This window comes from Thauera sp. ZXT1-4 (assembly GCF_052598215.2).
The window spans coordinates 55,704-169,079 of the sequence record NZ_JBQWSN020000001.1 but is presented as its reverse complement, the minus strand read 5'-3'; the positions used below and the strand labels follow the sequence as shown (position 1 = coordinate 169,079).

Annotated in this window: 103 protein-coding genes, 10 tRNA genes and 1 pseudogene (2 of these 114 running past the window's edge); 44 read left to right on the top strand and 70 right to left on the bottom strand. The window is 65.9% G+C overall.

Features of this window, described 5'->3' with window-relative positions; genetic code table 11:
• From folC to fdxA, 21 genes are all read right to left on the bottom strand, one after another.
• Positions 1–661, bottom strand: partial view of a bifunctional tetrahydrofolate synthase/dihydrofolate synthase gene (gene folC, locus ACUH78_RS00850; protein WP_445332506.1) — the 5' portion only. Its footprint begins 662 nt before the window's first position; only the first 661 of its 1,323 coding nucleotides appear in the window; its start codon is at positions 659–661; its stop codon lies off the left edge, out of view.
• Positions 661–1,539, bottom strand: a complete 879-nt coding sequence (gene accD / locus ACUH78_RS00845) for an acetyl-CoA carboxylase, carboxyltransferase subunit beta (protein ID WP_418363042.1) — start codon at positions 1,537–1,539, stop codon at positions 661–663. The genes folC and accD overlap by 1 nt, the downstream gene beginning before the upstream one ends.
• 2 nt (positions 1,540–1,541) lie before the next feature.
• Positions 1,542–2,357, bottom strand: a complete 816-nt coding sequence (gene trpA / locus ACUH78_RS00840) for a tryptophan synthase subunit alpha (protein ID WP_418363043.1) — start codon at positions 2,355–2,357, stop codon at positions 1,542–1,544.
• Positions 2,358–2,400: 43 nt separating this feature from the next.
• Positions 2,401–3,612, bottom strand: coding sequence for a tryptophan synthase subunit beta (trpB, locus tag ACUH78_RS00835; protein ID WP_418363044.1), 1,212 nt, complete (start codon positions 3,610–3,612; stop codon positions 2,401–2,403).
• A complete protein-coding gene (locus tag ACUH78_RS00830) occupies positions 3,599–4,222 on the bottom strand; it encodes a phosphoribosylanthranilate isomerase (RefSeq protein ID WP_418363045.1) in 624 nt (207 codons plus the stop codon). The genes trpB and ACUH78_RS00830 overlap by 14 nt, the downstream gene beginning before the upstream one ends.
• Complete coding sequence (gene truA / locus ACUH78_RS00825; RefSeq protein ID WP_418363046.1) at positions 4,223–5,020, bottom strand: tRNA pseudouridine(38-40) synthase TruA; 798 nt, start codon at positions 5,018–5,020, stop codon at positions 4,223–4,225.
• Positions 5,017–5,622 (bottom strand): CbiQ family ECF transporter T component, encoded by a 606-nt coding sequence (locus ACUH78_RS00820; protein WP_445332507.1) that lies wholly within the window; start codon positions 5,620–5,622, stop codon positions 5,017–5,019. The genes truA and ACUH78_RS00820 overlap by 4 nt, the downstream gene beginning before the upstream one ends.
• Before the next feature lie 64 nt (positions 5,623–5,686).
• Positions 5,687–8,848 carry a motility hub landmark protein FimV gene (locus ACUH78_RS00815; protein ID WP_445332508.1) on the bottom strand — a complete coding sequence of 1,054 codons (3,162 nt, stop codon included), beginning with the start codon at positions 8,846–8,848 and terminating at the stop codon, positions 5,687–5,689.
• Positions 8,849–9,058: 210 nt separating this feature from the next.
• The gene (gene asd, locus ACUH78_RS00810; protein WP_445332588.1) at positions 9,059–10,192 is read right to left on the bottom strand and encodes an aspartate-semialdehyde dehydrogenase; all 1,134 of its coding nucleotides are present in this window, start codon (positions 10,190–10,192) and stop codon (positions 9,059–9,061) included.
• A 54-nt stretch (positions 10,193–10,246) separates the two neighbouring features.
• The gene (gene leuB, locus ACUH78_RS00805) at positions 10,247–11,311 is read right to left on the bottom strand and encodes a 3-isopropylmalate dehydrogenase (protein ID WP_435751647.1); all 1,065 of its coding nucleotides are present in this window, start codon (positions 11,309–11,311) and stop codon (positions 10,247–10,249) included.
• 49 nt (positions 11,312–11,360) lie between these two features.
• On the bottom strand, positions 11,361–11,999 hold the full coding sequence (gene leuD, locus ACUH78_RS00800) for a 3-isopropylmalate dehydratase small subunit (protein WP_418363051.1): 639 nt from the start codon (positions 11,997–11,999) through the stop codon (positions 11,361–11,363).
• Complete coding sequence (locus tag ACUH78_RS00795) at positions 11,999–12,127, bottom strand: entericidin A/B family lipoprotein (RefSeq protein ID WP_418363052.1); 129 nt, start codon at positions 12,125–12,127, stop codon at positions 11,999–12,001. Before ACUH78_RS00795 ends, leuD begins: the two co-directional genes overlap by 1 nt.
• Positions 12,128–12,155: 28 nt before the next feature.
• Complete coding sequence (gene leuC / locus ACUH78_RS00790) at positions 12,156–13,565, bottom strand: 3-isopropylmalate dehydratase large subunit (protein WP_418363053.1); 1,410 nt, start codon at positions 13,563–13,565, stop codon at positions 12,156–12,158.
• A 73-nt stretch (positions 13,566–13,638) separates the two neighbouring features.
• The gene (locus ACUH78_RS00785; RefSeq protein WP_445332509.1) at positions 13,639–14,454 is read right to left on the bottom strand and encodes a M48 family metallopeptidase; all 816 of its coding nucleotides are present in this window, start codon (positions 14,452–14,454) and stop codon (positions 13,639–13,641) included.
• Positions 14,455–14,467: 13 nt separating this feature from the next.
• Positions 14,468–15,634: an MFS transporter gene (locus tag ACUH78_RS00780; protein WP_445332510.1), complete on the bottom strand. Its 1,167-nt coding sequence runs from the start codon at positions 15,632–15,634 to the stop codon at positions 14,468–14,470.
• Positions 15,635–15,649: 15 nt separating this feature from the next.
• Positions 15,650–16,780, bottom strand: coding sequence for a chorismate synthase (gene aroC / locus ACUH78_RS00775; RefSeq protein WP_418363056.1), 1,131 nt, complete (start codon positions 16,778–16,780; stop codon positions 15,650–15,652).
• 180 nt (positions 16,781–16,960) lie between these two features.
• Complete coding sequence (gene ilvN, locus ACUH78_RS00770) at positions 16,961–17,278, bottom strand: acetolactate synthase small subunit (protein WP_418363057.1); 318 nt, start codon at positions 17,276–17,278, stop codon at positions 16,961–16,963.
• Positions 17,278–18,945 carry an acetolactate synthase large subunit gene (gene ilvB, locus ACUH78_RS00765; RefSeq protein WP_445332511.1) on the bottom strand — a complete coding sequence of 556 codons (1,668 nt, stop codon included), beginning with the start codon at positions 18,943–18,945 and terminating at the stop codon, positions 17,278–17,280. Before ilvB ends, ilvN begins: the two co-directional genes overlap by 1 nt.
• Before the next feature lie 315 nt (positions 18,946–19,260).
• Positions 19,261–20,922, bottom strand: a complete 1,662-nt coding sequence (locus ACUH78_RS00760; RefSeq protein ID WP_445332512.1) for a long-chain-fatty-acid--CoA ligase — start codon at positions 20,920–20,922, stop codon at positions 19,261–19,263.
• 229 nt (positions 20,923–21,151) lie between these two features.
• Positions 21,152–21,604, bottom strand: a complete 453-nt coding sequence (locus ACUH78_RS00755; protein ID WP_418363060.1) for a CBS domain-containing protein — start codon at positions 21,602–21,604, stop codon at positions 21,152–21,154.
• A gap of 112 nt (positions 21,605–21,716) precedes the next feature.
• Positions 21,717–22,040 (bottom strand): ferredoxin FdxA, encoded by a 324-nt coding sequence (fdxA, locus tag ACUH78_RS00750; RefSeq protein ID WP_418363061.1) that lies wholly within the window; start codon positions 22,038–22,040, stop codon positions 21,717–21,719.
• Positions 22,041–22,357: 317 nt separating this feature from the next.
• Between fdxA and trxA the strand changes: the two genes are divergently transcribed.
• Positions 22,358–22,684, top strand: coding sequence for a thioredoxin TrxA (gene trxA / locus ACUH78_RS00745; protein ID WP_418363062.1), 327 nt, complete (start codon positions 22,358–22,360; stop codon positions 22,682–22,684).
• The gene (rho, locus tag ACUH78_RS00740; RefSeq protein WP_418363063.1) at positions 22,668–24,122 is read left to right on the top strand and encodes a transcription termination factor Rho; all 1,455 of its coding nucleotides are present in this window, start codon (positions 22,668–22,670) and stop codon (positions 24,120–24,122) included. Before trxA ends, rho begins: the two co-directional genes overlap by 17 nt.
• A 97-nt stretch (positions 24,123–24,219) precedes the next feature.
• Here rho and ACUH78_RS00735 read toward each other — a convergent pair whose 3' ends face one another.
• From ACUH78_RS00735 to ACUH78_RS00705, 7 genes are all read right to left on the bottom strand, one after another.
• The gene (locus ACUH78_RS00735; protein ID WP_418363351.1) at positions 24,220–25,071 is read right to left on the bottom strand and encodes a 3-hydroxybutyryl-CoA dehydrogenase; all 852 of its coding nucleotides are present in this window, start codon (positions 25,069–25,071) and stop codon (positions 24,220–24,222) included.
• Between the two features lie 191 nt (positions 25,072–25,262).
• A tRNA-Asp gene (locus tag ACUH78_RS00730) sits at positions 25,263–25,339 on the bottom strand.
• 63 nt (positions 25,340–25,402) lie between these two features.
• A tRNA-Glu gene (locus ACUH78_RS00725) sits at positions 25,403–25,478 on the bottom strand.
• Between the two features lie 28 nt (positions 25,479–25,506).
• Positions 25,507–25,582: transfer RNA gene (locus ACUH78_RS00720), tRNA-Ala, on the bottom strand.
• 96 nt (positions 25,583–25,678) lie between these two features.
• Positions 25,679–25,755, bottom strand: a tRNA-Asp gene (locus ACUH78_RS00715).
• A gap of 63 nt (positions 25,756–25,818) precedes the next feature.
• Positions 25,819–25,894 (bottom strand) — tRNA-Glu (locus ACUH78_RS00710).
• A gap of 28 nt (positions 25,895–25,922) precedes the next feature.
• Positions 25,923–25,998 (bottom strand) — tRNA-Ala (locus ACUH78_RS00705).
• 202 nt (positions 25,999–26,200) lie between these two features.
• Between ACUH78_RS00705 and ACUH78_RS00700 the strand changes: the two genes are divergently transcribed.
• From ACUH78_RS00700 to ACUH78_RS00685, 4 genes are all read left to right on the top strand, one after another.
• Positions 26,201–27,385: a methyltransferase gene (locus tag ACUH78_RS00700; protein WP_445332513.1), complete on the top strand. Its 1,185-nt coding sequence runs from the start codon at positions 26,201–26,203 to the stop codon at positions 27,383–27,385.
• 623 nt (positions 27,386–28,008) lie between these two features.
• Positions 28,009–28,587 (top strand): diaminobutyrate acetyltransferase, encoded by a 579-nt coding sequence (gene ectA, locus ACUH78_RS00695; RefSeq protein ID WP_418363066.1) that lies wholly within the window; start codon positions 28,009–28,011, stop codon positions 28,585–28,587.
• Positions 28,588–28,690: 103 nt separating this feature from the next.
• Positions 28,691–29,974: a diaminobutyrate--2-oxoglutarate transaminase gene (gene ectB / locus ACUH78_RS00690; RefSeq protein ID WP_445332514.1), complete on the top strand. Its 1,284-nt coding sequence runs from the start codon at positions 28,691–28,693 to the stop codon at positions 29,972–29,974.
• A gap of 83 nt (positions 29,975–30,057) precedes the next feature.
• Positions 30,058–30,447 (top strand): ectoine synthase, encoded by a 390-nt coding sequence (locus ACUH78_RS00685; RefSeq protein ID WP_418363068.1) that lies wholly within the window; start codon positions 30,058–30,060, stop codon positions 30,445–30,447.
• Between the two features lie 307 nt (positions 30,448–30,754).
• Here the strand turns inward: ACUH78_RS00685 and arfB are convergent, their stop codons facing one another.
• Positions 30,755–31,159, bottom strand: coding sequence for an alternative ribosome rescue aminoacyl-tRNA hydrolase ArfB (arfB, locus tag ACUH78_RS00680; protein WP_510497544.1), 405 nt, complete (start codon positions 31,157–31,159; stop codon positions 30,755–30,757).
• A gap of 31 nt (positions 31,160–31,190) precedes the next feature.
• On the bottom strand, positions 31,191–31,802 hold the full coding sequence (locus ACUH78_RS00675) for a 3'-5' exonuclease (RefSeq protein WP_418363071.1): 612 nt from the start codon (positions 31,800–31,802) through the stop codon (positions 31,191–31,193).
• Positions 31,803–32,515: 713 nt separating this feature from the next.
• Between ACUH78_RS00675 and ACUH78_RS00670 the strand changes: the two genes are divergently transcribed.
• A complete protein-coding gene (locus tag ACUH78_RS00670; protein ID WP_445332516.1) occupies positions 32,516–33,778 on the top strand; it encodes a tyrosine-type recombinase/integrase in 1,263 nt (420 codons plus the stop codon).
• A gap of 5 nt (positions 33,779–33,783) precedes the next feature.
• Here the strand turns inward: ACUH78_RS00670 and ACUH78_RS00665 are convergent, their stop codons facing one another.
• Together ACUH78_RS00665 and ACUH78_RS00660 are read right to left on the bottom strand one after the other, a co-directional pair.
• The gene (locus ACUH78_RS00665; RefSeq protein ID WP_445332517.1) at positions 33,784–34,137 is read right to left on the bottom strand and encodes a hypothetical protein; all 354 of its coding nucleotides are present in this window, start codon (positions 34,135–34,137) and stop codon (positions 33,784–33,786) included.
• Between the two features lie 161 nt (positions 34,138–34,298).
• On the bottom strand, positions 34,299–34,925 hold the full coding sequence (locus ACUH78_RS00660; protein WP_445332518.1) for a BRCT domain-containing protein: 627 nt from the start codon (positions 34,923–34,925) through the stop codon (positions 34,299–34,301).
• 206 nt (positions 34,926–35,131) lie between these two features.
• Between ACUH78_RS00660 and ACUH78_RS00655 the strand changes: the two genes are divergently transcribed.
• The 3 genes from ACUH78_RS00655 (at position 35,132) to ACUH78_RS00645 (ending at position 36,967) form a co-directional block, all read left to right on the top strand.
• Complete coding sequence (locus tag ACUH78_RS00655) at positions 35,132–35,704, top strand: recombinase family protein (protein WP_445332519.1); 573 nt, start codon at positions 35,132–35,134, stop codon at positions 35,702–35,704.
• A gap of 359 nt (positions 35,705–36,063) precedes the next feature.
• A complete protein-coding gene (locus tag ACUH78_RS00650; RefSeq protein WP_445332520.1) occupies positions 36,064–36,276 on the top strand; it encodes a hypothetical protein in 213 nt (70 codons plus the stop codon).
• Positions 36,257–36,967: a ParB/RepB/Spo0J family partition protein gene (locus ACUH78_RS00645; protein ID WP_510497545.1), complete on the top strand. Its 711-nt coding sequence runs from the start codon at positions 36,257–36,259 to the stop codon at positions 36,965–36,967. The genes ACUH78_RS00650 and ACUH78_RS00645 overlap by 20 nt, the downstream gene beginning before the upstream one ends.
• Positions 36,968–37,447: 480 nt before the next feature.
• Here ACUH78_RS00645 and ACUH78_RS00640 read toward each other — a convergent pair.
• Positions 37,448–37,541 (bottom strand) — tRNA-Ser (locus tag ACUH78_RS00640).
• A 500-nt stretch (positions 37,542–38,041) separates the two neighbouring features.
• Between ACUH78_RS00640 and ACUH78_RS00635 the strand changes: the two genes are divergently transcribed.
• A complete protein-coding gene (locus tag ACUH78_RS00635; RefSeq protein ID WP_418363072.1) occupies positions 38,042–38,335 on the top strand; it encodes a helix-turn-helix domain-containing protein in 294 nt (97 codons plus the stop codon).
• A gap of 21 nt (positions 38,336–38,356) precedes the next feature.
• Here ACUH78_RS00635 and ACUH78_RS00630 read toward each other — a convergent pair whose 3' ends face one another.
• On the bottom strand, positions 38,357–39,235 hold the full coding sequence (locus ACUH78_RS00630; protein ID WP_445332522.1) for a radical SAM protein: 879 nt from the start codon (positions 39,233–39,235) through the stop codon (positions 38,357–38,359).
• 99 nt (positions 39,236–39,334) lie between these two features.
• Here ACUH78_RS00630 and queD point away from each other — a divergent pair, with 99 nt between their 5' ends.
• Positions 39,335–39,781 (top strand): 6-carboxytetrahydropterin synthase QueD, encoded by a 447-nt coding sequence (gene queD / locus ACUH78_RS00625; protein WP_418363074.1) that lies wholly within the window; start codon positions 39,335–39,337, stop codon positions 39,779–39,781.
• 108 nt (positions 39,782–39,889) lie between these two features.
• On the opposite strand, the gene ACUH78_RS00620 is transcribed toward queD, so the two are convergent.
• The 5 genes from ACUH78_RS00620 to ACUH78_RS00600 are packed head-to-tail and all read right to left on the bottom strand — an operon-like array spanning position 39,890 to position 43,985.
• The gene (locus ACUH78_RS00620; RefSeq protein WP_445332523.1) at positions 39,890–40,474 is read right to left on the bottom strand and encodes a phospholipase D family nuclease; all 585 of its coding nucleotides are present in this window, start codon (positions 40,472–40,474) and stop codon (positions 39,890–39,892) included.
• Between the two features lie 28 nt (positions 40,475–40,502).
• Complete coding sequence (locus tag ACUH78_RS00615; RefSeq protein WP_418363076.1) at positions 40,503–41,801, bottom strand: RsmB/NOP family class I SAM-dependent RNA methyltransferase; 1,299 nt, start codon at positions 41,799–41,801, stop codon at positions 40,503–40,505.
• A 1-nt stretch (position 41,802) separates the two neighbouring features.
• Positions 41,803–42,543 (bottom strand): DUF3108 domain-containing protein, encoded by a 741-nt coding sequence (locus ACUH78_RS00610; RefSeq protein WP_445332524.1) that lies wholly within the window; start codon positions 42,541–42,543, stop codon positions 41,803–41,805.
• The gene (purN, locus tag ACUH78_RS00605) at positions 42,540–43,190 is read right to left on the bottom strand and encodes a phosphoribosylglycinamide formyltransferase (RefSeq protein ID WP_445332525.1); all 651 of its coding nucleotides are present in this window, start codon (positions 43,188–43,190) and stop codon (positions 42,540–42,542) included. The genes ACUH78_RS00610 and purN overlap by 4 nt, the downstream gene beginning before the upstream one ends.
• Before the next feature lie 54 nt (positions 43,191–43,244).
• The gene (locus ACUH78_RS00600) at positions 43,245–43,985 is read right to left on the bottom strand and encodes a hypothetical protein (protein WP_445332526.1); all 741 of its coding nucleotides are present in this window, start codon (positions 43,983–43,985) and stop codon (positions 43,245–43,247) included.
• A 109-nt stretch (positions 43,986–44,094) separates the two neighbouring features.
• Between ACUH78_RS00600 and mutL the strand changes: the two genes are divergently transcribed.
• Positions 44,095–45,948, top strand: a complete 1,854-nt coding sequence (gene mutL / locus ACUH78_RS00595; RefSeq protein ID WP_445332527.1) for a DNA mismatch repair endonuclease MutL — start codon at positions 44,095–44,097, stop codon at positions 45,946–45,948.
• A gap of 66 nt (positions 45,949–46,014) precedes the next feature.
• On the opposite strand, the gene ACUH78_RS00590 is transcribed toward mutL, so the two are convergent.
• Positions 46,015–46,593 (bottom strand): YqaA family protein, encoded by a 579-nt coding sequence (locus ACUH78_RS00590; RefSeq protein WP_445332528.1) that lies wholly within the window; start codon positions 46,591–46,593, stop codon positions 46,015–46,017.
• 239 nt (positions 46,594–46,832) lie between these two features.
• Here ACUH78_RS00590 and ACUH78_RS00585 point away from each other — a divergent pair, with 239 nt between their 5' ends.
• The 6 genes from ACUH78_RS00585 (at position 46,833) to ACUH78_RS00560 (ending at position 52,154) form a co-directional block, all read left to right on the top strand.
• Positions 46,833–48,569, top strand: coding sequence for a diguanylate cyclase domain-containing protein (locus ACUH78_RS00585; protein WP_418363082.1), 1,737 nt, complete (start codon positions 46,833–46,835; stop codon positions 48,567–48,569).
• Positions 48,570–48,843: 274 nt separating this feature from the next.
• On the top strand, positions 48,844–49,542 hold the full coding sequence (locus ACUH78_RS00580) for a hypothetical protein (protein WP_418363083.1): 699 nt from the start codon (positions 48,844–48,846) through the stop codon (positions 49,540–49,542).
• Positions 49,539–50,108: a FlgO family outer membrane protein gene (locus ACUH78_RS00575; RefSeq protein WP_418363084.1), complete on the top strand. Its 570-nt coding sequence runs from the start codon at positions 49,539–49,541 to the stop codon at positions 50,106–50,108. The genes ACUH78_RS00580 and ACUH78_RS00575 overlap by 4 nt, the downstream gene beginning before the upstream one ends.
• Before the next feature lie 169 nt (positions 50,109–50,277).
• The gene (gene miaA / locus ACUH78_RS00570; RefSeq protein WP_445332529.1) at positions 50,278–51,258 is read left to right on the top strand and encodes a tRNA (adenosine(37)-N6)-dimethylallyltransferase MiaA; all 981 of its coding nucleotides are present in this window, start codon (positions 50,278–50,280) and stop codon (positions 51,256–51,258) included.
• Between the two features lie 10 nt (positions 51,259–51,268).
• Positions 51,269–51,814: a DUF1415 domain-containing protein gene (locus ACUH78_RS00565; RefSeq protein ID WP_418363086.1), complete on the top strand. Its 546-nt coding sequence runs from the start codon at positions 51,269–51,271 to the stop codon at positions 51,812–51,814.
• A gap of 118 nt (positions 51,815–51,932) precedes the next feature.
• A complete protein-coding gene (locus tag ACUH78_RS00560) occupies positions 51,933–52,154 on the top strand; it encodes an HP1242/YdcH family protein (RefSeq protein WP_418363087.1) in 222 nt (73 codons plus the stop codon).
• Between the two features lie 62 nt (positions 52,155–52,216).
• On the opposite strand, the gene ACUH78_RS00555 is transcribed toward ACUH78_RS00560, so the two are convergent.
• The 5 genes and pseudogenes from ACUH78_RS00555 to pdxR all read right to left on the bottom strand — a co-directional run bounded on the left by ACUH78_RS00555 (position 52,217) and on the right by pdxR (position 59,101).
• Positions 52,217–55,288: an efflux RND transporter permease subunit gene (locus tag ACUH78_RS00555; protein ID WP_435751502.1), complete on the bottom strand. Its 3,072-nt coding sequence runs from the start codon at positions 55,286–55,288 to the stop codon at positions 52,217–52,219.
• Between the two features lie 3 nt (positions 55,289–55,291).
• Positions 55,292–56,425, bottom strand: coding sequence for an efflux RND transporter periplasmic adaptor subunit (locus ACUH78_RS00550; RefSeq protein ID WP_435751501.1), 1,134 nt, complete (start codon positions 56,423–56,425; stop codon positions 55,292–55,294).
• A 134-nt stretch (positions 56,426–56,559) separates the two neighbouring features.
• Positions 56,560–57,024, bottom strand: a complete 465-nt coding sequence (locus ACUH78_RS00545) for a VOC family protein (protein WP_418363090.1) — start codon at positions 57,022–57,024, stop codon at positions 56,560–56,562.
• Between the two features lie 99 nt (positions 57,025–57,123).
• The gene (locus ACUH78_RS00540) at positions 57,124–57,642 is read right to left on the bottom strand and encodes a hypothetical protein (protein ID WP_435751500.1); all 519 of its coding nucleotides are present in this window, start codon (positions 57,640–57,642) and stop codon (positions 57,124–57,126) included.
• A gap of 4 nt (positions 57,643–57,646) precedes the next feature.
• Positions 57,647–59,101 (bottom strand): annotated as a pseudogene (gene pdxR, locus ACUH78_RS00535) (MocR-like pyridoxine biosynthesis transcription factor PdxR).
• Positions 59,102–59,197: 96 nt separating this feature from the next.
• Here pdxR and ACUH78_RS00530 point away from each other — a divergent pair.
• Positions 59,198–59,836: a pyridoxamine 5'-phosphate oxidase family protein gene (locus tag ACUH78_RS00530; RefSeq protein ID WP_445332589.1), complete on the top strand. Its 639-nt coding sequence runs from the start codon at positions 59,198–59,200 to the stop codon at positions 59,834–59,836.
• A 34-nt stretch (positions 59,837–59,870) separates the two neighbouring features.
• Here ACUH78_RS00530 and ACUH78_RS00525 read toward each other — a convergent pair whose 3' ends face one another.
• Positions 59,871–61,061, bottom strand: a complete 1,191-nt coding sequence (locus tag ACUH78_RS00525) for a class I SAM-dependent rRNA methyltransferase (protein ID WP_418363092.1) — start codon at positions 61,059–61,061, stop codon at positions 59,871–59,873.
• 288 nt (positions 61,062–61,349) lie between these two features.
• Here ACUH78_RS00525 and ACUH78_RS00520 point away from each other — a divergent pair, with 288 nt between their 5' ends.
• The 7 genes from ACUH78_RS00520 (at position 61,350) to gstA (ending at position 68,267) form a co-directional block, all read left to right on the top strand.
• On the top strand, positions 61,350–64,373 hold the full coding sequence (locus ACUH78_RS00520; protein WP_445332530.1) for a diguanylate cyclase: 3,024 nt from the start codon (positions 61,350–61,352) through the stop codon (positions 64,371–64,373).
• Between the two features lie 114 nt (positions 64,374–64,487).
• A complete protein-coding gene (locus ACUH78_RS00515) occupies positions 64,488–65,759 on the top strand; it encodes a bifunctional O-acetylhomoserine aminocarboxypropyltransferase/cysteine synthase (RefSeq protein WP_445332531.1) in 1,272 nt (423 codons plus the stop codon).
• A gap of 124 nt (positions 65,760–65,883) precedes the next feature.
• Positions 65,884–66,276, top strand: coding sequence for a hypothetical protein (locus tag ACUH78_RS00510; RefSeq protein ID WP_445332532.1), 393 nt, complete (start codon positions 65,884–65,886; stop codon positions 66,274–66,276).
• A 150-nt stretch (positions 66,277–66,426) separates the two neighbouring features.
• Positions 66,427–66,684, top strand: a complete 258-nt coding sequence (locus ACUH78_RS00505) for a FitA-like ribbon-helix-helix domain-containing protein (RefSeq protein ID WP_445332533.1) — start codon at positions 66,427–66,429, stop codon at positions 66,682–66,684.
• Positions 66,681–67,100, top strand: coding sequence for a type II toxin-antitoxin system VapC family toxin (locus tag ACUH78_RS00500; RefSeq protein WP_445332534.1), 420 nt, complete (start codon positions 66,681–66,683; stop codon positions 67,098–67,100). The genes ACUH78_RS00505 and ACUH78_RS00500 overlap by 4 nt, the downstream gene beginning before the upstream one ends.
• A gap of 44 nt (positions 67,101–67,144) precedes the next feature.
• On the top strand, positions 67,145–67,594 hold the full coding sequence (gene dtd / locus ACUH78_RS00495) for a D-aminoacyl-tRNA deacylase (RefSeq protein ID WP_445332535.1): 450 nt from the start codon (positions 67,145–67,147) through the stop codon (positions 67,592–67,594).
• Positions 67,595–67,661: 67 nt separating this feature from the next.
• The gene (gene gstA, locus ACUH78_RS00490; protein ID WP_445332536.1) at positions 67,662–68,267 is read left to right on the top strand and encodes a glutathione transferase GstA; all 606 of its coding nucleotides are present in this window, start codon (positions 67,662–67,664) and stop codon (positions 68,265–68,267) included.
• A gap of 91 nt (positions 68,268–68,358) precedes the next feature.
• Here the strand turns inward: gstA and ACUH78_RS00485 are convergent, their stop codons facing one another.
• The gene (locus ACUH78_RS00485) at positions 68,359–68,946 is read right to left on the bottom strand and encodes a sterol desaturase family protein (RefSeq protein WP_445332537.1); all 588 of its coding nucleotides are present in this window, start codon (positions 68,944–68,946) and stop codon (positions 68,359–68,361) included.
• Positions 68,915–69,127 carry a hypothetical protein gene (locus ACUH78_RS00480; RefSeq protein WP_445332538.1) on the bottom strand — a complete coding sequence of 71 codons (213 nt, stop codon included), beginning with the start codon at positions 69,125–69,127 and terminating at the stop codon, positions 68,915–68,917. The genes ACUH78_RS00485 and ACUH78_RS00480 overlap by 32 nt, the downstream gene beginning before the upstream one ends.
• Positions 69,128–69,325: 198 nt before the next feature.
• Between ACUH78_RS00480 and ACUH78_RS00475 the strand changes: the two genes are divergently transcribed.
• The 7 genes from ACUH78_RS00475 to sufT are packed head-to-tail and all read left to right on the top strand — an operon-like array spanning position 69,326 to position 75,848.
• On the top strand, positions 69,326–69,874 hold the full coding sequence (locus tag ACUH78_RS00475; RefSeq protein ID WP_445332539.1) for an SUF system Fe-S cluster assembly regulator: 549 nt from the start codon (positions 69,326–69,328) through the stop codon (positions 69,872–69,874).
• A gap of 2 nt (positions 69,875–69,876) precedes the next feature.
• Positions 69,877–71,331 carry a Fe-S cluster assembly protein SufB gene (gene sufB, locus ACUH78_RS00470; RefSeq protein WP_445332540.1) on the top strand — a complete coding sequence of 485 codons (1,455 nt, stop codon included), beginning with the start codon at positions 69,877–69,879 and terminating at the stop codon, positions 71,329–71,331.
• Positions 71,332–71,351: 20 nt separating this feature from the next.
• Positions 71,352–72,131: a Fe-S cluster assembly ATPase SufC gene (gene sufC, locus ACUH78_RS00465; RefSeq protein WP_445332541.1), complete on the top strand. Its 780-nt coding sequence runs from the start codon at positions 71,352–71,354 to the stop codon at positions 72,129–72,131.
• Complete coding sequence (gene sufD / locus ACUH78_RS00460; RefSeq protein ID WP_445332542.1) at positions 72,128–73,516, top strand: Fe-S cluster assembly protein SufD; 1,389 nt, start codon at positions 72,128–72,130, stop codon at positions 73,514–73,516. Before sufC ends, sufD begins: the two co-directional genes overlap by 4 nt.
• Positions 73,513–74,796: a cysteine desulfurase gene (locus ACUH78_RS00455; protein ID WP_435751200.1), complete on the top strand. Its 1,284-nt coding sequence runs from the start codon at positions 73,513–73,515 to the stop codon at positions 74,794–74,796. Before sufD ends, ACUH78_RS00455 begins: the two co-directional genes overlap by 4 nt.
• Positions 74,793–75,257 carry a Fe-S cluster assembly sulfur transfer protein SufU gene (gene sufU, locus ACUH78_RS00450; protein WP_435751199.1) on the top strand — a complete coding sequence of 155 codons (465 nt, stop codon included), beginning with the start codon at positions 74,793–74,795 and terminating at the stop codon, positions 75,255–75,257. Before ACUH78_RS00455 ends, sufU begins: the two co-directional genes overlap by 4 nt.
• Positions 75,258–75,278: 21 nt before the next feature.
• Complete coding sequence (gene sufT / locus ACUH78_RS00445) at positions 75,279–75,848, top strand: putative Fe-S cluster assembly protein SufT (protein WP_435751198.1); 570 nt, start codon at positions 75,279–75,281, stop codon at positions 75,846–75,848.
• Positions 75,849–75,924: 76 nt separating this feature from the next.
• Here the strand turns inward: sufT and ACUH78_RS00440 are convergent, their stop codons facing one another.
• Complete coding sequence (locus ACUH78_RS00440; protein WP_445332543.1) at positions 75,925–79,656, bottom strand: DUF748 domain-containing protein; 3,732 nt, start codon at positions 79,654–79,656, stop codon at positions 75,925–75,927.
• A 134-nt stretch (positions 79,657–79,790) separates the two neighbouring features.
• Here ACUH78_RS00440 and ACUH78_RS00435 point away from each other — a divergent pair, with 134 nt between their 5' ends.
• Positions 79,791–81,032 carry a BaiN/RdsA family NAD(P)/FAD-dependent oxidoreductase gene (locus ACUH78_RS00435; protein ID WP_445332544.1) on the top strand — a complete coding sequence of 414 codons (1,242 nt, stop codon included), beginning with the start codon at positions 79,791–79,793 and terminating at the stop codon, positions 81,030–81,032.
• An 18-nt stretch (positions 81,033–81,050) separates the two neighbouring features.
• Here the strand turns inward: ACUH78_RS00435 and ACUH78_RS00430 are convergent, their stop codons facing one another.
• Complete coding sequence (locus ACUH78_RS00430; RefSeq protein ID WP_445332545.1) at positions 81,051–82,277, bottom strand: MFS transporter; 1,227 nt, start codon at positions 82,275–82,277, stop codon at positions 81,051–81,053.
• A 180-nt stretch (positions 82,278–82,457) separates the two neighbouring features.
• On the opposite strand from ACUH78_RS00430, the gene ACUH78_RS00425 reads away from it, so the two are divergent.
• The 6 genes from ACUH78_RS00425 to ACUH78_RS00400 all read left to right on the top strand — a co-directional run bounded on the left by ACUH78_RS00425 (position 82,458) and on the right by ACUH78_RS00400 (position 84,752).
• Positions 82,458–82,913, top strand: coding sequence for a hemerythrin domain-containing protein (locus ACUH78_RS00425; RefSeq protein WP_418363109.1), 456 nt, complete (start codon positions 82,458–82,460; stop codon positions 82,911–82,913).
• On the top strand, positions 82,910–83,128 hold the full coding sequence (locus tag ACUH78_RS00420; protein ID WP_418363110.1) for a DUF2249 domain-containing protein: 219 nt from the start codon (positions 82,910–82,912) through the stop codon (positions 83,126–83,128). Before ACUH78_RS00425 ends, ACUH78_RS00420 begins: the two co-directional genes overlap by 4 nt.
• On the top strand, positions 83,125–84,396 hold the full coding sequence (locus ACUH78_RS00415; protein WP_418363111.1) for a hypothetical protein: 1,272 nt from the start codon (positions 83,125–83,127) through the stop codon (positions 84,394–84,396). Before ACUH78_RS00420 ends, ACUH78_RS00415 begins: the two co-directional genes overlap by 4 nt.
• 57 nt (positions 84,397–84,453) lie before the next feature.
• A tRNA-Pro gene (locus ACUH78_RS00410) sits at positions 84,454–84,530 on the top strand.
• A 27-nt stretch (positions 84,531–84,557) separates the two neighbouring features.
• A tRNA-Arg gene (locus ACUH78_RS00405) sits at positions 84,558–84,634 on the top strand.
• A 42-nt stretch (positions 84,635–84,676) separates the two neighbouring features.
• Positions 84,677–84,752 (top strand) — tRNA-His (locus tag ACUH78_RS00400).
• Between the two features lie 100 nt (positions 84,753–84,852).
• Here ACUH78_RS00400 and ACUH78_RS00395 read toward each other — a convergent pair.
• The 8 genes from ACUH78_RS00395 to ACUH78_RS00360 form a co-directional block, all read right to left on the bottom strand.
• The gene (locus ACUH78_RS00395) at positions 84,853–85,479 is read right to left on the bottom strand and encodes a ParA family protein (RefSeq protein WP_418363112.1); all 627 of its coding nucleotides are present in this window, start codon (positions 85,477–85,479) and stop codon (positions 84,853–84,855) included.
• Between the two features lie 18 nt (positions 85,480–85,497).
• Positions 85,498–86,901: an FAD-binding oxidoreductase gene (locus ACUH78_RS00390; RefSeq protein WP_510497543.1), complete on the bottom strand. Its 1,404-nt coding sequence runs from the start codon at positions 86,899–86,901 to the stop codon at positions 85,498–85,500.
• A 77-nt stretch (positions 86,902–86,978) separates the two neighbouring features.
• A complete protein-coding gene (locus tag ACUH78_RS00385; RefSeq protein ID WP_445332547.1) occupies positions 86,979–88,076 on the bottom strand; it encodes a patatin-like phospholipase family protein in 1,098 nt (365 codons plus the stop codon).
• Positions 88,077–88,113: 37 nt separating this feature from the next.
• Complete coding sequence (rimO, locus tag ACUH78_RS00380) at positions 88,114–89,445, bottom strand: 30S ribosomal protein S12 methylthiotransferase RimO (protein WP_445332548.1); 1,332 nt, start codon at positions 89,443–89,445, stop codon at positions 88,114–88,116.
• 70 nt (positions 89,446–89,515) lie between these two features.
• Entirely contained in the window at positions 89,516–90,103 is a 588-nt protein-coding gene (gene phaR, locus ACUH78_RS00375) for a polyhydroxyalkanoate synthesis repressor PhaR (protein ID WP_418363116.1), read from the bottom strand.
• A 131-nt stretch (positions 90,104–90,234) separates the two neighbouring features.
• Positions 90,235–90,975, bottom strand: a complete 741-nt coding sequence (locus ACUH78_RS00370) for a beta-ketoacyl-ACP reductase (protein ID WP_418363117.1) — start codon at positions 90,973–90,975, stop codon at positions 90,235–90,237.
• 242 nt (positions 90,976–91,217) lie between these two features.
• Positions 91,218–91,958: a beta-ketoacyl-ACP reductase gene (locus ACUH78_RS00365; RefSeq protein ID WP_418363118.1), complete on the bottom strand. Its 741-nt coding sequence runs from the start codon at positions 91,956–91,958 to the stop codon at positions 91,218–91,220.
• A gap of 102 nt (positions 91,959–92,060) precedes the next feature.
• Complete coding sequence (locus ACUH78_RS00360) at positions 92,061–93,806, bottom strand: PHA/PHB synthase family protein (protein ID WP_445332549.1); 1,746 nt, start codon at positions 93,804–93,806, stop codon at positions 92,061–92,063.
• 100 nt (positions 93,807–93,906) lie between these two features.
• Between ACUH78_RS00360 and ACUH78_RS00355 the strand changes: the two genes are divergently transcribed.
• A complete protein-coding gene (locus ACUH78_RS00355) occupies positions 93,907–94,134 on the top strand; it encodes a hypothetical protein (protein ID WP_418363120.1) in 228 nt (75 codons plus the stop codon).
• A gap of 75 nt (positions 94,135–94,209) precedes the next feature.
• On the opposite strand, the gene pgeF is transcribed toward ACUH78_RS00355, so the two are convergent.
• Both pgeF and rluD read right to left on the bottom strand, forming a co-directional pair.
• A complete protein-coding gene (gene pgeF, locus ACUH78_RS00350) occupies positions 94,210–94,998 on the bottom strand; it encodes a peptidoglycan editing factor PgeF (RefSeq protein ID WP_445332550.1) in 789 nt (262 codons plus the stop codon).
• The gene (rluD, locus tag ACUH78_RS00345; protein ID WP_445332551.1) at positions 94,995–95,954 is read right to left on the bottom strand and encodes a 23S rRNA pseudouridine(1911/1915/1917) synthase RluD; all 960 of its coding nucleotides are present in this window, start codon (positions 95,952–95,954) and stop codon (positions 94,995–94,997) included. Before rluD ends, pgeF begins: the two co-directional genes overlap by 4 nt.
• A 13-nt stretch (positions 95,955–95,967) precedes the next feature.
• Here rluD and ACUH78_RS00340 point away from each other — a divergent pair, with 13 nt between their 5' ends.
• Complete coding sequence (locus tag ACUH78_RS00340) at positions 95,968–96,777, top strand: outer membrane protein assembly factor BamD (protein ID WP_418363123.1); 810 nt, start codon at positions 95,968–95,970, stop codon at positions 96,775–96,777.
• 119 nt (positions 96,778–96,896) lie between these two features.
• Here ACUH78_RS00340 and ACUH78_RS00335 read toward each other — a convergent pair whose 3' ends face one another.
• The 7 genes from ACUH78_RS00335 to ACUH78_RS00305 all read right to left on the bottom strand — a co-directional run bounded on the left by ACUH78_RS00335 (position 96,897) and on the right by ACUH78_RS00305 (position 108,576).
• Complete coding sequence (locus tag ACUH78_RS00335; protein WP_445332552.1) at positions 96,897–99,080, bottom strand: malate synthase G; 2,184 nt, start codon at positions 99,078–99,080, stop codon at positions 96,897–96,899.
• Between the two features lie 274 nt (positions 99,081–99,354).
• On the bottom strand, positions 99,355–100,587 hold the full coding sequence (locus ACUH78_RS00330) for an osmoprotectant NAGGN system M42 family peptidase (protein WP_445332553.1): 1,233 nt from the start codon (positions 100,585–100,587) through the stop codon (positions 99,355–99,357).
• Between the two features lie 131 nt (positions 100,588–100,718).
• Positions 100,719–102,473, bottom strand: coding sequence for an N-acetylglutaminylglutamine synthetase (gene ngg, locus ACUH78_RS00325; protein ID WP_418363126.1), 1,755 nt, complete (start codon positions 102,471–102,473; stop codon positions 100,719–100,721).
• Positions 102,474–102,485: 12 nt separating this feature from the next.
• Positions 102,486–104,258, bottom strand: coding sequence for an N-acetylglutaminylglutamine amidotransferase (locus ACUH78_RS00320; protein ID WP_418363127.1), 1,773 nt, complete (start codon positions 104,256–104,258; stop codon positions 102,486–102,488).
• A 59-nt stretch (positions 104,259–104,317) separates the two neighbouring features.
• Complete coding sequence (locus ACUH78_RS00315; protein WP_418363128.1) at positions 104,318–105,211, bottom strand: DMT family transporter; 894 nt, start codon at positions 105,209–105,211, stop codon at positions 104,318–104,320.
• Between the two features lie 140 nt (positions 105,212–105,351).
• Positions 105,352–107,148 carry an EAL domain-containing protein gene (locus ACUH78_RS00310; protein ID WP_445332554.1) on the bottom strand — a complete coding sequence of 599 codons (1,797 nt, stop codon included), beginning with the start codon at positions 107,146–107,148 and terminating at the stop codon, positions 105,352–105,354.
• 141 nt (positions 107,149–107,289) lie between these two features.
• Positions 107,290–108,576, bottom strand: coding sequence for a D-amino acid dehydrogenase (locus ACUH78_RS00305; protein ID WP_445332555.1), 1,287 nt, complete (start codon positions 108,574–108,576; stop codon positions 107,290–107,292).
• A 122-nt stretch (positions 108,577–108,698) separates the two neighbouring features.
• Here ACUH78_RS00305 and ACUH78_RS00300 point away from each other — a divergent pair, with 122 nt between their 5' ends.
• Positions 108,699–109,631: a LysR family transcriptional regulator gene (locus ACUH78_RS00300; protein WP_510497542.1), complete on the top strand. Its 933-nt coding sequence runs from the start codon at positions 108,699–108,701 to the stop codon at positions 109,629–109,631.
• 124 nt (positions 109,632–109,755) lie between these two features.
• Here ACUH78_RS00300 and ACUH78_RS00295 read toward each other — a convergent pair whose 3' ends face one another.
• The 3 genes in view from ACUH78_RS00295 to ACUH78_RS00285 are tightly spaced (at most 7 nt apart) and all read right to left on the bottom strand, a layout consistent with a single transcriptional unit that may run on beyond the window.
• Positions 109,756–110,673, bottom strand: coding sequence for a Rossmann-like domain-containing protein (locus ACUH78_RS00295; RefSeq protein WP_445332556.1), 918 nt, complete (start codon positions 110,671–110,673; stop codon positions 109,756–109,758).
• The gene (locus ACUH78_RS00290) at positions 110,670–112,283 is read right to left on the bottom strand and encodes a VWA domain-containing protein (RefSeq protein ID WP_445332557.1); all 1,614 of its coding nucleotides are present in this window, start codon (positions 112,281–112,283) and stop codon (positions 110,670–110,672) included. The genes ACUH78_RS00295 and ACUH78_RS00290 overlap by 4 nt, the downstream gene beginning before the upstream one ends.
• 7 nt (positions 112,284–112,290) lie before the next feature.
• Positions 112,291–113,376, bottom strand: the 3' portion of a protein-coding gene (locus ACUH78_RS00285; protein WP_445332590.1) for an AAA family ATPase. It continues 339 nt past the right edge of the window; the window shows 1,086 of its 1,425 coding nt (coding positions 340–1,425); the start codon falls outside the window, past its right edge; its stop codon occupies positions 112,291–112,293.

Genomic DNA, 113,376 nt, shown 5'->3' with positions numbered 1-113,376 from the left:
ACAGCGCCGCACCAATCTCTGCGGCGTGCTCGACCAGCGTGACCGGGGGCTGGGGATCACCACACACCGCTGGGCGGCCGGAGCGGAAGATCCCAGCCTTCTCGAAACCGATCGCCTCGCGCGTGTCGCCAAGATAGTCCATGTGGTCCATGGCGATGCTGGTGACGAGCGCACAGTCGGGCTCGAACACATTGACCGCGTCCAGACGCCCCCCGAGGCCCACCTCAAGGATCACCACGTCCAGTGCAGCGTCCGCAAAGACCTGCCAGGCCGCAAGCGTACCGTGCTCGAAATAGGTCAGCACGGTGTCGCCACGTGCCACCTCCACCGCCGCGAAGGCACGCACCAGGGCTCCGTCGTCGACCTCGTGCCCGTCCACCCTCACGCGCTCGTTGTAGCGCAGCAAGTGCGGCGAGGTATAGCAGCCAACGCGATAGCCTGCGGCGAGCAGGATGCTCTCGAGCATCGCGCAGCAGGAACCCTTGCCGTTGGTGCCCCCCACCGTGATGAGGACCGCATCGCTTTCGGCCGCCATACGGTCACGAACCGCAGCGACCCGCTCCAGGCCGAGCTCGATACGCTGGCCGTGGCGCTGCTCGAGCAGCGCGAGCCAAGCGCCGAGACTGTCCGGGAGATTCGGACGATCGTGCTCAGCGGACATCAGTCGGCAACCACGTCTGCAGGCTGCCGGTTCAGCATCGCAAGCAGCGTGGCGAGTTGCTCACGCATCTCGCGACGATCGACGATGAGATCGATGGCCCCCTTCTCCAGCAGGAACTCGGCGCGCTGGAAGCCCTCGGGCAGCGTCTCGCGCACGGTCTGCTCAATCACGCGCGGGCCGGCAAAACCGATCAGGGCATTGGGTTCGGCGATTACCACGTCCCCCATGAAGGCGAAGCTCGCCGACACACCGCCCATGGTCGGGTCGGTCAGCACGGTCACGAAGGGCAGCCGGCGATCAGCAAGGCGGGTGACCGAGGCGGTCGTCTTGGCCATCTGCATCAGCGAAAGCAGGCCTTCCTGCATGCGTGCCCCCCCCGAAGCGGTGATACAGATGAAGGGCAGCCGTTCCTCGTAGGCCACCTTCGCACCCCGCACGAAGCGCTCCCCAACGACCGAGCCCATCGAACCGCCGAGGAACTCGAACTCGAAGCAGGCGACCACGACCGGCACGCTCTTGATTGCACCCTTCATCACCACCATGGCGTCGGCCTCGCCGGTGTCGGCAGTTGCTGCCGACAGGCGGTCGGGATACTTGCGCGAATCCTTGAACTTGAGCGCATCGACCGGCGTGACCTCGGCGCCGATCTCGCTGCGTCCGTCGGCGTCGAGCAGCACATCGAGACGACGGCGCGCGCGCAGGCGGTGGTGATGGCCACACTTGGGGCACACACCAAGGTTGCCGTCGAGATCGGTGCGATACAGCACCGACTCGCAACCCTCGCATTTGCTCCACAGGCCTTCAGGAATAGATTTATTGCGCGCGGAGGCATCGCCGCGCTTGATCTTCGGTGGCAGCAGCTTCTGCAACCAGCTCATGTTCAGGCTCCTTTGTCCGCAACGAGGGCGTCGAGCGCGACGCGAATGTCGCGCATGAAGGCGGTCACACGCTCGACCTCCGCCCCGGGGTGGTTCTCGATTTCCTCGATGATGCGGCTGCCGATCACCACCGCATCCGCCACCGCACCGACGCGCTGCGCGCTCTCGGCATCGCGGATGCCGAAGCCCACGCCCACCGGCATGCCGACCGCGGCCCGGATCTGCGGAATGCGACGCGCAACCTCCTCGACGTCGAGCTTTGCGCTGCCAGTCACACCCTTCAGCGAAACGTAGTAGATGTAGCCGCTGCCGGCACGCGCAACGTCAGCGAAACGCTGCTCCGACGAGGTCGGCGCAAGCAGGAAGATCGGATCGAGCCCGCCCGCCTTCGCAGTGGCGGCAAAGCTCACGCACTCCTCGGGCGGGTAATCGACCACCAGCACGCCGTCGACACCGGCCTCACGCGCCGCAGCCACGAAGCGCTCGGGCCCCATGGCCTCGATCGGATTGGCGTAGCCCATCAACACCACTGGCGTATCGGCATTGGCGGCACGGAAGACGCGCACGGTTTCGAGCACCTTGCGCAGGCTCATGCCCTGTGCGAGCGCTCGCTCGGAAGCGCGCTGAATGGTGGGGCCATCGGCCATCGGGTCGGAGAACGGCACGCCGAGCTCGAGGATGTCGGCGCCGCCTTCAACGAGCGCATTCATCAGCGGCAGGGTGAGTTCGGGCGCCGGAAAGCCGGCGGTGACGAAGGGGATCAGCGCCTTGCGGCCTTCAGCCTGCAGGCGCTGGAAAACGGTCTGGATTCTTGACATGTCTCGATCACACTGCGGGCCGCTTGCGCGGCCCGGGGCAGGTTCAGAACTGGATACCGGAACGTTCGGCGACGGTGTGCATGTCCTTGTCGCCACGGCCGGAAAGATTGACCAGCAGGATCTTTTCTCTGGGCAAGGTCGGCGCGAGCTTGGCGGCATAGGCAAGCGCATGCGACGACTCGAGCGCCGGAATGATGCCCTCCAGCCGGCAAAGGTCATGGAAGGCCTTGAGCGCCTCCGCGTCGGTGATGCCGACATATTCGGCACGCGAAGAGTCCTTGAGCCAGGCGTGCTCGGGACCGACTCCGGGATAGTCGAGACCCGCGGACACCGAATGCGTCTCAATGATCTGCCCGTCCTCGTCCTGCAGCAGGTAGGTGCGGTTGCCATGCAGCACGCCGGGGCGCCCTGCGGTCAGCGAGGCCGAATGACGGCCACTGTCCAGCCCGTCGCCCGCAGCCTCAACGCCGACGAGCTTCACGCCCGCCACATCGATGTATGGATGGAAGATGCCCATTGCGTTCGAGCCACCGCCGACGCACGCGATCACGTAGTCGGGCTGGCGCCCCGTCATCTCCGGCATCTGCACCAGGCACTCCTTGCCGATCACCGACTGGAAATCACGCACCATCATCGGATAGGGGTGCGGACCGGCGACGGTGCCGATGATGTAGAAGGTATCGGCGACGTTGGTAACCCAATCGCGCATAGCCTCGTTCAAGGCGTCCTTGAGCGTCTTCGAACCGGATTCGACCGGGACGACGGTCGCACCAAGCAGCTTCATGCGGTAGACATTGGCCGCCTGGCGCTTGACGTCTTCCGAGCCCATATACACCACGCACTCCATGCCGTAGCGCGCAGCCACGGTGGCCGTGGCGACGCCGTGCTGGCCGGCCCCGGTCTCTGCGATCACGCGCGGCTTACCCATGCGGCGGGCAAGCATGGCCTGACCAATGCAGTTATTGACCTTGTGCGCGCCGGTGTGATTCAGATCCTCGCGCTTGAGGTAGATCTGCGCGCCGCCCAGGATCTCAGACCAGCGCTTGGCATGATAGATCGGGCTCGGGCGGCCGACGTAGTGCTTGAGCTCGTACTCGAATTCGGCGATGAATGCCGGATCACGTTGGCAAGCTGCGTAGGCTTCACGCAGTTCGGCCAGCGCCGGCATCAGCGTTTCGGACACGAAGACGCCTCCATAGGGACCGAAATGTCCGCTCGCGTCGGGAAACTGATAAGGCGTGTCAGCCAATTGCATGTCGAACTCCGGCAACGAACGCAGCGATCTTCTCGGCGTCCTTGATTCCCTTGGCACTCTCGACTCCGCTCGACACATCCACCGCCCACGGGCGGATACGACGTACAGCCTCGGTCACGTTGTCCGCATCGAGTCCGCCGGACAGGACCAGCGGTCGCGAAAAACCCTGCGGAATCAGCGACCAGTCGAAAGTTTTTCCACCACCGCCGTAGCCCTCGACGAAAGCGTCGACGAGGATGCCGCAGGCGCGTGGGTGCGATGCAGCAAATTCTAGCAGATCGACCCCTGGGCGCATCCTGGCCGCCTTGATCCACGGCCGACCGAAGCGCGCACAGTCGGCCTCGGTTTCGTCACCATGGAACTGCAGAAACTGCAGCGGGACGCTCGCGAGCACGGATTCCACCTCCCCCGGCGCGGGATTCACGAACAGGCCTACGGAACTCACGAACGGGGGCAACAGCGCGACGAGTTCGGCGGCCTGTTCGGCGGACACCGCGCGCGGACTGGGCGGATAGAACACGAAGCCGATCGCGTCGGCACCGGCTTCGACGGCCGCGCGCACGTCCTGCGGGCGGGTCAGGCCGCAGATCTTGATTCGGGTCGGGGACATTCAGACGAGGGGTAGCTGAGGCAGCGCGATGATACGCCCATCGTTGGGCAGCGGCCAGCGCGGCGGGTAGCGCACACCGCACAGATAGAGGCCATCGGGGGAGAAGGTTGGCGCTGCACGGGTTCGATCACGCGCCTCGAGGAGTTCACGCATCCACTCGACCGGGTAACGCCCCTTGCCAACATAGACGAGCGCCCCCACCAGGTTGCGGATCATGTGATGCAGGAAGCCGTTGGCGCGGAAATCGAACAGCAGGTAGTCCCCCTGACGACTGACGCGCGCCTCGCGCATCACCCTTACGGGCGTTTTCGACTGGCAGCCAGCGGCACGGAACGAGGAGAAATCGTGCGTGCCGACCAGACACGCAGCGGCAGCCGCCATGCGCGTATCGTCCAGCGGCAGATGAAACCACCCTACCCGCCGGGTCAGCATCGCAGGCCGCGTAGGTGCATTGTGCAGAATGTAGCGATACTGCCTTTCGTACGCGAGATAGCGGGCGTGAAAGTCCTCGTCGGCCTCGGCCGACCAGCGCACCACGACCGATGACGGCAGCAGGGCATTGACGCCGCGCACCCAGGCCGAGGCCGGACGTCTTGCGCCGGTGTCGAAATGCGCCACCTGAGCACTCGCATGCACGCCGGTGTCGGTGCGGCCGGCACAATGCAGGCGCACCGGCTCGGCAGCGATCTGCGCCAGCGCCGCCTCGAGCACATCCTGCACCGTGCGCCCATGCGCCTGGCTCTGCCAGCCACAGAAGGCATCGCCCGCATACTCAAGCCCCAGCACAACGCGCGTCACTTCAGACTCCACCACAGCAGCACGCCGAACACACATACGGCGACCAGCACATCGATCCCCCCCATGCGTTCCCTGCGCAGGACGACAGGATCGGCCGTCTGCTGCCCGGTCTCATCGACCAACCAGTCTTTCCAATGACCGGCACGCCCCCTGGGCGACTGCTCGACGTACTGCAGCACCAGCAACAAGCGCAGGGCCAGCCGCTCGGGCGGCACCCCGATCAGGCGCAAAGGGCGCGCCAGTGCATGCAATCCGCCCACGAGGCGTTCCAACGACAAGCGCTCCAGCAGGATACCCACCGCACAGACCACGGCGAGCAGTCGAGCAGCATGAACCGCAGCGAGAACGACACCTTCCCGGCTCGGGCCAAGCCGGGGCCAGTCGAAGAAGAGCGCTTCCCCCGGCGTAAACCATGCAAACAGCGCGGCGATCGCAATCAGCAGCACGCGCACCCGCTTCACCAGACGCCAGCTTCGCCTTGGGGCAAGCAGCGCGGCGAGCGCAACACAGACCAACACCGCAGCGCCGAGCGCCTGCGGGGGCAGGAGTTGAATGCTGGCCACGGCAGCCAGCCAAAGGAGCAGGATCAGACCGGAATGCATGCGGGGGGTTAACGAAGAAAGGCCGCCGCGGGCCCGAGGCACGCGGCGGCCCGGCAAGGAGCGTTCAGCTCAGGCGGGCGATCATATCGCGCGCTGCGGCCTGCTGTCTCTCGGAGCCTTCTGCCACCACTTCGCGAAGGAGTTCGAGGGCCCCCTCGTTGTCGCCCATCTCCTCGTAGGCGCGGGCGAGTTCAAGCTTGGTTTCGGACTCCTCATTATCCGGCCCCGGAGCCCCCCCGTCGTCAGCCTCCAGTCCCATGCCCGGCAGGTCGCCTTCCAGCCGGGTCTCGATCATCGAGGCAGGCATCTCGTCTCCGGACCCCGCCAACCCTTCGTCGAACTTCTCGAGATCCAGATCGATGGAGGTGAGATCCAGCCCGGCGGGCATCGCACCCGTCGCGGCAGACGCCGCCTCGGGCACATCCAGCTCAAAATCGAAATCGAGCAGACTGTTGTCGAAGCTGGTTTTCTCGAGATCAACCACGGGCTCCTCACTGGGCGCCGCGCTTGCAGCCGCCGCGGCTTCGGCCGCAGACGGCTTCTCACCCTCGTCAAATGCATCGATTGCGGCAGCGTCACTGCTGACGATGGTTGCCGCCAGGTCGAAGCGGTCTCCGGTGGCATCGAGATCGACGTCAGGGAGCTCGAAATCGATACTGCTCGTCGTGGCCACCGCGTCCCCGGCGGCCTCGTTGCCTGCGGCCGGCTCAGGCGCCTGTCCGGTCGCTGGCGCGCTGCCGCCGATGTCGAGATCGAACACCAATGCGCCCTCGTCACCCTCCTGCGCCGAGTCCGTCGCGGAAATGAGCTCGTCCACAGCTGCCTCGGCGTCCGCAGTCTCTTCCTGCTCAGCCGCCACCACAGCCTCAGACGTCGACGGCTCATCGCCCAGATCGAGTTCGAAGTCGATCACGCCCGCGTCGATCGTCGGCTCATCAACCGGTTCCTCAGCTTCAGCGCCGGTGAATTTGTTGAGTTCACCGGGAAGTGTCCAGGTGTCGCGCATCTGCGAATGCGAAGTCTCGACCGGAGAGGAGGTGGTGAAATCCAGCGCCGAAAGCTCGAACTCGTCCGCGGCCGGCTCGTCTTCAGCCATCGCAGGCGCGGACGGCCGAGCAGTGCCATCAGGCTCCGGCATCACCGAAACCGCAGCAGCGGCGGCGACGCCCCCTGCAGCGAGCGTCGCGGTCGCGCCGAAGCCCGGCGAGGTCGGCTCATCCAGGTTGCTCAAGCCAGCCAAGGACTCGGAAACCGGCGTCGCATAGAGCGGGTTCTCGGGGTCTAGCTTGCGGCCGAGCGCAGCCGCCTTCTCCCAGTCACGCCCGTGACTGCCGGTACGCGAGAACAGCTCGGTCGCAACGCTCTCGAACTGACGGGCATCGCGCCGCTGGGCGTGGATCTCCAGCAGCTTCAGGTAGATGGCTGCGCGGCCCGGGTCGGCCTTGAGCGCATCCTGCAGAATCTCCTCCGCCTGGGCGTCACGACCATAGGCCATGTACACGTCGGCTTCGGCGACCGGATCGACGCCCTCATCCGTGTCGATCGAAGACAACCCCGTCTGGCTGAAGTCCGTGTGCATGATGCTGCTGGCGCCGGTATCGACGCTCTGCCCGCCCGTGCTGCCGAAGACGGCCTGACTGTCGGCACCCGCCACTTGCTTGTCCAGGGTCGCATCCGCGGCGAGGATCTCCTGATCCTTGCGCCGCTGGCGGGACTTCAGACCGGCGTAGGCGAGCAACAGGACCAGGATACCGCCACCGCCATAGAGCACCGCAGGATCCGCAAGCAGGGTATCGACGAAGCTGGGTTCGGGCTGTGGCGCTGGGGCCGGCGCAGGCGCCCGCCGAGGCGCAGGCTCAGATGGCGTAGCGGTCTGCGGGGGCTGTGCAGGTTCTGGTGCAGGCGCGGCGACGGGTGTCGCGCTCGGCTCGAGCTGCGGTGCTGCGGCTGCGGGCGCAGCCGTTGCGGCCGCGCTGTCCGCCGGAGGCATCGCCACCTCGGTCCCTGCGGCGGGCTCCACACCCGCTGCCGGCGCGGTGCCTGCTGCCGGTTCGGCGCTTGCAGGGGCCGCCTGGACAGCCGCTTCAGGCTCACCCGACCCTGCGGCAGTCGGCGCTGCCGCACCGCCATCACCCGCCGTTTCTGCTTCGGCCTGCAACTGGCCCATCGTGCCACTCTGCAGTTCGAGCAGGCGTTGCAGGTCCTGCAGGCTGCGCTCAAGCTGCCCGAGGCGCGCATTGGCTTCATCAAGCGCCGCAGTGCGCGTGGCAAGTTCTTCCTCGAGCGCCTGAAGCCGGGACAGGGCGCTACCGTCGCCGGCCTCGGGATCCTGGGAGATCTGGACCTGATCGCCACTGCGTTCTGTCACCGCAGGCTCTTCCACCTTCGGAACGATCGCGCCAGCACTCTCCTGCCGGGCCTCGCCAGCGGGCACCGCGGGCCGCGCGGCTGCGGTACCGGCCAGACCACGACGATACGCCTCGAAGTCGGCGGCCTGGGCCCGCACTTCGCGGCGCGCCTCGCCAGCATCGATCGTGCGAACGCTCTCGGCCGCAGGTACCTTGAGCACCGACCCGGCACGTAGCCGGTTCATGTTCCCGCCATCGAAGGCCTGTGGATTGGCACGCTGCAGCGCGACAAGGGTCTGATCGAGCGTTGCCCCCGCCGGCGCGACCCTGCCCGCGATTCGGTGCATGGTGTCACCTCGCCGGACGGCGTAGGTATCCGCCGTCTGCGCGGAGGCTACCGGAGCGCTCGCACGAGTTGGCGCTGCACGCGGTACCGGCGCTGCCGCCGGGGTATCCACGGTGGCGGCCAGCGGTTTCGGCGCGGCGATGTCCACCGGATCGAGCAGGAAGGTGTATTCGCGCAGCAGTTGCCCGTTCGCCCAGTTCAGTTCCACAAGCAGATCGATGAACGGATCGTTGATCGGCCGCTCACTGGAGAGGCGGATCACCGGACGCGTTGCGCGCGTATCGACACTGACCCGAATCGCACTGATCGAACTGCCGTACGTCAGATTCGCACGCCGGAATGCTTCGGTGGAAGCAATCCTGGCACTGAGGGACTGGAGCTCCTGCGCGGTGGCACTGATCTGGATTTCAGCGCGCAAGGGTTGACCGAGACCGCTGAAAACATTGATCTGCCCAAGTCCTGCCGCACTTGCCGCAAGCGGCATGGCCGCGATGGAAAGTGCGAGCAGAGAAGCTCTGACCGACTTCGTCATGTTGGATTTCAAATCACGTCTCCCCGGAACTGAACGCTACGGCCACAAATAGTGCCGTTGGGCTAGGAATCTAGCATTTCCCGACGGTCATCGCATCATCATCGAAAGCCGATTCGATGCATTTAGCGTGACGGATTACCGCCCCCGTGCGGGAACGCCAATCAAAAAGGGGGCTCGCGCCCCCTTTTTTACGTCTGCTCAGCCCGATACTTAAGCTTCGAGCAGGATGCGCAGCATGCGGCGCAGCGGCTCGGCCGCGCCCCACAGCAACTGGTCGCCCACGGTGAAGGCGCCGAGGTACTCGGGGCCCATCGCCATCTTGTGCAGGCGGCCGACCGGGACGGTCAGCGTGCCGGTGACGGCGGTCGGGGTCAGTTCGCGCTCGGTGATCTCGCGATCGTTAGGCACCACCTTCACCCACTGGTTGGCGCCGGCGATGATCTCGGTGATCTCGTCGAGCGGAACGTCCTTCTTGAGCTTGATGGTGAGCGCCTGCGAGTGGCAGCGCATCGCGCCGATGCGCACGCACAGGCCGTCGATCGGGATCGAGCCCGGGCTGCGGAAGGCCGGATTGCCGAGAATCTTGTTGCATTCGGCGCCGCCCTTCCACTCTTCCTTGCTCTGGCCGTGCTCGACCGGCACGTCGATCCAGGGGATGAGGCTGCCGGCGAGCGGCGTATTGCGGAAGTTCTTCTTCGGGAAGCTGTCCGAGCGCATCGTCTCGGCGACCTTACGGTCGATCTCGAGGATGGCCGAGGCCGGATCGGCCAGCAGATCCTTGACCGAGTCGTGGATGGTGCCCATCTGGCTGATGAGTTCGCGCATGTTCTGCGCGCCGGCGCCCGAGGCCGCCTGGTAGGTCATCGCCGAGATCCACTCCACCAGGCCGTGCCGGAACAGGCCGCCCAGGCCCATCAGCATCAGCGACACGGTGCAGTTGCCGCCGATCCAGTTCCGCCCGCCCTTGGCGAGCGCGGCGTCGATGACGTTGCGGTTGACCGGGTCGAGGATGATCACCGCGTCGTCGTTCATGCGCAGCGCGGAGGCGGCGTCGATCCAGTGGCCGTTCCAGCCGGTGGCGCGCAGCTTGGGGAAGACTTCCTTGGTGTAGTCGCCGCCCTGGCAGGTGATCACGATGTCGCAGGCCTTGAGCGCATCGATGTTCGTCGCGTCCTGCAGCGGCGCGGCGGCTTCCTTGCCGCCGAAGGACGGCGCCTTGCCGCCGGCGTTCGAGGTGGAGAAATACACCGGCTCGATGAAGGCGAAGTCGCCCTCTTCCACCATGCGCTGCATCAGCACGGAACCCACCATGCCACGCCAGCCAACCAGACCGACTCGATTCATGTTCATCACTCTCTACAAAGACGTTCTTCGAAAAACCGCTTCAGACCCAGAAGCTTACAGCGCCGCGAGCACCGCGTCGCCCATCTCGCGGGTGCCGACCTTGGTCGTACCTGGCTCGTAGATGTCGCCCGTGCGATAGCCCTGTGCGAGCACCTTCTTGACCGCATTCTCGACACGCTGCGCGGCCGCTTCCTGATTGAACGTATAGCGCAGCATCATCGCCGCCGAAAGGATGGTGGCGAGCGGGTTGGCCACGCCCTTGCCGGCGATGTCCGGCGCGGAACCGTGCGAGGGCTCGTACAGGCCCTTGTTGTTGGCATCCAGCGAGGCCGACGGCAGCATGCCGATCGAGCCGGTGAGCATCGAGGCCTCATCCGACAGGATGTCGCCGAACATGTTGCCGGTGACCATGACATCGAACTGCTTGGGCGCACGCACGAGCTGCATGGCGGCGTTGTCGACCAGCATGTGGCTGAGCTCGACGTCCGGGTAGTCCTTGGCGACCTCCTCGGCAATGTCGCGCCACAGCTGCGTGCATTCGAGCACGTTCATCTTGTCGACCGAGCACAGCTTCTTGCCACGCTTCTGCGCCGCCTCGAAGGCGACCTTGAGGATGCGGCGGATCTCGTATTCGGCGTAGATCATGGTGTTCCAGCCCACACGCTGCTGGGTGCCCTCGACCTCGCGCATCTCGATGCCGCGCGGCTGGCCGAAGTAGATGTCGCCGGTGAGCTCACGCACGATCAGGATGTCCAACCCCGCGACAACCTCGGGCTTCAGCGACGATGCATTGGCGAGCTCGGGGTACAGGATGGCCGGGCGCAGGTTGGCGAACAGGCCCAGATCCTTGCGGATGCCGAGCAGACCACGCTCCGGACGCTGCTCACGCGGCAGGGTGTCCCACTTCGGGCCGCCGACGGCACCGAGCAGCACCGCATCCGCTTCACGCGCGAGCTTCTGCGTCGCTTCAGGATAGGGGGTGCCGGTGGCATCCACCGCGCAGCCGCCAAGCAGCGCCTCTTCCATCTCGAGCTTCAGGTCGAGCGCGTTCAGCACGCGCACGGCCTGGGCCATGATCTCGGGACCGATGCCGTCACCCGGCAGCACGCAAATCTTCATCGAATCGTTTTCCTTGGTTCAGGGAGCCGCCCGCTTCGGGCAAGCAGGCTCAGGCAAAGTAGTAGGGGTGCTCGGCGCGGCGCTTTTCTTCGAAGGCGCGGATCCTTTCGGCATGGCGCAAGGTGAGGCCGATGTCGTCCCAGCCGTTGAGCAGGCATTCCTTGCGGAAGGGGTCGATGTCGAACGTGATCACCTTGCCGTCCGGACGGGTGATAGTCTGCGCGGCCAGATCCACCTGCAGGCGGTACCCCGCGCTGGCTTCGCACTGGCGGAACAGTTCATCGACCTCGGCCGCATCGAGCTTGATCGGAAGCAGGCCGTTCTTGAAGCTGTTGTTGAAGAAGATGTCGGCAAAGCTCGGGCCGATCAGCACGCGAAAACCGTAGTCTTCGAGCGCCCAGGGCGCGTGCTCGCGCGAGCTGCCGCAACCGAAGTTGTCGCGGGTCAGCAGGATCTGCGCGCCCTGATAGCGCGCCTGGTTGAGCACGAAGTCGGGGTTGAGCGGACGCTGGCTGTTGTCCTGACCCGGCTGGCCGACATCGAGGTAACGCCACTCGTCAAAGGCATTGGGGCCGAAGCCGCTGCGCTTGATCGACTTGAGGAACTGCTTGGGGATGATCGCGTCGGTATCGACGTTGGCGCGGTCGAGCGGCGCGACCAGGCCGTCGAGCGTGGTAAACGGCTTCATTATTTCACTGCCCTCTGGATGGCCTCGCCACCCCTTTCGATGTCCTTGCCGACGCCCTGCACGGTATTGCAGGCCATGGAGGCGAAGCCGGCGACGAGCGCGGCGGCGATCAGTGCAAGTCTCTTCATTGCATTCTCCTCAATCGGGTACTGGTCTTCAGGCCAGCGTGCGCACGTCGGTGAAGTGGCCGGTGACTGCAGCCGCCGCAGCCATCGCCGGGCTCACCAGGTGGGTGCGACCACCCGCGCCCTGGCGACCCTCGAAGTTGCGGTTCGAGGTCGAGGCGCAGCGCTCGCCCGGCTCGAGCCGGTCTGCGTTCATTGCCAGACACATCGAACAGCCCGGCTCGCGCCACTCGAAGCCAGCGGCGAGGAAGACCTTGTCCAGGCCCTCTTCCTCGGCCTGGCGCTTGACGAGGCCGGAGCCCGGCACCACCAGCACGCGACGAACGTTGGCGGCCTTGCTGCGTCCCTTGGCCACGGCGGCAGCTTCGCGCAGATCCTCGATGCGCGAGTTGGTGCACGATCCGATGAAGACCTGATCCACCTTGATGTCGGTGATCGGCGTGTTGGCTGCCAGCCCCATGTACTTCAGCGCGCGCTCCATGCCTTCGCGGCGCACCGGATCGGTGACTGCAGCGGGGTCGGGCACGCGACCATCGACCGTGGTGACCATCTCGGGCGAAGTACCCCAGGTGACCTGCGGCAGGATGTCCTCGGCCTTGAGCTCGACGACCTTGTCGAACTCGGCCCCCTCGTCGCTGTGCAGGCTACGCCAGTAGTCGACCGCCTGGTCCCAGGCAGCGCCCTTGGGCGAGAACGGACGATCCTTGAGGTAGTCGATCGTTGTTTCGTCCACGCCCACCATGCCGGCCCGGGCACCCGCCTCGATCGCCATGTTGCAGATCGTCATGCGGCCTTCCATCGACAGCGAACGGATCGCGCTGCCGCCGAACTCCATCGCGTAGCCGGTGCCGCCAGCGGTGCCGATCCGCCCGATGATGGCGAGCACGACATCCTTGGCGGTGACCCCGCGGCCTAGTTGGCCGTCGACCCGGATCAACATGGTCTTGGACTTCTTCTGCAGCAGGCACTGGGTGGCGAGCACGTGCTCCACCTCCGAGGTGCCGATGCCGTGCGCCAGACAGCCGAAAGCGCCGTGCGTGGAGGTGTGCGAGTCACCACACACCACGGTCATGCCAGGCAGCGTGGCGCCGTTCTCCGGGCCGATCACGTGTACGATGCCCTGGCGCGCGTCCTTGAACGGGAAGTAGGCGAGCGAGCCCACTTCGCGGATGTTGGCGTCGAGCGTCTCGACCTGCTGGCGCGACACCGGATCCTGGATACCCAGATCCCAGTGATCGGTCGGCGTGTTGTGGTCGGCGGTGGCAACGATGGAGCCGATCCGCCACGGCTTGCGCCCAGCCAGCTTCAGGCCTTCGAAAGCCTGCGGGCTGGTCACTTCATGGACCAGATGGCGGTCGATGTAGATCAGCGCCGTGCCGTCGGCCTCCTGGTGGACGACATGACTGGACCAGAGCTTTTCGTACAGCGTTTGAGCGTGCATCCCTGTGGTTCCGCGTCAGAAAAAGGAATGAATTATTTCACAAAGCCTGCAAGCCTGGACAGCACGCCCCGGCTCAGCGCCGGGCCGCCTGATAGAGCGGCATCACGCGGGCCGCGTACTCGCCCAGGTCGCGCTGGCGGCTGGCATGCGAGGGGTGCGTAGACAGCCACTGCGGCGGCGCCCCGGCCGACTGGCTGGCCATCTTGTTCCACAGCGTCACCGCGGCGCGCGGATCGTAGCCTGCCCGGGCGGCGAGCTCCACACCCATGCGGTCCGCCTCGGTTTCGTGTTCGCGAGAGTTGGGCAACTCGAACGTGACCTTGGCCACCGTACCCATCAGGTCCTGCCCCGCCTGCCCCACGCCGAGCAGCGCGCCTGCGACCGAAATGCCAAGACCCGTTGCCATCGCCTTCGACACCCGCTCCCGCGCATGCTCGCGCAGGGCGTGCGCGATCTCGTGCCCCATCACGGCGGCGATCTCGTCGTCGGTGAGCCGGAGCCGATCGATCAGGCCGGTGTAGATCGCCATCTTCCCGCCCGCCATGCACCAGGCGTTGAGCTCGTCGGCGCTGAACACGTTAACCTCCCACGCCCAGGACGGAGCGTCCGGGCGAAACACGCCGGTCTGTGGCGTCAGTCGTGAGACGATGCGCCGCACCCGCTGCACGGTCGCGGCATCGCGGTTGAGCGCGTTCTTCCGCCGAGCCTCTGCGAGCATGTCCTGATACTGCTTGCTCGAGGCCTGCTCCACCTCCTGCGCCGACACCATCATCAGCTGCGAGCGCTGCACGCCGACGGCCCCCCCTTGGGTGGTCTGCACCGTCTGACAGCCGGTGGCGAGAGCGCCGGCAACCAGGGCCGGCATGACGAACTTGCACATTGACTTCATCGTATCGATCTCCTCAGGCGGCCCCTTCCCGGCCGGGCGCACGCGGCACGCCATGCTGCTTCCAGCCCAGCAGCAGCCAGACAAAACCAGCCAGCGCGAATCCAGACCCAATCGTATAGGTCCACGCGGCACCGATCATTTCCCAGGTGTAACCGCTCAGCAGGCCACCGAGCATTCCACCCGCGCCGAAGGACAGGCTGCCGTACAGCGCCTGCCCGCGCGACTGCAGCGCACCGGGGAACCACTGGTTCACCACCGCGATGGCCGCTGCATGATAGGCGCCGAAGGTGGCTCCGTGCAGCAACTGCGCCAGCAGCAGCGCCAGGCTGTCCGCCCCCCAGCCGATCATCAGAAAGCGCAGCACCGCACAGGCAAACGAGAACAGGAGGATGGTGCGCAGCGAAAAGCGCTGCGAGATGCGCGGCATCCACATGAATACGATGATCTCGGCGATCACCCCCAGCGTCCACATCCAGCCCACGAGCGCCTTGTCGTAGCCGATGTCGACCAGAAAGATCGAGTAGAACACGTACAAGGCGCCGTGCGCCGCCGACATCAGGAAACACGCCCCGAGCAGCGCCCGCACCTCGGGCCTGCGCAAGGTATCGCCAAAGCTTGCTGCCTGCCGCTGCGCAGGCGGGCGCGCCGCCTCGGGAACGAGCGCGCTGCACACCACGATGCCCCCCAGGATGGCGGAAGTGACCCACAGCACGGCCTCGATCGGCAGGTGGTCCAGCGAATGGCCGAGTGCGAGCACGGCGACGATGAAGCCTACGGACCCCCAGACCCGGATGCTGCCGTACCGGTGGGCCGCCTCCCCCAAGTGCGAAAAAGTCAGCCCCTCCACCAGCGGCAGCGCAGCGCTCCAGAAGAAAGCCATCAGCGCCATTGCCGCAAACAGGCCGGCAAACTCGGTGGTCATGAAGAACACCGAGAAACCTGCCAGGCTCGCAAGGGCAGACAGGCGCACGATGGCCATGCGCAGACCCAGCTTCTCCGCCAGCCAGCCCCACAGGTTGGGCGCCAGCACGCGCATCAATTGCATCAGCGACATCAGCAGCGCGATATCGGTCGCCGACAGCGCGATCGACTGCAGGTAGAGCGTGAAGTACGGCGAGAACGCGCCGACGAAGGCGAAGTAGAAGAAGTAGTAGGCGGACAGGCGCCAGTACGGGATCATCGCGCCCGCGTCGCTTCAGCGCGGCGAAGGCAGGCGTTGGTCCCCTTCCGGCGCGAGCGCGGGAATGCACGGCGTGTCGCTGCGCACGTCTCCGCACTGCGCACGATGGCGCAGCGCGTGGTCGATCAGCACCAGTGCGAGCATCGACTCGGCGATCGGCGTGGCACGGATGCCCACGCAGGGATCGTGGCGGCCTTCGGTGGCAACCATCACCGGCTTGCCGGCGCGGTCGATCGAGCGGCGCTCGAGGCGGATGCTCGAGGTCGGCTTGATCGCTATGCTGGCGAGGATGTCCTGCCCGGTGGAGATGCCGCCAAGCACGCCGCCGGCGTGATTGGACAGGAAGCCCTGCGGCGTCATCTCGTCACCATGCTCGGTGCCACGCTGCGCCACCGATTTGAAGCCGGCGCCGATCTCCACGCCCTTGACCGCGTTGATGCCCATCATCGCGTAGGCGATATCGGCGTCGAGACGCCCATACACCGGCTCGCCCCAGCCCACCGGGACGCCGCTGGCAACCACGTCGATGCGCGCGCCGATGGAGTCGCCGGACTTGCGCAGTGCGTCCATGTAAGCTTCGAGTTCCGGCACGATCGCGGCATTGGGGGCGAAGAAAGGGTTGCCATCGACCTCTTCCCACGACACGAAGGGAATCTCGATCGGGCCAAGCGCAGTCATGCATGCACGAATGACAATGCCGTGGCGTTCCTTCAGCCACTTCTTCGCGATCGCGCCCGCCGCCACCCGCACCGCGGTCTCGCGCGCCGACGAGCGCCCACCGCCGCGATGGTCGCGCAGGCCGTATTTCTGCAGGTAGGCGTAGTCGGCATGGCCGGGGCGGAAGGTATCGGCGATGTTGCCGTAGTCCTTGCTGCGCTGGTCCTGGTTGCGGATCAGCAGCGAGATCGGTGTACCCGTGGTGACGCCCTCGAACACGCCGGAGAGGATCTCGACGGTGTCCGGCTCACGGCGCTGCGTGACGTGTCGCGAGGTGCCCGGCTTGCGGCGATCGAGCTCGGCCTGGATGTCGGCCTCGCTGATCGCCAGTCCCGGCGGGCAGCCATCGACGATGCAGCCGATCGCGGGGCCGTGGGATTCGCCGAAGGAGGTGACGGTGAAGAGCGTGCCGAGGGTGTTGCCGGACATGGGAATCTCTCTTTTCGCCCATGCAGCGAAGGTGACGGCCGAAGCACGCGCACTCGCAGCACAAGGCATCTCGAAATGAACGGGGACGGGGCGCGAGTCTAGCACGCGCACCCCGCCCCCTTCAGCCCGGCGGCAGCATGCCGACAGGCGTCCGCGCGGCCGGATCGGCCCGCGCGCAATTTAGTGGAAGAAACCCTCCAGGCGCTCGAACACCTCGTGCTCCGCACCATGGCGGCGGACATTGAGCACGTCCTCGAGCTTCTCAAGCTGGCGGATCATCTGCTCGAGGCGCTGGTCTTCAAACACGAGCAACCAGATGCGCGAGCGCTTGCCGTCGGACACCGGCATGCACAGGATGCCCTCGACGTTGAAGGCGCGGCGCGCAAAGAGATTGCAGATGTGGCTCATCACCCCGGGGTGGTTGTTCACATCCAGTTCCAGAACGACCTTGGCATAGCCGGCTTGCGGCAGGGGGTCGGCAACCTGTTCGATCATCATCAGCCTCCGATCATCTCGGTGTTGGCCGCACCCGGCGGCACCATGGGATACACGAATTGTTCGCGATCAATCGTCGCGTGAATCAGGCATGGGCCGGGCGCATGCAGGGCTTCGGCAAGCGCTGCGCGCGGGTTGTCGACCTTGTCCAGATCGACCGCAGGCACGCCGAACCCCTCGGCGATCTTCACGAAGTCGGGCTCGGTTCGGTACTTGGAGGCGAACAGGCGCTGGCCGTAGAAGAGCTTCTGTTGCTGATACACCAGGCCGAGCGCATTGTTGTTCATCAGCACGATCTTGACGTTGAGCCCCTCCTCGGCCAGCGTCGCAAGCTCCTGGATATTCATCTTGAAGCTGCCGTCACCGGTGAAGCAGACGACCGTGCGCTCCGGCTCTGCGAGCGCCGCACCGATCGCGGTCGGCATGCCGAAGCCCATCGTACCCAGGCCACCCGAGGTGAGCCACTGGCGCGGACGGCGGAAGGGATAGGCCTGCGCGACCCACATCTGGTGCTGACCGACGTCGGTCGCGATGATCGCGCGGTCGTCGAGTGCACCGGCCACCGCCTGGATCAAGCCATAGTGGGTGCGCGGATCATCCTGGCCGGGGAATTGCATCGGGAAGCGCGTCTTCAGGCTCTCTACGTGCGACAGCCAGCGCTTGCGCAGGGCGACCTGGATGCGCGGCAGCAGCGCTTCGAGTGCGCACTTCACGTTGGCATGGATCGCGACGTGGGCGGTCTTGATCTTGTGCAGTTCGGAGGGGTCGATGTCGATATGCACGACCTTCGCGTTCGGGCAGAACTGCGCCGCGCGGCCAATGGCGCGGTCGTCGAAGCGGGCACCCACGCAGATCAGCACGTCGGCCTCTTCGAGCACGAAGTTGGTGTAGCGCGCGCCGTGCATGCCGAGCATGCCGATCGAAAGGGGGTGATCCATCGGCATCGCCCCGAGCGCCATCAGCGTCATCGTGGTCGGCAGCCCGCCCTGCTCTGCCAGTTGCACCGCGAGCGGCGCAGCGCCCGAGCTGACGACGCCGCCGCCGAGGTAGAGCACCGGTTGCTCGGCCTCGTTGATCATCCGCGCCGCCGCCTCGATCGCCTCCATGTCGAGTTGCGGCGTCGCATCCGCGACTGCGGGCGGCGGCAGTTCATCGACGGTGATCAGCTGATTCTGCACATCCTTGGGCACATCGATCAGCACCGGGCCGGGGCGGCCGGACATCGCGATGCGGAACGCGTCCGGAATCACCTCGAGCAGTTCCTGTGCCGAGCGGACGAGGAAGTTATGCTTGGTAATCGGCACCGTGATGCCGTAGATGTCGACTTCCTGGAAGGCATCGGTGCCGATCATTGCCTGCGGCACCTGACCGGTGATGACCACCATCGGGATGGAGTCGAGACAGGCGTCGGCGATCGCCGTCACCAGGTTGGTCGCTCCGGGGCCGCTGGAGGCAATGCACACCTGCGGCACGCCGGAGACGCGTGCCATGCCCTGTGCCATGAAGCCCGCCCCCTGCTCGTGACGAGCGAGCACGTGGCGAATCTGCTCGCTCGCGGACATCGCGTCATAAAAGGGCAGGATCGCGCCGCCGGGGATTCCCGCGACGGTGCGTACGCCCTGGCGCTCGAGAAGGCGCACCATCAGTTGCGCGCCGGTCATTTGCATCATGTTGCTCTCCTTGCTTGGGGATACGGTGAGAGTGCTGCGGCGTCAGTACCGGCGGGGCGCAAAAAGCAAAACCCCCGTCGGGCTTGCGCGCCGACGGGGGTTGGAGATTCCTGCTGTCCTGTGTTTCGTGTCCCGTTACGACGCGCGCCTGCCTACGCCTACTACGCGTACTACGGATACGAGGGCAAGGGCTTCAAACCGGGTCATGAACGTCTCTTTAACGGGTGCCTGGCTCAACGGCCTGGAAACGTGGACCGAAGTTTAAGCACGAAACTGTGCATTGCACAAGAAACTTGTTGCGAGAAACTTGCCGCATCAGCTGTCACGCAGTTCCCGGCGCAGGATCTTGCCCACGTTGCTCTTCGGCAACTCGTCACGGAATTCGATGTGATGCGGGATCTTGTAGCCGGTGAGGTTCTCGCGGCAATGCGCGAGCACCGCCTCGGACGTCAGCGCAGGATCCTTGCGCACGACAAACACCTTCACCGCTTCGCCGCTACGCTCGTCGGGCACACCGATCGCGGCCACCTCGAGCACCCCCGGGTGGCTCGCAACCACGTCCTCGATCTCGTTCGGATACACGTTGAAACCCGAGACCAGGATCATGTCCTTCTTGCGATCCACGAGGGTGATGAAACCCTTCTCGTCCATGATCGCGATGTCTCCGGTGCGCAGGTACCCGTCCGCGGTGAACACGCGCGCCGTCTCCTCCGGCCGCCGCCAGTACCCCGGGGTGACCTGGGGACCACGCACGCAGAGCTCGCCGCGCTGCCCGATGGCCTGCTCGTTGCCCTCATCGTCGCGGATGCTGATCTCGGTGGAGGAGACGGGCAGTCCGATCGAATGGTTGAATGCCTTGAGGTCAAGCGGGTTGATGGTGACGGCGGGCGATGTCTCGGTCAGACCATAGGCCTCGACCAGCGGCACCCCGGTCACGCGCTTCCACTTCTCGGCGACGGCCTGCTGCACGGCCATGCCACCACCGAGCGTGACCTTGAGCGAAGAGAAATCCAGCTTGGCAAAATCGGGGTTGTTCACAAGGGCGTTGAAGAGCGTGTTCACCCCCGTGATGACGGTGAAGCGATGCTTGCCCAGTTCCTTGACGAAGCCCGGAATGTCGCGCGGATTGGGAATCAGCACGTTGACCGCCCCGATCTTCAGGAAAGTCAGGCAGTTCGCCGTCAGAGAGAAGATGTGGTACAGGGGCAACGCGGTGATGATGGTCTCACTGCCCTCGTTCACGTAGGGCCCGATCCAGGCGTGCGCCTGCTGAAGGTTGGCGATGATGTTGCGATGCGTGAGCATTGCTCCCTTCGCCACTCCGGTGGTCCCTCCGGTGTACTGCAGGAAGGCGATGTCGTCATGCCCCACGTCCACCGGCTGCAGCGTATGCGCTGCACCGCGGCGCAGCGCCTCGCTGAAGCGCACGTGACCGTCGAGCCGCCACGCGGGCACCATCTTGCGCACGCGGCGAACCACGAAATTGACGATCGGCCCCTTCGGGAAGCCCAGCAGTTCACCCATGCTGGCCACCACGATGTGCTTTACCGGCACCTGCGCACGCACATGATCGAGCGTGTGCGCGAAGTTCTCGAGGATGACGATCGCCTCCGCACCCGCATCCTTGAGTTGATGTTCAAGCTCCCGCGCCGTGTATAGCGGATTGACGTTGACGACGACGTATCCAGCGCGCAAGGCGCCGAACAGTGCGATCGGATACTGCAGCACGTTCGGCATCATGAGTGCGATGCGCGAGCCCTTCGGAAGCTTCAGCTCACCCTGCAGGAAGGCGCCGAAGCGTGCCGACTGGGTCTCGAGCTCGGCATAACGGATCGCCTTGCCCATGCACACGTAGGCCGTCCGGTCGGCAAAGCGCGCTGCGCTGCGCTCGAACAGATGGCCGAGCGAGCGGAACTCGTCGACGTCGACTTCCGGCGGCACGCCCGGGGGGTAGCTCTTCAGCCAGATTTTTTCCACGCTTTCTCCTCCTGTTGCTGGAAATAACGCCAGCAGGGCCATGTGGCCCCGCCGGCTCCGCCCTCCCGAGGCGTCCAGCAGGCGCATGCACCTGCCGCTTCATTCCAACCAAGCCGCCCCCGTTTGTTTTAGGGTGGGGTGTCGGCGGGACGGATCGCTCCGTCCATGGAGGTGCGGTGACTGCGCACCGCGCGCCGGGCAGATCGCCCGGTCTTGTTCTTGCGGATACTTACTGCTGCCGCTCCTCGCCTTCGGGCCAGTTGCGGATGTAGTTCTTCAGCATCCGGTTCTCGAAGCTCTGCTCTTCGAGCACAGCCTTCGCCACATCATGGAAGCTGACCACGCCGAGCAGCGTATGGCCATCCATTACGGGCAGGTAGCGCTGATGATGCTCGACCATCAGGCGGCGCAGCTCGTCCATTTCCATGTCCGGCGAAGCCGAGCGCGGATCCTGCAGCATGACGTCCCCGACGCTGAGGGCCTGCCAGTCGGCGCCCGCTTTCTGCACGGCGACCAGCACCTCGCGGAAGGTCAGCAGGCCAACCATCTCGCCACGAGAAAAAACGACGAGCGAGCCGACGTCCTGCTCGTTCATGATCTCGACCGCTTCGGCAATGTTCCTGTTGGGCGCGATGGTAAACAACACCTTGCCCTTGATCGCGAGAATCTCGCTCACCAGCATGACGGTCTCCGAAGCCTGTAAATGAGTATGTCTGACAGCCGTTCAGGCGCCATATTAGTGCAACACCCCGATGCCGCAAAGCCGGTCAGGGAAGACACCTACCCGCCTTCGCTCAGCGCAGAAGCTCGCCAAGCTTGGATTTGATCTTCGCCCATTGGTCCGCATCGGGCAGCGAATCCTTGCGCTCGACGATCGGCTTCCACTGCTTCGCAAGCTCCGCATTGAGCGCGATGAACTGCTGCTGGTCCGCGGGCACGTCGTCTTCGGCGAAGATCGCCTCGACCGGACACTCGGCCACGCACAGCGTACAGTCGATGCACTCCTCGGGGTCGATGACCAGAAAATTGGGGCCTTCCCGGAAGCAGTCCACCGGACAGACATCCACACAGTCGGTGTATTTGCAACGGATGCAGCTTTCGGTCACGACATAAGCCATTGTGTCTCTCCAAGCGTGAGAATTGTGCTGGCCAACTGGCTGGCCCGGACGTCAAATATAGTCCAGTCGTTTGTTTTTTTGCCACGCCTTGCTGCCCGATAGCACCCGCAGCCTTCCAAGACCCTTGACGCGGGGCATCGGTTCGCATAAGTTTCGGCGCAAATCCTTCACGGAAGGCCCTCCCTTCCTCCGGACCTCCCGGCCTGCATCCTCCGCACAGCGGCGCATCGCCGGCTCATACTCTCCCTCTCGTATCCATTCTCCGCGACGCAGCAGTGCAGTTGCGTCCATCCCCGCTAGCCCTTATGTGAGGAATCATGAGCGAGCATATCCACTATGTGACCGACGGCAACTTCGAAGCCGAAGTGCTGCAGTCCCAGACCCCGGTGCTGGTCGATTACTGGGCCGAATGGTGCGGCCCCTGCAAGATGATCGCCCCGATCCTCGACGACGTCGCCAAGGATTACGCCGGCAAGCTCAAGGTTGCCAAGCTCAACATCGATGACAACCAGGAAACCCCCGCCAAGTACGGCATTCGTGGCATCCCCACGCTGATGCTGTTCAAGGGCGGCAACGTCGAGGCGACCAAAGTGGGCGCCCTTTCCAAATCTCAACTGACCGCCTTCATTGACAGCAACATCTAAGCCGGACCAGGCTCCGGCCCGTTCCCGCAGTTCTTCGCGCGCCCGTCGCCGCGGCGCGCGAAACCGGGACGGCAATTCCCCCCAGAACGCAAAGTCCGAAAACGACCTGTTCGACGTCGAGGCCGTCGGCGAGGAAGCTTCCTCCACGCCCCGCGACCCCAACGCCCCGGCACTTCACCTCTCCGAGCTCAAGGCCCTGCATGTCAGCGAATTGCTGCAGATGGCGGTCGAGGCCGGCGTGGAAGGCGCAAACAGGCTGCGCAAGCAGGAACTCGTCTTCGCGCTGTTGCGCAACCGTGCCCGCAGGGGCGATCCGATCTGTGGCGATGGCGCACTCGAAGTGCTGCCTGACGGATTCGGCTTCCTGCGCTCTCCCGACACCTCGTACCTCGCGGGGACGGACGACATCTATGTGTCGCCCTCGCAGATCCGGCGCTTCAACCTGCGCACTGGCGACACGATCGAGGGAGAGATCCGCATTCCGAAGGACGGCGAGCGTTATTTCGCGCTCACCAAGCTCGACACGATCAACGGTCGCCCCCCGGAAGAATGCAAGAACAAGATCCTGTTCGAGAACCTCACGCCGCTGCATCCGCAGGAGTGCCTGAAGCTCGAGCGCGAGATGCGCGGCGAGGAGAACGTCACCAGCCGCGTCATCGACATGATCGCGCCCATCGGCAAGGGCCAGCGCGGCCTGCTCGTCGCACCGCCCAAGAGCGGCAAAACCGTCATGCTGCAGCATATCGCGCACGCGATCACGGCCAACCACCCGGACGTCAAGCTGATCGTGTTGCTGATCGACGAGCGCCCGGAGGAAGTGACCGAGATGCAGCGCTCGGTGAAGGGCGAGGTCGTGGCCTCCACCTTCGATGAACCGGCAACGCGTCACGTACAGGTCGCCGAGATGGTGATCGAGAAGGCCAAGCGCCTGACCGAGCACAAGTATGACGTCGTGATCCTTCTCGACTCGCTGACCCGTCTCGCACGCGCCTACAACACCGTGCAGCCCGCATCCGGAAAGGTACTGACCGGCGGCGTCGATGCCAACGCGCTGCAGAAGCCCAAGCGCTTCTTCGGTGCCGCGCGCAACATCGAGGAAGGCGGCTCTCTGACCATCATTGCCACGACCCTGATCGATACCGGCAGTCGCATGGACGACGTGATCTACGAGGAATTCAAGGGCACCGGCAACATGGAGCTCCACCTCGATCGCCGCATGGCCGAGAAACGCGTCTATCCAGCCATCAACGTCAACCGGTCGGGCACCCGGCGCGAAGAGCTGCTGCTCAAGGCCGACGTGCTGCAGAAAGTGTGGATCCTGCGCAAGCTGCTCTACGGCATGGATGACATCGACGCGATGGAATTCCTGCTTGACAAGATCAAGGCCACCAAAGGCAACGCGGAGTTCTTCGACGCGATGCGCTCGGGCCGCGGCTGATCCACGGATCGCCGTTTGCAACAAGCGAACGCCACCTTCGGGTGGCGTTCGTGCGTGTACGCCCGCCCGCAGCGCACAATGCCGGCGGGGGTACACATCATTTGTAATCGAAGAAGCCCTTCCCGCTCTTGCGCCCCAGATAACCCGCCTCGACCATCTCCACCAGCAGCGGAGCCGGACGATACTTCGGATCCTTGAAGCCCTCGAACAGCACCTGCATCACCGCAAGCTGCACGTCCAGCCCGATGAGATCGCACAGCGCCAGCGGGCCAATCGGGTGGTTGCAGCCGAGCTTCATGGCCTCGTCGATCTCCCCAGCGGTAGCAAGCCCTTCGCCAAGGGTGAAGATCGCCTCGTTGATCATCGGGCACAGCATGCGGTTGACCACGAAACCCGGGCTGTTCTTCACCTGCACCGGCGTCTTGCCGATCTGCCTGGCCACGGCCTCGACACGGGCGTGAGTCTCGGCGCTCGTCTGCAGGCCGCGGATCAGCTCAACCAGCGCCATCATCGGCACCGGATTGAAGAAATGCATGCCGATGACACGGTCGGCACGGCCAGTTGCGGCAGCCAGGCGAGTCACCGAGATCGAGGAAGTATTGGTCGCGAGAATCGCGTCCTGCTTCATCGCGGCGTCCAGATCCGCAAAAATCTTCAGTTTGAGATCGAGATTCTCGGTGGCAGCCTCGATGACGAGGTCGCAGTCGGCGAGCGCGCTCACGACCGTCGCAGTTGAAATGCGCGCCATCACAGCCGCTTTCTCGTCGGCGCTCATCTTTTCCTTCTTGATCAGCCGGTCAAGACTCGCACTGATGGTCGACAACCCGCGTTGCACCTGGGGCTCACCGATATCCATCATGACCACATTCAAACCTGCGGCCGCAAAGGCCTGAGCAATGCCGTTCCCCATGGTCCCGGCGCCCACCACGCCGATCTTGCCGATGCTCATCTTCATACGCTCCCTCGATAGTTGGTCCGAAACGAACGCTGCAATGGCGGCGGCCTTCGCCGTCCATACTACAGCGTATGGAACGAAACTCTAGCGGATGACAGGCGGACTGACCAGCCTTACGGAGGAAGAAATCCAGGGCGCAAAAATTGAAAAAGCCCTTTCGAGATATCTCGAAAGGGCTTTTTTTGTGGCGGAGTGGACGGGACTCGAACCCGCGACCCCCGGCGTGACAGGCCGGTATTCTAACCAACTGAACTACCACTCCGCACTGACTTTCTCCGACGCTTGTCGGATTCGCTTCACAGCCCAATGGCTGTGTCGCCTTGTATGGCGTCCCCACGGGGATTCGAACCCCGGTTATCGCCGTGAAAGGGCGGTGTCCTAGGCCTCTAGACGATGGGGACTGCAAGCCTACTTACTGCTCAAAACCTTTGGTGGAGGTAAGCGGGATCGAACCGCTGACCTCTTGCATGCCATGCAAGCGCTCTCCCAGCTGAGCTATACCCCCACAACGAGTCGGCGATTATAGCTTCCGTTCAAGCTCACCGCAACTGTTCCGAAGCGCGACTCTCGAAACAGACCGGAGCAAAGCTCCGGGTGAAACTGGCGGAGTGGACGGGACTCGAACCCGCGACCCCCGGCGTGACAGGCCGGTATTCTAACCAACTGAACTACCACTCCGCACTGACTTTCTCCGACGCTTGTCGGATTCGCTTCACAGCCCAATGGCTGTGTCGCCTTGTATGGCGTCCCCACGGGGATTCGAACCCCGGTTATCGCCGTGAAAGGGCGGTGTCCTAGGCCTCTAGACGATGGGGACTGCAAGCCTACTTACTGCTCAAAACCTTTGGTGGAGGTAAGCGGGATCGAACCGCTGACCTCTTGCATGCCATGCAAGCGCTCTCCCAGCTGAGCTATACCCCCGTCACCGAAGAGCGCGCAGTATAGTAAGCGTTCTTCGCTTTGTAAACACGTTCTGCAATTTTTGTAGCATCCTCCAATACGCGCTGTTTTCGCCACGCCGCCCTGCATGCAATAGCCCCCTGCACAGCCCGTCATCCAGCTGCTCGAGCCCGTGCATGGACTCCCCTAGACACCATCCGACCCGATACGAGCCACCCCGATAGTGGACCTGCGCGAACGCTTTCTCGCACTGCAAGCGCTGCTACAGGCCCATCGCGCCTTCTGGGCGCCCTCGCCTTTTCATCAGGAACTCCCGCAATGGTGCCTGGATCAGCCGCAGCTGGCACACCAGGTCCTCGCACTGGATGCCGCAAGCGTTGATCGTTACCGCGACAAACCGGATCTGGCGACGAACTGGCTCGCACCGCGCCTGCACGGCCTGGCGGAACTGACCGCACTCAGCACGCTCGACATGCTGCCCGCGCAGCCGGCCACACCCGTGCCGCCGCACCTCGACGTAGAGATCCCGGGCCGCAAGAAAGCGCAGATCGAGGCTTTCGCCTCTCGTTTGCCGCAGATTCCAGGGCCCGCCCTCGAATGGTGTGCTGGCAAGGCGCACCTGGGCCGACACCTGCATCAAACGCGCAGAATCGAAGTCGCCGCACTCGAGATCGATGTCGCGCTCTGCCAGCAAGCCAGACGGCTCGCCGCCCGACACCGCGTTCCGCACACCATCCTCCAAGGCGACGCGACGAGCCCATCAGCAATCGAATACCTTGAGGGGCGGGACGTGGTAGCCCTGCATGCATGCGGAGAGTTGCATCGCCGGCTCGTCCGCACCGCTGCCGACCACGGCGCGCGCAGCCTGCACATCGCGCCCTGTTGTTACCACAAGGGTAGCGCCGGCGCCTACCAGGCCATGAGCGGTACCGCCACCCTCCAACTCGACAGCAACAAGCTGCGCCTCGCCGTCACCGAGGCCGTCACCGCGCCACTGCACGACCGTCGCCGACTCGCGCGGGATCAGGCCTGGAAGCTCGGTTATCTGGCGCTCCGCAATGACCTCGGACTGCAGGCGGAGAGTCCATTCCAGCCCGTTCCGGCTGCATGGCTGAAGAACGATTTCGCCAACTTCTGCAGGCTTCTCGCCGCGCGCGCGCAGCTGCGGCTCCCCGGGCACATCAACTGGGCACATTGGGAGAACGCCGGAGCCGCCCGCCGCGAACAGGTCCTTCGCCTCGAGATCATCCGCCACGCCTACCGCCGCCCACTGGAGATCTGGTTGGCCCTCGACCTCGCGCTGGGACTGCAGGAGCGTGGCTTCGAAGTCCAGATCGGCTGCTTCTGCACACGAACACTCACACCGCGGAACATTCTCATCAGCGCTTGCCGCCATGCGGGAGGATAAGGAGTCGTGGCGCAGCCCGTCATTGGTCGCCTGATCACTGGTGGCCCCCCGGCACGGTCGAAGCCGCAGCGCATCCTCGAGTCGCATCACAAACTCACCAACGCAATCCGCAAGGTCACCGATCACCTCCCCCGCCACGGCGCGCTGCAGACCATGGCAGCCGTACTCCCGGTCAGCGCCTCGTTGCAAGTGGGAGTCCGCACCCCCGCTTTCGTCAAACTCCGGTAGCGGCGACCATACGACCATCCTCCACGATAGGCGCTGCGATCTCCGTGGCGCGATCGCCTTACGCGGGCGACAAGCCCTTACGCGGACGACAAGCCCCGTGACCTCGAAATCCAATGACCGCCTTCGCAGACTTGATGTGAAACCGGATGCTCGGGTAAGGTAAAAAAGGATTTGAGCAAATACATCGGATCCCTCCCGCTGCGCAAGGGTCAATTGACTGGCCATTCATGCCATGCAGTGGGCGATCGTTCAACGGCCAATGCGTCGCTTGAGTTTTGTGAGGCCCCTTGCCGGGGCCGACCGGCCGCGGTGCCCGCCCCAAGGCGCTGACGTGGTCTGCCATGCTGCACTTCACCTCGCAGTGAGTGCGGCATGCCACCAGAACAACCCACGACATGACCCGTACCGAGACACCTTCGTCCATCCGATCCTCCACCCGCGCTCCCATTCGTTTCCGTAGCACCCGCCCGAGTGATGGCACCGCTCTGTGGCAATTCGTCCAGGCTACTGGCACGCTGGAGCCAAACTCGGTCTATTTCTACGTGCTGTTCGCCGCCGACTTCGGCGACACCTGCCTTGTGGCTGAGCAGGACGGCCGCATCGTCGGCGCCGTCATCGGCTTCCACCCGCCGCGCGAGGCCGACACTGCCTTCGTCTGGCAGGTGGGGGTGCTGCCCGAGCAGCGCGGCCAGGGCCTCGGCCTGCAGCTGCTGCAGCAGTGGTTGAGCCTGCCGGCCAATGCCTGCTGTCGCTGGGTGACAGCCACAGTGGCGGACGACAACCTGGCCTCAAGTGCGCTGTTTCACCGCCTGGCGCGCGAACATGACACCCGCTGCCACGTAACCCCCTACTTCACCGTCGATCTGTTTCCAGCAGATCACCCCGCCGAGCCGCTGTTGCGCGTGGGCCCGATTGCGCGCCATACGCCCGCCCGCGGCGTTCAGTCCCAGCTCGAGAACCCCATACCGGTCTGACCGGCTTCGTGCCGTGCCGGGCACTCGCAGGCGCGAGCGCCCCGATACCGCTCGTCCCGGGTCGAGCGCAGCCCCGCCCTTTTTCGACCACAGGAGTTACTTCATGATGAACACATTCGAACAGTACGAATCCGAAGTACGCGGCTATTGCCGCAGTTTTCCCGCGATGTTCACCAGCGCCAAGGGCGCGTGGATGATAGACGCCGAGGGCCGCCGCTACCTCGACTTCTTCTGCGGCGCAGGTGTGCTGAACTACGGTCACAACCCCGACAGGATCAAGCAGGCCCTGCTGGCCTACCTTATGCGCGACGGCATCACGCACTCGCTGGACATGTACACCGAGGCGAAGCAGGGCTTCATCGAGCGCTTCAACGAAGTCATCCTGCAGCCGCGAGGCCTGCGCTACAAATTCCAATTTCCCGGGCCGACCGGCACCAATGCGGTCGAGGCTGCGCTCAAGCTGGCGCGCAAGGTGACCGGACGCGAGCAGGTGGTCGGCTTCACCAATGCCTTTCACGGCATGACGCTGGGTGCGCTGGCGGTGACAGGGAACGGGTTCAAGCGCGCCGGGGCCGGCGTGCCGCTCGGCCACACCGCCTCCGTTCCGTTCGATGGCTATCTTGGCGAAGGCACCGATACGCTCGACTACTTCGAAGCGCTGCTCAAGGACGAGGGCAGCGGGATGGACAAGCCTGCCGCGGTCATCGTCGAGACCGTGCAGGCAGAGGGTGGCGTCAACGTCGCCAGCATCGAGTGGCTTCAGCGCCTGCGCCGCGTTACCGAAGAGCATGGCGTGCTGCTCATCGTCGATGACATCCAGGTCGGCTGCGGCCGCACCGGGACGTTCTTCAGCTTCGAGGACGCAGGCATCGTGCCGGACATCGTCACGCTGTCCAAGTCCTTGTCGGGCTATGGCCTGCCGCTGGCGCTGGTGCTGATCAAGCCCGAACTCGACCAATGGGCGCCGGGCGAACACAACGGCACCTTCCGCGGGCACAACCCGGCCTTCGTCACTGCCACCGCCGCGCTCAAGTTCTGGCAGGACGGCCTCCTCACCGAGGATGTCGCGCGCAAGGCGGAACTGGTGGAGAAGCGCCTGGCCAACATCGTCGCAAAGCACGTTCCGGATGCGCGGGTGCGCGGGTGCGGGCTGATCTGGGGCGTCGAGTTCGACGACGCACAGCTGGCGACGCGCATCTCGCAGGCGTGCTTCAAGCGCGGGCTGATCATCGAGACCGCAGGCATCGACGATCAGGTGCTCAAGCTGCTCCCGAGCCTGACCATCACCGAGGAAGAGCTGCGGCACGGCCTGGACGTGATCGAAGCGGGTCTGTGCGACGCCCTGGGGGTCGACAACGCGGCGGCCGCGATCGAAGCCGCGGCCTAAGATCCCCGTCCTCACTGCGCCCCGTCTTTCACCTACCGCGCCCCGTAAAGAACGGGGTGCACCGTACCTACGAGGAAGCTCCAATGATCGTGAAGCATCTGGACGACGTCATCGGCACCGCCGCCGACGTGGATACCGAAGGCTGGAACAGCCGTCGCCTGATCTACAAGGATGCCGGCGTCGGCTATTCGTTGAACGACACCATCATCAAACCAGGCACCGAGCATGAGTTCGAGTACAGGAACCACCTCGAGACGGTGTACTGCATCGAGGGCGAAGGCGAGATCACCGACCTCGCCACCGGCGTGACCCACGCCATCCGCCCCGGCACCCTGTACTGCCTGAACCGGCACGACCGCCACATCCTGCGTGCCAACAAGGGCAGCCACATGCGCATGGTGTGTGTGTTCAATCCACCGCTGACCGGGCGCGAGGTGCATGACCAGACGGGCGCGTATGCGCTCGCCGACTGAGAGGATGGGAGCGCCATGACGGGTGTTTTGCAAGATGCTGGAAAACGGCCGTCCGCCAAACGATTGGAGCAAGTTACTCGCCGAAGCCCGGGCGGGGGGAGCGTTTGCAGCGGTTCGCCGCCTGCGTCACGCCGTAAAGCTTGGCTTCGATGGTGAACAGCGTTATCACGGAATCATTCGTTTTAGAGAGGAAGATGCAACCCGGACTACGATTCGGAACTGGCCCGATCGATGATGGACGAGTGCGCACGCCTGCTGGACGCTGATTGATGCGAGGCGCTGACTGAGCCTCGACGGGACAAGCCGATCAGTCGCTCACCCTTCCGCGTGCGGCCTTGATCGACGCCCGCCGCGCTTTCCCCTCCAGTCTGCGGGCGACCGACGCACGCGTTGGCCGGGTCGAACGACGCGCCTTCGGGGGCGCAGCCACACACTCGATCAACTCTTCCAGCCGGCGCAGCGCCTCGGTGCGGTTCTTCTCCAGGCTGCGAAATCCCTGCGCCTTGATGATCACCACGCCCTCCTTGCTGATCCGATGGTCGTGCAGGGCGAGCAGACGCGCGCGCAAGTCCTCGGGCAGGCTCGATGCCGCGATGTCGAAGCGCAGATGCACGGCGTTCGACACCTTGTTGACGTTCTGGCCGCCCGCACCCTGCGCACGGATCGCGGTGATCTCGATTTCGTCGGGCGGGAGGGTGAAGCGGATCGTCATCTCTCAGCCCCGGCGCCCCGTCGCACAGGCATCAGCATCCCCGGGCAGCGGCCAGGCATCTCGGCAGCTGCGCCTTCGACGCGCGCTGGATCTGCCGCAGCAGTGCGACCGACACCCTGGGCACCTGATGCCGGCGCCGCAGCTCATCCTCGAGCCGCAGCAGCAGGCTCGCGGCCATCTCGGCATCGGCCAGCGCGCGGTGGTAGCGCCCGGCGACCGGCAGGCTGGCGTACTCGACCAACGCGCCGAGCTTGTGACTGGGCGCGAGCGGCAGCAGGCGCCGGGACAGCAGCAGCGAGCATACGAAGTCCTGCTTCCTGCTGCGCTGGATCCGTGCCAGCTCCGCGTCCCAGAACTTGGCGTCGAACGATGCGTTGTGGGCGACGATCGGCATGCCGCCGACGAAATCGAACACCTCACGCATCACCTCGCCCGCCGAAGGTGCGCTGCGGACCATGGCGTTCGTGATCCCGGTCAGCGCCTCGATGTAGGCAGGAATCCGCACACCCGCGTTCATCAGGCTCTGGTAGCGGTCGACCACACGACCGTCCTCCACGATGACCGCTGCGATCTCCGTGGCGCGATCACCCTGCGCGGGAGACAGCCCCGTAGTCTCAAAATCAATGACTGCGACCGCTTCCATACTCCGCACTGTCCTATCGTACGTGGCGCATGGAGGCATGCGCACCTTCGCGACCGGGCTGGATTATAGGCAGGGTGGCCAGCACCCGACGACCCCGCATTGCTTGCTGCGCCTGTGGCCTGCGCCTTGACAACCCAAACGCATCTCCGATTTAACCCGTCCATCGCGCCGATTTGAAGTTCAGCTTGCGGGCGCGTACTAAATGCAGCTATAGCAGCCATCCAAGACCCGCTGAGCCTGCATGGCTAACGAGTCTTTTGCTTTTTGCAGCACCTCACGGGCGCCCAGCACCTGACCCCCAGCCAGCGCGAGACGCTCGGCAAGTTTGTTCCCAAGCCCTTTCCTCTTGCACATACCGGCACGCCCGCTCGCCACAAGTCGAGCGAGCCCCTGCCGATCCGCCCAAGTTGGCTCGGCTGGCGTTGAGCCGGGTCACACGAGGAGAACATCAGCATGTGGCCCTACGCAACCCCGGGGTTAGCAGCCGCCGAGTGGCAACTCAAGCGGAGACTCGCCAGAAAACGAAAAACCCGCAAAGCCAGTGGCAGTGCGGGTTTCAGCGTTTGGTCTGGCGGAGACGGAGGGAGATTCCGCACACCTCGAACAAGCCATTGAAAACACAGTATATCAGCAACTTGCAAGCCTTGATGTGGTAACTACGTGTGGTATATTCGTGTGGTAACACGCCGTCTCCGCCACATTCAAGATACACCATGGGAAGCAATATCGAACGCCGCCGGAACACTTGGTACGCCACCCTCCACGTTCCCGAGGATGTCCGACAGAGGATCGGCAAGTCGAAGTTGTTGCTGTCACTGAAGACCACTGACAAGCGAGTCGCAGAGGAACGCGCCCGCCCGATCATAGCCCAGTGGAAGGCACAGATCGCAGCAGCGAGAGGGAACGCCGATCCGTTCCTTGAAGAAGCGTTGATGTGGCGGCGGGAGTACGAAGAACACGACCAGCCAATCGTTGTTCAAGAGTTCATCGAGCAGGAAGCAGACCGGATCGCCGCAAGCAGAGGAAGCGAGGCCGGAAAGACGTTCTACGCCGTCGCCACCGGGATTCAGACCCCGATGGATACCTTCTTCACCGAGTGGGCATCACACCTGACCCAAGCCCCAAAGACCATCGACCAGATGAAGAAGGATGTCAGGCGGATGATCGACAAGTTCGTCAGCGTCGAGGCGGTGAGCAAGCAAGCGGTCATCGAGTGGGTGAAGGAGTTGATGAAGGACACCCCGACCAGACAGGGTTACTCTTACTCATCACTGGATCGGATCTTCAAGTTCTGTCGGAACTTCTGGCGTTACCTTCAGGAGATCGAGAAGGCCGACCCAGAGAAGCAGCCCTTTATCCTCCCCTCCTTCGCCAAGAAGACCAACGGCAGCAAGACCAAAGGAACCGATGGCTGGGAACCGTTCGAGCCTTCCGAGGTGGTCACCCTCCTTGATGCAGCCACCGAGAAGGAGGACCACGAACTAGCGGATCTGATCCGCCTTGGCATGTACTCAGGCGCGAGGATCGAGGAACTGTGCGCCCTGAAGGTGACGGACTGCACCGACGAGGTACTGAAGATCACCGACAGCAAGACCGAGGCGGGCATTCGTCGGGTTCCTCTTCATTCGGAACTGGTCGAGGTGGTGAAGCGGTTGAAGGAGGCGAGCAGGGACAGCTACCTGCTGTCAGGTCTCACCTTCAACAAGTACGGGGACCGCTCGAATGCCATCGGGAAGCGGTTCGGGAGGCTGAAGAAGTCTCTCGGGTTCCCTGACAAGAAGGTCTTCCACTCGATCAGGAAGACTGTGGTCACCCTGCTTGAGGATGCAGGAGTGTCCGAGAACCTCACCGCCGACATCGTGGGCCATGAGAAGCCCCGGATCACCTATGGCCTGTACTCCGGGGGTCACTCAGTGGAGCGGATGAAGGAAGCTATCGAGAAGGTGAGGTATCCGAACGAGCGCAATGCAACATGAGGTTTCTATCTCAGGTACTGAACCTTGCTGTTGCCGTCGATGGAGATGTATCCGCCCTTGATCAGAGCGGAAACCAGATTGCTCCGATCCTCTTCGGAGATTCCCCCTTGAAACTGGAACATCGCACTGATGGAGTTAAGGACCCCCGCCCTCTTCGACGGGCGCAACTTCACGAGCCGCTCGGCCACATAGCTGACAGTCTCCGAGGTCGTGCTGGATTTAGCAGGCTCCACAGCTCGCTTGGCTGGGTTCTGTTCCTCTTCCTCCTTCCTAGCCAATTGCACCAGAAGCTGAGCCAAACGGAGTTTGTCACGGTAGCCGAGGGCCTCAACGTGGGGAACGATTTCGTCGTAGTTCATGATCACCTAGCGCCAATATGGAATGCGTGTGCGGAGTAGCTATCTGCAGGAGTAGAGAAAATTTCTGCCGCAGGTTTTCGAGAGGTCACCCCGAAGGGCCGCGCAAGCGTGTTTCCCCCGTACCCCGGCCTCGTCTCTCGGAATCGAGGACACATCCAAGATCACTTCAGGGCCTCGATCCACTGGCGTTCCGAGATGATCGCAATCCCACACCCCTTGTCGATGTATTCGATCGCCTTCTCAATCTTCCGTCCGTAGCTGGTGTGCGCCCAGGTCGGCTCTACCAGCGACCCAACCACCAAATACTCAAGATTGCTTGTCACCCGGTCTGCTGCGATAGAGCCACGGTTTAGAACCTCACGCTCACACTTCGCCCTTGTCCCGAATAGGAACCGACCGGTGAAGCAGAAGCTCCGCCCATCGAAGTAGATCGAGGGGTCGTCATCAAAGGGAATCGTGGCCACCGCAGCCTCAGCGGCTCCTGTCTCGGCCAACTGGAAACCACAGATACCCTTCAGCGTCTCCAAGAGGTCGTCCCGCTCCTCCTTCGTGATCACGCCATCTGCAAGGATCAGCCGCAATCGCTCAGCGATCACGCTTCCCGGCCAGGCGGTTGTGACCTCGGGATACTGATTCAGCCAGAGATCAAGGAACCTCACCTCGGCATCATCAATACGGTTGTCAGCTACAAGCCCGGTGCAGATCCCGAGGAGATGCTCGACAGCCTTGGTGACGCTCTGGTTTCTGATCGCCATCATCGCCGCGAACTCGTTGCCTTCGTATGCCATGGGAGCCTCCCTGTATGCGATTTGAGAAGTCTAGCATCTGACTGCAGCCCCCTGCTGAAGGCTACCGTGAGGAAGCTCAGAAGGTACTCCCTGTGAGCCATACCAAAACAGCCCTCAGCATCATAGCTCAAAGGAGTTGATTTTCTCTGAGCCACCCCTCACAATGTGAGCCACACTCATTGAGCCACACGCGGAGGGATCAGACCATGTCAGCCACGATTGCCTATCTCAGGGTCAGCACCGACGACCAGACCACAGAGAACCAGCGGAGGACGATAGAAGCCCGCTACAAGGTCTCAAAGTGGTTCGTGGAGGAAGGTGTATCCGGTTCGATTCCAGCGGCTCAAAGGCCCGCTATGGCCGCCCTATTGGCATACGTGAGAGAGGGTGACACCGTGGTGGTGGTCGCCATCGACCGACTCGGACGGAACACAATCGACGTTCTGACAACAGTCGAGACCCTCAAGGCCAAGGGCGTTTCCGTCGTCTCGATGCGCGAGGGGTTCGACCTCGCCACCCCTGCCGGAAGGCTCATGCTCACCATGCTCGCCGCAGTGGCCGAACTGGAGCGGGAGAACATCAAGGTCCGACAGATGGCCGGGATCGAGCGAGCCAGAGCGGAGGGGAAGAACCTCGGCAGGGAGAAGACCATTGATGATGAAGCGGTGGCACGGTGGAGGCACGAGAACAGCGCCAGCATCAAGCAGACAGCGGAACAGTTCGGGATCTCCCCTGCGTCGGTGAAGCGAGCATGTCAGTCGGTGAAGGTGGCAGCATGAAGACGATCAGGCAGATCAGGGAGAAGCTGCGCGACCCGATGTTCGTGGAGAGCGTCTTTGCATGGGCGTTCGTCGCCTTCTCGGTGGCGATGATCATCAAGACTTAGCGACTAGAAGGGGGCGCACATGCTGCCGACCCTTGGTGGCGACCACGAACAGTATTCGGGTTCGAGTCGGGTGATCTGTGCTGTCTTCGGTTGCAGTTATGGAGGAGCCGAGGAACACCGATTGCCCCACAGTTACGGGGGATAGCGGGCCACCCGAACACACGCCCCCCACCCGACACAGCGTCACCCAAGGACGCACCCACAGCAGCCCCGAGGAATCCCCTTGGGGCTTTTTCATTGGAGCAAGCAAACATGAAGCATGACCGATCAACGGGGATGGAGAAGACCGTCTTCCGCAGCATCGCCTTTCCCGTATCAGCCTTCGATCACCTGAAGGAGTTCCAGCGGGAGTATGAGAGACGACACGGGGTGAGGATCAACAACAACGAAGCCCTCGCCATCATTCTGAAGCAGCACCGCCAGTTCATTGCAGAGAGTGAAGAACATGCTTGGATGGACGACTGACGAGAAACGACAGCTTGTCATCGAACTGGACGAGATCATCCGAGATCGTCGCTTTCAGGTCAGGAACAGGACCGATGCACAGACCGTGAAGGCATACGCGAGCGCGATGCAGGCCGGGAGTGAGTTTCCGCCGGTAACGCTCGCAGAGATCGACGGGAGGCTGTTCCTGATCGATGGCTTCCACCGATTCGATGCTGCAACCTTGATCGGGCGTCAGGGGATCGAGGCTGTCGTCGTACCGATGACCGAGAGAGAAGCCCTCAAGGCGTCTGCGGTCGCCAACCTCACCCACGGGCTACGCCTCACCAAGACCGAGAAGATGAACGCCTTCAAGCAGTTCATCAAAGGAGGTGGTCACCTGAAGGGGCGTGGGAAGCTCAAGAGCTACCGAGAGATCACCTCGGAACTCCACGGGATCGGGACGCACGGCACCATCAGGAACTGGATGATGAAGCACTTTCCCCGGATCGCTCGCCAGATGGGAGACGACAAGCCGGGGAACCGTCGTGCGGATGTCCCCGAGATGAACCCCGAGGGGGAACGAGCGAAGGCGATCAGGGATGCACTCGGGGAGGCCCGCACCCTGCTTGATCTTGTGAGCGACCCCGAAGAGGTCTATCTCATCAGGGAGATGGTGGAAGCCTTGATGATGGAGGTCAGCCAGAAGGAGACACAGCAGCCCGACTTTTGAGCAGACACACCAACATCCCGCGAAGCACACGCGGGGAACGTGAGGCTGAATCCCAGTAACCACGCGGGTTTCATCGTGTGCTGTTCAAATTGAACACCTGCTATGAACAGCGGGAGCGTGAAACCCAAGCGGGACGCGGGGTTCAACCTCACGAAGTGACCGAACGAGTTTCAACGAGTGGAAGGTGTCGAGGGGTCTGGAGACCCAACACAGGGACGCCCGCGCCATACTGCCCTGCGAGCGGTACGAGGCTGGTACGCACACTGTGCCGATCAGGTCGTCCGCCGGAAGGGACCAACGCGACGGCGCAAGAGGTTGATGCAGCGACCACAAACTCTGCGAATGCGGAGAGTTTCCAGCCTTGAGGCACCCATTCCCCCAGAGAAACGAGGGTAGTGGTAACTCGATGTGGTATATAAGCAAAAAGCCATACTTCCTAAGTCATTGAATTGACTTGAAAATATGGCTCTTTAGCAGGTCTGGCGGAGACGGAGGGATTCGAACCCTCGATGCGAGTTTTAGCCCGCATGCTCCCTTAGCAGGGGAGTGCCTTCGACCTCTCGGCCACGTCTCCATCAGGAAGGCGCGATCATAGCGAGTTCAGTTCTGCCGGTCAAACACTGATCGAGCGTTTGCTCCGGCCGCGGCTACGACCATCACTCCCTACCGCAAGCAGACCATCCCCACCGGAAACCGCGCGCCCAAGCCGCCACCCGCCGTTTTGGCATCGCCCGACTCGAAGAACCAGAACGCCTCCGTATGGGGCCACAGAACACCAGGCTGCGCTTCAGAGCACCAGACTGAACCAACCGTGCCAATGTCCTATCAAAGCACTTACCAACCACCGCGCGAGTTTATCCAAACCACGAGCTTCCAGGACGGATGAGAATCTGCGTAAGGCGAATTGGATATGCTATTTCAAATTCCACATAAACGCGAAATTCGAAAATGCATTTTGAAAGATTGCTGACCTATACTGCATGCACTCTATGACTTTGGTCATAGATTCAGATCTATTCCGCGCAGAAGCGCGTAGCTCCGACCCGGGTCGGAGAATTTTTCGAGGGCCCCGTAATGAAAGCAACAGAGAAACTTGATGTTCGTGAAATTCGCCGCAAACTTGGATTGAACCAGTCGCAGTTCTGGTCAAAGATCGGCGTGACGCAAAGCGGCGGTTCCCGCTACGAGAGCGGGCGCAACATTCCCCGTCCCGTTCAGGCTTTGCTTCGCCTCGTTCATGTCGAGCAGGTCGACATCGAGAAGGTCAAGCGCGACGACATGGAAGTGGCCGAGTACCTCAAGGCCAGCAATCCGGAGTTGTACAAGTCGCTGAAGAAGGAAGCGCGCGCAAAACGCAAGGAGCGCTGAGCGCCGGCACGCGGGACCGGATCAGGGGCTGACACGAACGGTCAGCCCCTTTCGCCGTATACGGTCAGCGATCTGCTCGATCTCTGCCTCGCTGAGGCGGGAGACATGCACGGCCTCCGGTTGCCGGGACGGGCGTGCCACGCCGTACAGCAGCACCCCTTTCAGGCGTGCGATCCCGGCCTGAGCGAGCACATCCAGATACGCATCCAGCTCGGCCTCCTCAGGCGCTGCACCGTCCCAGCGGAACACGCAGGTCTGCACCCAGGTCGGGCAAAGTTCCGCGCACCGTGCCAGATTCCGTGCCACGGCTGCAGGTTCAAGGCGCACCCCGTTGATGCGTTCGATTCCGGCAGTCGTACCCGCGTCGACCTTGAACCACACCTCCCCGCCACCGGCGCCCAGCCTGCGCACGCCGTCCTGAACCCGCGCCTGCGCCAGCAGACTGCCGTTGGTGATCAGCCGCACTGGCACCGCATCGGCAGCAAGCCCGAACGCATCGCGAACGCGAAGCACCCGGTCCACCGCCTCGGCAAAGACCTCCGCACTCGTCGGTTCGCCATTGCCCGAAAAGGCGATGTCTCGAATGGCGCGCGAGCCTTCGGGCACGAAGCGCTCCATCCAGTCCCCATGGATCAGGTCTGCCAGGAATCCGGAGAGTTCGTGCTCGAGGAGTAAAAGATCGATGTCGGGCGCCTTGCCGCGCACCAAGTCCGGCACCTGGCAATAGGCACAGTGCCAGTTGCAGGCGTTGTTGGGGTTAAGGTTGATGCCAACCGACACCCCTCCAGCACGACGCGAGAGCACGGGATAAACGTAGGTCAGCCCGGCAAGGTCCCGGTCGTGCTGGCTGACCTTGAGTGTATCGAGCGTTCCAGGCGGAATGGAATGTGCAGAATTCATCGTTTTGTCAGACACTTGCGGAAACCACGCGTGGAAACCACGCGACGCCAGTGGGCAGGCGGCGCGTTATAATCTGCGCCCCTTCCGGAGAGCCAAGCCATGCGCATCACCCGCCGCCTCGAATTCGACGCCGGACACCGCATTCCCGATCATGCCAGCCAGTGCCGGCACCTTCACGGCCACCGCTATGCGCTGGAGGTGACCCTTTCGGGCAGCATCATCAAGGCCGATGGGGCACCGGTCAACGGCATGGTGATGGATTTCGCCGACGTCAAACGTATTGCCAACGAACTCGTCGTCTCGCGCTGGGATCATGCCTTCCTCGCCTACCGTGGCGACAGCATAGTGATCGAGTTCCTCGCAAGCATGCCCGGGCACAAGACCATCGTTCTGGATGTGGTCCCGACGGCCGAGAACCTCGCAGCCGAAGCCTTCCGCATTCTGGAACCTGCCTATCACGACGTCTACGGAAACGATCTGCGCCTCGAGCGCGTGCGCCTGTACGAAACGCCCAACTGCTGGGCCGACGCCGAGCGCGAATGCTGAAGCCGGGTAACTGAGGTCACGGGGTAACGCCAACGCCTCGCAGCCAGGCTGCACATGCACGCCGACGGTCACATCAGGGCTTTAACGCCAGGCCTGCGCGCCCTCGGTTCAGGGCTTCCAGGGCAGCGCACGAATCGGTGTCGCATCGGCCCTGTGGCGCCGCCAGTTGTCACGATAAGCGCGCGCAAGCGGGCAATGTTCGCGCACGATCAGAATGTTCTCGGCATTACGGTTGCGCGCCGACCACGTGAAATTGTACGAACCGGTGAGCACCGCACAACCCGGCCCTTCGGCATCCACAATCAACACCTTGTTGTGCGCCGCGCTGTATGCAGTCTCGAAGGCGACGGGCACCCCGGCCGCGAGCAGACGGCCAATGGCATTGCCCTTTTCCCGCCGGTTCATCTGCGCATCGGCCAGGACTTCGACCTTCACTCCACGGTGATGCGCAGCCACCATCGCGTCAGCGATGCTGCGGCTTGTGAAGGCGTAAGCATGCACAAGCAGACTCTTGCGCGCATCGTGGACAAGCCCGATGAGCACCTTCTCTGCATCGTCGCGCGGTGAGAACGCCAGCTCGATCTCACCTTCGGCAGCAAAACGCTGGCTCGCATGCGAGGCCTGCAGGCCGATCGCGAGCAGCACGCAGGCGACGAGGCGGACCGAAGACCGGCCCCGACCAGCTGCCGTCACCCGCGTTCTCCTGCTCGTCCGCGGCGAATCAGGCGCCCTCACTGCGCTCGAACACTGCAGCGAAAAAGCCATCGGTGTCATGAACGTGGGGCAGCAGACGCAGGCGTTCGCCGGTTTCGATCTCCACACCCTGACGGGCGAGGATCTCCTGCGCCGAAAGGGCACGGAAGCCGGGATGCGCGGTGAGGAAGGCATCGGCGATGGCGTCGTTCTCTTCGGCGAGCAGGCTGCAGGTCGCATAGACGAGCCGGCCGCCGGGACGCACGAGGCGCGCAGCCGCTGCGAGGATCGATGCCTGCTTGGACGTCATCTCCGCGACCGCGGCGGGCGACTGCCGCCACTTCAGGTCGGGGTTGCGGCGTAGCGTGCCCAGGCCGGTACAGGGCGCATCGACCAGCACGCGGTCGGCCTTGCCCGCAAGCCGCTTCACCTTCGCGTCGGCCTCGTGCGCAATCAGCACCGGATGCACGTTCGACAGGCCTGCGCGCGCCATGCGGGGTTTGAGCTTCGCAAGGCGCTTTTCCGAAACGTCCAGCGCATACAGCCTGCCGGTGGAGCGCATCATTGCGCCCAGTTGCAGCGTCTTGCCCCCCGCTCCGGCGCAGAAATCCACCACCAACTCGCCACGGCGAGGCTGCACCAGCAAACCCAGCAACTGGCTACCCTCGTCCTGTACCTCGAAGCCCCCCTCGAGAAACAGCGGGTGCTTCTGCAAGGCCGGCTTGCCCGCCAACCGGATCGCTTGCGGCGACAGCCTGCCGGGCGCTGCGGCAACCCCCTCCGACTGCAGCCGCGCCAGCACCTGATCCCGATCGGCTTTCAGCAGGTTCACGCGCAGATCGAGCGGAGCGGCCCGGTTCAGGCCATGGGCCAGCGCAACCAGTTCTTCCTCCCCCATCTGCACGGCAAGACGATCGGCCAGCCAGTCCGGCAGATCCGCACGTTCGGCCAGCGAAAGCGCACCCACCTCGGCCGCCTTCACTGCAGCCACCCAGTCCCGCTCGGTGGGACTGACCAAGCCTTCGAAATTGCGCAGCGGCCAGCCCTCACCCCGCGCAAACCACGCCAGCAGCAGCATGCGCGGGGTGGCCTCCTCGCCGGCAAGACGGCGCAGCCAGCGCAGCCGGCGCAACACGCCATACACCGCCTCGGCGATAAAGCCCCGGTCGCGGTGCCCCAACTCGCGGTTCTCGCGAAAATGGCGCGATAGCACCGCATCGGCCGGATGCTCGAAGCCGAGCACCGCCCCCAGCGCCTGTGCGGCATGAATGAACAGGGGGCGGGATACCGCCCCCTCGGCTGCCTTGGTCTTGATCGTCTTGCTCATTTCAGTTCTTTTCCGGTTTCTGCGCTGCCACACCAAGTTCGACGCGCACGGCGCGCTGGTCCAGGACACCGCCCTTCTCGTCCTCGATGCGGATGCGGACCGGCAGCATGCCGTGCCGCGGGGACAGCCAGATGTTGATGTCCAGTTCGCCTTGCTCCGCCCAGGCATGGACGCGCACGGTGTCGACCTCGCCCATCGCAAGCTTCAGGCGCTCGGTGCCGGCTGGCTCAAGCTTAGCCTGCTTGATGCTCTTGTTTGTCACCACGGTCAGATGGACGGCTTCACCACGCTCGGCAACGCGGCGCGCCTGGTGCCACAGGCTCAGCACATCCTGGTCGCCAGCGCGTATGGTGCCGCTCTTTCGCTCCTGCCCGTCGCGGCGGACGCTGACCCGCCCCTGCGACCAGTCGAAGAGCGCACTCTCGGGCTTGCGCCCACGCTGTTCCACGCTGAAGAGCTCTGGCTTGAGCCCATTGCCGTCACGCGTTCCGGTGCTGCGCTGCGCATACTCAAGCCCGAACAGCCCGGCGAGCCCCTTCGCCTCCAGCGTGAGTGAAAGCTCGTACTGGACACCATCGTACTTCCATACATGGCGAGCCTCTCCGACCTTGAAACCCTGCGACCCGTAATGCACGTCGAACAAGATCCTGCCCGCTGGCGGTGCTGCGCTCACGGCCACTGCGGGCACCACGAACAGCAATGCAAACACTGTGGAAAACACGCGCAGGATCCGCACGATCATGCCGCCCCCTCCGGCGCCGGCACGAGGAGCGCCACATCCGCACTTTCCGGCAGCCCGCGGACCTCGACCCGGTTCCCCCGCACCGCGAGCCGGTCCTCGACGAACCAACGGACAGCCTGGGGATAGATGCGATGCTCCTGGGCCAGCACACGCGCGGACAACGCGGCTTCGTCATCCCCGTCCAGCACCGGAACTGCGGCCTGGATCACGATAGGTCCATCATCGAGCTCGGCGGTGACGAAGTGCACCGTCGCGCCATGCACCCGCACCCCGGTTTCCAGCGCGCGCCGGTGTGTGTGCAGGCCCGGGAAGGAAGGGAGCAGCGAGGGGTGGATGTTGAGCAGACGCCCTTCGTAGCGGCGCACGAAGCCGTCGGTCAGCACGCGCATGAAACCGGCCAGTACCACGAGGTCGGGCGCATGCGCATCGATGCATGCGGCGAGCGCAGCATCGAAGGCGGCGCGGTCGGCAAAGGCGGTGTGGTCGACCACTTCGGCGGCAATTCCATGTGCCTGGGCGAACGCCAACCCGCCCGCGCCGGGACGGTTGCTGATGACCGCGGCAATCTGTGCGCCCGGGATGCCGGCACGCACGATCGCTTCCATGTTGCTGCCGCGGCCAGAGATCAGAATGACGATGGACTTCATTGCGAATTGGAAAGGGAAGGATATAAGGGCAAGACGCTCGCTTTGCCCGAGCGTTCAGTAAACAGGCAGGAATACCGCCGTCGCGAGGTTCTGCACCACGCGCGTGACCGTGCGGTCGGTTTCTTCCTCGACGACATCGGCGAGCGCATCGAGCAGGCCGATGATGCGGCCGAACTCGCGCTCGAAGCTCAGGTTCGACAGCTCGCCCATCTCGTTCGAGAGCAGCAGCAGGTGCCCCTGGGCATCCCGGGCATTGGCCAGCTTCCAGGCCACGATCTCGACGTTGCGGGCCGCATTGTAGATGTGCTGGGGCTCCAGATCATCCAGCATGTAGAAACTTTCCCGGTCGCCGAGCGCAGCCTGCACCATGCTGGCAAGCCCCACAGCCAGCGCCTGCACGCGATCGCCGCGATAATCCGGGTGCAGCGCGACGTGCATGGCATCGATGTCGCGCCGGTAGCCGATGGACGCAAAGCGCCAGCGATGCTTCTGCTCGAAGATGCGGACCACCGCCGCCTCCATGCTGCCGGTGTCGCTCTTGCGCCATTCGCCCGGATTGCGCCGGTAAAGCTTCTCGGTGAGCCGGCGCACGCTGGCCAGCACGTGCACCTGATGGGTTTCCGCAACGCGATTGATGTCCGTCTTGGCAAGCTGGCGCAGATCGAAGCCGGCGCTTCGCATCAGCGTAGGCGCGGTGCCCGGTGAGGAGCAGGCCATCAGCAAGGTGCCGACGAGCGACAGCGCAAGCCACCGGCCGCAACCGCCCTCCGCCCCCAAAACTGCGGCCTCGCTCATCTCCATCCCCCTGCGCCACAACCTCTTGCCGCGATCATAACCCGGACCAGCTGATCAGACCGCAGCCGGGGCCCCGTATAATGCCGGGCCGATCGTGCCGGACGCGCTCATGCCCCATATCCATCGCCTTCCCGACCTGCTCGTCAACCAGATCGCCGCCGGCGAAGTGGTCGAACGTCCCGCCTCGGTGCTCAAGGAAGTGCTCGAGAACGCAGTCGATGCGGGTGCGCGAACCCTGGAAGTTCAGCTCGAACAGGGCGGCGTGCGCCGCATCCGTGTGGCGGACGACGGCTGCGGCATCCCCCACGATGAACTGGCGCTCGCGCTCGAGCGCCACGCTACCAGCAAGATCTCCAGCCTGGACGATCTCGAGCGCGTCGGCACCATGGGCTTCCGCGGCGAAGCACTCGCCGCCATCGCCGCGGTCGCACGCACCAGCATCACCAGCCGGGCGCAAGGCGCAACCCATGCCTGGCGCATCGACGCCGGCCGCAGCGAGCCGGAGCCGGCCGCACTCGACCAGGGGACCGTGGTCGATGTCGCCGACCTTTATTACAACACGCCGGCACGGCGCAAGTTCCTCAAGACCGAAGGCACCGAGTTCGCCCACTGCGACGAGATGTTCCGCCGCATCGCACTCGCCCGCCCGGACCTCGGCCTGCAACTGACACACAACGGACGCGTGATCCATCGCCTGCCTCCGGCACCGGCCGCCACACGCCTCGCGGCACTGATGGGCGACGACTTCATTCGCAACGCGCGTGCACTCGACGCCGACGCCGGCCCCCTGCGGGTCAGCGGTTTCGTGTCGCTGCCCGCCTACTCGCGCGCGAGCCGCGACGCGCAGTACTTCTTTGTCAATGGCCGCTTCGTTCGCGACAAGTTGCTCACCCATGCGGTGCGCGAGGCCTATGCCGACATCCTGCACGGCAGCCGCCACCCTGCCTACGTCCTGTTCCTGTCCATGGATCCCGCCGGGGTGGATGTGAACGTGCATCCAGCGAAGATCGAGGTACGCTTCCGCGAAGCACGCGCGGTGCACCAGTTCGTCTACCACGCACTCAAACGCGCACTGGCAGAGAGCGGCGCGGGGCGGCCCCAGGGCCTCACGGACGAAGCCGATTCCGACCTGAGCGGGCAGTCTCCGACGGGTGTAGCAGCGCACCCGATTTCCGCCCCGCGGGCGGGCATGCAAGCGGCCTGGCCGCCCGCCCGCGCCCATCAGGGCAGTCTCGCCATGGAGCCTGCCAGCCGCAGCTACCTCGACTTCGCGCTGGGCGCGCGCCCGGATGCCTTGGCGCGGTCGGGCCCGCCTCCGACAGGCTCCGTCTCCACCACTTCCACGGGCGACACCACCGCGCCGGCCGGTGCCCCCGGTGCTGCACCGCCGCTGGGCTTCGCGCTGGGCCAGCTGCATGGGGTCTACATCCTGGCGCAGAACGCGTCCGGGCTGGTTCTCGTGGATATGCACGCCGCGCACGAACGCATCCTGTACGAGCAGCTCAAGACCGTGCTGGATGGCCGGCCTGCGGTACAACGCCTGCTGATTCCAGCAGTGTTCTCCGTCAGCGCAAAAGACATGGCCGCGGCCGAAGAGTGCAGCGAAGTGCTGGCCGGCATGGGCTTCGACATCGGCGCAGCCGGACCGCAGGAGTTGGCGGTACGCAGCGTTCCTGCGCTGCTCGCACGCGCGCCGGTCGCCGAACTCGTGCGCGAATTGCTGCAGGAGTTACGCGACTTTCCCGCCACCGAGGTCGTCACCGCACGGCGCAATGAGTTGCTCGCCACCATGGCCTGCCACGGCGCGGTGCGCGCGAACCGCCAGCTCAGCCTCCCCGAGATGAACGCCCTGCTGCGCGACATGGAAGCGACCGAGCGCGCCGACCAATGCAACCACGGCCGTCCCACCTGGACGCAGTTCAGCATGGCGGAGCTGGACCGCTTCTTCATGCGCGGACAATAAGGCAGACAGCGAGGCAGGGACGAAGGCAGGCACCACCCCGATCGCGGAGCGCCGCTTGCGCCGCGCTCAGGCGCGATAGACCAGCACCCCCGCCACCACGAGCACAACCGTCGCCCAGCCCAGACGGTCGACATACGTGCGCAGCGCCGCTTCCATGCGCGCACCGCCCCAGGCCATCAGGCCGGCGACCAGAAAGAAGCGGGCGCCCCGACCCACCATGGATGCGAGCGTGAACGGCAGCAAGGCCATGCCCGCCACGCCGCCCGCGATCGTGAACACCTTGTAGGGAATCGGCGAAAAGCCCGCCACGAAGATCGCCCAGAAGCCCCAGTGCTCGAACCACGCAACCGCCTGCTCGTAGGCGCTCCAGTAGTGGCTCGTCCTCAGCCACGGCTCAACCAGATCGAAAGCGTAATGGCCGATCAGGTAGCCGAACAGCCCCCCCAGCACCGACGTCACCGTGGTGAGTAAGGCGAACCACCAGGCCCGCTGCGGTTCCGCCAGGCTCATCGGCGCGAGCATCACGTCCGGCGGGATCGGAAAGAAGGAGGACTCGGCAAAGCTCAGGACACCGAGAAACCAAGGCGCACGACGATGGCGCGACCACGACATCGCCCGTTCATACAGCGGAGAGAAGATCTTCAAAACACGGCCCCGAAGGATGCGCACCGGCCTCGGCCCGGATGCGAAGGTGCCGAATGATAACCGCAAGCACCCGCCCCCGTGCGCGGACATACTCTGTGCTCGACTCCACGGCAGACGAGGTCCGCACGCACGGAAAGAGCACCCGTCGCCGCAGTTCAACGACGTTTCACGACAATCCGTGGTTGCAGCATCCGCAGCAACCGATGACAATCCCTCCGCCATATTCTCTGCGACTCACGATGGAACAACGCCGCATTCGCCGCACGTCGCTTCGCGTCGTGCTCATCGTCCCGTACGTCGTTCTCGTACTCGGGCTGGCGCTGGCCATCGGCCTGCTCTCCTACGACACGGGCCGACGCGCCGTCTCCACCGTATCGGAACAGTTGCTGCTCGAGGTCGTGGGGCGCATCGCACAGGCAGTCGACCGCCACATCGTCGGTTCCGGTGCAGTCCTCGAGACGGCGTTCCCGCAGGGCTTGCCTGCACCCGCAGAGATCCAGGAGGATTTCCACGAACTGCGCGCACGGTTGTGGATCGCCACCGCCATCCACACCGACCCGAACAACTACGTCTACTACGGCAACGAGATGGGCCAAGGGATCGGCCTGTATCGACACAACGGGGAAGACGTCGAGTTGCGCATGAAGCTCAAGGCGGACGAACACCGTGCGATCTATCGCTTCAGCGGGATCGACGGCCCGCTCGAATTCATACGCCGCGAAAAGAACCTCTTCGACCCACGCACCCGTCCGTGGTACACCGACGGACGCGACTCTTCCTCCGACACCTGGACTTCCGTCTACATCGACTTCGGCACGCTGCAACTGGTCGCGACCCGTGCCCGTAGCGTCCCGACCCCGGGAGGCGTCTTTGCAGGCGTGGTCGCGACGGACGTGTCGCTCAAGGCGCTCAACGACTTCGTGTCACGGCTGACAGTCTCCCCCAACGGCGTCGCCTTCATCATCGAACCCGATGGCAATCTGATCGCATCCTCCGCCAGCGAAAACGTGATCACCCTGCCCGACGGCACGCACGGACGCATCGCTGCGAGCGAGAGCACACATCCGCTCGTCAAGGCGAGCTATCAGACGGTACGCGAACGCATCGAAAACCGCACCGACGAACGGCTACCGCGCGTGTTCGAGTTCACCGACCACTCCGGCAGCCTCATCTACGCGGCGTTCGATCGGGTCCAGGACAACGCAGGGCTGGACTGGATCACCGTGGTTGCGATGCCGGCCAGCGACTACCTTGGCGGCGTCTTCGAGAACGTACGCCGCACCGTCGCCCTCGCTGCGCTTGCTGTGGCCGTCGCCATCGCCATCGGGCTATCGATCCTGGGCTGGGTATCGCGCGACCTGCGACTGCTGTCCGCGATTGCCGGGCGGGTGGGCGATGGGGACCTGAACAGCCCGGTGAACATCGATCGCAGCGACGAGATCGGCGAACTAGCACGCAACTTCGAGCGCATGCAGGAACGCCTGCGCACCGACCGCCTTACCGGCCTCGCCAACCGCGAGGCGCTGGTCCAGGGCTTGCAGCGTCGCATCACGGACATCCGCGACGACCGCCGCCACCCCCACCTCGGCGTGTTGTTCATCGACCTGAACCGGTTCAAGGAAATCAACGACTCGCACGGACACGAGGTGGGCGACCGCGTCCTGAAGGAGATCGCCGCCCGCTTAAAGCAGGCGGTGCGAAGCGAGGACCTGGTCGCGCGCTATGCGGGCGACGAGTTCGTCATCCTCGTCGACCGGGTGCCTGATCGCGAAACGCTCGAAAGCGTTCGTGCGCACATCGACACGGTACTCAGCCAGCCCCTTCATGTCGACGCGCTGCCAAGCATCCTGGCCGGGGGCGCAACCGGCTGCGCGCTCTACCCCGACGACGGCGACAGCGCTGAAGGCCTGCTGCGCCACGCCGACCACGCGATGTACGCCAACAAGCAGGGACGACGCCAGGAGGCCAGCGACTGACGCCGGCTTGTCCCCAGCCAGCGTGAACAGCGACCGGGATAAGCTGTGGACAAGTCATCCAACTCCCTGTCGTGTAAGCGTTCCTCTGCAGCGCCTGTTTTTTGTGCAGCTCGGACCCCGGAACTATTTCGCATTCTTCAGCACGCTGAAATTGAAGCCTGGCGTGCGTTCTGTTAGCTTCCGGGTAGCGCGTAACAAGCAGTTTCAATAACAAGCCACGCCTGCGTCATGAAGGGAAATGACAAAGGCAATTCGATTGCGGAGATCCCATTCAATGAAGAAATGCCTCACCGCCGCTGCGGTTGCAGCCACAGCCCTGCTGGCGACCGCATGCGCCACGCCCTTCGCTCCTGCGCCACTGGCGACCAACTTTGAAACAAGCAAACAGCACAAGCTGCAGGCAGCGGCGCACTGGAACGCAATTGCCAAGGACGTGGCCGCAAAGCTCTCCGCCCGCCTCCCCGAGAACACCCCACTTTTCGTCAACCAGCACGCTGACGCATCCCCCTTCGAGCGTGCCTTCACGAGCCAGCTCATCACTGCCCTGATCGACGGCGGACATGCCCTGATGCGCTCTCCCGAGGGTGCGCTTCGCGTTGGCGTAGAAACCCAGGCCGTGCCCTTCTCTGCGGACCGGCCCCAGTACCGTCATGCTGGCACTGCAACGACGCTGGGCGCAGGTCTGTGGGTGCTCTACGACATTGTCGAGTACGCGTCCAACGGCCCGGCAAAGGCCGCGCTGCTCGCACTGGGCGGTGCGGATGCCCATGCGTGGTTCCAATCCGAGTTCGCGGACGGCACTACACCGTCCATGGAAATCATCGTCAATACAACGGTCAGCGACGCGAATCGTCACATCGCGCGCAACACCAGCGTCTATTACGTTGCCGACGCAGACCAAAGCCTCTACCTGTCGCGCGACGAAAGACCGAAGCCCATCATGAAGACCTTCCAGGTCGTGGGAGGAGAATGATGCTGATGCGCAAACCCCTCCTTGCCGCGCTCGCGGGCGCCGTTGCCCTGTCTGCCACTGGCTGCGCCACCAACGCGGTCAATGCGCGCCAGGACCTGACCTGGGAACAGGCCGCGGCCAATCCGCTCATTCCTGCCAATTACGCTGCTGCAAGCAAGCTGCTTGGCAGCCTGCAGGGACAACTTGCTAAGGACCAGCCGCTGATCGTCGCCACAGTGGTAAACATTGACGCACTCGACCGCTCGTCGACGCTGGGCCGGGTAATATCGGAACAGGTTTCGGCACGCTTCACGCATGCTGGCTACCGTATGATCGAGATGAAGTTCCGCAATAACGTTTATATGGCCCGCGACCAGGGCGAACTGATGCTCACCCGCGAGATCCGCGACATCGCGAGCTCGCACAACGCCCAGGCTGTTATTGTTGGCACCTATGCACAAAGCAGCGAGATGGTGTTCGTGAACCTCAAGGTAATCCAGCCCGAGACCAACGTCGCGCTCGCCGTGCACGACTACGCGCTGCCGCTCGACGGCATGACGCGCTCAATGCTCAAAGCCAACCGCTGATCCCCTGCAGGACCGCAGCGCAAGGGGGCGCGCCCGAATGGGCCCGCCCCTTTCATTTACGGCACGCCCGGCGCTTTGGGGGATAATCCCGCCCACGCCCACTCTTCGCCGCACCGTGTCCCAGCCTGCTCCTTCCGCGCACACCGATCTCATCTCCGAAGCCCGCCCCGTGGCCAAACGGGACGCCGCTCGCCAGCCCCCCGCCCTGTTGCTGCTCGGCCCGACCGCCAGTGGCAAGACAGCCTGCGCACTCACGCTTGCACGCGCATTGCCGGTGGAGATCATCAGCGTGGACTCCGCGCTGGTCTATCGCGACATGGACATCGGCACCGCCAAGCCGAGCGCGGCCGAGCGCGCGGAGTGCCCGCACCACCTGATCGACGTAGTGACGCCCGAAGCGTGCTATTCCGCGGCGCGTTTTCGCGCCGACGCAATACGGCTGATGGGCGAAATCTCCGCCCGCGGCCGCATCCCCCTGCTGGCAGGCGGCACGATGCTCTACTTCAAGGCCCTGCACGACGGCCTCTCCGACCTGCCCGCCGCCGACCCCGCCTTGCGCCACGCAATCGACCAGGAGGCCGCCGAGCGCGGCTGGCCGGCCCTGCATGCCGAGCTTGCCCGCCTCGACCCCGCAGCCGCTGAACGGCTGGAGCCGGGCGACGCGCAGCGCATCCAGCGCGCACTCGAGATCGTCCGCCTCACTGGTCGTCCGCTTGCGGAGAGCTATGCTCGAAAAGAGGACGACGCCCTGCCCTGTCGCCTGCTGCCGATCGCGCTCGCCCCCGCCGACCGCAGCGTGCTGCATGCGCGCATCGCCGACCGCTTCGACGCCATGCTGCACGCGGGCTTCATCGACGAGGTGCGCCAGCTGCGTGCCCGCTACCGGCTCGACCCTGCCCTGCCCTCGATGCGCTGCGTAGGCTATCGTCAGGCATGGGAATACCTCGACGGTAAAATCGGCTACGACGAACTGCGCTTCAAGGGCATCGCCGCCACGCGCCAGCTCGCCAAGCGACAACTCACCTGGCAACGCCAGTTCCGCGAAACCTGGCCAGCGCTCGAAGAGCTGGACTGTCTGCGCCCCGACCTTCCCCAGGCCGTACTGAACGCCGCGCTGCGGCGCCTGCCCCCCCCGGCCCCCACCACCTGAAGGAACCCCCATGGACGAACAGATCATCGCCGACATCGAGCAGTGGCTCGACCAAGTCGTCATCGGCCTGGACCTCTGCCCCTTCGCCGCCCGGCCGCGGCGCGAGAAGCGCGTGCGCATCGCGGTCAGCCACGCGCGAAACGCCGAGGTCCTGCTGGACGACCTCCAGGCCGAACTCGAGCACCTCGCCGACACTCCGGTGGAGGCACTCGAGACCACCCTGCTCGCCATCCCGGACATGCTCGGGGACTTCGCCGAGTACAACGACTTCCTCGACGCGGTCGACCTGTGGATGGAGCAGTTCGGCTGGGAGGGCGAGCTGCAGGTGGCGAGCTTCCATCCTCAGTACCAGTTCGCGGATACCGAGGCGGACGACCCCGGCAACCTCACCAACCGGTCGCCCTGGCCCTTGCTGCACATCATCCGCGAGGAAAGCCTGGAGAAGGCGATCGAGCATTATCCCGACATCGAGGGCATCCCCGAGCGCAATGTCGAGCGCATGAAAACGCTCAGCCCAGAGGAGCGCGCCCGGCTGTTCCCGTATCTGTTCGGCTGAGCAGCGCTCGAAACGGGGGCGGCCGCGCTGGCCGCGCACCCAAAGCGGGAGTAGACTGAGTTCAAGCGCAGGTTCAGCCATTTCATGCTTTTTGCAACCCTGAACGCAGGAGCCTTCCATGTTCCCCGAATACCGCGACCTGATCACCCGTCTCAAGCATCACGACCGCCACTTCACCCAGCTCTTCGAGAAGCACAATGAGCTGGATGAGAAGGTGCACAATATCGAAACCCACATCGTGCCGGCCAGCGACGTGGAGCTCGAAGTCATGAAGAAGGAAAAGCTGCTGATCAAGGATCAGATCTACGCGTACCTGAAGAGGGTCGCCGCCGAAAGCTGATCGCCAACTCCGCACGATGAAGAACCCCGCCAGCGCGGCTCGTGCGGCGGGGTTCTTTGTTTTCAGGCAGCGACGCCCTGCGCGACCTCGGCAGGCGCCTCGCGCTCGCGCCGTGCCAGTAGGGTATAGACGGTAGGCACCACGAAGAGCGTGAAGAAGGTGCCGATCAGCAGGCCGCCGACGATCACCCAGCCGATCTGCTGGCGGCTCTCGGCGCCGGCGCCGGTGGCCAGCGCGAGCGGCACCGAGCCGAGCACCATGGCGCCGGTCGTCATCAGGATCGGGCGCAGGCGCAGCACCGAGGCCTCGACCACCGCCTCGCGCAGTTCGCGGCCCTGCTCGCGCAGCTGGTTGGCGAATTCGACGATCAGGATGCCGTGCTTGGTGATCAGGCCCACCAGCGTGACCAGGCCGATCTGGCTGTACACGTTGAGCGTGCCGCCGGTCAGCCACAGCGCGCCGAGCGCGCCGGTCATCGACAGCGGCACCGTGAGCATGATGATGAACGGGTCGCGGAAGCTCTCGAACTGCGCCGCCAGCACCAGGTAGATGAAGGCGAGCGCGAGCAGGAACACCAGCGCCAGGCTCTCCGAGCTGGTCTTGAACTCGCGCGACTGGCCGTCGTAGTCGGTGCTGTAGCCCGGCGGCAGGATGCGCGCAGCCGTGTCGTCCATCCACTGCAAGGCCTCGCCCAGGGCATAGCCCGGCGCCAGGTTGGCCGAGATCGTCACCGCGCGACGCTGGCCGAAGTGGTTGAGCTCGCGCGGCGCCACGCGCTCGCTCACCTTCACCACGCTGGTTAGCGGCACCATCTCGCCGTTGCGCGCCCGCACGTAGATGTCGCGGATGTCGCGCGGGTCGCGGCGAGCGTCCTCGGCGACCTGCACGATCACGTCATACTGCTCGGCATCTTCCTTGTAGCGCGTGACCTGGCGGCCGCCGAGCATGCTCTCGAGCGTACGCGCAATCGCATCCACCGCCACGCCAAGGTCAGCGGCACGGTCGCGATCGACCTCCACCGCCAGTTCGGGCATGGTCAGCTTCAGGTTGGTGTCGGGCGACAGAAAGCCCGGGTTGTCACCCATCGCATCCAGGAAGGCGTCGGACACGCGGGCGAGTTCGTCGTAGCTGTCCGAGGTCGCGATCACGTAGCTCACCGGCCGCGAGCGCACGCTCTGGCCGAGCGATGCGGGCAGGATCGGAAAGGCATTCACCCCCGCCACCGCGCGCAACTTGGGTTGCAGGTCGGCGGAGATCTCGTTGGCCGTGCGGGTACGGTCCTCCCAGTCCGTGAAGCCGACGAAGGAGATGCCCTGCGAGACGGTCGGGTTGCCCGCGATCACCATGTAGCGGTCGACCTCGGGCAGGCCGGCGTAGATGTCCTCGATCTCGGCCGCATAGCGCGCCATGTAGTCGAGCGTGGCGCCCTCCGGCCCGGTGAACATGCCGATCACGCGGCCGCGGTCTTCCAGCGGCGCGAGCTCGGTCTTGAGCTGGCCCATCAGCCACACCGAACTGCCGGCGACGAGCGCGAACACCAGCATCACCAGCCAGCGCGCCTTCAGCGCCGCTGCAAGCACGCCGCGGTAGCCGGCGGTGAGCCCCGACAGCAGGCGCTCGATACTGTTGTAGATCACGCCGTGCTTCGGCTCGTGGCGCAGCAGCTTCGAGCACATCATCGGCGACAGCGACAGCGCCACGAAGCCCGACACCAGCACCGCCCCTGCCAGCGTGAGCGCGAACTCGGTAAACAGCTTGCCGGTGCGCCCGGTCATGAAGGCCACCGGCGCGTACACCGCCGCGAGCGTGATCGTCATCGCCACGATCGCGAAGCCGATCTCCTTGGCACCCTTGAAGGCTGCAGCCACCGGCGCCATCCCCTCCTCGATGTGGCGGTAGATGTTCTCCAGCATCACGATCGCGTCGTCCACCACCAGGCCGATCGCCAGCACCAGCGCGAGCAGCGTAAGCGTGTTGATCGAGAAGCCGAGCACCAGCATCAGCGTGAAGGCGCCCACCAGCGACACCGGGATGGTCACCAGCGGCACCAGCATCGCGCGCCAGTTGCGCAGGAAGAACAGGCACACCGCAGCCACCAGCAGCACCGCCTCCCAGATGGTGGAGAACACCGCGTCGATCGAACGCTCGATGAACACCGTGGTGTCGTTGGCGATCTTCATCGACATGCCCTCGGGCAACTCGCTCTCCAGGCGCGGCAGCATCTCGTCCAGCCCACGCTTGAGGTCGAGCGGGTTGGCGGTCGATTGCTTGATCAGGCCCAGCGACACCGCCGGCCGCCCCATGAAGCGAACCGAGGTACGCTCGCTCTCGGGCGCGATCTCCACCCGGCCGACGTCGCGGACGCGCACCGGATAGGCATCGGCGCCGGCACCCTGACGCAGCACGATGGCCTCGAACTGCGCCGGCTCGGTGAGGTCGGTCTGCGCCACCACGGCAAACTCGCGCTCGCGGCTCTCGATGCGGCCGGCGGGCAGCTCCACGTTCTGGCGCCGGATCGCATCCTCCACGTCCTGCACCGTGAGTCCGAAGGCGGCGAGACGGTCGCGATCGAGCCAGATCCGCATCGAGGCGCGCCGCTCGCCGTACAGGCGCGCGTCGGCCGCGCCGGGCAGGGTCTGCATGCGCGGCTTGATGATGCGGTTGGCGAAGTCACTGATCTCCATCGGCGAGTGGCGGTCGGACGAGAACGCCACCCAGATGATCGGGCTGGCATCGGCCTCGACCTTCGCGATCACCGGCTCGTCGATGTCGTCGGGCAGGCGCTGGCGCACGCGCGACACACGGTCGCGCACGTCAGCCGCGGCCGAATCGGCGTCGCGCTCGACGCGGAAGCGCACCGTGATCTGGCTGCGCTCCTGGCGGCTGATCGAGGACAGCACATCCACGCCCTCGATGCCGGCGAGCGAATCCTCCAGCGGCTTGGTGACCTGCGACTCGACGATCTCGGCGCTGGCGCCGCGGTAGCGCGTATCCACCGTGACCACCGGCTCGTCGATGTTGGGATATTCGCGCACCGTGAGGCGCGAGTAGGACATCAGGCCGATCAGCAGTACGAGCAGGGACAGCACGGTGGCGAACACCGGGCGGCGGATGCAGATATCGGAAATGACCATGGCTCAGTCCGCCCGCGGCGCCATGCCGGCCGCCGCCACCTTCACCTCGGCGCCATCGCGCAGCTTGAGCTGCCCGGCCGTGACCACCACCATGCCCGGCTGCAACCCATCGACGATCTCGACCATCGCGTCGCGGCGCTGGCCGGTGCGCACATTCACGCGCTGGACCTTGCCGTCAGCCACGCGATACACGAACTGCACGTCGCCCGGCGCCGGCACCAGCGCCGCCTCGGGCACCATGGCCACCTCGCCGCGCTCGGCCAGGATCAGCCGCACGCGCACGAACACGCCCGGGCGCAGCCGCATGTCGGGGTTGGGCAGGCTCGCGCGCAGGCGCACGGCGCGGCCCTCGGCATCGACCAGCGGGTCGATCGCCTCGACAGTGGCCGCAAAGAGCTCGCCCGGCAGCACGTCGCTGGAGAGTTCCAGCGTCTGCCCGGAGCGAACGCGATCGAGGTAGAGCTCGGGCAAGCGGAAATCCAGCTTCAGCGTGGCGATGTCCTCGAGGTTGATGAGCACATCACCATCCTTAACGAAGTCGCCGGGGCTCACGCTGCGGATGCCCACCACGCCGTCGAAGGGCGCGCGGATCTGCATGCGTGCCAGCCGCGCCTGCGCCAGCGCCACCCCCGCACGCGCCACCTCGAGCTTGGCGCGCGCATCGTCCAGGCTGCTGCGGCTGACGAACTTGCGCCCGAACAGATCCTGCGTGCGGCTGAAGTCGGCCTCGGCCAGGGTCAGGTTGGCGCGCGCCTGCTGCAGCTCGGCGCGCTGCACCGCGGCGTCGAGCTCGACCAGCACCTCGCCGCGCCGCACGGGCTCGCCGTCGCGAAAGTGGATCGCTTCGATCCGGCCCGACACCTCCGGGCGAAGCACGACGGACTCGTTGGAGACCAGCGAACCCACCGCGCTCACGTCGTCGTCGAGTACACGCACGCTCACCGCCTGCGTCTCCACCACGACCGGAGCAGCCTGCCCCGCGCCGCCGCCCCCTCCACCCCCTGCCCCGGCTGTCTTGACCTGGGCAGCGACAGGCTGCCCCGGGGCCGGCGTGCGATTCACATGCCAGGCATAGCCTCCCAGCGCGGCGAGTCCGACGAGGCTGAAAAGGGTGATGAGGGTTCGACTGGAGGGCATGGGCAACCGGATCGGAAGAAAGGGAGAGGCTCGTGAAGGAGCGCCAACGCGCTCACCGGCATGAGTTTAAGGACAAAAGTTTAAGGACAAAACGCCCCCCTGTCCGGTTCCTCCCCGTTTCCCGGCAAGACGAGTCAATCGTCCGGCAGCGGCCATTTCGGGTTCCAGGCCACTTCCCACAGATGCCCGTCCGGATCCAGGAAGTACCCTGCATAGCCGCCCCAGAAGGTGTCGCGCGCCGGCTGCGTGATCCGCGCGCCGGCCGACGCGGCCTGCGCCAGCACAGCGTCCACGTCGGCACGGCCGGCGACGTTATGGCTGAGCGCGAACGCGGGCGCGCCCCCGTTTCCCCCGCCGCCCTGCACGCCATGGCAAGCACCGGGTGCCGCGTCCGCTAGGCCGGCATCGAGCGCCAGGCTCCCGCGCGCGAACAACGCCAGCTTCAGCGCGGGCTGAAGGTCGAAGAAAACCACTCCGCCATGCTCCGACGCCGCGCCGACGATACCTTCCGTCGGCCAGCCGAGTCCGTCGCGATAAAAGGCGAGCGCGCGCTCGAGCGCGTCCACGCCCAGGGTGATGACGCTGATGCGGGGCTTCATGTTCAATGTCCTCCTGTCTGTCGTGGATGCCTTGCTGCCATGAATGCCCGGCGGGCGCCGCCCGTCCGGGCCCCTGCTCCGCTGCCATCCATGCGGTGTTCAGTCCCTTGCACGCGCCAGCGACCAAAGCACCAGCAGGCCGAATCCGATCAGCAGCGCCCACTTCATCGTCGAGCAGGCGGTGGTGTACAGGTAGGTCTGCGGCGTACCGAAGCGCGGCATCTCGGTCAGCCACCAGTGGAAGGCGTTCTCCGCCGCATCGAAGCCCGCCGCCAGCGGCAGGCACAGGCGCGCGAACAGTTGCCCGCCGCGGCCGAGCAACGCAAAGACCCGTGTGTGCACCGCAAGCAGCCAGCCAAAGCTGCCGTAGGCCAGCAGGGTCACGAAATCGATCGGAAGATGGCTGCGATACCGCTCCAGGTCTTCTGGCGGCCATAGATGGACGATGGCACCGAAGGTTTGCGGATGCCAGGCGAACTGCAATGCGATCGCACCCGGCCGAAGCGGCCACAGATAGCCCATCGTCCCGACGAAAAGGGTCGCCGCCAGCGCGCCGCTCACCCATAGCGCGCGCATCCGCACGGCGCTCGAATCCTGCCCACCCGCCACAACTGCCACGTCCTCACCCTCCTGCGACCACCGCCTTCAAGCGCCTTACCGCCTCAGCCACGTTGTCCTCATCGAGATTGCCGTAGCCCAGAACCAGCCCATTGCAATGCACCGGAGGCCTCGCATAGGCGGAGAGCGCCCGCACCCCGAGCCCGATGCGGCTGGCCCGCTCTGCGACCCCGCCGTCCGCAATCCGTTCCGGCAAGGTCATCACCAGATGCAGCCCCGCTTCTCCACCCGAGAGTTGTGCGCCCGGGCCGAACGCCTCCTGAAGAGCCAAGCGCAGCAGTGCCTGGCGACGACTGTAGAGCCCACGCATGCGGCGCAAATGACTGGTGTAGAAGCCGCGCTGGATGAAGTCGGCCAGCGCACGCTGCTCCACACCCTGCCCGGCTCACGTGGCGTGTGCGGCCGCATGGATGAAATCGGGCGCAAGCCCTCGCGGCAGCACCAGGTAGCCCAATCGCAAGCCAGGATACAGCGTCTTGCTGAACGTCCCGACATACACCACGGGCGCGTCCGACTGCAGGCCGAACAGGGCGGGCGGTGCCGGTCCGGCACGCCGGAACTCGCTGTCGTAGTCATCCTCGACAATCCAGGCGCCTGCCCGGACAGCACGCTCGATCAGCGCCAAGCGTCGAGCCAGCGACATCACCGCCCCGGTGGGGTACTGGTGCGAGGGCGTGACGAGGATCAGTCTGGGCGGGTGCTGCCGCCAGTCCTGGTCGGTCGCGCACAGGCCCTCCGCGTCCAGTGCGACGTCGTGGATGCGCAAGCCTGCGAGCCCAAAAGCCACGCGCGCAGCAAGATAGCCCGGGTTCTCCGCCCACACGGTGTCGCCGTGGTCGGCGAGCAGGCGTGCGCACAGATCCAGCGCCATCTGCGAACCGCTGGTGATGAGAATCTGTCCAGCCTCCACCACCAGCCCCCGCACGCTGGTCAGGTGCGCAGCCAGCGCCTCGCGCAGCGCCGGATCTCCGCCTTGGGCGGCGTAGCCGAGCTGGCGCCAGCCGGCGTCCTTCCAGGCGCGCTCCAGGCAGGCCCGCCAGCTGTGGAAAGGAAAGGCACCGAAATCCGGCACTCCGGGGGAAAACGGCAGCGCTTCCGCGTCGCGCGCTGGCTCATGCTGTGTGGCAACGACTGCGCGTTGGGACAAGTCCGGGGTGGCCGCCCCGCCACGAGCGTTCATCCCCTCTCGTTCCTCTCGCCCCGCGCGCGCAGGCAGGCGCGCAACGCGCGTCCCCCGGCAGTCGGCGACCAGGCAGCCCTCGGCAACGAGCTGCTCATACGCGAACAGCACCGTATTGCGCGCAATACCGAGCGTTGCGGCCAGGCGCCGACTCGCCGGCAGACGCGTGTCGGCGGGCAACCGCCCGCTGAGAACGGCTTCGCGCAGACGGAGGTAAAGGGCGCGCTGGCGGGGGAGCGAATCGCCGGCAAGCGGCGTCAACAGCCAGTCGAATTCCAGCATGGCTCCATGTTCTCGTGCTTTGGTGGCCCTACATAAGGTACCACCAAGCCCGTACGATCCGCTCATCGACAACCCACCGGAGCCCCTTCGATGATGCGCCAGTCTGCAGCCCCTTCGCCCCGCACCCGGATCCGCCGCCTCCCCGATCGCGCCCGTTACGATGCGGCAACGATCGCCGAGATCATCGACGCAGCGATGCTCTGCACCGTCGCCTTCCAGATCGACGGCAGCGTGCATGCCATCCCCATCACCCACTGGCGGGAAGGCGGCCACCTCTACATCCACGGCGCCAAGGCCTCGCGCATGTTCAAGGCGCTCACCGAGGGCGAGGCCTGCGTGACCGTAGCCCTGGCCGACGGCCTCGTGCTCGCGCGCTCGGCACTGCACCATTCGATGAACTACCGGTCGATTGTCCTCTACGGGCGGTTCGAAGCGGTGACGGACCCCGTCCGCAAGCAGGAAAGCCTGCAAAGCTTCATAGATGGCCTCTACCCCGGCCGTTGGGACAGCCTGCGCCCGATCACCCGCAAGGAGGTCGATGCCACCGCTGTGCTCCGGATCGCGCTGGACGAAGCCGCCGCCAAGGTGCGCAACGGGGGCGTCAAGGACGAGCCGGCCGATCTGGACTGGCGCGCATGGGCTGGCGTGATTCCCTTGCACACGGTCATCGGCGAGCCCGCCCCGGCGCGGGACAGCGCGGTCAGCAAGGTGCCGGCGACTCGCCTGGGCTGAACGACGAAGCTGTGCGTCGCTCAGGCACCCTGCGTCAACCGACCTGGCAGGCCAGGCCCTTGAGGTACTCGCCTTCCGGCACCGCGAGCCCGATCGGGTGATCCGGCGCAGCCGACAGACGGTAGAGGATGCGCGCATCGACACCGGCGTCGATCGCCGCGCCAGCGACAATCTTCTGGAACAGCTCCTGGCCGATACCGCCCGAGCAGGAATAGGTCATCAGGATGCCGCCCGGGTTGAGCAGGCGAAAGCCGAACAGGTTGATGTCCTTGTAGGCGCGCGCGGCGCGCTCCGCATGGGCTGCGGAGGGCGCGAACTTCGGCGGATCAAGCACGATCAGGTCGAACTTGCGGCCTTCTTCCTTGAGCGCACGCAGGGCCTTGAACACATCGGCCTCCAGCCACTCGGCGCGGCTGGCATCGAGTTGCGGATTGAGCGCGAGGTTGCGCCGGGCAGACGCCAGCGCCGGGCCGGAGGAGTCGATCGACAGCACCGACGACGCTCCACCCGCCAGCGCCTGCAGCGAGAAGCCGCCGGTGTAGCAGAAGCAGTTGAGCACCGCGCGTCCGCTGGCGAGCTGGCCGGTGAGCAGGCGGTTGTCGCGCTGATCGAGATAGAAACCGGTCTTGTGCCCGCCTGCGGCGTCCACCTCCATGCGCACGCCGTTCTCGAGGATGGTGAGCGTGTCCGCAGGCAGTTCGCCATGCGCGCAGCCGGTGCGGGACTCCAGCCCTTCGAGCGCGCGCACTTCGGAATCCGAACGCTCGTAGACCACGGCGCAGCCGGTGGCCTGCACCAGGCCGGCGACGATCGCCTCGCGCCACTTGTCGGCACCCGCGCTGGTGAGCTGGAGCACCACCACATCCCGGTAACGGTCGGCGATCACACCCGGCAGGCCGTCGGACTCGCCATGGATCAGGCGCACACCCTCCTGACCGTGCAAGGCAGGGATCACCGCGCGCCGCGCAACCGATGCGGCGACGGCACGCTTGAAAAAGGCGTGGTCGATCACGGTTTCGGCGTCGAAGCTCCACACCCGCGCGCGAATCTGCGAGGCGGGCGACCACGCGGCACGCGCCAGCGCCTTGCCCTCGGCAGACAGTACGGTGACGGTGTCGCCCGCCCGCGCGCGCCCGTCGAGGCGCTCGACCGAGCCGGCGAAGATCCAGGGATGGCGGCGGAAAAGCGAACGCTCCTTGCCGGGTTTGAGGACGAGTTGGGCCATGAGCGTGTGCAGAAGGAATGAAGATGGACGATCCGCGAGTGTACCCCGGGCCACGTCCAATGCGCCCAGAGCGGGTAGCGAGATCGGAAAAATGGCGATGAAACCCAACAAATACACAGTTGGATTACTTCGCAAATTGATAGAATTTATTCGTTCGCTCCCAGTTCAGGGGGAGTCGAACACCGTAGCCCGTACGAAGCGACTGGCTCTTCAGCGCGTTTACCGGGGGCACGCGTCAAGCGCCTGAAGCACCGTTCCGCACCCAACCCGCACCAGGCCCGATATCTGATGTTCTTCCGTCTGTTCCGGCAGTGCGGCGCCCACCTCGCGGGCCGCAGCCCCGTCGGCCGTCTGCTGGCCGGATGGCTGGTCTTGCTGACACTGCTCGGGGGGTACTGGCTCCACCTCCACCAGACGCATGTGAGCCTGCTGGAACAGGCCCAGACGCTCACCCATCTGCGCGGACAACAGACGGCCCACGCCCTCGCGCTGCAAACCAATGCCCTGTTGCGCAAGATCGACTACCTCACCGGGCACCTCACCGATCACTGGACGCAGGACGAAGACAAGAAAGCACGCGAGGCACTCCTGCGGGCGCACCTGGCACTGCCTGACGGGGCCCTGAGCAGCGTCAGCGTCACCGATGCGAACGGCCTCGTCCTCTACTCCACCTTGGCCGGCAGAAGCGGCGCGCCCACCGAGCCGCAAGACACTTCCGACCGTACGTATTTCCATGCCCACCTGCACGGGGGAACGCCCCAACTGTTCGTCGGCCAGCCGGTTCGCGACAGAGTTTCCGGTGAATGGACCGTCCCGTTCAGCCGCCCCTTGATCCGGAACGGCACCTTTGCCGGAGTGGTAATCGTCGCCGTCTCCTCGGCCCACCTCTCCAGGAATCTGCGGGCGCTCTACCCGAACGCGGAAGACGTTGCCGCACTGGTGCTGGGCAGCGGCCGCTTCATGGCGCACTCAGGACCGCTGGAGGTCGCGCTGGAGACCAGCGTCCCCGCCGATCGCCCCTACCTCGTCCATCCCGACTTGGAAGAAGGCAGCTTCACGGCCGTGGCGCCGGTGGACGGTGTGGAACGCTACTACGCCTGGCACCGGGTGCCCGGATACCCGGTCGTGGCCGCGATCGGGCTGAGCGTGGAAACCACATTCGCCACGGTGCAGAAGACCGTCCGCGACAGCCGCACGCAGAACGCCTTGGGCTCCCTGCTCATCCTGCTGTCCGCGCTGCTGTTCAGCGCCCTGTGGCTGCGCCATGCGCGCCAGGCGAGCGAGCTTGCCCAGGCCCGTGAGCGGATGGAGAAGCTGGTCACACACGTCCCCGGCTTTCTGTACCAGTTCCTGCTCACGGCGGACGGCCAATCCTCCATGCCGTATTGCAGCCCGGGCGTAGAGGCACTCTTCGGTGTCACGCCCGAGGCACTCGGGCACAACGCCGCGCCGCTGTTCGAGCGCATCCACCCGGACGACCTGGCACCGGTGCACGAGACTATCCAGCGCTCTGTTGCCAAGCTCATGCCATGGCGTGCCGAGTACCGCATCCTCGACCCGCAGGGGCATACGCGCTGGCTGCTCGGCGAATCGAACCCCGAGCCCACCGAGGACGGTGGCATTCTCTGGCACGGTTACATCCGCGATGTCACCGACGAGCACCTCGCAGCGGAGCGGCTGCGCGAGAACGAGCAGCGCCTCCGCCAGGCAATTGGCGCCGTGGGAGACGGTCTGTGGGCATGGGATCTGGAGAACGACGAGCTCACCCTCGATGAGCGGAGCAATGAAATGCTCGGGCGCCCGGGCATCGAGACAACCGACCCTGCCGCGGACATCTTTGCGCTTGTCCACCCTTTCGATCACACGGCGGACCACCAGGAGCAATACGCGAACATCTTCGCGAATCCGGACAAGCCGCTCTCCGGCTCCTTCCGGTTGCGCAAGACTTCGGGCGAATGGGTGTGGGTGCGCACCCGCGGCCGGGTCGTGGACCGAGACGGCCAAGGCCGGCCCGTTCGCGTCGTAGGCACCTTCAGCGACATCACCGAGCGCGTGGCCGACGCCCAGCTTCGCCGCGCCCTGCTCGACCACAGCGTGGCGGCAATCGCCCTGATGGACCCGCAGCGCCGGATCCTCAAGGCCAACGGCCGCGCCAGCGCGATCTTTGCGCCCCCGGGGCGCAATCTGGCCGACATGGAGGCTCCGCAGTTCCACGCCAGTCCGCAACATGAAGCAAGCATGGCCGAGCACTATCGCCGGCTGCGCGAAACGGGGCAAATCAACCTTGAGCTCCCCCTCCTCGACAACCGCGGCACGGAGCGCTGGTTCGATGCCCATGCCGTCATGCTTGACCCCACCGACCCGCAAAGCAAGGTCGTGTGGACGCTGATCGACATTTCGGACAAGCGCGACGCCCGGGCGGCCCTCGCCGCCGAACAACTGCGCCTGCGCACGGTGCTCGAGCGCTTCCCGGGCGGCGTGCTGATCGAGGACGAGAACGGCATCATCAGCTCCGCCAACCAGGGTCTGTGCGAGCTTCTTGACATTCCGGACCTGCCCGGCGAACTGATCGGGCTACAGCACGAAACGCTGTGCAAGCGGCTAGGCACCGAACGAGCGGCCTGGCTGCACCAGCCCGCTCCCGATTCAACGGGCGAGAAGCGCCGCAGCATCGAGGTCGACAGCGAAAACAACAGCACGATGGAGGTCGACTGGCTGCCGATCGAGCATGAGGGGCGGCGCCTGGGCCGCGTGTGGCTGCTGCGCGACATCACCGAGCGCAAGACGCGCGAACGCAAGCTCTACGAGCTTGCGGCAACCGACGCGCTGACCGGTCTGCCCAACCGCCGCAGCTTCATGGCTTGCCTGGACGCGGCCATCGACGCGCTGCAGCGCGAGCCCGAGCGGCGTGGTGCGCTGCTGATGCTCGATCTGGACCACTTCAAGCAGATCAACGACAGCTTCGGGCACGGTACCGGAGACGACGTTCTCCGCCACGTTTCGCACCTGATTCGCCAAAGCCTGCGCCAGCAGGACGATGCAGCGCGCCTAGGCGGAGAGGAGTTCGCTGCGCTGCTGCACGACGTGAGCCTGGATGAAGCACGCGCACTCGCCGAACGCCTTCGCCAGGCAGTCGAGAACAGCCCGGCCGCTACCGTTTCCGGGGCAATCCGGTTCACAACCAGCATCGGCCTCACGCCGCTTACCGGCCGCGACCCCGCTCGCCTGCTCAGCAGGGCCGATCGTGCCCTCTACAACGCGAAGAGCGCCGGGCGCAACCGGGTCTGCCTGCTGGACGAAGGCGCGGATTAGGCATCCGCACCCGACACGGCGGCATGCCGGCGCCTGAACATCCGTGGTTATTTCGATATCCCTTCCGTGCTGGCTATACTCCACGCCACCATCACCGAAGGGGAGACCTCACGCATGAAGCTCGAAACCATCGCCGTGCACGGCGGCTATTCGCCCGATCCCACCACCAAGGCCGTCGCGGTGCCGATCTACCAGACCACCTCGTACGCCTTCGACGACACCCAGCACGGCGCGGACCTCTTCGACCTCAAGGTGCAGGGCAACATCTACACCCGCATCATGAACCCGACCACCGCGGTGCTGGAGCAGCGCGTCGCCGAACTGGAAGGCGGCATCGGCGCACTGGCCGTGGCCTCGGGCATGTCGGCGATCACCTACGCCATCCAGACCATCGCCGAAGCGGGCGACAACATCGTCTCGGCGTCGACGCTCTACGGCGGCACCTACAACCTGTTCGCCCACACCCTGCCGCAGTTCGGCATCCAGGTGCGCTTCGCCGACTACCGCGACCCGGACAGCTTCGCTGCCCTGATCGACGAGCGCACCAAGGCGATCTTCTGCGAATCGGTGGGCAACCCGCTCGGCAACGTCACCGACATCGGGCGGCTCGCCGAGATCGCGCACAAGGCCGGCGTGCCGCTGATTGTGGACAACACCGTGCCCTCGCCCTACCTGTGCCGCCCCTTCGAGCACGGCGCCGACATCGTGGTGCACGCGCTCACCAAGTACCTCGGCGGCCACGGCAACTCGATCGGCGGCGCCATCGTCGATTCGGGCAAGTTCCCGTGGGCCGAGCACAAGGCGCGCTTCAAGCGCCTGAACGAGCCCGACGTGTCCTACCACGGCGTGGTCTACACCGAGGCCCTGGGCGCCGCCGCGTTCATCGGCCGCGCGCGCGTGGTGCCGCTGCGCAACACCGGCGCGGCCATCTCGCCCTTCAACAGCTTCCTGATCCTGCAAGGCATCGAGACCCTGGCGCTACGCATGGACCGCATCTGCACCAACACGATCAAGGTCGCCGAGTACCTGAAGAAGCACGCCAAGGTCGAATGGGTGAACTACGCCGGCCTGCCCGACCACGCCGACCACGCCCTGGTGCAGAAGTACATGGGCGGGCGCGCCTCGGGCATCTTGTCGTTTGGCGTGAAGGGTGGCTTCGAAGCGGGCGGCCGCTTCCAGGACGCGCTGAAGCTCATCACTCGCCTGGTCAACATCGGCGACGCCAAGTCACTCGCCTGCCACCCGGCCTCGACCACGCACCGCCAACTCTCGCCCGCCGAACTGGCCAAGGCTGGCGTGTCGCCCGACATGGTGCGGCTGTCGATCGGCATCGAGCACATCGACGACATCATCGAGGATCTGGAGCAGGCGCTGGCGGCGGTTTGATCGGGTAGTCGAGGCGTGCGAACGGGACAGACTGCGACCTTGCAGCGGAATCGTGGTCTGTCCCCGGCAAGTCCAACTGCCTTGCTAATCCGCCCCGTGAAGCCACTTCGTAATGGGATTACTGATGAAGACTCGTAACTGCGTTATCTCGCTCCTTTGCGCCACCTTCGTGGCAAGTTGCGCAACCGTTGAGACAGCAAGCAATGTTGTGCCCGTTCAGGATCAAGTTTTTGAACATCCTTACAACAAGGTCTATAGCCGCTCGATAAGCACTCTGATGGAGTTGAAGTGGCAGGTATCGCACTCGGATAAGAAGGAGGGACTTATTCAAGCGCGGACCCCTATGACCATATGGACTGCTGGCGACCTCGTTACCGTCCATGTTTTTCAAGAATCCGAGAGCCAAACGCGCGTTGAAGTAACTTCAGCATCGGCGCAGCAGTATGACTGGGGCAAGAACAAAGAAAATATAAGCAAGTTTTATTTTCAGCTGTCAGAAAAACTGAAATCAGAATAAAAGTCGAGGCGAACGGAATGTGGGAACGGGACGGGGTACGGACTACGATTATCCGCACCCACAGGAACCCCGGCATGGAACCGCGGCATTGCACCACCGATAGCACTGGACTAGAGTGCGATCACTCCCATCAGCGCGAGGCTTTGCAACATGTCTTCCATCACCGTACGAAACATTCCTGACGAGGTGCATCGCGCCATCCGCGTTCGTGCAGCCACACATGGTCGGAGCACCGAAGCCGAGGTCCGCAGCATTCTCGAGCAAGCGGCAAAGCCCGAGGGGCGCTTGAAGCTCGGGACCATGCTGGCTTCGATCGCCCGCGAAGCGGGCGGACTGACCGATGAGGAGCTCGCGCTCTTCGAGAACGCGCGTGACAAGACCCCGGCCGAGCCGATGCGCTTCGAATGATCGTCATCGACACCAACGTACTGTCGGAATTGTGGCGGGCAGCCCCCGACCCCAAGGTTCTCGCCTGGATGGATGCCCAGGTTGTGGAAACCCTCTTCCTGTCCGCCATTACTGTCGCCGAGTTGCGCTTTGGCGTCGCGGCCATGCCCCAAGGCAAACGCCGCACGATCTATCAGGAGCGGCTGGAACGCGAAGTGCTGCCGGCATTCGCCGGGCGCGTTCTACCCTTCGATCTGGACGCCTCGAAGGCCTACGGCGAGCTGATGGCGCGAGCGCGGGCGGCGGGCCTTGCGATCGGCAACGCAGACGGCTACATCGCGGCTACCGCCGCCGCGCGTGGCCTGATGGTCGCCACGCGCGATACGAGCCCGTTCAAGGCGGCTGGCCTGGCAGTCATCGACCCGTGGGCGCATTGAAGGACTCGCAACGCACCTCGCCACCCCTCTCGTAAGGATTTTCAGTGCTCGCAGTGCTGCAACGCGTCTCTGAAGCGCGCGCGATCGTCGACGGTGAAACCATCGGCGAGGTCGGCCACGGCCTGCTCGCGCTAGTGTGCGCCGAGCGCGGCGACACCCCTGCCGAGGCTGACAAGCTGCTCGCCAAGCTGCTGAAGCTGCGCATCTTTACCGACGACGCCGGCAAGATGAACCGCTCGGTGCAGGACGTGGAAGGCGGCCTGCTCATCGTCAGCCAGTTCACCCTCGCTGCCGACACCTCGGGCGGCAACCGGCCGAGCTTCACCAACGCCGCCGACCCGCACACCGGCCAGGCCCTCTACGCGCACTTCGTCGCCCGCGCGCGCGCCGCGCACTCGTTGGTGCAGACCGGCCGCTTTGCCGCCGACATGAAGGTGCAACTCATCAACGACGGCCCGGTCACAGTGCCGTTGCGAATCGCCCCGCCGGCCTGAAGCAGACGCACGGTGGCAATCCGCGTCGCACAAAATCAACCTCCCCCGACAGAAAAGGAAACGTTCCATGAAGCTCTACCTGAAACCCGGCGCCTGCTCCCTTTCACCCCACATCGCGCTCGAGGAATCCGGCCTGCCCTACGAGACCGAAGTCGTTGACCTCAAGACCAAGATCACCGCCAGCGGCGCCGACTTCACCAAGAGCAACCCCAAGGGCTACGTGCCAGCACTGCTGCTCGACAGCGGCGAGCTACTGACCGAAGGCGCGGCGATCGTGCAGTACATCGCCGACCAGGCGCCGGCGAAGAAGCTCGCCCCCGCCAACGGCAGCATCGAGCGCTATCGCCTGCAGTCGTGGCTCAACTTCATCGGCACCGAGCTGCACAAGTCGTGCAGCCCCTTCTTCAACCCGGCCTCGGGCAAGGAATGGAAGGAGATCGCCGCCGCCAACCTCGAGCGCCGCCTCGGTTACGTGAACGAGCAGCTCGAAGACAAGCCCTACCTGATGGGCGAGGACTTCAGCGTCGCCGACGGCTACCTGTTCACCGTGCTGGGCTGGATGAAGTTCATCAAGATCGACCTGGCGAAGTGGCCCAACCTGGCCGCCTTCGTCGACCGCGTCGCGGCACGGCCGGCGGTGCAGGCGGCGCTGAAGGCCGAGCAAGCGGCCTGATCGCGCGCGCCTGGCCTGCACCCGATTTCAGCATGCAATGCCGGGATCGGGCGCCGCCGCCCAGATGCCTTCTTTCTGCGCCGCCCGGCCTTCAGGCCGGCGGCGCAGTGCCAAGCCAGCGATCCCAGAAGCCGCTCAGTGTCCCGAACGCCCGTCGCGCATCCTGCGCGTGGTGAAAACCGTGCTCCCGGCGGCGGACGGCGAGCCATCCACGGGCATTTCCAGCCTCGTCGTCATGCTCGCCGCGGCGATGCAGACGCTCATGCACCAACTCCTGGACGATCTCGCCCGCCAGCAGGCCAATCGCCAACGCAGCGCCCAGCGCCACGTTGCGCAGCAACAGCGTGGGCACAATCAACATCATCAGCACCAGCGGTACGCTGAACGCGAGCGGGATGCGAATCGGCTCGTCCGGCAAGCGGTGGTGCAGTTCGTGCCAGGCCTTGAACGGCCATAGCCCGTGCAGCACGAAACGGTGCAGCAGGTATTCGAGCAGCGTCCACAGCACGAAACCACTCGCCATCAAGACGAGCGCCAACCAGGGCGGCAGCCCGGTTTCTGCCAGCACGTAGCCGGCGAGCAGCATGCCCGCCCCCGACACCAGGAGTGAAGCCGGATAGGCAAGCGCCAGGCGGTTGCCAGCGGCCTCAGCCACGATCTGCGCCTCCGGCTGACGCATCGGCGCTAGCTTCCTCCTCGATCTGCCACACGTACATCAGGCTGGCCTCAGAAAAGCTCATTCCGGTCTCCACGTCCCGCCACCAGCCCAGCTCGCGCGCATCCGCGCCCTCGAAACACCAGCAGCGCAGCTCGCCGCTGCACAGCCGGATCGTGTAACGGTGTCCGATCTGCGGTTCCATCCGTCCTTCTCCTTGGTGGCCGACCGCGCCGCACCCGCCGCCCGGCCCTGTCTTCATCATAGTCGCTGCGATCGCCACAAATGTCGGCGAGCACGCGCCCCAGTTGCGCTGAGCGTGGAACCTTCCGCACCGACACTTGACTATACAGTACTGTTTTAGTACTTTTAATCCCATCCATACGGGACCAGGCAGACCGCCATGCTGCGCATCAGCAAACTTACCGACTACGGCACCCTGATTCTCGCCCACATGGCGGGACTACCGGACCGCGTGCACAGCGCCACGGGGCTTGCCGACGCGCTCGGGCTCGGCCTGCCCACGGTCAGCAAGGTCCTCAAGACACTCGGTCGGCATGCACTGGTGACCAGCCAGCGCGGTGCGCACGGGGGCTACGTCCTCGGCCGCCCGGCAGCACAGATCAGCGTCGCCGATGTCATCGATGCGCTCGAGGATCACCCCTTTGGCCTCACGGAGTGCAGCGCCAGCGCCGGCGTTTGCAGCATGGAAAGCGATTGCCGGATCCGCGAGAACTGGCTGCGCATCAACACCGTGGTGCGCCAGGCGCTGCAGGCCGTCACCGTTGCCGATATGGTGCATCCACAAAGCCGTTCGCCCTTTGGCACGTTGCGCCCGCTTGGCGAAGCCGCGCTCACCGGCGCATCCACCGAACACCGCCTGCATGGCCCCCGTAGCCACACGGCTCCCGCCTGCATTCCCGCTTCGCGCACCGACGATCAGGAGATCTGAAGATGAACGCCCCAACCCGCAGCGACGCCCTCGGCGCCTTCCTCGCACAGGACTACGTTGCCGGCTTCGTGACCACGCTCGAAACCGACACCGTGCCCAAAGGCCTGTCGGAAGACGTCATCCGCCTCATCTCGGCCCGCAAGGGCGAGCCCGACTGGCTGCTCGACTGGCGCCTGCAGGCCTACCGCCACTGGCTGACGATGACGCCACCGAAGTGGGCCGCGGTGGAGTTTCCCGCGATCGACTTCCAGGACATCGTCTATTACTCCGCGCCCAAATCGAAGAAGGACGGTCCCAAGAGCCTGGACGAGGTCGACCCCGAACTGCTGCGCACCTTCGAGAAGCTCGGCGTGCCACTGCACGAGCGCGCCCGCCTGGCCGGCGTGGCGGTGGATGCGGTGTTCGACTCGGTGAGCGTGGCCACCACCTTCAAGAAGGAGCTGGGCGAGCACGGCGTGATCTTCTGTTCGTTCTCCGAGGCGGTGAAGGAACACCCGGAACTGGTGCGCCAGTACCTCGGCACGGTGGTGCCGCCGGGCGACAACTTCTACGCAGCGTTGAATTCCGCGGTGTTCTCCGACGGCTCCTTCGTCTTCATCCCCAAGGGCGTGAAGTGCCCGATGGAGCTGTCCACCTACTTCCGTATCAACGCCCGCGACACCGGCCAGTTCGAGCGCACGCTGATCATCGCCGAGGAAGGCGCATCGGTCAGTTATCTGGAGGGCTGTACCGCGCCGATGCGCGACGAGAACCAGCTCCACGCCGCGGTGGTGGAACTGATCGCGCTCGACGACGCGAAGATCAAGTATTCCACCGTGCAGAACTGGTACCCGGGCGACAAGGACGGCAAGGGCGGCATCTACAACTTCGTCACCAAACGTGGCGACTGCCGCGGCGCGCGTTCGCACATCTCCTGGACGCAGGTCGAGACCGGCTCGGCGATCACCTGGAAGTACCCGAGCGTGATCCTGCGCGGCGACTCGTCGGTAGGCGACTTCCACTCGGTGGCGCTGACCAACAACCTGCAGCAGGCCGACACCGGCACCAAGATGATCCACATGGGGCGCAACACGCGCAGCACCATCCTCAGCAAGGGCATCTCGGCCGGGCGCGGCAGCAACACCTTCCGCGGCCTGGTCAAGATCACGCCCAAGGCCGAGGGCGCACGCAACTACACGCAGTGCGACTCGCTGCTGATCGGCGACCGCTGCGCCGCGCACACCTTCCCCACCATCGAGGTGCGCCATCCGACCGCCCACGTCGAGCACGAAGCCACCACCTCGCGCATCGGCGAGGATCAGCTCTTCTACGCGATGCAGCGCGGCATCAGCGCCGAAGACGCGGTGTCGATGATCGTCAATGGCTTCTGCCGCGAGGTGTTCAAGGAACTGCCGATGGAATTCGCGGTGGAAGCACAGAAATTGCTGGGCGTGAGCCTCGAAGGCAGCGTCGGCTAAGGACCTACAGGAGAATCAACATGCTGAAAATCAATAACCTGCACGCCGCGATCGACGGCAAGGACATCCTCAAGGGCCTCAACCTCGAGGTCGCCGACGGCGAGGTGCACGCGATCATGGGCCCCAACGGCTCGGGCAAGAGCACGCTCGCCCAGGTGCTGGCCGGGCGCGACACCTTCACCGTCACCGACGGCAGCGTCGACTGGGACGGCACCGACCTGCTCGCCCTGCCCGCCGAGGAGCGCGCGCGCGCCGGGCTATTCCTCGCCTTCCAGTACCCGGTCGAGATCCCCGGCGTGTCGAACGCCTACTTCCTCAAGGCCGCGGTCAACGCGGTGCGCCGCCACCGCGGGCTGCCGGAATACGACGCCATGGACTTCCTCGCCAGGGTGAAAGGCGAGATGAAGGCGGTCGGCATGAAGGAAGAGTTCCTCTACCGCTCGGTCAATGAGGGCTTCTCGGGCGGCGAGAAGAAGCGCAACGAGGTGCTGCAGATGGCGCTGCTCGAGCCCAGGCTCGCGGTGCTCGACGAGACCGATTCGGGGCTGGACATCGACGCGCTCAAGATCGTCGCCGAGGGCGTCAACCGCCTGCGCTCGCCCGAACGCTCGATGATCGTGATCACCCACTACCAGCGTCTGCTCGACTACATCGTGCCCGACAAGGTGCACGTGCTGTCGCAGGGCCGCATCGTGCGCTCGGGCGGGCGCGAGCTCGCGCTCGAGCTGGAGGAGCACGGCTACGGCTGGATCGACGCGGCGCATGGCGGCAAGGCCGCCGCCGCGGGAGCACGGCCATGAGCGCGATCGACTTCTGGCTCGGACGCCATCGCGACACGGCCGCCGATCTGCCCGGCGCCGACCTGCCGTGGCTCGCCCGCCTGCGCAAGGACGCGATCGACCGCTTCGCCGACGAAGGCTGGCCGACGACGCGGCGCGAGAACTGGCGCCACACCTCGCTCGCCTTCATGGCGCAGCAGGCGCTGGCGGTGCGCGAGGCGGTCGCCCCCGAGGCGGTCGTGGCGGCGATGCGCGCACGCTACCAGGCGGCACGGGGCGCCGCGCAAGACGCCGCACAGCACGGCACGGAATCGGCACCGGAATCGGCACCGGGATCGGCCAGCAAGGACGGCCACTGGGTGGTCTTCGTGGATGGGCACTTCGCCCCCGCGCTGTCCGCCATCGGCGGGCTTCCCGGCGGCGTGCGCATCGGCAGCCTCGCCGATGCGCTTGGGCAGGCCCCCGAGGCGGTCGAGGCCGCCTTCGGCCAGGCCAGCGACGGCGAGGCCCCCGCCGCGCTCAACGCCGCGCTGGCCGCCGACGGCGCCTGGATCCGCCTGGCGCGCGGCAGCGTGGTCGAAGCACCGATCCACCTCGTCTTCCTCACCGCCACCGCCGCCGACCAGCACCTGCGCAACCTCGTCGTCGCCGAGGCCGGCGCGCAGGCGACCATCGTCGAGCACTACCCGGCCGCTGCCGCGGGCAGCACGCTGACCACCGCCGTCACCCGCGTGCTCGCCGCGCAGGACAGCCACATCACGCACCTCAAGCTGCAGCAGGAGGCCCCCGAGGCCACCCACCTGGCGACGATCGAGGCCGAGCAGGCGCGCGGCGCGGTGTTCGCCTCGCACTCGCTGTCCTTCGGCGCGCGCCTGGCACGCAACGACATCCGCACCCGGCTCGCCGGCGAGGGCGCCGAGGCGCTGTTGAACGGCCTCTATCACGCCGATGGCCGCCGCCACGTCGACCACCACACCCGCATCGACCACGCCCGCCCGCAGGGCACCAGCCGCGAGTTCTACCGCGGCCTGCTCGACGGCAGCGCGCGCGGCGTGTTCACCGGCCGCATCCTGGTCGCCCAGGACGCCCAGCGCACCGACGCCATGCAGCGCTGCGACAACCTGCTGCTGTCCCGCCTGGCCGAGGCCGACGCCCGCCCCGAGCTCGAGATCTATGCCGACGACGTCAAGTGCGCGCACGGCGCCACCGTCGGCCAACTCGACGAGGACGCCCTCTTCTATCTGCGCAGCCGCGGCGTCGATGCGGTGCACGCGCGCCAGCTGCTGACCTACGCCTTCGCCGCCGAGGTGCTCGAGCGCATCGCCCACGCGCCACTGCGCGCGCTCGGCCGCGCGGCGCTGCTCGAACGCCTGCCCGAGGGCGCCCGACTGGAGGAACTGCTGTGAACGCCCCGCGCGAACCCGGCGTGCAGACGCCCATCCTGGACCTCGCCGCCGACTTCCCCATCCTGGCGCGGCCGGTGCATGGCCGGCGCCTGGCCTACCTCGACAACGGCGCCACCACGCAGAAGCCGGCGGCGGTGATCGAGGCCGAGGCGCGCTTCTACCGCGAGTCCAACGCCAACATCCACCGCGGCGTGCATTGGCTGTCGCAGCACGCCACCGAGCTCTACGACGGCGCGCGCGCCACGGTGCAGCGCTTCCTCAACGCCGCGCGCGCCGACGAGATCGTGTTCACCCGCGGCACCACCGAGGCGATCAACCTGGTGGCGCAGAGCTGGGGCCGGCCGCGGCTGGCCGCGGGCGACGAGATCCTGCTCAGCACCATGGAGCACCACTCCAACATCGTGCCCTGGCAGCTCGTGTGCGAGCAGACCGGCGCGGTGCTCAAGGTGATCCCGGTGCTCGACAACGGTGAGCTCGACATGGCGGCCTTCGAGGGCCTGCTCGGCGAGCGCACCCGGCTGCTGGCGATCACCCATGTCTCGAACGCGCTCGGCACGGTCAATCCGGTGGCCGAGATGACGCGGCGCGCGCACGCGGTCGGCGCGGTCGTGCTGGTCGATGGCGCCCAGGCCGTCGCCCACCAGGCGGTGGATGTGCAGGCGATCGGCTGCGACTTCTACGCCTTCTCCGGCCACAAGCTCTACGGCCCCACCGGCATCGGCGCGCTCTACGGCCGCGCCGAGCTGCTGCGCCACATGCCGCCGTGGCAGGGCGGTGGCGACATGATCCGCACCGTCGCCTTCGACAACACCACCTTCGCGCCGCCGCCGCAGCGCTTCGAGGCCGGCACGCCCAACATCGCCGGCGCGATCGCGCTCGCGGCGGCGATCGACTACGTCCAGGGCGTGGGCCTGGGCCGCATCCACGCCCACGAGCAGGCGCTGCTCGACTACGGCACGCGCGCGCTGCAGGACATCCCCGGCGTGCGCCTGGTCGGCACCGCGCAGGACAAGGCGGGCATCCTGTCCTTCCTGGTCGACGGCATCCACCCGCACGACCTCGGCACCATCCTCGACACCGAAGGGGTGGCGATCCGCGCCGGCCACCACTGCGCGATGCCGCTGATGACGCGCTTCGGCATCCCCGGCACCGCGCGCGCCTCGCTCGGCCTGTACAACGGGCTGGCCGACCTCGACGCGCTGGTGGCGGCCATCCACAAGGCGCAGGCGCTGTTCGGCACGCGCGGCGGCACCGCGCCCGGCAAAGGGAGCGCGGCATGACCGACATGCAGGATTCGCTGCGCGAGCTGTACCAGGAGGTGATCTTCGATCACAACCGCAACCCGCGGAACTACCGCCCGCTGCCGGCCGCCAGCCATCACGCCGACGGCCACAACCCGCTGTGCGGCGACCAGCTCACGGTGTACCTGCAGGTCGCGGACGGCGTCGTGCGCGAGGCGAGCTTCGTCGGCCACGGCTGCGCCATCTCCACCGCCTCGGCCTCGCTGATGACCGAAGCGGTGAAGGGCAAGCCGGTCGCGGAGGTGGAGGCCCTGTTCCGCGACGTGCACGCGCTGCTCACCGAAGGCCGCGAGGCCGCCGACCCGGCGCGCGACTTTGGCAAGCTGGAGGTGCTCTCCGGCGTCAAGGAGTTCCCCGCACGGGTCAAGTGCGCCACGCTCGCCTGGCACACCCTGCACAACGCGCTCGTCGGCGAGCACGAGACCGCACACACCGAATAGGACCTCGAGGAGCAAGACATCATGGGCGACCACTACGGCGAAACCGATTCACGCGTGCTGCAGCGCGACTGCGCGGCGGTGAGCGTGCCCTGGGGCAAGGCGGAGACGCTCCCCGAGGGCGCCTACGCGCTGGTGACCCAGCGCCTGGGCGGCTCGATCACGGTGATGTGTGGCGGCAACCTGTATCGCATCGACGAGCGCAACGCCGACGCGCTCGGCCTCGAGCCGCAGCTCGCCGCCCCCCCGCCAGCCGCTGCGGACGGCGAGCAGACCGCCGAGAGCATCGAACAGGCAGCCTGGGCGCAGCTCGGCACCTGCTACGACCCCGAGATCCCGATCGACATCGTCAATCTGGGCCTGGTGTATGCGTGCACCGCCGAGCCGCTGCCGGACGGCAAGTTCCGCATCGCCGCCGCGATGACCCTGACCGCGCCCGGCTGCGGCATGGGCACCCTGATTGCGGACGAGGCGCGCGACAAGCTGCTGCAGATTCCCGCCGTGGCCGAAGCCGAGGTCACGCTGGTGTGGGATCCGCCGTGGAGCCGCGAGATGATGAGCGAGGCGGCGCGGCTGGAGATGGGCATGTTCTGAGCCGCTCGATGCGGCACCACATTGCGGGCGCGGGCGCTGGATCGCACGCGAGAATGTCCGTGCGCCAGGTTCCGCGTCAACGCAGCGAGAACTGCACCTGCCCGGCCTCGCCGCCCGCCTCCACCTTCGGTTCGAGCACGAATACACGCTCGCCCGGCACGCCGCCCTCGCCCACCAGCCATTCGCGCACAGCCTGGGCGCGCTGCTGCGCGAGCGCGCGCAGTTCGGCATCGCCCGCCTTGACGTTCTCGCGCATGAGGGCTTCCATCTCTGCGACGGGAATATCCTTGGCCAAGCCGATGAAGTTGCGCGGTTTCTTGAAGTCGGCCGCCTTGTAGGCCTTCTTCAGCAACTCGGGATACTCGTCACCACTGACTTCGATGTCCTCGAGCGAGGGCGCCTCTTCGGCGCGGGCGAGCATGGCCTTGAGCTTCTGCGCGCGCACGGCCTGGTCGAGTGCCACCTGTCGCAGCCCGTCAAGATCGCTCGCGGGGTCTGCACGGCCGACGATGTCGAGCTTGAGCGAGGGACGGTCGATCAAGGCCTTCGCAAGTGTACTCAGCTTCTCCTGCTGCGCCTCGCCCGGACGGGCCGTGCCCGGCGCCAGCGTGAGCTGCGACAGTTCCTCCCCCCCGCCCAGCGCGGCGCCGAGCAGCGCGAAGGGCGAGGTGATCGCCTTGCCAATAAGATTGACGAACATCTTCAGCACCAAGCCGAAGATGCTGAACTGGGGATCGTCGAGCGTGCCGCTCACCGGAAGATGCAGGTCGATCTCGCCGCGGCTGTTCTTGAGCAGCGACACCGCGAGTTGCACCGGCAGATTTACCGCATCCGGGCTATCGACCTTGTCGCCGAAGGTCAGTTGGTCGAGGAAGATCTGGTTGGTCGCGGAAAGCTTGCGCTCCTCGATCCGGTAATTGAGCTCAGCCGAGAGCTTGCCGCGCGCAATGCCGTAGCCCACGTACTTGCCCGAATAGGACGACAGCCCGGTGAGTTCGAAATCCTGCACCTTGGCGAGAATGTCCAGGTGCGCGTCCTGGCGGAAGGGGTTGAGCTCGCCGGTGATGCTGAGCGGCGCGGTCTTGTCCACCTTGCCCTGCAGATCCAGCTTGGCGATCGTGTCCTGTGCGGTGGAGAAGCCCACCAGGGTGCCGGCAAGATCGGTGAGGTTGGCGTCGTAGTTGGGGCGCACGAAGCGGTCGCTGAAGGCGACGTTGCCGCGCTTGATCTCCACGCGGTCGATACGGATGGGCGGCGGCGGGGCCGAGGGGGCGGCGATCTCCGCACTGTTCGCAGCCACCGGGGCCGCCCCCTCGGCAGGCACCGGAATCGCCGCGGGAGCCGCCACTTTCACTGTGGCGGGCATGCTCTTCCCGGTACCCGTGCCACCAATCTCACGCACGTTCAGCCGCCCTTCCTCATCCAGGATCAGGCGGGTATAGAAGTCGTCGAGCAGCACACGCTTCACGCCGAGCGAGAACGGCTCGAGGCGCGCATCGATGCCCCCCACCCGCAGGGTGCGAAGACGCACGAAATCGGTGGCGTTCAGCCGGTCCACGGAGGCGAAATTGGACACCGCGACATCGCCGGTGAAGCGGCCAAGCAGTTGCCCACGCCGTCCGGTGGAGAGGTTCAGCCGCCCTTGGGTACTGAGGTTGCCGCGCGAGATCGCGATCTTGGTCTGCGCCAGCACATAGGGTTGCAGCGGCAGCAGATCGACGGTGCGCAGGTCGAGCCGCAGATCCGCCTTCAGCGGCGCAAGCGTGAGCGGCCCGCTCGCAGCGACCTTCCCACGCTTGTTGAGCCGGGAGTCGAGCTTGAACTGCAGCGCCGTCCCCTTCTCGGTGCTGAAACCCTCGAGCTCGAAATCGATGTCATCGACCGCGGTCACCACCGGACGGCCCACGCTGCGGTCCTCGAAGCGCATGGAGGCGCCCTTGAGCGCGAGCTTGTCCACCGTGACCACCCACTCAGGTCCGTCCGGCGCCGTCTTGCGCCCCTTCGTCGACGCAGCAGGCGGAAGCAAGGACGCAAGCAGGTCGACGTCTCCGTTCTTCAGGCGCACCAGCGAGACCGCCGCCCCGGTGGCCTCGACACCACCGACACTCACCCGCTGCGTGCCGAGATCGACCGTCGCCGCGCGCAGGTCGAGCGCCGGCACCTTCACCGCAGGGGACTCGCCCCCCTTGAGCAGCAAGGCAAAATCGCGCAGGGCCAGCGCATCCGCATCCACCTGCACGGCCGGCACGCCCTGCTCATCCAGCACCACGCGGTAGTGTGCGCTCCCGCTCAGCGTCCCCTCGCTGATCCGTCCGCCCGGCAGGGCCGCAGCAAGATAGGGCGCGTAGCGCGGCAGCCGGATGGCATCGAACTGGAGCGTACCCTTGTATTCGAAGGGTGCGAGACGCAGCACGTCCTCGTGGGCAAATTTTTCGCCGGCTTCACTTACGTAATCGAGGCGGATCTCCGCAGGCAGCTCACCGACGGTTGCGAGGTCACGCATGTCGAGGTTGATCGCCTCGACGCGCGTACTGAAGGGCTCCGCCAAACTGTGGTCCTCGAAGCGGATCACGCCATCCTGGATGCGCATCAGCGCAAGCAGGAAATCCACCCCCATCTGCTTCGACTGCGCCGGATCCGACGCCCCCGCCCCGCTTCCCGCGGCCTCCCGCGCAGCAGGCGCATCGCTGACCGCTGCTGCAGGCGGTTTCGGCTTGCGTTGCTCGACTGCCGCCGGCTGCGTTTCGGCAGGCGGCAGCAGCCCCAGCACGTTGAGCGAGCCGTCCTGGAGCCGCACCAGGTCGAGTTCCGGACGCGCAAGGCGCAAGCGGGTGAACTGCCAGCGCCCGATGAGCGGCTGCACGTCCGCGAACTCGAGCTCGGCCTCGGCGACGCTCAGCACCTGCGCCCCGTCCCGGTCCTGCAACACCAGGCCGTCGACTTGCACCGGGCCGCGCACCGCTAGAACCGGCGCAGCATCGGGCTGCTGGCTGAAGGAGATCTCGAGGTTCGTGGTCAGGAAGGCCGAGGGCAGGCGGAAGCGCTGTTCAACCGGCACATAGGCCAGCCAGGGTGTGAGATCGAAGCCGCGCAGCGCGAGGTCGAGGATGGTTTCCTGCGATTCGATGAAGGGCTTGGTGCGCGCGTTCAGCAGGATGGGGTCGCCGTTGATCTTCGCCGAGAGCGAAGGCTGCACGAAGACATCCACGCGCACCGGGAGATTGGACAGGAAGGGCACGCCCAGGCCGACCTCGCTGATCTCATGCCGAAGTCCGCGCGGCCGATCGTCCACCGAGAACTGGCCATCGGTAACGCGGATGTTGCCGATTGAAAACGGCAGCGGCGCCGCCTGCTCGTCAGGGGCCTTGTCGCGCGCCAATGCGGCAAGGCGGTCGACGACGTCCTGCCAGCTGTGTCGCCCATCCTCACCCAACACCACGCTCACCCGCGGCCGGGTCAGCGCAAGCTCGTGCAGCACCACGCCCTTGCGCACCACCGACTCGAGTTCGAGGTTGGCGCGCAACACATCGAAGGCGAGCGCCTCAGTGCGACCATCGGCGTCCATTACGCGCAGGCCACCGACCTCGGCGGTCAGCCGGAAGGGGTTGATCAGCACGCGCTCGATGCTGACCTCGCGCCCCAGCGTCTCGGCCAGCATCTGCTGTGCGTAGTGTCGTGCCACCGGCGGCACCGCAAGGTAGGCGGCCGCCGATAGCGCAAGCAGGATCCCCGTGCCCCACAAGGCACCACGCCCCACCCGCCTCCGGGGTGCTTGCGCGGTGCTCGAGTCGGTCGCGGTTTCAGGCATGGAATACTCCGTCGCGCGGCGCATGTTTACAATGGGCGAGCTGTCGCCGCAAGCACAGTCCGCCGCAATTACCGCATTGCGGCAAAGGTCCCGAAACCGTATTCTGCGCCGCTTTCACCCGCACAGGTAAGGCCGTGACGCAAGCATCCATCTCCGCCACGTCGGGCGGCGACGCTCACTTCGACGTCATCGTCCTCGGCGCGGGCGCTGCGGGCATGATATGCGCCGCCACTGCGGGGCAGCGCGGTCGGCGCGTACTGCTGATCGACCACGCGACGCGCCTCGCCGAAAAGATCCGGATTTCGGGGGGCGGCCGGTGCAACTTCACCAACCTGCGTGTCGGCCCGGAGAACTATCTGAGCCGTAACCCGCATTTCGTGCGCTCGGCACTTTCCCGTTACACCCCGGGCGACTTCATCGAACTGGTCCAGCACCACGGCGTCCGCTTCCACGAGCGCGAGTGGGGCCAGCTCTTCTGCGACGACTCTGCGCAGCAGATCATCGACCTGCTGCGCGCCGAGTGTGAGGACGGCGGCGTGGAGTGGGCGATGCCGGCCACCGTGCACGAGATCGGCCATGCGCCGGAGGCCGCACCGGCCCGCTTTCAGGTAGATACCGATCGCGGTCGCTTTCACGCGCCTTCGCTGGTCATCGCCACCGGCGGGCTGGCTGTCCCCAAGATCGGTGCCACGGCCTTCGGCTACCGCATCGCCGGGCAGTTCGGGCTGCCGGTCGTTCCGCCGCTTCCGGCGCTGGTTCCGCTCACGCTGTCGCCCGAAACCCTCGAACGCCTCGCGCCCCTGGCAGGCATCTCACTGGAGGTCGAAGCGCACTGCGCCGGACCGGTGTTCCGCGAAGCCGCCCTGGTTACCCATCGCGGTCTGTCCGGTCCCGCGATCCTGCAGGTGTCGAGCTACTGGCAAGCACAGACCTACGTGCAGGGCGAGCGCCAGCCGTTGAGCCTGAACCTGCTACCCGGCTGCGACGCACAGGCATGGCTGCTGTCGAATGCACAGGCGCGCAGCCTGCTCCCGAACCTGCTCGCGGAACGGCTGCCGCGCCGCTTCGCCCAAGCATGGTGCGAGTTGCATGGCTGGACGAAGCCCATGAACCAGTATCGACACACCGAACTGCGTACCATCGCCGACCGGCTGGCGAACTGGCAGTTGAACCCGTCCGGCACACAGGGCCACGCCAAGGCGGAGGTCACGCTGGGCGGCGTGGACACGCATGCCCTGTCGTCCCGGACGATGGAAGCACGCGGGGTACCGGGCCTGTACTTCGTCGGTGAGGTGATGGACGTCACCGGTCACCTGGGTGGCTACAACTTCCAGTGGGCGTGGTCCTCGGGCGTAGCCTGCGGGCGTGCGGCGTGAGCGTGGCGGAGCGCCATCTCAAGCACTGGAACTGCGCCGCGCCCCCGGAAACAGGAGCGGAACATAGGCAAGGACCTGGAGCGCGAGCAGCCCCGCAAAGCTGAGCTGCAGCGCATCCTTCATCGCGTGGCCGCGCGCCCCCAGCGCATCGAGCCCGAAACCCAGCCCCCACTGCAGTGCGAAAGCGCCCGCAAAGGCCATCAGGTTCAGCGCCGTACTGACCCGGCCGAACAGCGCAGGCTCGAAGCCCCGCGAAGCAGCCAGATAGCTCTGCGAGTTCACCGCGGAGAAGAAACCGAACAGGAACCACAGTAACGAAACCGGCCCGAACGCGTTCAGGATCGCGAGTTGCACGAGCATCAGTGCGACATAGCCCGAACGCAGCAACGTGAGCGGTTCGACGCCACGGCGCGCGAGTTGCACGCCCAGCAAGCCGATCGACAGCTGCCCCGCGAAACTACCGAGGTTGAGCACCACCAGCATGCCGGCCGCCTGTGCGAGCCCGAGCCCATTCACATGCATCATCCACGGCACCGCCCACAGGCTTTGCAGGGCCATGAAGCTGCCAATGAAGGCGGCTGACGAGGCGGCAAGGCGAAGAAATGCGGGCGAGGTGTAGATCCCACCCAACGCACGCATCGCATCGGCCAGCCCGCCGCGCGGGCGATCGGCCGGCACGTCCGGCAGGCTGCGCAGCAACACCGCCGCAGCTACCACCGACACCGCGGCGACGATCCAGAACGCTCCGCGCCAGCCCAGCACAGGCAGCACGGCCTCGAGCGGCGTACTCGCCGTCAGTGCCCCGAGCGCCCCCGCCGCCATGATGTAACCGGTCATCGAGCTCTGCCGCTCGCGCGGGTACCACAGCGCAAATCCCTTGAGCGCCGCCATCAGGCATGCGGACACGCCCAGCCCGATGAGGGCCCGCGCCACGCCCAGCGTGTGCAGGCCGTCCCCGAGCGCAAACAGGGCTGCGCCGAGCGCCGTGACGAGCAGCAGCGTGGCCTCGACCCGACGCGGGCCAAAGCGGTCGAGCGCAATGCCCACTGGAATCTGCGCCAGGCCAAAGGCGAGGAAGTAGGTGCTGGTCAGCAACCCGAGGCTTGCCGCGGTGAGGCCGAGATCGGCGGTCAGGGCGGGAGAGATCACCGCATTGACCGTACGCAGCAAGTAGGACAGGTAATAGCCCAGCGCAAAGGGCAGAAAGATCCGCCCCCACGCGCTCGGCACGGCACTCGACTGCATCCTGGGAAACTCCGTGGCGGAGAAAGGCCGCATTCTGCCTGCGCCGCGCCGCCGCGGCGAGCCCGCACAGGGCGCAAGAATCGATGCCGACGGGGTCGTCGTCGGAGTCGACTTGACTCGCATCAATGCCTTCGCGCACGCGATCCGGAATATTCACGGGACTCACCGCTGGAGCAAAAAATGACTTCGATCGCAGAACTGATGACGCACGATCACCGCAGTTGCGACCACGACTTTGCCCGGGCCGAAACCCTCGTCAACAAGAAGGACTGGGAAGGTGCGACCGAGGCCTTCGAAGCGTTCGCCGAAGGGGTTGAAGCGCATTTCCGCGCCGAAGAGGAGGAACTCTTCCCGCGCTTCGAGGCGGCCACGGGCATGACGCAGGGCCCGACCCAGGTGATGCGCGGCGAGCATGCCGAAATGCGCAACTCGTTCGCACAACTGCGTGCCGCCCTGCGCAGCCGCGACGCGGAAGAGTTTGCCGGCGAGGCCGAGACCCTGCTGATCATGATGCAGCAGCACAACATGAAGGAAGAGAACATCCTTTACCCGATGTGCGACATGCGCCTCGGCGACCAGCGCGAGGCGCTCGTCGAAACGCTTGGGCAACGAATCACCCACGAGTACGCCGCATGAATCCCCGGACTGTAGATGCCCGCGGCCTGGAGCCGCCCGAACCGTTTGAACGCGCAATGGAAGCCATCATGGCCCTGCAGGGCGGCGACAGCTTCACCCTCCTTCTGGACCGCATGCCACATCCGCTCCTGCGCGTACTCGACCGTGACGGTTATCTGCATGACGAGCGTTTCCGCGAAGACGGCTGTGTCGAGATCCTGATCTCTCGCCCATGAGCAGTGCGAATCCCGGGCTCGCGTACGAGGACACGCCTCCGCTCTCCGCTCCGCTGCGTTTCTTCCTGACTGCGCCGCTTTTCGGCATTGCGGCGGGCTTCCTGCTGCTCGCGGATGCGGACCTCCTCGTTTCGCGCTGGACGCCCGGCGCCCTGGCCGCCGTTCACCTCTTCGCCGCCGGCTTCATGCTCCAGGTAATGCTCGGCGCGCTGCTGCAGATCCTGCCCGTGGCCGTGGGTGCGAGTTTTCCTGCCCCGCTTCCGGTCGCCACCGTCACGCACGCACTAGTCGGCGCCGGTGCGGCAAGCTTGGCCTACGGTCTGGGCGCGGGCTCACCCAACGCCATCATCGCGGGTGGCGTGCTGCTCGCGGGCGGGCTGGTCACGTTCCTAGCCGCGAGCCTGCTGGCGCTTCTGCGCGCTGCACCTGCGCACGGAGCCAGTCGGACTCCGCGCGACCTGCGCCTCGCCCTCGTCGCGCTGACCCTGACCACGGTGCTCGGCGTGGTGCTCGCGTTTGCGCTCGTACGCGGTCTGCCCGTGCCCTTCCCGCTGCCCACGCTGGTCGACCTGCATGCGGTATGGGCCTGGCTGGGCTGGGGAGGGCTGCTGCTCGCCGCCACGAGCTGGGTCGTGGTGCCGATGTTCCAGATCACGCCCGCCTACCCTGCACGCTTCACCCGGCTCTGGGCGCCGCTCACGCTCGCCGTGCTCTCACTGTGGTCGGCTGGCCTGCTCGCAGACCTCGACCTCACCGTGACGGTACTCGGCAGCCTGCTGCTCGTGCTCGCGGGTGGATTCGCCTTTCAGACACTCAGGCTGCAGCGCAACACGCGCCGCAGCACGCCCGACGCGCCCTTCCGTGCCTTCCGGCTGTCGATGTTCGCGCTGATCGGCAGCCTCGTGGCGCTGCTGCTATCCCTGTTCCACGATGCGCAACAATGGCCGGTGCTCGCCGGCGTGCTCGTCCTTCACGGTACCTTCGCCGGGGCGATCACCGCCATGCTGTACAAGATCGTTCCCTTCCTTACCTGGCTTCACCTCACCCAGGCGCGGGTCCGCGCCCCGAACATGAAGAAGCTGCTCCCCGACAACCTGATCCGGGGCCAGATCGTGGTGCACAAGTTTGCGCTGGGCGCCCTCTTCCTCGCCGTGTTCGTACCCGTATTGACCCCGCTTGCAGGCATCCTGGTGGTGATCGAATTCGGCTGGCTGCTGCTCAACCTGCTGCATGCCGTACGCGAATGGCATCGCGCCGTGCATGCGTAAAAAACGCGCAGAATCCGTTTGACGCATCGATGTGGAGTCTGTATAGTTCGCGGCTCTCGGGGTGTAGCGCAGTCCGGTAGCGCGCTTGCTTTGGGAGCAAGATGTCGGGGGTTCGAATCCCTCCACCCCGACCAGCTCACACCTCGAATGCCCGCGGGAATCTGCCCGTAGCTCAATTGGATAGAGCACCGGCCTTCTAAGCCGGGGGTTGCAGGTTCGATCCCTGCCGGGCAGGCCAGGACGGTTTTCAGGGTTTCGGCTTGACCGGAATCTGGTAGTGGCGGCATTAGCTCAGTTGGTAGAGCGTTGGATTGTGGCTCCAAAGGTCACCGGTTCGAAACCGGTATGTCGCCCCAAAAATTCGGTGTGTTACCTCCCGTACAAGCGGATGGTGAAACTAGCACACGAATGAAAGAACCCACCCTTCGCGGTGGGTTCTTTCATTTTCGCCCACCATCAACGCCGCTTCACCAGCCAGTCCAGCAGCGGCTTCCACTGCAGCCGATCGACCGGATCGATGTTGCTCGCATCGAAAAGCGTCACCCCGGACTCGACCGCGTGAACATAGCGCTGCGCCTGACGGATGCAGGTTACCAGCGGCAGGTCGAACTGCTGCAGAAACTCCACCAGCTGCTTCGATGCGTTGGTTCGTGGATCGACCCGCATGCCGATGATCCCGATATCGACCTTGTCCTTGCGTACGGCCTTCGTGCCAGAGAGCTCCTCGAAGAATTCGCGGCTGGCCATCATGTCGAAGCGCGACGGAGAAACCGGCACGACCACCTTGTCCATCTCGTTCAGCAAGGCCTTAAGGCGTTTTCCGTGCAGTCCTGCGGGGCTGTCCAGCACCGCGACCGTGCACTCCTTGGGTGCTGCCGGCAACTCATCGCCGGACACATCCCAATGGCGTATGGGAGCGAGGTGCTGCGGGCGTTCACTCAGCCAGTACCGAGTGGACTGCTGTCGATCGAGATCGCCCAGGCAGACGACCTCGTCGTTCCTGGCAAACCAGCTTGCCAGATGCACCGCCAGCGTCGACTTCCCACTGCCCCCCTTCGGATTGGCCACCATGATCTTGCGCATCGTGCTTGCTCCCGGGCGTCAGGGCCCTGTAATGGTGTTGTCCGGAATCCCCTTCAAGCCCTCGTCCGGGTCCGCGCAAGCGGGCGGCAGGACCTTGCCCGGATTCATCAGCGCACGCGGGTCGAGCGCCTGCTTGATGCTGCGCATGAGCTCAAGCTCCAGTGGAGATTTGTAGCGCGCAATTTCCTCGCGCTTGAGCTGGCCAAGGCCATGTTCGGCCGAGATCGAGCCGCCAAGTGTATGCACCAGATCGTGCACCACGCGATTGACCTCGGGGGTGCTGGCGATGAAGCTGGCGTTGTCACCAGCCTCGGGCTTAGAAAGGTTGTAGTGCAGGTTGCCATCGCCGATGTGCCCGAACGCCACGATGCGCACATCGGGCCAACGCTGGCGCAGCGCAGCGCCTGCGCACTCCAGGAACTCGGGAATGCGGCTCACCGGCACCGAGACGTCGTGCTTGATGCTGACACCCTCTATGCGCTGCGCCTCGGAGATGTTCTCGCGCAGCGCCCACAATGCCTGCGCCTGCGACCCGCTGGCCGCGATCGCCGCGTCGGTCACCAAGCCCAGGTCAGCAGCCGTGGCGAGCGCCTCTTCGAGTTGCTCCGCCAGCGGCGCACCGAGCCCAGGATCGCCGAGCTCCACCAGCACCGCCCAGGGCGCAGCATCCGCGAGCGGATCGCGAGCCCCGGGAATGTGGCGCAACACGAGATCGAGCGCCGCACGGCCAACGATCTCGAACGCGCTCACACGGTCGCCGCATTCAGCCCGCAGCCGCCCCAGCAGGCGCACTGCCGCCTGAGGGTCGGGTACTGCAGCCCAGGCCGTGGCGCGTGAGCGAATGGCCGGAAACAGCTTGAGCACGGCTGCGGTGATGATGCCCAGGGTCCCTTCGGCGCCGATGAAGAGCTGCTTGAGATCGTAGCCGGTGTTGTCCTTGCGCAGGCCGCGCAGTCCGTCCCAGACCCGCCCGTCGGCAAGCACGACCTCCAGGCCGAGTACCAGATCGCGCGTGTTGCCGTAACGCAGGACCTGGACGCCTCCGGCATTGGTCGAGAGATTTCCGCCGATCATGCAACTGCCCTCGGAGGCGAGTGCAAGTGGAAAGAGCCGATCTGCCGCTGCGGCGGCTGCCTGCACCTGGGCCAGCGTGCAGCCGGCTTCGACCGTCAGGGTGTCGTTCTCTGCGTCGAGCGCGCGAATGCGCTTCATGCGCGTCAGACTCACCACCACCGCACGGCCGTCGCCCAGGGGAGTTGCACCGCCGCACAGGCTGGTGTTGCCGCCCTGCGGCACCATGGCCACACCTGCAGCCGCACAGGCAGCGACCACCGCGGACACCTCGGCCGTGTCACCCGGACGAACCACGGCCAGTGCCTCGCCGTGATAGCGCCCCCGCCAGTCGCTCAGATGGGCCGCCATATCTTGTGCCGAGTCCAGCACATTGGCCGGGCCAACGATGGCGCGCAACCGCGCGCGCAACGCAGACGGATCCGGCCTCATTGACTTCCCTGCCCCGCCTGCTGGACCGAGTCGGCGTCCTCACCGGTGCCCAGTAGTTCGCGCAGCAAGGGGCGCGCACGCCCCACCGCTGCAACACCTTCCGCGATGGCTTCGTCTGCGCGGTGATAGTCCATCAGCCCGAGTTGCCCGACGCGGGGCGAGATCAGCACGTCCGCCGGCTCGCCCGCGAGGCGGCTGCGCGCAATGCGCACCTGCATGATGTTGATGCTCGAACTGATCACCGAGACCAGCGAAGGCAGGTTGTCCGCGTCGGCTGCCGCACCCGCGGCAGCGCCATCGGCACTCAGGCCCATGCTGGCAAACAGGCGCTGGCTCCAGCCCATATCACCCTGGCGTCCCTGCCTGGCCCCCGTCGCGGTCGCCGGGTCATCGCCCGTCATGCCAAAGCGCGCCAGCAGCCGCTCGGTCCAGCCGGCTTCGGTCTCCTCTTCTGGCGCAGGCTCCACCGCAGCACGGCGGAATGCGCGCCCGACCATGTCCGAGCCGAGATCGACGGCAATCACCACGTCTGCCCCCATGGCGCGGCACAGCGACACCGGCACCGGATTGACCAACCCTCCGTCGATCAGCAGACGCCCCTGATGGCGCACCGGCGTCATCAGCCCGGGCAGTGCAATCGATGCCCGCACCGCAGCGGCCACACTGCCATCGTGCAGCCAGATCTCACGGCCCGAGGACAACTCGGTGGCGACACAGGCAAAGCGGGCATCCAGTTCAGAGAAGTCGCGATCGACGAAGTTGCGCTCGAAGAAGTCGATCAGCTTCTGCCCCTTGATCAGGCCGCCACGCAGGGAGACGTCGAGCAGCGAGACCACGTCCTGCCATTTGAGTGCCTCGGCCCAGCGCACGAGCCGGTCGAGATCGCCCGAGGCCGCTGCCGCGCCAACGAAGGCGCCAATCGAGCAACCGGTGATGATCTGCGGCTGTATGCCTTCGCGCGCAAGCTCCTGCAGCACCCCCAGGTGCGCCCAGCCGCGTGCCGCGCCGCTGCCGAGGGCGAGACCGATCACCGGCCCGCCCGTTGCATCGGGCACCCCCATGCGGAGCGCACCCAGAGCACCCGCGCCGGTCATGGGAGGAGGCTCCGCATGCGCGCCGGGCTCATCGGGTTCAGTCCAGCCGTTCGGCGTAGAGGTCGTGCACGTCGCAGTCGGTGATGCGCACGCGCACGAAGTCGCCGGGGGCGAGGCCCTCGGCATCGGGGATGATGACCAAGCCGTCGATCTCGGGCGCATCGCCTGATGAGCGCGCCAGTGCGCCTTCCTCATCGACCTCGTCCACCAGCACGGTCATCTCGCGGTCGATCTTGGCCTCGAGGCGCTGGGTGGAGATGTCTTCCTGGAAGTCCATCAGCTGCGCACGGCGCTCCTCGCGCACCTCGTCCGGCACCGCACCAGGCAGATCGTTGGCCGCCGCACCCTCGACCGGCGAGTATGCGAAGGCCCCTACTCGGTCGAGCTGGGCTTCCTCGAGGAAGTTGAGCAGCATCTCGAAGTCTTCCTCGGTCTCGCCGGGGAAGCCGGTGATGAAGGTCGAGCGGATGGTGAGCTCGGGGCAGATGCTGCGCCACTTGCGCACGCGCTCGAGCACGTTCTCGGCGTTGGCCGGGCGCTTCATGGCCTTGAGGACGCGCGGGCTGGCGTGCTGGAAGGGCACGTCCAGGTACGGGAGGATCTTGCCCTCGGCCATGAGCGGGATCAGGTCGTCGACGCTCGGGTACGGATACACGTAGTGCATGCGGATCCAGATGCCAAGCTCGCCGAGCGCCCTGGCAAGATCAAGCAGGCGTGTTTTGATCGGACGCCCGCCCCAGAAGCCGGTGCGGTATTTGACGTCCACGCCGTAGGCCGAGGTGTCCTGCGAAATCACCAGCAACTCCTTGACGCCCGCATCGGCGAGCGCCTCGGCCTCGCGCATGACCTCGTGGATCGGACGGCTGACAAGGTCGCCGCGCATCGACGGGATGATGCAGAAGGTACAGCGGTGGTTGCAGCCCTCGGAGATCTTGAGATAGGCGTAGTGCTGCGGCGTCAGGCGGATGCCCTGTGGCGGCACGAGGTCGGTGAAGGGGTCGTGCGGCTTGGGCAGATGCCTGTGCACCGCGTGCATCACCTCTTCGGTGGCGTGCGGGCCGGTGACCGCGAGCACCTGCGGGTGCGCGGCGAGGATCACGTCGTCCTTGGCACCGAGGCAGCCGGTGACGATGACCTTGCCGTTCTCGGCAAGCGCCTCGCCGATCGCGTCGAGCGACTCCTCGACCGCGGCATCGATGAAGCCACAGGTGTTGACCACCACCAGGTCGGCATCGTCATAGCTGCCCGAAATGCTGTAGCCCTCTGCGCGCAGGCGGGTGAGGATGTGCTCGGAGTCGACGGTGGCCTTGGGGCAGCCGAGGGAAACGAAGCCGACGCGCGGCAGGTCCGGGGTCTTGAAGGTGGTCATGCGTGGGAAGCCTGTCGGGTCGGGGCACCTGCACCGGAAGGCGCCGCAATGCGGCACCCCGGCAAGGCGCTCATTTCTGGTTCGGGTCCTTGCGTCCGGCGCCCTGGGCGTCGTCTTCGGACGGCTGATAACCTGGAAACTGGAAACCGCTGAACATGTTGCGGGTCTGGCTTTCGAGCTGGCCCTGCATCTGCTCGAACATCTTCTTGGACTGATCCACGTAGGCGCCCATCATGCTCTGCAGCGCGGGCCCCTGGAAGTTGAGAAACTGCGCCCACAGATCCTGGCCGACCGGGCTGTTCTCACCGTAGATCGCGCGGGCCTGATCCTGCAACTTGCCCTGCATGTCGGTGAAGGCCTTGATGTTGTTCTCGAGATACTTGCCCATCATGCCCTGCATCGCGTTGCCGTAGAAGCGGATCATGTGCGCGAGCAGATCGCTGGTGAACATCGGCGCGCCACCCGCCTCCTCCTCTAGGATGATCTGCAGCAGGATGCTGCGCGTGAGGTCCTCGCCGGTCTTCGCATCGACGACCTGGAACTGCTCGTGTCCCAGCACGAGATCCTTCACGTCGTTGAGGGTGATGTAGGAACTCGTCCGCGTGTCGTACAGGCGGCGGTTGGGATACTTCTTGATCAGGCGCTGCTGTTCCGGCATTTCTGGGTCTCCTCGGCGGCTCCGCATCCGCTTGCTTTGCCGTCGGATTATATCGTGCTACACAATGCGAAAAACCGCGAAACCCCGCCAGCGGACGGGGTTTCGCGGCATTGTTCACATGCGCGGGTACATCAGCACATGTGCAGGCCACCGTTGATGTTGATGGTGGCGCCGGTGATGTAGGCTGCCTTGTCGGAAGCGAGGTAGGCGCACAGGTCGCCGATCTCGTCCGGACGGCCGAGGCGCTTCATCGGCACGGTGTCGACGATGCCCTGGCGGATGTCCTCACGGATGGCCATGACCATCTCGGTGCCGATGTAGCCCGGCGCGACGGCGTTGACCGTGACCCCTTTGTTGGCCAGCTCGGCGGCGAGCGCCTTGGTGAAGCCGAGCACGCCGGCCTTGGCGGCCGAGTAGTTGGTCTGGCCGGCCTGGCCCTTGACGCCGTTGACCGAGGAGATGTTGATGATGCGGCCCCAGCCACGCTCGGCCATCTTGGCGGAGATGTGGTGGGTGACGTTGAACAGGCTGTTCAGGTTGGTGCTGATGACCGCGTCCCACTGTCCCTTCTCCATCTTCGGGAAGAACTTGTCGCGGGTGATGCCGGCGTTATTCACCAGCACGTCGATCGGGCCGACCTCTGCCTCGATCTTCTCGACCATGGCCTTGCACGACTCATAATCGGAGACGTCACCTTCTGCCGCGACGAACTCGAAACCCAGTTCGCGCTGGCCGGACAGCCAGGCGCCTTTCGGCTCGAAGTTGGGCAGACAGTTGGCAACGACCTTGTAGCCGTCCTTCGCGAGCGACTGGCAGATCGCCGTGCCGAGACCGCCCATGGCGCCGGTGACGAGAGCGATTTTCTGGGACATCTTGGAATCCTTGTGGAGCAGTTGTCGAAACCGAGAACCCGCCGGTACACAAGACACGACCCGGATTCCGGCATGAGTTGCGGCAGCGCATCAGCCGCCTCGCCGAGGCATTATATCGACTGTTGAGCGGCTTTGCTGCAACGCAATACCCCTGCGAATGGTTCTGCACGCACAGGAAAACGGGCGCACCCCTCGCGGAGTGCGCCCGTCGCGGTCCTCGCAGCCTTTCGGCCGGAGAGGAATCAGAACATGTGCTGACCGCCGTTGATCGAGATGTTGGCTCCGGTCACGAAAGCGGCCTCGTCCGACGCCAGGTAGGCAACCAGGCCGGCGATCTCTTCCGGCTTGCCCAGACGGGACACCGGGATCTGCGGCAGGATCTTGGAATCGAGGATCTCCTGCGGGATCGCCATCACCATCTTGGTGCCGATGTAACCCGGCGAGATCGTGTTGACGGTCACGCCGTTGCGCGCCACCTCCAGCGCCAGCGCCTTGGTGAAGCCGTGCATGCCGGCCTTGGCAGCGGAATAGTTGGTCTGCCCGAAGGCGCCCTTCTGACCGTTCACCGAGGACACGTTGATCACGCGGCCCCACTTGCGCTCGAGCATCCCGTCCATGACCTGCTTGGTCATGTTGAACACCGAATCGAGGTTGGTCTCGATGACCGCATCCCAATCGGCCTTGGTCATCTTCTTGAACGTCATGTCACGGGTGATCCCCGCGTTGTTGACCAGAACGTCGACCGGCCCGACTTCCTTGCTCACCTGCTCCACGCAGGCCTTGCAGGAATCGAAGTCCGACACGTCGCACGGGTACGCCTTGAAGCCATATCCCATGTTGTTCATGGCCTGCAGCCACTCCTGGGCCTTGCTGTTGCCCGGAGAGTGCGTAGTGACGACCTTATAGCCAAGCGCAGCAAGCTTGATGCAGATCGCTTCACCGAGACCACCCATGCCACCGGTTACCAGTGCAACTCTTGCCATAGTCTTCTCCTCTCCCTGAACGGGTTCTCTTCTGCTGGACGGGGATCGATGCTCCGGCAGCGACCGTCCGATCCGCTGCCGTCGCCGAACCGGTAATGGCCCTCAGGCACGCTCCTTGACGTAGCGGCCGGGAGCCGGTTCGATCGGTTCGTATTTCGTGCTACCGAGGCGACCGCGCGCCGCCACCTGCTTGCCGCCGTACGCGCGCAGCCACTCGGCCCAATGCAGCCACCAGCTGCCCTTGTGTTCCTCGGCGCCTTCGAACCACTCGTCGGGATCGGCCGGATGCGCTCCCGAGACCCAGTAGCTGCGCCGGTTCTTCGAGGCGGGGTTGATCGCGCCGGCGATATGGCCGCTCGCGCCCAGCACGAAGGTCGTATCGCCCCCCAGCAGGTTGCGCGCCAGGTATGCACTCTTCCACGGCACGATGTGGTCCTCGCGCGCCGCCAGCAGATAGGCCGGCATGTTCACTTTGCCGAGATCGATCTTCTGCCCGAGCATCCTGAGCTTGCCCGGCACGCGCAGGTTGTTCTCGAGATACATGTTGCGCAGATACCAGGTGAGGAAGGGCCCCGGCAGGTTGGTCGAATCGGAGTTCCAGTACAGCAGGTCGAAGGCGGCCGGCTTGTTGCCCTTCAGGTAGTTGCCCACCACGTACTGCCACACCAGGTCGTTGGCGCGCAGGAAGGAGAACACGTTGGCCAGTTCCTGCCCCTCGAGCACGCCGCCCTTGCCGATTGCGGCTTCGCGCGCAGCCACCCCGGCCTCGTCGACCAGGCAGCCGAGTTCGCCCGGGTCGGCGAAGTCGAGCAACGTGGTCATCAAGGTCAGGCTGGAAACCGGATCCTCACCGCGCGCACGCGCGACCGCCAGCGCCGAAGTCAGGATGGTGCCACCCACGCAAAAGCCGAGCACGTTGGGCTTCTTGTTGCGGGTGATCGAGCGCACGACCTCGAGCGCGGCCAACGGCCCCTGCTCGAGATAGTCGTCCCAGGTGAAGTGCCCACCACTGTCCGGACGCGGGTTGCGCCACGACACCAGGAACACCGTGTTGCCCTGCTCGACGGCAAATCGCACCAGCGAGTTCTCGGGCTGCAGGTCCATGATGTAGAACTTGTTGATGCAGGGCGGCACGATCAGCAGGGGCACCTGCGCCACCTTTTCGGTGAGCGGCGCGTACTGGATGAGCTGCATCAACTCGTTCTCGAACACCACCGAGCCCGGCGACAAAGCGAGGTTGCGGCCGATCTCGAAGGCTGAATCGTCAGTCATCGAGATGCGCCCCTTCTCGAGGTCGCCCAGCAGATTCTGGATGCCCCGGGAGATGCTCTCGCCCTTGGTCTCGACCGCGGTCTTGATGAACTCGGGGTTGGTGGCGGCGAAGTTGCTCGGTGCCAGCGCGTCGATGTACTGCCGCGTCAGGAACTGGATGCGCGCCTTGGCGCGGCCGTCGGCGATCGGCATGGCCTCGGCCATCTGCCGCAGGTATCCGGCATTGAGCAGGTAGGCTTGGCGAACGTAGTCGAACACCGGGCTCTCGGACCATTCCGGGGCATTGAAGCGCTTGTCGCCGGGCTCGGCCTGCACAACCGGCTCACCCGCCTCGCCGCCCTTGCGCGCGAGCATCGCGGACCACAACGCGGCGTGCTTCTCCGCAAACGCCTTCTGCATCGCCCCGAGCGCCTCGGCCTCGGGCAGCGGCAGCTTCTGCGCCGCGAGACCGGAGGAATCCTGCATCGCTGCATGCTGGCGTGCGAGCGCCTCGAAGAAGCCCTGCGCCATCGCCTGACCCGCGGCGTACATCGCCTGCATGCCCGGGGGTGTCTGCTTGCCCGTTGAATCCGTCATCCACGTATCTCCTGACCCTGTTTCGCTGCCGTGCGCAACGGACGCACGCGCCGAACCCGATTGCGGACCCTCACGCGATGGCACGCGCTAGAATCCGCTCATGTACCTCGTTCCCATCGCCTGGCTTTACGTCGTGATCCTCGTCGCTGCAGCAGAGGACACGATTGTCGCAGCCGTCCTTACCTTCGTGTTCTGGGGCCTCGCACCGCTGGCCTTGTTCCTGTGGCTGTTCGGCACGCCGGCGCGTCGCCGGCGCCGGCTCGAGCGCGAGGCCGAGCAGGAAGCCCTTGTCCGCAACGATAGAGCCGAAACGGGCGCCGATCAATAGCGCCAGCCGTCGGACGCCTCATGCAGTGCGGATGCCTGGCCGGCGCATCACGGTCACCCGCGGAATGCGGCCGGTTCAGCGCGCCCGGTCGTCTTCCAGCCAGATCAGCGACGCAAAGCGCCCGGTGCGCCCGTCGCGGCGATAGGAGAAGAAGTCATCGGTGCGGGACACCGTGCATAGGCCGCCCCCCGCGACATCGTGAATGCCTGCTCGCGCGAGCCTGCGGCGTGCGAGCGCGAACAGGTCGGCCATCCATTTGCCCCCCGCCAGGCCAGGCGCAAAGGCCGATGCGGCCCCAGGGTCATCCGCGACAAACACCGCCCGCACCTCATCGCCAACTTCGAAGGCCTGCGGGCCGATCGCCGGCCCCAGCCAGGCTTGTACCCGCGCAGGCGGAACGTTCATCGCCATCACGGTGCGCTCGAGCACGCCCGCAGCAAGCCCGCGCCAGCCCGCATGGGCCGCTGCAACCACCGAGGCATCGTCCGCACAGAACAGCACCGGCAGGCAGTCGGCGGTCATCACCGCGCACGCACGGCGACCGGTGCGGGCCAGAACGGCGTCGGCCTCCGGGCATCCCTGCGCGCAGTCGGCGTCGGCCACGACAACCCCATGGACCTGCGACAACCACAGCGGCGCAACGCGCAGTTCGGCCTGCAGGCGCGCCCGATTGGCGCGCACTGCGGCCGGATCGTCGCCAACATGGTCACCGAGATTGAACGAAGCATACGGCGCAAGGCTGACGCCGCCCGCCCGCGTGGTCACACATGCCTGCACCCCGGCGGGCAGCACCCAGTCCGGCCGCATCAGCCCGGGCGAGACCTCGACGAGCCCAGGCAGGATCGTCGCCTGGGGCACGGTCATCGCCTTTCCGGCTCCAGGGCGGCGAGCAGCGCCGCAAGGTCGGCCGCCATCGGCACCTCCCACAGCATCGCCTCGCCACTGTGCGGATGCACGAGCCCGAGCCGGAACGCGTGCAAGGCCTGACGGCCGAAGTCATCCAGGCGCGGATCCCCGCAGCGGCGCGCCCCGTACGCGGGGTCGCCCACCAGCGGATGGCCGAGGTGCGCCATGTGCACGCGAATCTGATGCGTGCGCCCGGTTTCGAGCCTGCATTCCACCAGGGTCGTGCGTGCGTATCGTGCCGTGACCAGGTAGTGGGTGAGCGCCGGCCGCCCGTTGCCGACCACCGCCATGCGCGTGCGCTGCGACGGATGCCGGCCGATGGGCGCATCGACCGTCCCGCCAGCGCGTACGTCGCCCAGCACCAGCGCCCGGTAATGGCGCCTTACCGTGCGCGCCTGCAGCTGGCGCACCAGCTCCGTCTGCGCCGCGAGCGTCTTCGCAACCACCATCAGACCCGTGGTGTCCTTGTCCAGCCGGTGCACGATGCCGGCGCGCGGCACGGCGGCCAGCGCAGGGTCATGGTGAAGCAGCGCATTGAGCAGCGTTCCGCTCCAGTTGCCACTGCCCGGATGCACGACCAGTCCGGCGGGCTTGTCGACGACGAGCAGATGCTCGTCCTCGAACACGATACCGAGCGGGATGTCCTCCGGCAGCTCGGCCGCGATCTCGGGTGGGGGCGGCGCATCGACTTCTACGGACTCGCCACCGCAAACCTTTCGCCGCGCATCGGGCCTGGCGCCATCGACGCGGATGAAGCCATCCTTGAGCCAGCCCTTCAGGCGGCTCCGCGAGTGCTGGGGAAAGAGCCTGGCCAGCGCCAGATCGAGGCGCAGGCCGCCGAGCGCTGCAGGAATCGTCACTGCATCGCACGAGTCCGCGTCGTCGGCTGGGATATAATCTTCGGGTTCATTCACGCGAGTGCTTTCGATGGCCAGGTTCACCCCCGGAAGTTTAACGGCAAAAGCCGCCCTCATTGGCGCACTGCTGCTTGGCGGCTGCGGATTGCTGCCCGAACAGATCGACGAGACGGCAGGATGGAATGCCCAGAAGCTCTACTCCGAGGCCAAGACCTCGATGTCCGAGGGCGGCTACGACCGGGCGATCCAGCTGTTCGAAAAGCTCGAGGCGCGCTATCCCTATGGCCGCTTCGCACAGCAGGCCCAGCTTGAATCTGCCTACGCCTACTACAAGCAGGGCGAGCAGGCCCTTGCGCTGGCCGCGGCAGACCGCTTCATCAAGCTGCACCCCAACCACCAGAACGTCGATTACGCCTATTACCTCAAGGGCCTGGTCAACTTCAACGAAGACCTCGGCCTGCTCGCAAATCTCTCGCGCCAGGACCTCTCCGAGCGCGACCCCAAGGGTGCGCGCGAGGCTTTCGACAGCTTCCGCGAACTGGTGGAGCGCTTCCCCGAGAGCCGCTATGCGGACGATTCCCGGGCGCGCATGCAGTATCTGGTGAACTCGCTCGCCAAGCATGAGGTTCATGTGGCGCGTTACTACTACAACCGCGGCGCCTACGTGGCGGCGGTCAACCGCGCACAGACGGCGGTCGCCAACTTCCCCGACGCGCCTGCGATCGAGGAAGCGCTGTTCCTGCTCGTGAAGAGCTACGACGTCATGGGCATGCCCCAGCTGCGCGACGACGCCGACCGGGTGATGCACGCCAACTTCCCCGACAGCGTGTATTTCCGCGGCGGACCGGAAGACGACCGGCCGTGGTGGCAGCTCTGGTAAGACGCTGACGCGCACCCGCGAGCGATCCGCTGCGGGTGCGTGCGCTCCACAAAACGAAGAAAGGCCGTGCCCGCGAAAGCTTGCGGGCACGGCCTTTTTGATTCGGGTCTGCGAAGCGGTCAGGCGCCGATCTTCGCCTTGAACTGCTGGCGGTAGCGGTGCAGCAGCGGCTCGGTGTAGCCGCTGGGCTGGGCGCAGCCCTCGAAGATCAGCGCACGCGCGGCCTGGTAGGCCACCGAGGCGTCGAAGTTCGGCGCCATCGGACGATAGAGCGGATCCCCCGCGTTCTGGCCATCGACCACCGCGGCCATGCGCTGCAGCGTCGCCTCGACCTGTTCGGCTGGCACCACGCCATGGCGCAGCCAGTTGGCGATGTGCTGGCTGGAGATGCGCAGGGTGGCGCGGTCTTCCATCAGGCCGATGTCGTTGATGTCCGGGACCTTGGAGCACCCCACGCCCTGCTCCACCCAACGCACCACGTAGCCGAGGATGCCCTGGCAGTTGTTGTCGAGCTCCTGCTGGCGCTCTTCGGCGCTCCACTCGGCTTTCGCCACCACCGGGATGGTAAGCAGATCGTCGAGCAGGGCCTCGGCCTCCTTGTCCAGATCGAGCTTCTCGATCTCCTGCTGCACCGCCGACACATTCACCTGATGGTAATGCAGCGCGTGCAGGGTGGCGGCGGTCGGCGACGGCACCCAGGCGGTGTTGGCACCGGACTTGGGATGGCCGATCTTTTGCTCGAGCATTGCAGCCATCAGGTCGGGCATGGCCCACATGCCCTTGCCGATCTGGGCGCGGCCGCGCAGGCCGGCGGCCAGACCGATCAGCACGTTGCGGCGCTCATAGGCGGCGATCCACTTGCTGTTCTTGATGTCGCCCTTGCGCATCACCGGGCCCGCCTCCATCGAGGTGTGCATCTCGTCGCCGGTGCGGTCGAGGAAACCGGTGTTGATGAAGGCCACGCGCGCCGGTGCGGCGGCGATGCAGGCGCGCAGGTTCACGCTGGTGCGGCGCTCCTCGTCCATGATGCCGAGCTTGACGGTGTTGGCCGGCAGCCCTAGCAGTTGCTCCACACGGGTAAACAGTTCGTCGGCGAAACCGACCTCGGCCGGGCCGTGCATCTTGGGCTTGACGATGTAGATGCTGCCCTTGCGGGAATTGCCCTTGCGCTCGAGATCACGCTTCGAGATCAGCGTAGTCACCACCGCATCCAGGATGCCTTCGGGGATTTCCTTGCCCTCGCCCCACAGGATGGCGGGGTTGGTCATCAGATGGCCGACGTTGCGCACGAAGAGCAGCGCGCGCCCATGCAGCCTGACCGCCTGGCCGTCGGCACCGGTGTATTCACGGTCCGCGTTGAGTCGGCGCGTCATCGGCTTGCCAGCTTTTTCGAAGGTGTCTTCCAGCGAGCCGGTCATCAGGCCGAGCCAGTTGCGGTACACCACCACCTTGTCGTCTGCGTCCACCGCAGCGACCGAGTCCTCGCAATCCATGATGGTCGACAGCGCGGCTTCCATCAGCAGATCGTTCACGCCCGCGGCGTCGCTCTTGCCGATCGCGCCATTCCGGTCGATCTGCACCTCGATATGCAGGCCATTGTTCTTCAGCAGCACCGCACGGGGTTCTGCGGCGTCCCCCTGGAAGCCGACGAACTGCCCGGGCTGCTGCAGGCCGGCGGTGGCACCACCCTTGAGCGTGACCACCAGCTTACCGCCGGAAACCGCGTACGCGGTCGCATCCGCATGCGAGGCGCCCGCGAGCGGTGCTGCCTGGTCGAGCACCTTGCGACCGAAGGCGATGACCTTCTCGCCGCGCACCGGGTTGTAGCCCTTGGTCAGCTCGGCGCCACCCTGCTGCGGAATGGCGTCGGTGCCGTAGAGCGCGTCGTAGAGCGAACCCCAGCGCGCATTGGCGGCGTTGAGGGCGTAACGGGCGTTCATCACCGGCACCACCAGTTGCGGCCCCGCCTGGACGGCGAGTTCGTCGTCCACGTTCGCGGTACTCACCTTGGCGCCGGCAGGCACCGGCAGCAGATAGCCGATGGATTGCAGGAAGGCCTTGTAGGCGGCCATGTCCTGGATCGGACCAGGGTTGGCGCCGTGCCAGGCGTCAACCTCGGACTGGATGCGGTCGCGCTCCACGAGCAGCGCTGCGTTCTTCGGCGCGAGATCATGTACCAGCGCATCGAAACCCGACCAGAACGCGGCGACCTCCACGCCGCTGCCCGGCAGGGCTTCTTCTTCAATGAAACGCTTCAGGTTGGCCGCCACTTCGAGGCGCTGGCACTTCACTCGTTCAGTCATGTTTCTGGCTCTCTGGCTAGGTATCGACAAGCACCACCTCGGCGGCAGCGCATCACCGGCAGAGCATGTGACCTGGGGAGCGGGCACGTCAATGCCGGGGGGACAAAAGTCCTCTATAAGATACAACAGATAAGCCCCCGTTTGCACTGCAACATCGCGCTACCAAGGCGCGTGCCGAAGGCGGTGCCGAGCCCTGCGCGAACCCAGCCTCCCGGCGCAGTCGTGCGTACGGACATCACGTCAGATGCGCCCCCGGCCAACGAGACCCACACACTCAGCCGCGATCTGGCGAGTCCGGCGAGGGTTCCACCTTCTCGAGCGCTGAGAGGAAGGACTCGGGCTCTGGCAGTTGCGTACTGGGCACCGACATGTCGCAAGGGCAGATCTGCTCGGTAAAGCCGTCGAGCGAGCCCATGGAGCGGCAGTCGCGCCGGGCCACCGGCTCGCTCGCTACGTAGGCAACCACCAGCCGCGTGAGTGCTTCGAGCGCATCACGATGGGTGCGCTCCTGCGCGTGCGAGGCGTCGGCACCGAAGCCGATCAGCGCGGTACGGATGTCATTGCCGGCCTCCACCGCAGCCGCGGAATCCGAGCGGTAGTAGCGGAAGATGTCGCGCCGATGCGGGATGCCGTGCTCCTTCGCAAGCGCGATCAGCTTGTGCGTGAGGTGGTAGTCGAAAGGCCCCGACATGTCCTGCATGCAGACCGTCGCCGCGTGCTCGGAGGTGTTCTGCCCGGGGGCTGCGATCGAGATGTCCAGGCTCACCATCTCGGCGATCTCGCCGTGCAGCGCGGCCGACGCACCCGAGCCGATCTCCTCGGTGATGGTCAATAGCGGATGCACGTCCACCGGCAGCACCAGCCCGTGATCGCGTACGGCCTTGCAGGCGGTAAGCAGCGCCGCCACCGCAGCCTTGTCGTCAAGGTAGCGCGAGTTGATGTAACCGTCGGGCTGGATCTCGGGCTGGGGGTCAAAGGCGATCCAGTCCCCCACCTCGATCCCCGCCGCGGACAGCGCGGCACGGTCCTCCACCGGCAGATCCACCCGCACCTCGACGTACTCCCAGCCCACCGGCTGGGTGTCGATCTCGCCGCCGAAGGCGTGGCCCGAGGTCTTCAGGGGCAGACAGGTGCCACGCACCTGGCCGTGATCGGTGAAGATGGTGAGCCGCCCGCCCTCGGCGAAACGCGCCGACCAGTGTCCAATGGGCACGATCTCGAGCCGTCCGTTGGGCTTGAGCGACTTGACCATCGCCCCCAGGGTGTCGAGGTGGGCCACCACTGCGCGCGCCGGCTGCGCGGCCTGCCCCTTGAGCGTGGCGCGGATCGCGCCACGACGGGTGATCTCGTAGGGGATGCCGAGCGCCTCGAACCGGCCTGCGGTGTAGCGCACCACGGCATCGGTCAGCCCCACCGGGCTGGGGATGGCGAGCAACTGCAGCATCGTCTCTTCCAGATAGGCATAGTCGATCGGGGGAAGCGACTCCCGGAGGCGGGGGATGTTCATGGTCTCGTTCTCCTTTCGATATGGGGCGGAACACCCTTGCCGCCGAATGCAGGCGTGAGGCCAGCCGGACGGCGCAATGCGCGAACGCGGTCCCTAGCGCAGTACCGCCCCTGGTTGCGAATGTCGCGCGTTCAACCCGCAACGGCGCGCGTGCGCGGAAACAGCAGGTCGATGAAGCGCTCCGCGGTGGGCTGGGGCTCATGGTTGGCCAATCCGGGGCGCTCGTTGGCCTCGATGATCACGTAGTCCGCCCCATCGACCGCCGGCACCAGAAAGTCCAGCCCCGTCACCGGGATGTCGAGCGTGCGCGCCGCCGCCTCTGCCGCCTCGCGCAGCGCCGGGTGCAGCACAGCCGTCACGTCGTGGATGGTGCCGCCCGTGTGCAGGTTGGCGGCCTTGCGCACCTGCAGCCGGCAATCGGGCGGCAGCACGCTGTCGAGCGCATGGCCCTGCGCGGCCACGCAGCGGAGGGTTTCCGCATCCAGCGGAATGCGCGACTCGCCTCCCGTCGCTGCGGCCCGCCGCCGGCTCTGGCGCTCGACGAGCTCGCGCACCGTGCTGCGCCCATCGCCCACCACGACCGGCGGTCGTCGCACCGCAGCCGCCACCACCTGCTGGTCGATGACGACGATGCGCAGATCCTCGCCCTCGCAGAACTGCTCGACGATCACGCGATCGCAGAACTGCCGCGCACGCGCGATGGCTTCACGCACCTCCTCGCCCGAGCGCAGATCCACACTGATCCCCTTGCCCTGCTCACCCTCGACCGGCTTGACGACCACCGCCCGACAGGTCGCGAGCAGCGCCTGCCAGCCGGCTTCGTCCTCGGCGCTCACCTGGCGTGGCACGGACAAGCCCGCGCCGGCCAGCAGCTTCAGCGTGACACGCTTGTCCTGGCATCGGCTCATCGCCACCGCGGTGGTCAGCTCCGAGAGCGATTCGCGGCACACGATGCTGCGTCCGCCCAGTGTGAGGCGGAAATAGCCATTCTCGGCATCGATCACTTCGGCATGGATGCCGCGCCGGATAGCCTCGTCGACCAGCAGCCGCGCGTAGGGGTTGAGGTCCTGCAGCGCCTCGCCGCTGCCGGTGAACAGCGGCTCGTTGATCGCGTTGCGGCGCTTGACCGCGAACGCGGGGATGCGGTGGAAGCCTAGCTTGTCGTAGAGCGCGATCGCCTGCTCGTTGTCGTGCAGCACGGAGACATCCATCCATTCGCGCCCGCGTGCCTGGTAGTGCTCGGCCAGATAGCGCACCAGAGCCTCACCCACGCCCGGGTGCGCAGCCTGCGGCGCCACCGCCAGCGCCCACAGGCTGGCGCCGTGCTGCGGGTCGGCGAAGGCCTCGACGTGGTCCAGGCCCATCGCCACGCCGATCACCTCGCCGCTGGCGCGATCCTCGGCGAGCGCGTAGGTGATCGCCCGGCTGGCACGCGCCTTCCATACCGCCTGGGCATCGACCGGCACCATGCGGCGCGCACGGTAAAGCACGTTGATCGCCGCCACATCGGCGCGCGTGCGCAGCCGGCGCAGCGTGAAGCCGCTGCGCCCCGCGCGCTGCGAGGGAATGCGGTACGTGGCGAGGTTGAGACGAAAGGCCTCGGATGGATCGAGGAAGAGCTGCTGCGGAGCATGCGCCACGACCACGTGCGGCTTCTCGACGTAGAAGGCGATGTCGCGCTGGCCCGGACGCTCGGCCAGCAGCGCCTCGGCCAGACCGGCAGCTTCACGCCAGGTCTGTGCTGGCAGCAAGCGCCCCCAGCCGCACTCGATGACGACATCGGTACGCGCCCCCTCACGCTCAGGCTGCCCGGCGGGACGGTGCACCGCGAGGTGCGCGCTGCGCTGCTCGGCCCGCAGTGCGCGGGCGATGTGCTTGCGGATCATGGCGCGCGATCCTCAGGCCACATGCGTCTGCAGCCACCACTCCAGCAGCCCCAGCTGCCAGAGCTTGGAACCGCGCAGCGGCGTGATGTGGGCGGACGGGTCGGCGAGCAGCGTGTCGACGTAGTCCTTGCGGAACAGCCCGCGCTCGCGCGCCGACTGGCTGGACAGTGCATCGCGCACGCGCTCGAGCACCGGTCCCTGCAGGTACTTGAGCGCAGGCACCGGGAAGTAGCCCTTGGGGCGGTCGATCACCGCGGCCGGGATCAGCTTGCGCGCCGCCTCCTTCAGCACGCCCTTGCCGCCGTGCGCGAGCTTGTGCCGCGCCGGGATGCGCGCGGCGAGCTCGACCAGCGCGTGGTCGAGGAAGGGCACGCGCGCCTCCAGCCCGAAGGCCATGGTCATGTTGTCCACACGCTTGACCGGATCGTCGACCAGCATCACCGTGGTGTCCAGGCGCAGCGCCTTCTCCACCGGGTCGTCCGCGCCGGGGGCGTTGAAGCTCGCCGCGACGAAGGCCGCGCTCGCATCCACGCCGTGCCACTGCGGATTCACCGTGGCGAGGTATTCGTCGTAGTCGCGGTCGCGAAAGGCTGCGAGGTAGTCCGCCACCGGGTCGGCGCTGCCGGCGAGCTTGGGGTACCAGTGGTAGCCGCCGAACACCTCGTCCGCGCCCTGCCCACTCTGCACCACCTTGCTGTGCCGGCTCACCGCCTCCGAGAGCAGGTAGAAACCGATGCAGTCGTGGCTCACCATGGGCTCGTTCATCGCCGCCACCGCCTCGGGCAGGCGGGTAAGCAATTCCTGCTCGGGCACGAAGATGCGCTCGTGCACCGTGCCGAACTCGCGCGCGACGATGTCGGCGTATTCGAACTCGTTGCCCTTCTCGCCGCCCACATCGGCGAAGCCGACATTGTAGGTGCGCAGTTCCTTCACGCCTGCCTCGGCCATCAGGCCGACGATGAGGCTGGAATCGACCCCGCCCGAGAGCAGGGCGCCCACCGGCACGTCCGCCACCAGGCGGCGCTTCACCGCGGCGCGCAGGCCGTCGAGCAGGATCTCCGTCCACTCCTCGAAGCTGCGTGACTCGTCGGCGGCGTCACGGGCATAGTCCAGCGTCCAGAAGCTGCGCTCGCTGCGCCGGCCGTCGGGCTCGATGCGCATCAGCGTGCCCGGGGCGAGCTTGCGCACGCCGGCCAGCAGCGTATGCGGCGCAGGCACCACGGCGTGGAAGGAGAGGTAATGGTTGAGTGCCGCCGGGTCGATCGAGGTGTCCACCCCGCCCGCCGCGAGCAGCGCCGGCAAGGCGGAGGCGAAGCGTAGCCCGCCCGCGATCGGCGCGTAATACAGCGGCTTGATGCCCAGGCGGTCGCGGCCGAGCAGCACACGGCCGCTGTCGCGCTCCCAGATCGCGAAGGCGAACATGCCGTTGAGCCGCGTGACGAAATCCTCGCCCCAGGCATGGTAGGCCTTGAGCAACACCTCGGTGTCACCGTGCGAATAGAAGGCGTAGCCCTTGGCCTCGAGCTCACGGCGAAGTTCGGGGTGGTTGTAGATGGCGCCGTTGAACACGATACCCAGGCCGAGCGCGGGGTCGAACATCGGCTGCTGCGCCGATTCGGACAGGTCCATGATCTTCAGCCGGCGATGGCCCCAAGCCTGCGCACCCTGCGCGAACACGCCGCCGCTGTCCGGCCCGCGTGCCTGCTGCTGCGCATTCATGCGCGCCAGCGCCGGCAGGTCGGGGGAGGCGCCATCGAATCTCAACTCACCTGCAATTCCGCACATTGAACTTCCTGTCTGGTTAGCGAGCTCCTATTCTAGCAAATTGGTTTTGGACAAATTTTTCACACCGAAGGGCGGCGCATGGTGAGCACGATCCCTCCCAGTACCAGCGCCATGCCGGCGTAGTGATACCAGGCAGGGCGCTCGCCCAGTAGCAGAGTGGACAGGATTCCCGCGAAGACCGGCATCAGGTGGATGAACAGGGAGCCAACCGAAGGCCCGACCGCTGCCACACCCATGTTGAAGCACAGGAAGCCGAGGAAGGCCGCCATCACGCCGGCATAGAGGATGCCCAGGACCGATCCGGTATGCACATGAATCGTGGCACCGGCAGCGATCTCCCATACGTACACTGGCGCCAGCATGATCAGGCCCACGAGGATGAAAGCGGCCAGTTGCAGCATCGGATGCACCGCTTGCGGACGCCACTGCAAGCCCACGGTGTAGATGCTCCACGACAGCACGGCGACCAGCATCCACATGTCGCCTGCGTTGAGCTCCAGCCCGAGCAGGGTGTCCACGCGCCCGCGTGCGATCAGCAACAGCACGCCCGCAAGCGAAACCGTAACGCCCAGCGCTTCGGCGCGGCTCAGGCGCTTGCCGAGGAACACGAAGGCGAGCGCAATCGTCGCCACCGGAATGAAGGAGTTGAGCAGCGAGGCGCTTGTCGCCGTGGTGTGCTGAACCGCTGCGTAGGCGAGCGTGTTGTACAGGCCCACCCCGAACACACCCAGGAACACCACCTGCTTCCAAGCCGCACGCAGCAGGGGCCACTGCGCACGCAGGTGTGGCAATGCCAGCGGCAGCACGCACAGGAACGCCACCACCCAGCGCCAGAATGCCAGCCCCACGGGCGGCAGATCGGCACGCAGGCCGCGCCCCATCACCATGTTCCCGGCCCAGAACAGCGAAGCCAATGTCAGCAGCAGATACGGATTCAGATGCAGTCTTCTCATCGGCCGGAGTTTGACAGGTTTGCCCCGACCCTTGCATCCACACGTCGCGCGCTCAGGCGCTCTCCAGTGCCCTCGTGGCCGCAGTGCGTCAACCAGGCCACCGCAAGCGCATTGAATCTCTCGGACGCAGCCTCACGTCATCAGCCCGCCACGGCCATCAGCATCGGCGCATGTTCATGAGGCGCCACGTTCATGCCACTCCCCGACAGCTTGGCATCCTTTTTCGCCGCTGCAGCGGCCGAAGCAACCTCTTCCGGACTGTGGAACAGTCCTGCGCTGACACGGACGACGCCGACCGCAATGGTGGTGAGCGGAAAGAATGCACGGAAGCCGCGGCGGTCCTCGCTCTCGAAGCCGTTGCGGGCGAGCTCGCTGGCATCGAAGAGGTCGCGCGCGGCCAGATTGAAAGCGTGCACGATGCGCTCGCACCGCAGCCGCCAGTCATCGCTCTGGAACAGCACGACGAAATCATCGCCCCCGACATGGCCGACGAAGTCCTGCGACTGATCGGCATTCGCCAGGATCAGCTGGGCAGCGAGCTTGATCATCTCGTCACCCCGCCAGTAGCCGTACAAGTCGTTGTAGGGCTTGAAATTGTTCAGGTCGAAATAGGCTGCGGCGTACTCCACCCCGGCATCGAGCAAGCGGCGGATGTGTTCGGTGATGGGAATGTTGCCCGGCAGGAAGGTGAGCGGGTTGGCATGGCGCGCAGCCTCGATGCGCCGCTCCGTCACCGCGCGCACGAGGCTCTCGCCGGTCGCCAGCCCCGCATAGCGGCCGCCCTCCGTGATGATGAACCCCTCGTGCAGATAGCGCTGATCGTCTCCGGTGAGTACGGCCGCGAGCGAATCGATCGTCGCGCCGGCCTCGACCCGCAAGGGCGTTGGGTTCATGAACAGCGTGCACGAGCGGCGCCCATAGAGCTCGCGCGAATAGGGTTGGGCAAACTTGTCCACGAAGTCACGCCGGTTCACCAGACCGATGGGGTAGTTCCGATCGACCACGGCCACGGCATGCAGGCGCGGATGCTCCGTGAAGAGCTGCATCAGTTCACCGTTGGACGCCGCCACCTCGATTGTGGGCGCCTCGATCCTCAAGCGCCCGATGGTCTCCGCCAGGTCGGGGCGGGGCGCCGAATTCGGCAGCACCGAAATCTTGGAGGAGTTGAGCACCTCGCACGCTGCCGCCGCCACCGCGGTCTCCGGATGGGCCGCGGGCCGACCGAACAGGTAGCCCTGGCCGAAGTGGCATCCGAGGTCGCGCAGCACGGCGAGTTCTTCCACGCTCTCGACCCCTTCGGCTACCAGGGGCGTACCGAAGGCAGCGCACAGCCTGAGTATGGCACGCACCACCTCGACGTTGCGGCTGTCACGATGGATCTGGCGAACGAAGAACTTGTCCAGCTTGACCATTTGCGGCTTGAGTTGCGCCCACAAGCGCAGGCTGGAGCGACCATCACCGAAATCATCGAGCGCCAGCCCCACGCCCTGCCCGGCAAGGGCAGCGAACGCGGCCTGCAGGCAGTCGACATCCTCCACACGCTCATGCTCGGTGAGTTCCAGGATCAGGCGCGACGGTGCAAGGCCCGCATCCACCGCGCACCGGATGAGGCCCCCGCCGCCCTCGCGCCCGAAGCCGGTGATCAGCGGCGCGCTGAGATTGATGAAGAGCTTTCCCTGCAACTGAAGCGCGGCGAACGCCTCGATGGCGCCCTTGGCGGCATCGACCTCGAGCGTGCTCGCCAGCCCGCACTGCTTTGCGACACGGAGCAGGTCGTCCGGCTTCTCGAGCGGCGTACCCGCGGGGCCGCGCATCAGGGCCTCGTAGCCGAAGAGGGTCGAGCGCGAGAGATCGACGATGGGCTGAAAAACGAACGCCAACTGGCGCCGCTCGAGCACGTGACGCAGCCCTGCCTCGCATTCCTGACTGAAGGACATGTGACACCCGGTCAACAAAAAATCTGCGGGAGTGTGACCGAGCCTCGTTAAGCCCTGATGACCGGCCCCACCCGCGCTTGCCATCGCCGCCAGAAATGGCGAGCGCCCTGCGCGCCGGCCCTCTGGCAACCGACGAGCCACTTACCTGCGCGGAAATACGCCGCTACGAGGACGTGCGCGATCGAGACGGAAGTCCTCGACCGGGCAAGCGGGTGCACGACCGGCGATCAGGTCGGCGAGCACCTGCGCGCTACCGGCCGCGAGGGTGAAACCCAGCGCGCCATGGCCGACGTTGAGCCACAGGTTGTCGGCACCGGCACGGTCGATGATCGGACGACCCGTCGGGGTGGCGGGGCGCAAACCTGACCAGGACGTGGCCGCGCGGGGGTCGAACCCATCGCCGAAGCAGGCCCGCGTCTCGGCCAAAAGGGTCGCAATGCGGTCGCGCGCAACACGATCATCATGACCGACGATGTCGGCCATGCCCGCCACGCGCAAATGCTTGCCGAGCCGGGCATAGACGATCTTGCGCTGAAAGTCGGTCACGCTGATCGCGGGCACGCGCACGCCAGCGCCCACCGGAACAGTGATGCTGTAGCCCTTCACCGGGTAGATCGGCAGGCGGACGCCAAGTGGGCGCACCAAAGCCGCAGCGGCCGTCCCGGCAGCGAGCACGCAGGCATCGCAAGCGATGCTCCCGCCATCGGTCAGCACCCCGGCGATACGCCCCCCGGCCCGCTGAAAGCCGAGCACGGTTCGACCGAGTTCGAACTGCACCGGGTTCGCAGTCCGGGCCATGTGCTCGCTCAACGCACGACACAGTTTCAGGCAGTCCCCCGCATCCTCGGTAGGCGTATGGATGCCCCCGTGGATGCGTCCGCGCAGCCGCTCGATGGCGGGCTCGATTGCGAAGCAGGCATCGGCGTCCAGCGCTTGCTGCACCGCACCGAGCGCCGGTGTGGACGCGAGCGCACGCTTTGCCGATGCGAAGCTGCCCGCATCCCGATGCACGACCAGTTTGCCGTTGGGGACGAAGTCGAAGTCGAACCCCTGCCTGTCCACCCACGCATGCATCAACGCCCTGCTGTGCAACGCCAGCGGCAGCAGGCTGGCAATCGAGCGCACCTTGTCGTAACGATTGCAGCTCTCCAGGAAGCGCATCAACCAGCCCCACTGCTGCGGGTCGAAGCGCGGACGGAAGCGCACCGGCGCATCGCGCCGCAGCATCCAGCCCGGGATCTTCGCGAGCACCTCGGGGTCGGCCAGCGGCGCGACATAGCGATAGCTAAGTTGCCCCCCGTTGGCATGGCTGGCCCCCATGCCGACCCCATCCGCGCGGTCCACCAGCGTGACGCGATGACCGTCCTGCTGCAAATACCAGGCCGTGCTCAGGCCTACGATGCCTCCCCCGATGACCACGATGTGCATGAATCCGCTGCTCCGATGCAGGGCCGGAGAAAGTACGGCCCACTCGCACCCACTGTAGGTCTTGCAGACAAGGATCGATATTCGGATCATGGCTTCAGGTATGCACTGGAGACATGGTTGCGATGAGACTGCGCCAGATCGAGGTTTTTCGGGCAGTGATGATCGCTGGGTCCGTCAGTGGGGCCGCGCGCATGCTGAACGTCTCGCAGCCGGTCGTCTCGCGCGTGCTGCAGCATGCCGAGGCCGGCCTGGGGTTCGAGCTCTTCGAGCGCAGACGCGGCCGTCTCGTGCCGACCCCGGAGGCGCAGGCGCTGTTCTCACAGGTTCAGCGCGCATGGAGCGAAATCGAGCGTGTCGACGCCTTGTCGGCCAATCTGCGCCACGGCGCATCCGGATTGCTGCGGGTCGCAGCCACTCCCTCACTGGCAGGAAGCGTGCTCCCCGCTGCGCTCGCAGCCATGCGCGCAGCACACCCCGCGGTCGAGTGCGATCTGTGGGCGAGCCACACGCACGAAATCCAGGCCCATCTGCTTGCCTACGAGATCGAGGTCGGCATCGCGATCGAGGCCCCCGCACACGTCGCACTGGCACGCACGGCCTTTGCGCAGGGTGAGATGGTGCTGGCCACGCCGCGCACGTGGCTGGTCGACGCCCTGCGCCCGGGGCACCGGACATGGCTGGCGGGGCGCCCTTTCATCGCACTGGCCGAGCACACTCCGCTGGGCGAGCGCCTGGCCATGCGACTGGATCAGATCGGCTGGGTACCGCAACGCGCCTTCCAGGTCCAGACCTACGCGCTCGCCGCAACGCTGGTGGAGCACGGCCTGGGCTACGCTTTCATCGACAGCCTGACGGCTGCCAGCCTCGCCCCCGAGCGCGTTGCCGTACTGCGACTCTCGCCGGCAATGCCGTTCGATGTCCATCTCCTGCGTCACGGCAACGCACCCGCCTCCGTGCTCAGCCGTCGACTCGAGGCTTGCCTGGGCACCGCCGCCGGGCAGCTCGCGCGCGCGCTGGCCGATCGCAGCCTCCCGGAGCGCCTCGCCCTCGGATAAGCAAGGGGCGAGCGGGCACCAGGCGCTTCCGCTTGCGCAGGCGCCCCACATGGGCCGTGGCTGCGCGGCGCGTGCTCAAAGCGCCCCGCCGCGCCCTCCCCCTCACCCGCATGCCCTGCATGCCTCAGCGGCCGGGCCAGTCGGAGGCGGTGAGGGCGAACTTGTAGGCGAAGGCGCTCCAGGGGTCGCCACGGCGCAGGGCGTCGATGAATCCCGCCCGATCGGTGATCCAGCTGCCGCCCATCAGGGTGACCCCGCGCGCGAAGAGTGGATCGGGGAGGCAACCTGCGCTGGGACCGATGAGGACGATGCGCTCGGCGCCCCGACACTGGGCAAGCATGTTATCGACGGTGTGGTTGAGCAGGATGGTGCTGGTCGAGAGCACCTTGTTGCAACCCTGGAGTTCGGCCGCATCCAGGGTAACGTGGTAGCCGTCGTATTGGCCGGCATAGTCCGGGTTGAGCTCGACCACCGTGAGGCGCGCACCCGCTGCAGTCACCTGTTTGAGCAGCGGCGAAAACAGGCCGACCATACCGACGTGATCCCCCGCCTGCGGGGCGATGCCGCCGATGGAGTCGGTGGCACGCGGCGGGGCGAAGCCCATGCGGTCCATGACCGTACGCGACAGCGCATTGCACGCGGCAAAGCCCAGCGTGCGGCGCAGCGCCTGCGCAGGATCCTGCGACGCCGTGTGCGCGCGGCCCGGCAGCGCCGCTGCCCGGAAACCGGACGCCCCTGCAACCGCGCCATCGGACGCCTGCTCGCCAGACGGCGACGGCGCCGCAAACGCCCGCGCCAGTTCCAGCGCCCCCATGCCGACGAGCCCCTCCCCGCCACCCGACTGGATCAGCCGCTGCAAGGTGTGATCGAGCAGCACGTACGAAAGCCCCAGCGCACCATCGTCCAGCTCGAGCGCGCAGAACTCGCCGGTCTTCGACGCCGCAGCCTCGGCGGGTGGCAGATGCAGGGCACGCACCCGCGGCACCGGCTGGCCGGCGGTCGCGTGTTCGAGCTGGGCAACGAGGTCGGCGGCAAGACTCATGGGGGATCTCCTCGGTGAAGGCCGGCACGCACTGCGGCAGCTGCGACCTGGGGGCTCACGGTGCGCGCGCGGTTCTCGGGGCTGCGCAGCGCACCGGGGAAGTAGCGCGCGGTCAGCTGTTGCGAATGTACCGGCGAACCGCCCGCCTCGGCGCCTTCGCCTCGCGCGGCAGCCTCGGGGCGGCCGTAACGACGCCAGTCACGCACCCAATGGATCTCATCGGCAAGCTCGAGCAGACCGATGGTTTCGCGGTCGCCGATCAGGATGCCCTGCACACGCAACCCGTGTTCGCGGCGCACGGCGTGCAAACGCTCGGCCAGCATCGGCGTGGCGCCGAACTCGCCATCGGAGGCGATGAGCAGGTCGGCCTGGCGCCAGCTTGCGTCCTCCATACGAGCGATGGCTCGCTCGAGCGGGCCGCAGATGTCGGTGCCGCCGCCGAAGCCTTGGGCAAGGAAGGCCGCGAGCCGGCGCACGCCCTCATAATCGATCCCCACGGCCAGCTCCACGATCTCGCCCGGCCCGCCAAAGGCGAAGATGTGGCACGCACGCCCCTGGGCATGCGCGCTACGCACTGCTTCCAGCACGACGGCCTTGGCCACGGATTCCGCGCCGCCCTGCATGGATCCGGAGGTGTCTACGCAGATCAGCATCGGCCCCATCTCCAGCCGCGTTGCCGGAGCCGGGCGCGGACTCGGACGCTGCACCGGCGTCGGTCCCTGACGCAGCGCCGGCAAGGTGTCGTCGTCCTCGTAGACCAGCAGCGTGCGCTCGGCGCGACGCGCGTGCCACACCAGACGCAGTTGCGGGTGGCCGAGCAGCATCGCCTCGGCAGGCAGCATGCGGGCGATGCGCCCGGAGCGCTGCACACCGCGCGTGGCCCCCGGCATCTCCGGCACACGCACACTGTGTGAGGTGGCGCACAGCGCCTGCGCCGGCTCGAGCGCCTCCTCCAGTGCGTGATGGGCGTCGCTGGGCGCGTCGGTCGGCAGCACCCGCCCCAGACCGCGGAGGATGCGCACAAGCTCGGGCAGGCGCTCGATGAGCGCACGGATACGCACCACTTCTTGCCATTCGCGGCTGCGCAGCAGGCCGCGCAGCGCATCCCAGCGGGTGTTCTTGAGCAGGTCCCCCAGCTCACCGAACGCGCCGATCAGCGCATCCACCTCGCCGCAGCGCTCGGCCCAGTCCGCAGAGAAGGCCGCCACCGCCATCGCGCGCGCCTCCGCCTCGCTTGCACCACGATCGAGGTAGTCCACGATCAGGTCGAGATGAAAGAGCAACCCCTGCAGTACGGTGTCGGTGAGCGCTTCATCGCCGCGGCAGTAGGCGGCCAGGCGCAGCTGCTCGAAGCTGGCACACACGGCCTGCGCAAGCGGAAAAGCGGGCCACGCAGGCACGGGCGCCGGAAGCACGCCCTGGAGCAGCGCCGTCCGCCAGACCTCGACTGCCTGCAGACGGTCATCGAGCACCCCGGCCGCATGCGTCAGCCCGCCCAGCCAAAGCCCCCTTGGCAAACGGTCGAGCGCCTCCAGCGGCGCCTCGAGGGATTCGAACAACACCGGCCGCACACTTTGGGGCGGCTGATCGGCACGGTGGTGGTCGGCCATCGGGGCCTTACTCCGCCAGCGGCAGGTGTTCGACCGGCACCGGCGCCACGCCATCGGCGTCCAGGCGCGGCAGCGACTCGAAGCCGAGCCGGGTCGCTCGCGCACGCGCCTCCAGCCCCTCCAGCGCCTCTCGGACAGCGGCAAGCTGGGCGCGCGAAGCCGCCACGAAGCCCGGATCGACCCACAAGGACTGGGCGGCCCAGGCCTCCAGCTCGCTGCAGCGTTCGTCCAGTTCCGCCCGGTAACGCGCGATACGCCCGATCAGGGCGTCGATCTGGCCGGTGCGTGCGGCGACATGCAGCGCGCCATAGCGCCGCTTGCGTGCGTAGGTCATGCGCAGCGCCGCCGCGCCGCCCTTGGCATCACCGATCTCCTCTGCAAGCTGGCGCGACATTTCCCCCGCCAGTTCGGCCGCGTGCGCAGTTGCAGAGAAGCGCAAACGGCCCGACGCGTCGTAATCGAGGTCATTGGCCTCGCGTTCGGCCTTGAGCTGGGCCTCGAAGGCCTCCACCACCCGCGCCACGCGTGGCGGCGAGCTCGCCTCCCGCACACCCAGGCGTGCCGCGAGCCAGTCCGCCACGGTGCGCCTCGACGCCGCGTCGAAGGCGACACAGGACGGCAGCAAGGCAAGATCCCACTCCACCACCCGGGCGCGGCCCTCGCTCGCCGCTGCGGTGCGCAGCAGGTGCGCGATCTTCACCCAGCGCCGGTCGGACACGTAGCGGCCGTGCTCGACCAGCCACGCGCGCAACTCGGCCAGGCGCGCCAGCACGGCCGACGACAGCGGCGTTGCAGCCGCCGCACGCGACAGGGCCGAACGCTCGGCCTCGCCAAGCCGCAAGGCCGCCGGCACACTTGGCCACCGGTCCTCTCCGACGCGGTCTTCACCGAGCAAGGCACCGAAGCCCCCAGCTGTCACCGGCTCCACCACGAGGCGGAGCAGAAAGCGGTCGAAGAAGGCCTCTGCCACCTCATCCTCGGGCACGGAATTGGTCGCCCCGAGCACGCTGATCAGGGGGCAATGCACGCGCCCCGCACCATTGTCGAACTCGCGCTCGTTGAGCAGCGTGAGCAGCGCATTGAGGATCGCGCT

Bases quoted from the DNA above. Each gene is read 5' to 3' on its own strand.
- ACUH78_RS00305 (WP_445332555.1), bottom strand. From the start codon at position 108,576: ATGCACATCGTGGTCATCGGGGGAGGCATCGTAGGCCTGAGCACGGCC.
- ACUH78_RS00610 (WP_445332524.1), bottom strand. From the start codon at position 42,543: ATGATCGTGCGGATCCTGCGCGTGTTTTCCACAGTGTTTGCATTGCTG.
- ACUH78_RS00580 (WP_418363083.1), top strand. From the start codon at position 48,844: ATGAAGAAATGCCTCACCGCCGCTGCGGTTGCAGCCACAGCCCTGCTG.
- ACUH78_RS00425 (WP_418363109.1), top strand. From the start codon at position 82,458: ATGACTTCGATCGCAGAACTGATGACGCACGATCACCGCAGTTGCGAC.
- ACUH78_RS00685 (WP_418363068.1), top strand. From the start codon at position 30,058: ATGATCGTGAAGCATCTGGACGACGTCATCGGCACCGCCGCCGACGTG.
- sufB (WP_445332540.1), top strand. From the start codon at position 69,877: ATGAACGCCCCAACCCGCAGCGACGCCCTCGGCGCCTTCCTCGCACAG.
- ACUH78_RS00315 (WP_418363128.1), bottom strand. From the start codon at position 105,211: ATGAGAAGACTGCATCTGAATCCGTATCTGCTGCTGACATTGGCTTCG.
- sufU (WP_435751199.1), top strand. From the start codon at position 74,793: ATGACCGACATGCAGGATTCGCTGCGCGAGCTGTACCAGGAGGTGATC.
- ACUH78_RS00675 (WP_418363071.1), bottom strand. From the start codon at position 31,802: ATGGAAGCGGTCGCAGTCATTGATTTTGAGACTACGGGGCTGTCTCCC.
- ACUH78_RS00430 (WP_445332545.1), bottom strand. From the start codon at position 82,277: ATGCAGTCGAGTGCCGTGCCGAGCGCGTGGGGGCGGATCTTTCTGCCC.
- ACUH78_RS00630 (WP_445332522.1), bottom strand. From the start codon at position 39,235: ATGAATTCTGCACATTCCATTCCGCCTGGAACGCTCGATACACTCAAG.
- trpA (WP_418363043.1), bottom strand. From the start codon at position 2,357: ATGTCAAGAATCCAGACCGTTTTCCAGCGCCTGCAGGCTGAAGGCCGC.
- ectA (WP_418363066.1), top strand. From the start codon at position 28,009: ATGACCCGTACCGAGACACCTTCGTCCATCCGATCCTCCACCCGCGCT.
- ACUH78_RS00600 (WP_445332526.1), bottom strand. From the start codon at position 43,985: ATGAGCGAGGCCGCAGTTTTGGGGGCGGAGGGCGGTTGCGGCCGGTGG.
- ACUH78_RS00290 (WP_445332557.1), bottom strand. From the start codon at position 112,283: ATGGCCGACCACCACCGTGCCGATCAGCCGCCCCAAAGTGTGCGGCCG.
- gstA (WP_445332536.1), top strand. From the start codon at position 67,662: ATGAAGCTCTACCTGAAACCCGGCGCCTGCTCCCTTTCACCCCACATC.
- ACUH78_RS00295 (WP_445332556.1), bottom strand. From the start codon at position 110,673: ATGAGTCTTGCCGCCGACCTCGTTGCCCAGCTCGAACACGCGACCGCC.
- phaR (WP_418363116.1), bottom strand. From the start codon at position 90,103: ATGCCGGAACAGCAGCGCCTGATCAAGAAGTATCCCAACCGCCGCCTG.
- trpB (WP_418363044.1), bottom strand. From the start codon at position 3,612: ATGCAATTGGCTGACACGCCTTATCAGTTTCCCGACGCGAGCGGACAT.
- ACUH78_RS00340 (WP_418363123.1), top strand. From the start codon at position 95,968: ATGGCCAGGTTCACCCCCGGAAGTTTAACGGCAAAAGCCGCCCTCATT.
- ACUH78_RS00785 (WP_445332509.1), bottom strand. From the start codon at position 14,454: ATGAAGTCAATGTGCAAGTTCGTCATGCCGGCCCTGGTTGCCGGCGCT.
- ectB (WP_445332514.1), top strand. From the start codon at position 28,691: ATGATGAACACATTCGAACAGTACGAATCCGAAGTACGCGGCTATTGC.
- ACUH78_RS00505 (WP_445332533.1), top strand. From the start codon at position 66,427: ATGTCTTCCATCACCGTACGAAACATTCCTGACGAGGTGCATCGCGCC.
- ACUH78_RS00615 (WP_418363076.1), bottom strand. From the start codon at position 41,801: ATGAGCAAGACGATCAAGACCAAGGCAGCCGAGGGGGCGGTATCCCGC.
- ACUH78_RS00335 (WP_445332552.1), bottom strand. From the start codon at position 99,080: ATGACTGAACGAGTGAAGTGCCAGCGCCTCGAAGTGGCGGCCAACCTG.
- ACUH78_RS00795 (WP_418363052.1), bottom strand. From the start codon at position 12,127: ATGAAGAGACTTGCACTGATCGCCGCCGCGCTCGTCGCCGGCTTCGCC.
- ACUH78_RS00665 (WP_445332517.1), bottom strand. From the start codon at position 34,137: ATGAACTACGACGAAATCGTTCCCCACGTTGAGGCCCTCGGCTACCGT.
- sufT (WP_435751198.1), top strand. From the start codon at position 75,279: ATGGGCGACCACTACGGCGAAACCGATTCACGCGTGCTGCAGCGCGAC.
- accD (WP_418363042.1), bottom strand. From the start codon at position 1,539: ATGAGCTGGTTGCAGAAGCTGCTGCCACCGAAGATCAAGCGCGGCGAT.
- ACUH78_RS00530 (WP_445332589.1), top strand. From the start codon at position 59,198: ATGCGCCAGTCTGCAGCCCCTTCGCCCCGCACCCGGATCCGCCGCCTC.
- leuC (WP_418363053.1), bottom strand. From the start codon at position 13,565: ATGCACGCTCAAACGCTGTACGAAAAGCTCTGGTCCAGTCATGTCGTC.
- arfB (WP_510497544.1), bottom strand. From the start codon at position 31,159: ATGACGATCCGCTTCACCCTCCCGCCCGACGAAATCGAGATCACCGCG.
- ACUH78_RS00735 (WP_418363351.1), bottom strand. From the start codon at position 25,071: ATGAGCATCGGCAAGATCGGCGTGGTGGGCGCCGGGACCATGGGGAAC.
- mutL (WP_445332527.1), top strand. From the start codon at position 44,095: ATGCCCCATATCCATCGCCTTCCCGACCTGCTCGTCAACCAGATCGCC.
- ACUH78_RS00830 (WP_418363045.1), bottom strand. From the start codon at position 4,222: ATGTCCCCGACCCGAATCAAGATCTGCGGCCTGACCCGCCCGCAGGAC.
- ACUH78_RS00555 (WP_435751502.1), bottom strand. From the start codon at position 55,288: ATGGTCATTTCCGATATCTGCATCCGCCGCCCGGTGTTCGCCACCGTG.
- ACUH78_RS00360 (WP_445332549.1), bottom strand. From the start codon at position 93,806: ATGACGGATTCAACGGGCAAGCAGACACCCCCGGGCATGCAGGCGATG.
- sufD (WP_445332542.1), top strand. From the start codon at position 72,128: ATGAGCGCGATCGACTTCTGGCTCGGACGCCATCGCGACACGGCCGCC.
- ngg (WP_418363126.1), bottom strand. From the start codon at position 102,473: ATGATCCGCAAGCACATCGCCCGCGCACTGCGGGCCGAGCAGCGCAGC.
- trxA (WP_418363062.1), top strand. From the start codon at position 22,358: ATGAGCGAGCATATCCACTATGTGACCGACGGCAACTTCGAAGCCGAA.
- ACUH78_RS00660 (WP_445332518.1), bottom strand. From the start codon at position 34,925: ATGGCATACGAAGGCAACGAGTTCGCGGCGATGATGGCGATCAGAAAC.
- ACUH78_RS00355 (WP_418363120.1), top strand. From the start codon at position 93,907: ATGTACCTCGTTCCCATCGCCTGGCTTTACGTCGTGATCCTCGTCGCT.
- ACUH78_RS00330 (WP_445332553.1), bottom strand. From the start codon at position 100,587: ATGAACATCCCCCGCCTCCGGGAGTCGCTTCCCCCGATCGACTATGCC.
- ACUH78_RS00390 (WP_510497543.1), bottom strand. From the start codon at position 86,901: ATGGCGGCCCATCTGAGCGACTGGCGGGGGCGCTATCACGGCGAGGCA.
- ACUH78_RS00565 (WP_418363086.1), top strand. From the start codon at position 51,269: ATGGACGAACAGATCATCGCCGACATCGAGCAGTGGCTCGACCAAGTC.
- ACUH78_RS00440 (WP_445332543.1), bottom strand. From the start codon at position 79,656: ATGCCTGAAACCGCGACCGACTCGAGCACCGCGCAAGCACCCCGGAGG.
- ACUH78_RS00820 (WP_445332507.1), bottom strand. From the start codon at position 5,622: ATGCATTCCGGTCTGATCCTGCTCCTTTGGCTGGCTGCCGTGGCCAGC.
- ACUH78_RS00520 (WP_445332530.1), top strand. From the start codon at position 61,350: ATGTTCTTCCGTCTGTTCCGGCAGTGCGGCGCCCACCTCGCGGGCCGC.
- ilvB (WP_445332511.1), bottom strand. From the start codon at position 18,945: ATGATGCAAATGACCGGCGCGCAACTGATGGTGCGCCTTCTCGAGCGC.
- ACUH78_RS00585 (WP_418363082.1), top strand. From the start codon at position 46,833: ATGGAACAACGCCGCATTCGCCGCACGTCGCTTCGCGTCGTGCTCATC.
- ACUH78_RS00815 (WP_445332508.1), bottom strand. From the start codon at position 8,848: ATGACGAAGTCGGTCAGAGCTTCTCTGCTCGCACTTTCCATCGCGGCC.
- purN (WP_445332525.1), bottom strand. From the start codon at position 43,190: ATGAAGTCCATCGTCATTCTGATCTCTGGCCGCGGCAGCAACATGGAA.
- ACUH78_RS00670 (WP_445332516.1), top strand. From the start codon at position 32,516: ATGGGAAGCAATATCGAACGCCGCCGGAACACTTGGTACGCCACCCTC.
- ACUH78_RS00525 (WP_418363092.1), bottom strand. From the start codon at position 61,061: ATGGCCCAACTCGTCCTCAAACCCGGCAAGGAGCGTTCGCTTTTCCGC.
- queD (WP_418363074.1), top strand. From the start codon at position 39,335: ATGCGCATCACCCGCCGCCTCGAATTCGACGCCGGACACCGCATTCCC.
- leuB (WP_435751647.1), bottom strand. From the start codon at position 11,311: ATGAAGATTTGCGTGCTGCCGGGTGACGGCATCGGTCCCGAGATCATG.
- ACUH78_RS00300 (WP_510497542.1), top strand. From the start codon at position 108,699: ATGAGACTGCGCCAGATCGAGGTTTTTCGGGCAGTGATGATCGCTGGG.
- ACUH78_RS00365 (WP_418363118.1), bottom strand. From the start codon at position 91,958: ATGGCAAGAGTTGCACTGGTAACCGGTGGCATGGGTGGTCTCGGTGAA.
- ACUH78_RS00655 (WP_445332519.1), top strand. From the start codon at position 35,132: ATGTCAGCCACGATTGCCTATCTCAGGGTCAGCACCGACGACCAGACC.
- ACUH78_RS00575 (WP_418363084.1), top strand. From the start codon at position 49,539: ATGATGCTGATGCGCAAACCCCTCCTTGCCGCGCTCGCGGGCGCCGTT.
- ACUH78_RS00395 (WP_418363112.1), bottom strand. From the start codon at position 85,479: ATGCGCAAGATCATGGTGGCCAATCCGAAGGGGGGCAGTGGGAAGTCG.
- ACUH78_RS00645 (WP_510497545.1), top strand. From the start codon at position 36,257: ATGCTTGGATGGACGACTGACGAGAAACGACAGCTTGTCATCGAACTG.
- ilvN (WP_418363057.1), bottom strand. From the start codon at position 17,278: ATGATGATCGAACAGGTTGCCGACCCCCTGCCGCAAGCCGGCTATGCC.
- ACUH78_RS00310 (WP_445332554.1), bottom strand. From the start codon at position 107,148: ATGTCCTTCAGTCAGGAATGCGAGGCAGGGCTGCGTCACGTGCTCGAG.
- rimO (WP_445332548.1), bottom strand. From the start codon at position 89,445: ATGACCACCTTCAAGACCCCGGACCTGCCGCGCGTCGGCTTCGTTTCC.
- ACUH78_RS00560 (WP_418363087.1), top strand. From the start codon at position 51,933: ATGTTCCCCGAATACCGCGACCTGATCACCCGTCTCAAGCATCACGAC.
- ACUH78_RS00550 (WP_435751501.1), bottom strand. From the start codon at position 56,425: ATGCCCTCCAGTCGAACCCTCATCACCCTTTTCAGCCTCGTCGGACTC.
- ACUH78_RS00320 (WP_418363127.1), bottom strand. From the start codon at position 104,258: ATGTGCGGAATTGCAGGTGAGTTGAGATTCGATGGCGCCTCCCCCGAC.
- asd (WP_445332588.1), bottom strand. From the start codon at position 10,192: ATGAATCGAGTCGGTCTGGTTGGCTGGCGTGGCATGGTGGGTTCCGTG.
- ACUH78_RS00420 (WP_418363110.1), top strand. From the start codon at position 82,910: ATGAATCCCCGGACTGTAGATGCCCGCGGCCTGGAGCCGCCCGAACCG.
- ACUH78_RS00500 (WP_445332534.1), top strand. From the start codon at position 66,681: ATGATCGTCATCGACACCAACGTACTGTCGGAATTGTGGCGGGCAGCC.
- ACUH78_RS00370 (WP_418363117.1), bottom strand. From the start codon at position 90,975: ATGTCCCAGAAAATCGCTCTCGTCACCGGCGCCATGGGCGGTCTCGGC.
- ACUH78_RS00475 (WP_445332539.1), top strand. From the start codon at position 69,326: ATGCTGCGCATCAGCAAACTTACCGACTACGGCACCCTGATTCTCGCC.
- ACUH78_RS00510 (WP_445332532.1), top strand. From the start codon at position 65,884: ATGAAGACTCGTAACTGCGTTATCTCGCTCCTTTGCGCCACCTTCGTG.
- leuD (WP_418363051.1), bottom strand. From the start codon at position 11,999: ATGAAGCCGTTTACCACGCTCGACGGCCTGGTCGCGCCGCTCGACCGC.
- ACUH78_RS00415 (WP_418363111.1), top strand. From the start codon at position 83,125: ATGAGCAGTGCGAATCCCGGGCTCGCGTACGAGGACACGCCTCCGCTC.
- ACUH78_RS00780 (WP_445332510.1), bottom strand. From the start codon at position 15,634: ATGATCCCGTACTGGCGCCTGTCCGCCTACTACTTCTTCTACTTCGCC.
- pgeF (WP_445332550.1), bottom strand. From the start codon at position 94,998: ATGACCGTGCCCCAGGCGACGATCCTGCCTGGGCTCGTCGAGGTCTCG.
- aroC (WP_418363056.1), bottom strand. From the start codon at position 16,780: ATGTCCGGCAACACCCTCGGCACGCTCTTCACCGTCACCTCCTTCGGC.
- sufC (WP_445332541.1), top strand. From the start codon at position 71,352: ATGCTGAAAATCAATAACCTGCACGCCGCGATCGACGGCAAGGACATC.
- ACUH78_RS00480 (WP_445332538.1), bottom strand. From the start codon at position 69,127: ATGGAACCGCAGATCGGACACCGTTACACGATCCGGCTGTGCAGCGGC.
- fdxA (WP_418363061.1), bottom strand. From the start codon at position 22,040: ATGGCTTATGTCGTGACCGAAAGCTGCATCCGTTGCAAATACACCGAC.
- ACUH78_RS00650 (WP_445332520.1), top strand. From the start codon at position 36,064: ATGAAGCATGACCGATCAACGGGGATGGAGAAGACCGTCTTCCGCAGC.
- ACUH78_RS00635 (WP_418363072.1), top strand. From the start codon at position 38,042: ATGAAAGCAACAGAGAAACTTGATGTTCGTGAAATTCGCCGCAAACTT.
- ACUH78_RS00545 (WP_418363090.1), bottom strand. From the start codon at position 57,024: ATGAAGCCCCGCATCAGCGTCATCACCCTGGGCGTGGACGCGCTCGAG.
- ACUH78_RS00485 (WP_445332537.1), bottom strand. From the start codon at position 68,946: ATGCGTCAGCCGGAGGCGCAGATCGTGGCTGAGGCCGCTGGCAACCGC.
- ACUH78_RS00385 (WP_445332547.1), bottom strand. From the start codon at position 88,076: ATGACCGGCGCGGGTGCTCTGGGTGCGCTCCGCATGGGGGTGCCCGAT.
- ACUH78_RS00755 (WP_418363060.1), bottom strand. From the start codon at position 21,604: ATGCTGGTGAGCGAGATTCTCGCGATCAAGGGCAAGGTGTTGTTTACC.
- ACUH78_RS00515 (WP_445332531.1), top strand. From the start codon at position 64,488: ATGAAGCTCGAAACCATCGCCGTGCACGGCGGCTATTCGCCCGATCCC.